91 protein-coding genes, 6 tRNA genes and 3 pseudogenes (2 of these 100 only partly in view) are annotated in these 115343 nt (G+C 63.3%); 36 read left to right on the top strand and 64 right to left on the bottom strand.

Annotated features, from left to right (window positions below; all coding sequences use genetic code 11):
• The 4 genes from FVF58_RS02335 to FVF58_RS02315 form a co-directional block, all read left to right on the top strand.
• Positions 1 to 340, top strand: partial view of a CaiB/BaiF CoA transferase family protein gene (locus FVF58_RS02335; protein WP_149668357.1) — the final stretch only. 884 nt of this gene lie to the left of the window's left edge; only the last 340 of its 1224 coding nucleotides appear in the window; its start codon lies beyond the left edge, outside the window; its stop codon occupies positions 338 to 340.
• Positions 341 to 413: 73 nt separating this feature from the next.
• A complete protein-coding gene (locus FVF58_RS02330) occupies positions 414 to 2441 on the top strand; it encodes an FUSC family protein (RefSeq protein ID WP_149668312.1) in 2028 nt (675 codons plus the stop codon).
• Positions 2442 to 2589: 148 nt separating this feature from the next.
• Complete coding sequence (locus FVF58_RS02325) at positions 2590 to 3531, top strand: LysR family transcriptional regulator (protein WP_149668311.1); 942 nt, start codon at positions 2590 to 2592, stop codon at positions 3529 to 3531.
• Between the two features lie 1557 nt (positions 3532 to 5088).
• The gene (locus tag FVF58_RS02315; RefSeq protein ID WP_342802393.1) at positions 5089 to 5454 is read left to right on the top strand and encodes a hypothetical protein; all 366 of its coding nucleotides are present in this window, start codon (positions 5089 to 5091) and stop codon (positions 5452 to 5454) included.
• A 230-nt stretch (positions 5455 to 5684) separates the two neighbouring features.
• On the opposite strand, the gene phoU is transcribed toward FVF58_RS02315, so the two are convergent.
• Complete coding sequence (gene phoU / locus FVF58_RS02310) at positions 5685 to 6392, bottom strand: phosphate signaling complex protein PhoU (RefSeq protein WP_149668309.1); 708 nt, start codon at positions 6390 to 6392, stop codon at positions 5685 to 5687.
• Positions 6393 to 6459: 67 nt separating this feature from the next.
• Positions 6460 to 6900 carry a hypothetical protein gene (locus FVF58_RS02305; RefSeq protein ID WP_149668308.1) on the bottom strand — a complete coding sequence of 147 codons (441 nt, stop codon included), beginning with the start codon at positions 6898 to 6900 and terminating at the stop codon, positions 6460 to 6462.
• Between the two features lie 397 nt (positions 6901 to 7297).
• Between FVF58_RS02305 and FVF58_RS02300 the strand changes: the two genes are divergently transcribed.
• Together FVF58_RS02300 and FVF58_RS51170 are read left to right on the top strand one after the other, a co-directional pair.
• Positions 7298 to 7495 carry a DUF3562 domain-containing protein gene (locus FVF58_RS02300; protein WP_149668307.1) on the top strand — a complete coding sequence of 66 codons (198 nt, stop codon included), beginning with the start codon at positions 7298 to 7300 and terminating at the stop codon, positions 7493 to 7495.
• Between the two features lie 162 nt (positions 7496 to 7657).
• Positions 7658 to 7819: a hypothetical protein gene (locus tag FVF58_RS51170; protein ID WP_188130685.1), complete on the top strand. Its 162-nt coding sequence runs from the start codon at positions 7658 to 7660 to the stop codon at positions 7817 to 7819.
• A gap of 97 nt (positions 7820 to 7916) precedes the next feature.
• Here the strand turns inward: FVF58_RS51170 and FVF58_RS02295 are convergent, their stop codons facing one another.
• Entirely contained in the window at positions 7917 to 8750 is an 834-nt protein-coding gene (locus FVF58_RS02295; RefSeq protein ID WP_188130684.1) for a CHAD domain-containing protein, read from the bottom strand.
• 1081 nt (positions 8751 to 9831) lie between these two features.
• Here FVF58_RS02295 and FVF58_RS02290 point away from each other — a divergent pair.
• From FVF58_RS02290 to FVF58_RS02280, 3 genes and pseudogenes are all read left to right on the top strand, one after another.
• Entirely contained in the window at positions 9832 to 10728 is an 897-nt protein-coding gene (locus tag FVF58_RS02290) for a fructose bisphosphate aldolase (RefSeq protein WP_149668305.1), read from the top strand.
• A gap of 173 nt (positions 10729 to 10901) precedes the next feature.
• Positions 10902 to 12174 (top strand): annotated as a pseudogene (locus FVF58_RS02285) (ISKra4 family transposase); the annotation flags it as partial.
• Between the two features lie 44 nt (positions 12175 to 12218).
• Positions 12219 to 12589 (top strand): annotated as a pseudogene (locus FVF58_RS02280) (transposase); the annotation flags it as partial.
• Positions 12590 to 12817: 228 nt separating this feature from the next.
• Here FVF58_RS02280 and FVF58_RS02275 read toward each other — a convergent pair.
• From FVF58_RS02275 to guaB, 8 genes and pseudogenes are all read right to left on the bottom strand, one after another.
• Positions 12818 to 13912 carry a branched-chain amino acid aminotransferase gene (locus FVF58_RS02275; protein WP_149668304.1) on the bottom strand — a complete coding sequence of 365 codons (1095 nt, stop codon included), beginning with the start codon at positions 13910 to 13912 and terminating at the stop codon, positions 12818 to 12820.
• A gap of 165 nt (positions 13913 to 14077) precedes the next feature.
• A pseudogene (locus FVF58_RS02270) lies at positions 14078 to 15185 on the bottom strand (2-isopropylmalate synthase); the annotation flags it as partial.
• A gap of 219 nt (positions 15186 to 15404) precedes the next feature.
• Entirely contained in the window at positions 15405 to 15623 is a 219-nt protein-coding gene (locus tag FVF58_RS02265; protein WP_149668302.1) for an acyl-CoA dehydrogenase family protein, read from the bottom strand.
• An 843-nt stretch (positions 15624 to 16466) separates the two neighbouring features.
• Positions 16467 to 17918, bottom strand: a complete 1452-nt coding sequence (locus tag FVF58_RS02255; protein ID WP_149668301.1) for an NAD-dependent succinate-semialdehyde dehydrogenase — start codon at positions 17916 to 17918, stop codon at positions 16467 to 16469.
• A gap of 1412 nt (positions 17919 to 19330) precedes the next feature.
• Positions 19331 to 20142, bottom strand: a protein-coding gene (locus FVF58_RS02245) for an IS5 family transposase (RefSeq protein WP_188130683.1) whose coding sequence is annotated in 2 segments (ribosomal slippage) — positions 19331 to 19794 and positions 19794 to 20142 — 813 coding nt in all. Because the reading frame shifts where the segments join, the coding sequence is not laid out codon by codon here.
• A gap of 411 nt (positions 20143 to 20553) precedes the next feature.
• A complete protein-coding gene (gene guaA, locus FVF58_RS02240; protein ID WP_149668299.1) occupies positions 20554 to 22137 on the bottom strand; it encodes a glutamine-hydrolyzing GMP synthase in 1584 nt (527 codons plus the stop codon).
• 215 nt (positions 22138 to 22352) lie between these two features.
• Complete coding sequence (locus tag FVF58_RS02235) at positions 22353 to 23099, bottom strand: hypothetical protein (RefSeq protein WP_149668298.1); 747 nt, start codon at positions 23097 to 23099, stop codon at positions 22353 to 22355.
• A 6-nt stretch (positions 23100 to 23105) separates the two neighbouring features.
• The gene (guaB, locus tag FVF58_RS02230) at positions 23106 to 24566 is read right to left on the bottom strand and encodes an IMP dehydrogenase (protein WP_149668297.1); all 1461 of its coding nucleotides are present in this window, start codon (positions 24564 to 24566) and stop codon (positions 23106 to 23108) included.
• Positions 24567 to 24957: 391 nt separating this feature from the next.
• On the opposite strand from guaB, the gene FVF58_RS02225 reads away from it, so the two are divergent.
• The gene (locus tag FVF58_RS02225; RefSeq protein ID WP_149668356.1) at positions 24958 to 25935 is read left to right on the top strand and encodes a DMT family transporter; all 978 of its coding nucleotides are present in this window, start codon (positions 24958 to 24960) and stop codon (positions 25933 to 25935) included.
• A gap of 246 nt (positions 25936 to 26181) precedes the next feature.
• On the opposite strand, the gene FVF58_RS02220 is transcribed toward FVF58_RS02225, so the two are convergent.
• Positions 26182 to 26514 (bottom strand): RnfH family protein, encoded by a 333-nt coding sequence (locus FVF58_RS02220; protein WP_149668296.1) that lies wholly within the window; start codon positions 26512 to 26514, stop codon positions 26182 to 26184.
• A complete protein-coding gene (locus tag FVF58_RS02215; protein WP_128592344.1) occupies positions 26511 to 26948 on the bottom strand; it encodes a type II toxin-antitoxin system RatA family toxin in 438 nt (145 codons plus the stop codon). The genes FVF58_RS02220 and FVF58_RS02215 overlap by 4 nt, the downstream gene beginning before the upstream one ends.
• Positions 26949 to 27048: 100 nt before the next feature.
• Here FVF58_RS02215 and smpB point away from each other — a divergent pair, with 100 nt between their 5' ends.
• Positions 27049 to 27495 carry an SsrA-binding protein SmpB gene (smpB, locus tag FVF58_RS02210; protein ID WP_149668295.1) on the top strand — a complete coding sequence of 149 codons (447 nt, stop codon included), beginning with the start codon at positions 27049 to 27051 and terminating at the stop codon, positions 27493 to 27495.
• 141 nt (positions 27496 to 27636) lie between these two features.
• Here the strand turns inward: smpB and FVF58_RS02205 are convergent, their stop codons facing one another.
• From FVF58_RS02205 to ppsA, 3 genes are all read right to left on the bottom strand, one after another.
• Entirely contained in the window at positions 27637 to 28569 is a 933-nt protein-coding gene (locus FVF58_RS02205; RefSeq protein WP_149668294.1) for an SPFH domain-containing protein, read from the bottom strand.
• A 96-nt stretch (positions 28570 to 28665) separates the two neighbouring features.
• The gene (locus FVF58_RS02200; protein WP_149668293.1) at positions 28666 to 29121 is read right to left on the bottom strand and encodes an NfeD family protein; all 456 of its coding nucleotides are present in this window, start codon (positions 29119 to 29121) and stop codon (positions 28666 to 28668) included.
• A gap of 157 nt (positions 29122 to 29278) precedes the next feature.
• Positions 29279 to 31684: a phosphoenolpyruvate synthase gene (ppsA, locus tag FVF58_RS02195; protein ID WP_149668292.1), complete on the bottom strand. Its 2406-nt coding sequence runs from the start codon at positions 31682 to 31684 to the stop codon at positions 29279 to 29281.
• A gap of 537 nt (positions 31685 to 32221) precedes the next feature.
• Here ppsA and ppsR point away from each other — a divergent pair.
• Positions 32222 to 33037, top strand: coding sequence for a posphoenolpyruvate synthetase regulatory kinase/phosphorylase PpsR (gene ppsR, locus FVF58_RS02190; RefSeq protein WP_149668291.1), 816 nt, complete (start codon positions 32222 to 32224; stop codon positions 33035 to 33037).
• Positions 33038 to 33161: 124 nt separating this feature from the next.
• Here ppsR and FVF58_RS02185 read toward each other — a convergent pair whose 3' ends face one another.
• From FVF58_RS02185 to rpsB, 16 genes are all read right to left on the bottom strand, one after another.
• Positions 33162 to 33947 (bottom strand): TrmH family RNA methyltransferase, encoded by a 786-nt coding sequence (locus FVF58_RS02185; RefSeq protein WP_149668290.1) that lies wholly within the window; start codon positions 33945 to 33947, stop codon positions 33162 to 33164.
• 73 nt (positions 33948 to 34020) lie between these two features.
• A complete protein-coding gene (gene rnhB / locus FVF58_RS02180) occupies positions 34021 to 34782 on the bottom strand; it encodes a ribonuclease HII (protein WP_149668289.1) in 762 nt (253 codons plus the stop codon).
• On the bottom strand, positions 34779 to 35948 hold the full coding sequence (lpxB, locus tag FVF58_RS02175) for a lipid-A-disaccharide synthase (protein WP_149668288.1): 1170 nt from the start codon (positions 35946 to 35948) through the stop codon (positions 34779 to 34781). The genes rnhB and lpxB overlap by 4 nt, the downstream gene beginning before the upstream one ends.
• A 3-nt stretch (positions 35949 to 35951) precedes the next feature.
• A complete protein-coding gene (gene lpxA, locus FVF58_RS02170; RefSeq protein ID WP_149668287.1) occupies positions 35952 to 36740 on the bottom strand; it encodes an acyl-ACP--UDP-N-acetylglucosamine O-acyltransferase in 789 nt (262 codons plus the stop codon).
• 109 nt (positions 36741 to 36849) lie between these two features.
• Positions 36850 to 37314, bottom strand: a complete 465-nt coding sequence (fabZ, locus tag FVF58_RS02165; RefSeq protein ID WP_006048683.1) for a 3-hydroxyacyl-ACP dehydratase FabZ — start codon at positions 37312 to 37314, stop codon at positions 36850 to 36852.
• 183 nt (positions 37315 to 37497) lie between these two features.
• Positions 37498 to 38634 (bottom strand): UDP-3-O-(3-hydroxymyristoyl)glucosamine N-acyltransferase, encoded by a 1137-nt coding sequence (gene lpxD, locus FVF58_RS02160; RefSeq protein WP_246216896.1) that lies wholly within the window; start codon positions 38632 to 38634, stop codon positions 37498 to 37500.
• A 96-nt stretch (positions 38635 to 38730) separates the two neighbouring features.
• The gene (locus tag FVF58_RS02155; RefSeq protein ID WP_188130690.1) at positions 38731 to 39252 is read right to left on the bottom strand and encodes an OmpH/Skp family outer membrane protein; all 522 of its coding nucleotides are present in this window, start codon (positions 39250 to 39252) and stop codon (positions 38731 to 38733) included.
• 46 nt (positions 39253 to 39298) lie between these two features.
• Positions 39299 to 41611 (bottom strand): outer membrane protein assembly factor BamA, encoded by a 2313-nt coding sequence (gene bamA, locus FVF58_RS02150; protein WP_149668285.1) that lies wholly within the window; start codon positions 41609 to 41611, stop codon positions 39299 to 39301.
• 67 nt (positions 41612 to 41678) lie between these two features.
• The gene (gene rseP, locus FVF58_RS02145; RefSeq protein ID WP_149668284.1) at positions 41679 to 43073 is read right to left on the bottom strand and encodes an RIP metalloprotease RseP; all 1395 of its coding nucleotides are present in this window, start codon (positions 43071 to 43073) and stop codon (positions 41679 to 41681) included.
• A gap of 7 nt (positions 43074 to 43080) precedes the next feature.
• Entirely contained in the window at positions 43081 to 44286 is a 1206-nt protein-coding gene (locus FVF58_RS02140) for a 1-deoxy-D-xylulose-5-phosphate reductoisomerase (protein ID WP_149668283.1), read from the bottom strand.
• Between the two features lie 10 nt (positions 44287 to 44296).
• The gene (locus FVF58_RS02135; protein WP_149668282.1) at positions 44297 to 45118 is read right to left on the bottom strand and encodes a phosphatidate cytidylyltransferase; all 822 of its coding nucleotides are present in this window, start codon (positions 45116 to 45118) and stop codon (positions 44297 to 44299) included.
• On the bottom strand, positions 45112 to 45894 hold the full coding sequence (uppS, locus tag FVF58_RS02130) for a polyprenyl diphosphate synthase (RefSeq protein WP_149668281.1): 783 nt from the start codon (positions 45892 to 45894) through the stop codon (positions 45112 to 45114). Before uppS ends, FVF58_RS02135 begins: the two co-directional genes overlap by 7 nt.
• A gap of 64 nt (positions 45895 to 45958) precedes the next feature.
• Positions 45959 to 46519, bottom strand: a complete 561-nt coding sequence (frr, locus tag FVF58_RS02125; protein ID WP_054035184.1) for a ribosome recycling factor — start codon at positions 46517 to 46519, stop codon at positions 45959 to 45961.
• Between the two features lie 100 nt (positions 46520 to 46619).
• A complete protein-coding gene (pyrH, locus tag FVF58_RS02120) occupies positions 46620 to 47333 on the bottom strand; it encodes a UMP kinase (RefSeq protein ID WP_149668280.1) in 714 nt (237 codons plus the stop codon).
• A 218-nt stretch (positions 47334 to 47551) separates the two neighbouring features.
• Positions 47552 to 48433: a translation elongation factor Ts gene (gene tsf / locus FVF58_RS02115; RefSeq protein ID WP_149668279.1), complete on the bottom strand. Its 882-nt coding sequence runs from the start codon at positions 48431 to 48433 to the stop codon at positions 47552 to 47554.
• Positions 48434 to 48628: 195 nt separating this feature from the next.
• Entirely contained in the window at positions 48629 to 49381 is a 753-nt protein-coding gene (gene rpsB / locus FVF58_RS02110; RefSeq protein ID WP_149668278.1) for a 30S ribosomal protein S2, read from the bottom strand.
• A 556-nt stretch (positions 49382 to 49937) separates the two neighbouring features.
• Here rpsB and map point away from each other — a divergent pair.
• Genes map through FVF58_RS02095 form a run of 3 tightly spaced genes read left to right on the top strand, consistent with a single transcriptional unit; the run spans position 49938 to position 55567 of the window.
• Positions 49938 to 50747 carry a type I methionyl aminopeptidase gene (gene map, locus FVF58_RS02105; RefSeq protein ID WP_149668277.1) on the top strand — a complete coding sequence of 270 codons (810 nt, stop codon included), beginning with the start codon at positions 49938 to 49940 and terminating at the stop codon, positions 50745 to 50747.
• 38 nt (positions 50748 to 50785) lie between these two features.
• Complete coding sequence (locus FVF58_RS02100) at positions 50786 to 53365, top strand: [protein-PII] uridylyltransferase (RefSeq protein WP_149668276.1); 2580 nt, start codon at positions 50786 to 50788, stop codon at positions 53363 to 53365.
• 6 nt (positions 53366 to 53371) lie between these two features.
• Positions 53372 to 55567 carry a pseudouridine synthase gene (locus tag FVF58_RS02095; protein WP_149668275.1) on the top strand — a complete coding sequence of 732 codons (2196 nt, stop codon included), beginning with the start codon at positions 53372 to 53374 and terminating at the stop codon, positions 55565 to 55567.
• A 142-nt stretch (positions 55568 to 55709) separates the two neighbouring features.
• On the opposite strand, the gene def is transcribed toward FVF58_RS02095, so the two are convergent.
• From def to FVF58_RS02070, 5 genes are all read right to left on the bottom strand, one after another.
• The gene (gene def / locus FVF58_RS02090; protein ID WP_149668274.1) at positions 55710 to 56243 is read right to left on the bottom strand and encodes a peptide deformylase; all 534 of its coding nucleotides are present in this window, start codon (positions 56241 to 56243) and stop codon (positions 55710 to 55712) included.
• Complete coding sequence (gene ligA / locus FVF58_RS02085; protein WP_149668273.1) at positions 56240 to 58306, bottom strand: NAD-dependent DNA ligase LigA; 2067 nt, start codon at positions 58304 to 58306, stop codon at positions 56240 to 56242. Before ligA ends, def begins: the two co-directional genes overlap by 4 nt.
• Before the next feature lie 200 nt (positions 58307 to 58506).
• On the bottom strand, positions 58507 to 59826 hold the full coding sequence (locus tag FVF58_RS02080) for a cell division protein ZipA C-terminal FtsZ-binding domain-containing protein (protein ID WP_149668272.1): 1320 nt from the start codon (positions 59824 to 59826) through the stop codon (positions 58507 to 58509).
• 113 nt (positions 59827 to 59939) lie between these two features.
• Entirely contained in the window at positions 59940 to 63458 is a 3519-nt protein-coding gene (gene smc / locus FVF58_RS02075; RefSeq protein WP_149668271.1) for a chromosome segregation protein SMC, read from the bottom strand.
• 158 nt (positions 63459 to 63616) lie between these two features.
• Positions 63617 to 64645 carry a DMT family transporter gene (locus FVF58_RS02070; RefSeq protein WP_149668270.1) on the bottom strand — a complete coding sequence of 343 codons (1029 nt, stop codon included), beginning with the start codon at positions 64643 to 64645 and terminating at the stop codon, positions 63617 to 63619.
• A gap of 604 nt (positions 64646 to 65249) precedes the next feature.
• Between FVF58_RS02070 and dapC the strand changes: the two genes are divergently transcribed.
• The 6 genes from dapC (at position 65250) to cls (ending at position 71775) form a co-directional block, all read left to right on the top strand.
• On the top strand, positions 65250 to 66467 hold the full coding sequence (gene dapC / locus FVF58_RS02065; protein WP_149668269.1) for a succinyldiaminopimelate transaminase: 1218 nt from the start codon (positions 65250 to 65252) through the stop codon (positions 66465 to 66467).
• A gap of 90 nt (positions 66468 to 66557) precedes the next feature.
• Positions 66558 to 67385 (top strand): 2,3,4,5-tetrahydropyridine-2,6-dicarboxylate N-succinyltransferase, encoded by an 828-nt coding sequence (gene dapD, locus FVF58_RS02060; RefSeq protein ID WP_149668268.1) that lies wholly within the window; start codon positions 66558 to 66560, stop codon positions 67383 to 67385.
• Positions 67385 to 67750, top strand: coding sequence for an ArsC family reductase (locus FVF58_RS02055; protein WP_149668267.1), 366 nt, complete (start codon positions 67385 to 67387; stop codon positions 67748 to 67750). Before dapD ends, FVF58_RS02055 begins: the two co-directional genes overlap by 1 nt.
• A gap of 196 nt (positions 67751 to 67946) precedes the next feature.
• A complete protein-coding gene (gene dapE / locus FVF58_RS02050; RefSeq protein WP_149668266.1) occupies positions 67947 to 69086 on the top strand; it encodes a succinyl-diaminopimelate desuccinylase in 1140 nt (379 codons plus the stop codon).
• Between the two features lie 16 nt (positions 69087 to 69102).
• Entirely contained in the window at positions 69103 to 69987 is an 885-nt protein-coding gene (gene prmB / locus FVF58_RS02045; RefSeq protein ID WP_149668265.1) for a 50S ribosomal protein L3 N(5)-glutamine methyltransferase, read from the top strand.
• A 312-nt stretch (positions 69988 to 70299) separates the two neighbouring features.
• Positions 70300 to 71775 (top strand): cardiolipin synthase, encoded by a 1476-nt coding sequence (gene cls, locus FVF58_RS02040; protein ID WP_149668264.1) that lies wholly within the window; start codon positions 70300 to 70302, stop codon positions 71773 to 71775.
• Positions 71776 to 71785: 10 nt separating this feature from the next.
• On the opposite strand, the gene FVF58_RS02035 is transcribed toward cls, so the two are convergent.
• A complete protein-coding gene (locus tag FVF58_RS02035; RefSeq protein ID WP_149668263.1) occupies positions 71786 to 72265 on the bottom strand; it encodes a glutathione peroxidase in 480 nt (159 codons plus the stop codon).
• 136 nt (positions 72266 to 72401) lie between these two features.
• Here FVF58_RS02035 and FVF58_RS02030 point away from each other — a divergent pair, with 136 nt between their 5' ends.
• On the top strand, positions 72402 to 74342 hold the full coding sequence (locus FVF58_RS02030) for an ATP-binding cassette domain-containing protein (protein ID WP_149668262.1): 1941 nt from the start codon (positions 72402 to 72404) through the stop codon (positions 74340 to 74342).
• Between the two features lie 118 nt (positions 74343 to 74460).
• The gene (locus FVF58_RS02025; RefSeq protein ID WP_149668355.1) at positions 74461 to 75528 is read left to right on the top strand and encodes a CaiB/BaiF CoA transferase family protein; all 1068 of its coding nucleotides are present in this window, start codon (positions 74461 to 74463) and stop codon (positions 75526 to 75528) included.
• Position 75529: 1 nt separating this feature from the next.
• On the opposite strand, the gene FVF58_RS02020 is transcribed toward FVF58_RS02025, so the two are convergent.
• From FVF58_RS02020 to alr, 3 genes are all read right to left on the bottom strand, one after another.
• Positions 75530 to 75793: a DUF2866 domain-containing protein gene (locus FVF58_RS02020; RefSeq protein ID WP_149668261.1), complete on the bottom strand. Its 264-nt coding sequence runs from the start codon at positions 75791 to 75793 to the stop codon at positions 75530 to 75532.
• 142 nt (positions 75794 to 75935) lie between these two features.
• Positions 75936 to 77312, bottom strand: a complete 1377-nt coding sequence (gene radA / locus FVF58_RS02015) for a DNA repair protein RadA (RefSeq protein WP_149668260.1) — start codon at positions 77310 to 77312, stop codon at positions 75936 to 75938.
• A 234-nt stretch (positions 77313 to 77546) separates the two neighbouring features.
• Positions 77547 to 78617 (bottom strand): alanine racemase, encoded by a 1071-nt coding sequence (gene alr / locus FVF58_RS02010; protein ID WP_149668259.1) that lies wholly within the window; start codon positions 78615 to 78617, stop codon positions 77547 to 77549.
• A 218-nt stretch (positions 78618 to 78835) separates the two neighbouring features.
• Here alr and lplT point away from each other — a divergent pair, with 218 nt between their 5' ends.
• Both lplT and thiD read left to right on the top strand, forming a co-directional pair.
• Positions 78836 to 80143, top strand: coding sequence for a lysophospholipid transporter LplT (gene lplT, locus FVF58_RS02005; RefSeq protein ID WP_149668258.1), 1308 nt, complete (start codon positions 78836 to 78838; stop codon positions 80141 to 80143).
• A gap of 57 nt (positions 80144 to 80200) precedes the next feature.
• Positions 80201 to 81007 carry a bifunctional hydroxymethylpyrimidine kinase/phosphomethylpyrimidine kinase gene (thiD, locus tag FVF58_RS02000; protein ID WP_149668257.1) on the top strand — a complete coding sequence of 269 codons (807 nt, stop codon included), beginning with the start codon at positions 80201 to 80203 and terminating at the stop codon, positions 81005 to 81007.
• 78 nt (positions 81008 to 81085) lie between these two features.
• Here thiD and FVF58_RS01995 read toward each other — a convergent pair whose 3' ends face one another.
• Genes FVF58_RS01995 through tsaB form a run of 4 tightly spaced genes read right to left on the bottom strand, consistent with a single transcriptional unit; the run spans position 81086 to position 84706 of the window.
• Entirely contained in the window at positions 81086 to 82135 is a 1050-nt protein-coding gene (locus tag FVF58_RS01995; protein WP_149668354.1) for a DUF1853 family protein, read from the bottom strand.
• 6 nt (positions 82136 to 82141) lie between these two features.
• Positions 82142 to 83386, bottom strand: a complete 1245-nt coding sequence (locus FVF58_RS01990) for a uracil-DNA glycosylase (protein ID WP_149668256.1) — start codon at positions 83384 to 83386, stop codon at positions 82142 to 82144.
• Complete coding sequence (gene rimI / locus FVF58_RS01985; protein ID WP_149668255.1) at positions 83373 to 83867, bottom strand: ribosomal protein S18-alanine N-acetyltransferase; 495 nt, start codon at positions 83865 to 83867, stop codon at positions 83373 to 83375. Before rimI ends, FVF58_RS01990 begins: the two co-directional genes overlap by 14 nt.
• Positions 83864 to 84706, bottom strand: a complete 843-nt coding sequence (gene tsaB / locus FVF58_RS01980) for a tRNA (adenosine(37)-N6)-threonylcarbamoyltransferase complex dimerization subunit type 1 TsaB (RefSeq protein WP_246216895.1) — start codon at positions 84704 to 84706, stop codon at positions 83864 to 83866. Before tsaB ends, rimI begins: the two co-directional genes overlap by 4 nt.
• A gap of 154 nt (positions 84707 to 84860) precedes the next feature.
• On the opposite strand from tsaB, the gene FVF58_RS01975 reads away from it, so the two are divergent.
• The 3 genes from FVF58_RS01975 to aceA all read left to right on the top strand — a co-directional run bounded on the left by FVF58_RS01975 (position 84861) and on the right by aceA (position 88967).
• Positions 84861 to 85130: an acyl-CoA-binding protein gene (locus tag FVF58_RS01975; RefSeq protein WP_149668254.1), complete on the top strand. Its 270-nt coding sequence runs from the start codon at positions 84861 to 84863 to the stop codon at positions 85128 to 85130.
• Between the two features lie 450 nt (positions 85131 to 85580).
• Positions 85581 to 87206 carry a DEAD/DEAH box helicase gene (locus FVF58_RS01970; protein WP_149668253.1) on the top strand — a complete coding sequence of 542 codons (1626 nt, stop codon included), beginning with the start codon at positions 85581 to 85583 and terminating at the stop codon, positions 87204 to 87206.
• Positions 87207 to 87662: 456 nt separating this feature from the next.
• On the top strand, positions 87663 to 88967 hold the full coding sequence (gene aceA, locus FVF58_RS01960) for an isocitrate lyase (RefSeq protein ID WP_149668353.1): 1305 nt from the start codon (positions 87663 to 87665) through the stop codon (positions 88965 to 88967).
• A gap of 292 nt (positions 88968 to 89259) precedes the next feature.
• On the opposite strand, the gene FVF58_RS01955 is transcribed toward aceA, so the two are convergent.
• Both FVF58_RS01955 and FVF58_RS01950 read right to left on the bottom strand, forming a co-directional pair.
• Entirely contained in the window at positions 89260 to 89694 is a 435-nt protein-coding gene (locus FVF58_RS01955; RefSeq protein WP_149668251.1) for a universal stress protein, read from the bottom strand.
• A gap of 179 nt (positions 89695 to 89873) precedes the next feature.
• On the bottom strand, positions 89874 to 90776 hold the full coding sequence (locus FVF58_RS01950) for a LysR family transcriptional regulator (protein ID WP_149668250.1): 903 nt from the start codon (positions 90774 to 90776) through the stop codon (positions 89874 to 89876).
• Positions 90777 to 90953: 177 nt separating this feature from the next.
• Here FVF58_RS01950 and FVF58_RS01945 point away from each other — a divergent pair, with 177 nt between their 5' ends.
• A complete protein-coding gene (locus FVF58_RS01945) occupies positions 90954 to 91805 on the top strand; it encodes a (S)-2-haloacid dehalogenase (protein WP_149668249.1) in 852 nt (283 codons plus the stop codon).
• Between the two features lie 103 nt (positions 91806 to 91908).
• Positions 91909 to 93510, top strand: coding sequence for a malate synthase A (aceB, locus tag FVF58_RS01940; RefSeq protein ID WP_149668248.1), 1602 nt, complete (start codon positions 91909 to 91911; stop codon positions 93508 to 93510).
• Positions 93511 to 93737: 227 nt separating this feature from the next.
• Here aceB and FVF58_RS01935 read toward each other — a convergent pair whose 3' ends face one another.
• Positions 93738 to 94139 (bottom strand): gamma-glutamylcyclotransferase family protein, encoded by a 402-nt coding sequence (locus FVF58_RS01935; RefSeq protein WP_149668247.1) that lies wholly within the window; start codon positions 94137 to 94139, stop codon positions 93738 to 93740.
• 67 nt (positions 94140 to 94206) lie between these two features.
• Entirely contained in the window at positions 94207 to 94701 is a 495-nt protein-coding gene (gene rraA / locus FVF58_RS01930; protein WP_149668246.1) for a ribonuclease E activity regulator RraA, read from the bottom strand.
• Positions 94702 to 94893: 192 nt separating this feature from the next.
• On the opposite strand from rraA, the gene FVF58_RS01925 reads away from it, so the two are divergent.
• Positions 94894 to 95793: an AraC family transcriptional regulator gene (locus FVF58_RS01925; RefSeq protein WP_149668245.1), complete on the top strand. Its 900-nt coding sequence runs from the start codon at positions 94894 to 94896 to the stop codon at positions 95791 to 95793.
• Positions 95794 to 95810: 17 nt separating this feature from the next.
• Here the strand turns inward: FVF58_RS01925 and FVF58_RS01920 are convergent, their stop codons facing one another.
• The 7 genes from FVF58_RS01920 to gltX form a co-directional block, all read right to left on the bottom strand.
• A complete protein-coding gene (locus FVF58_RS01920; RefSeq protein WP_149668244.1) occupies positions 95811 to 96275 on the bottom strand; it encodes a GNAT family N-acetyltransferase in 465 nt (154 codons plus the stop codon).
• 142 nt (positions 96276 to 96417) lie between these two features.
• Positions 96418 to 96494: transfer RNA gene (locus tag FVF58_RS01915), tRNA-Asp, on the bottom strand.
• 83 nt (positions 96495 to 96577) lie between these two features.
• Positions 96578 to 96653, bottom strand: a tRNA-Glu gene (locus FVF58_RS01910).
• A 61-nt stretch (positions 96654 to 96714) separates the two neighbouring features.
• Positions 96715 to 96791, bottom strand: a tRNA-Asp gene (locus tag FVF58_RS01905).
• A 103-nt stretch (positions 96792 to 96894) separates the two neighbouring features.
• Positions 96895 to 96970 (bottom strand) — tRNA-Glu (locus tag FVF58_RS01900).
• A 162-nt stretch (positions 96971 to 97132) separates the two neighbouring features.
• Positions 97133 to 97208, bottom strand: a tRNA-Ala gene (locus FVF58_RS01895).
• A gap of 124 nt (positions 97209 to 97332) precedes the next feature.
• A complete protein-coding gene (gene gltX / locus FVF58_RS01890) occupies positions 97333 to 98742 on the bottom strand; it encodes a glutamate--tRNA ligase (RefSeq protein ID WP_149668243.1) in 1410 nt (469 codons plus the stop codon).
• A 519-nt stretch (positions 98743 to 99261) separates the two neighbouring features.
• Between gltX and FVF58_RS01885 the strand changes: the two genes are divergently transcribed.
• Positions 99262 to 100209: a patatin-like phospholipase family protein gene (locus tag FVF58_RS01885; protein ID WP_149668242.1), complete on the top strand. Its 948-nt coding sequence runs from the start codon at positions 99262 to 99264 to the stop codon at positions 100207 to 100209.
• Positions 100210 to 100411: 202 nt separating this feature from the next.
• Here FVF58_RS01885 and FVF58_RS01880 read toward each other — a convergent pair whose 3' ends face one another.
• The 5 genes from FVF58_RS01880 to FVF58_RS01860 all read right to left on the bottom strand — a co-directional run bounded on the left by FVF58_RS01880 (position 100412) and on the right by FVF58_RS01860 (position 106915).
• Complete coding sequence (locus FVF58_RS01880) at positions 100412 to 101077, bottom strand: C40 family peptidase (protein ID WP_149668241.1); 666 nt, start codon at positions 101075 to 101077, stop codon at positions 100412 to 100414.
• A gap of 138 nt (positions 101078 to 101215) precedes the next feature.
• A complete protein-coding gene (locus FVF58_RS01875) occupies positions 101216 to 102844 on the bottom strand; it encodes an ABC transporter ATP-binding protein (protein ID WP_149668240.1) in 1629 nt (542 codons plus the stop codon).
• Positions 102841 to 103947, bottom strand: a complete 1107-nt coding sequence (locus FVF58_RS01870; protein ID WP_149668239.1) for an ABC transporter permease — start codon at positions 103945 to 103947, stop codon at positions 102841 to 102843. Before FVF58_RS01870 ends, FVF58_RS01875 begins: the two co-directional genes overlap by 4 nt.
• Positions 103947 to 104984, bottom strand: coding sequence for a microcin C ABC transporter permease YejB (locus tag FVF58_RS01865; protein ID WP_149668238.1), 1038 nt, complete (start codon positions 104982 to 104984; stop codon positions 103947 to 103949). Before FVF58_RS01865 ends, FVF58_RS01870 begins: the two co-directional genes overlap by 1 nt.
• Positions 104985 to 105052: 68 nt before the next feature.
• The gene (locus tag FVF58_RS01860; protein ID WP_425468904.1) at positions 105053 to 106915 is read right to left on the bottom strand and encodes an extracellular solute-binding protein; all 1863 of its coding nucleotides are present in this window, start codon (positions 106913 to 106915) and stop codon (positions 105053 to 105055) included.
• A 256-nt stretch (positions 106916 to 107171) separates the two neighbouring features.
• Between FVF58_RS01860 and fabI the strand changes: the two genes are divergently transcribed.
• Positions 107172 to 107963 carry an enoyl-ACP reductase FabI gene (gene fabI / locus FVF58_RS01855; protein ID WP_149668236.1) on the top strand — a complete coding sequence of 264 codons (792 nt, stop codon included), beginning with the start codon at positions 107172 to 107174 and terminating at the stop codon, positions 107961 to 107963.
• 192 nt (positions 107964 to 108155) lie between these two features.
• On the opposite strand, the gene FVF58_RS01850 is transcribed toward fabI, so the two are convergent.
• On the bottom strand, positions 108156 to 108503 hold the full coding sequence (locus FVF58_RS01850; RefSeq protein ID WP_149668235.1) for a hypothetical protein: 348 nt from the start codon (positions 108501 to 108503) through the stop codon (positions 108156 to 108158).
• A 630-nt stretch (positions 108504 to 109133) separates the two neighbouring features.
• Here FVF58_RS01850 and FVF58_RS01845 point away from each other — a divergent pair.
• From FVF58_RS01845 to FVF58_RS01835, 3 genes are read left to right on the top strand one after another with little or no spacing between them, the layout of a single operon-like run.
• Positions 109134 to 110420, top strand: a complete 1287-nt coding sequence (locus tag FVF58_RS01845; protein ID WP_149668234.1) for an MFS transporter — start codon at positions 109134 to 109136, stop codon at positions 110418 to 110420.
• Positions 110421 to 110439: 19 nt separating this feature from the next.
• Positions 110440 to 112863 (top strand): glycoside hydrolase family 31 protein, encoded by a 2424-nt coding sequence (locus FVF58_RS01840; protein WP_149668233.1) that lies wholly within the window; start codon positions 110440 to 110442, stop codon positions 112861 to 112863.
• A 60-nt stretch (positions 112864 to 112923) separates the two neighbouring features.
• On the top strand, positions 112924 to 114111 hold the full coding sequence (locus FVF58_RS01835; RefSeq protein ID WP_149668232.1) for a porin: 1188 nt from the start codon (positions 112924 to 112926) through the stop codon (positions 114109 to 114111).
• A 141-nt stretch (positions 114112 to 114252) separates the two neighbouring features.
• Here the strand turns inward: FVF58_RS01835 and FVF58_RS01830 are convergent.
• Positions 114253 to 114346, bottom strand: a tRNA-Ser gene (locus FVF58_RS01830).
• A 180-nt stretch (positions 114347 to 114526) separates the two neighbouring features.
• Positions 114527 to 115343 carry the 3' portion of an aspartate kinase gene (locus tag FVF58_RS01825; protein WP_149668231.1) on the bottom strand. Its footprint extends 434 nt past the window's final position, so only the last 817 of its 1251 coding nucleotides appear in the window; its start codon lies off the right edge, out of view; its stop codon occupies positions 114527 to 114529.

The following is a 115343-nucleotide window of genomic DNA, read 5'->3' as shown; positions in this document are numbered from 1 at the left end:
AACACTCGTCCCGATGATTCGGGAAATCCTGGTCACGCGCACGATTGAACAGTGGGTGACGCCGCTCGCGGCCGCGGGCATACCCTGCGGGCCGATCAACGACATCGCGCAGACGTTCGCACACCCCCAGGTCCAATACCGCGGTATGCGGGTGGATTTGCCTCATCCCCTCTCAGGCAGCGCACCCACTGTGGCGAATCCGATCCGGATGTCGGCGTCGCCGATCCAATATCGCAGTGCGCCGCCGACGCTTGGGCAGCACACCAATGATGTGCTGGTATCGCTGTGTGGGATCGCTGGGGATGAACTCGATGAGTTAAGAAAAAAAGGCGTCGTTTGACACGCACCCGATGCGGGAAGCTCCCCCGCTGAAGTAGTCGTCGACCGGGCCCACAGTGGGTCCCGCTCCCAATATGAAACTCCAAACTTTCGAACTACCCGATCCGGCGGCGCTCCGAAAAGTACTGCGCCGCTCACTGGAGAGCCCCTCCTGGGTCTCTATTGCTTTTGCCGTACGTACGACAGCGGCGTCGTTGATCGCACTCTACATCGCCTTCCGGATGAATCTGGACGATCCGAAATGGGCAGCGACGACTGTTTGGGTCGTAGCACAAGGCAATCGGGGCATGAGCCTCTCGAAAAGCCAGTACCGGATTCTCGGAACGGCGGTGGGGGCGGTGGTGTCGCTCGCGCTGGTTGCGCTTTTTGCGCAGACGCCAGATTTGTTTGTACTTGCACTTGCGACGTGGATTGGCGTTTGCACCGGAGTTGCGACTTCATCGAGGAATTTCCGTGCCTATGCTGGAGTACTTGCGGGCTACACGGCTGCAATCATTGCCGTGAGTGCTGTGTCTGCCCCTTTGCATGCCTTCAATATTGCCGTCGCGCGCTTTCTATACATAGTTCTGGGCATTCTGGTCGAGGCGACGCTAACGACCCTCTTCGCGCCCGGTGCGCCGATGCGCGAAGTTCGTGAGCACCTTGGCCGCTATCTGGAGCAGGCCGCAAATGTCTGTGCGAGAACGCTTCGCCGCGACCCTGATGGCGCGGCAATTCACAGGCTCTTCGCTGGCGCGATGGAATTCGACACAGCCGCCGAATATGCCGCGGCGGCCTCATTGACGGTGCGGCGCAGGATAGGTCACTTGCGGGCAGTGGCAATTGCAGTACTGTCACAGTTGGCGACTGCTCAGGCGCTGAGCGGACAGTTAGCACAACGTCCCGACATCACGGACGACCTCATCGAAGAAACCGCGCGACTACTGGACAAGGCTGCCACGGATCCTGCGGGCCTGACTCCGGCAGTAGCGGCTATGAGGTCAACTGTCGACTCTGAGCTTCTGGCAGAAGCAGATGCATCAGGCGATTCATGCACTCCCCGGCTGCTTGTTCTGAACCGGTTGGGTTTGCTTCTGGCTGCGCTTGACGAAATTCTGATCCGCACGGCGCTGCTGGATCGGGCAGATGCGCCGCCATCCCGTCCAGACTTTGCCTATCATCGTGATCCCGTTCTTGCCTGGCACAACGGAATTCGGGCGTTTGTCGCGGTACTGGCCGCGTCGACATTCTGGATCCTGAGCGCCTGGCCTTCGGGTGCAAGCTTCGTGACTATTGTTGGCGTAGTCAGCGCGTTGTTCTCCACGCGCCCGAACTCCGTGACCGGTGCGCTCGGATTCCTGAAGGGCGCGGCATGTGCGGTTTTGGTGGCAGCCGTCTGTAACTTCGTGTTGCTGCCGGCGGTGTCGGGCTTCGTTCTGCTCGCGTACATTGCCGGGTTCTTTATGGTGGGGACTGGTCTGGCCATGCGCAATCCTCGCATCGCAGCCATTGGTAGTGGTTTCGCTATTTTCTTCTGGAATTTTATCTCGCCGGACAACTCCACTCGGATCAATGACGCCTCGTTCCTCAATAGTGCGCTCGCGACTTTGCTCGGAATCGCATTCAGCACTGCGGTATTCGCGATTCTGTTTCCGACGGATCCAAAGTCAATTCGCGTACGGTTGCATCGCGCGGTCCGCCGGGATCTGGCCGAAATTGCGCGGACCCCACGAAAATGGAATGCGGACGCATGGCTTAGCCGGACCGCCGACCGGCTGAGTCGCTTGCTTGTGATCGGGAGTGTGGTCCCACGGGCGACCAGGGAGAGCGATCTTCGCGGGCTAGTCGCAGCGTGGACCATAGGCGATAGCTTGCTAGCCATACACGACTTTGCTGCGAAGCACTCGACTGCGCGCCGGTCCGTTGCGGCCGTCCTGAAACGGCTTCATCGCGCCGACGTCACGCGTCTCGTCAGCGTATGCGGCGCAGCCGCACGCCGACTGAAACGACAGGGCCGTGAACTGGGAGATAAGGACAGGCGGGAACTATTGCGTGGCGCCATCCTTCTGCAAACAATCGCCGACACGGCGAAAACGCACGCGGACTCTCTGCGCGGTCGGTGAGCAACGCGATGAATTGTGCACTCACGACAGAAGCTGCGCCGACTGAGGCTATGGCCACTGAGTGGCTGCTCCTATATGACCCAGCATCTAAATGGGGAGATCGTGATGCCGGTACAAAAAAGGCGGTAACGGACTCCGAAATATGAATATGGATACATTTCAAAAGATGAGAACGTTTGTACGTGTTGCCGAATCCGGGGGATTCACCGCGGCAGCCGTACGTTTAAATTTGGCGACTGGGCAGGTTTCGCGTGCTGTGTCTGAATTGGAACAACACCTTCGCACGCGGCTGTTCAATCGAACGACCCGCCGAGTTGCACTAACAGAGGCCGGTAAGCGATATCTGCATCGGTGCTACCAGATTCTGACTTCTCTGGACCAGGCCGAGGCAGAGGCATCGGATGCGCACGTCGTCCCGTCTGGACGCTTACGTGTGCATGCCACCGCGAGTTTTGGTCAGCATTACGTGATGCCCGCTATCATGCGCTATCAAAAACGGTACCCACAGGTTACCGTAGAGTTGACACTGTCACAGCATGTTCCTGACCTCATCGACGAGGGCTACGACGTATCGATTCAACTCAGCGGAACCGAACTACCGACATCCGGTTTGATCGCTGTTCGAGTCGGGACTTTCTATAGCATCCTGTGCGCTTCGCCTTCGTATCTTGCCGAGCGCGGGACCGCAAGCTCGGTTGCCGACCTCGCCGACCACACGTGCTTGCAGACGACCAGTCTGACACCGGCCCGATCTCATTGGGATCTGGATGGCCCCAATGGCAGGGAAGTCTTCGATCTGCCTCCATCGCCATTTCGGGTCAATATCGCTGAGGCAATGGCATTCGCCTTACGTGATGGTCTGGGCGTTGGCGCACTGCCGTTATGGACTGCGTTGCCGTGGCTGCGCGACGGCACGCTGACCCGCGTGCTTCCCAGCTACCGCGTGAGCGAGATGCAGATCCACGCGCTTTACACCTCTCGCGAGTATCTGGATGCCAAAATCAGGAGCTGGGTAGACTTTTTGCAAGCGTCCATTCCGCAAATGCTCGACGATGACGAACTGACATCGAACCAGCCGCGCTCACGCTGACGGTCGGTTCGCGTATTGGGTTGGCGGACCTATCAAGGCTTACGAAATCCGCGACAACCGCTTGGCTGCTCATGCGTTGGTCCATTCCCGCGGGACCTGCGAGATGCCGCCATCGTTTCGCAACTACGTCGTTGACGACCGGACGTTTTCGCACCAATCGAATGAATACCCTGAACGCGTCGCGTCTCGGTAATGCGCCCCTGGGGTCGCCCTCCAGTCTTTCAACGCCTAGGATGTCAATTCCGCGAGATTCCGGCGCAATATGAGAGTGCGGCAACCGTCGACGAAGACGGAGGCAGGCGTGGCAAACTCCACCAGGCTCGAGCAGTTTTGTCGGTTATTCCTTGGTCTCTTTGTGGGCTTTTTTGCATAACAGCCGCCCTATCCGTGCGTTACATGTCGGGGAACCAGTTGCCGCAAGTCCGTCGTGCAGTCGAAAAGCACGTCACACCCCTTGTCGGGAAGCGTCCCGGCAGTCCCATTTTCATCCGCTTCCCCATATCAACCGACAACGCCTTCGCCAGATGTTGGAGTTCAGAATTGCTGCTAGCCGTGTTCATAGCGGCGCTAGCATGATCACTCATAATGCTAACGTGCCTTGCACACGCTCGAGAATTCAGTCAGAGCATCGCGCTTAGCCCTGCAGCTATAGCCGCTTTGCACATAACGGGTGTCCGCACCGCTGGCCTGCCGCCGAACCCTACGACGCGTGACAACCAGAATAACCCTTCAGACAAGCGCTAAAGTTTCCGCTTTTGAAAGCAACCATCGAAAGCTGAAGCGGCCGCTGACAACATGCGGTCGGTCATCGATATAGAACGACGCTTATGAATAGCGCCTTTTCAATCGCGTGGTCGATTCGATTTGATATCCAGGTACCTATGCCGCGCTAGCAGCGTTACTGAACAAACTTCCTTACGATTGTTGTACCGTCGCAACAGGCATCGAATCGCACTGATCGGGCGCATTCCCTTACACGGCAAGCGATTCGACGTCCTGGCCGCTAGCATCCCTGTGAACACGGCTAGCAGCATTTGTGAACACCAACATTGGGCGTGCTTCGCGACCTGCACACGAAACTTTCAGAGTACAACTTGCTACAAAGCGAGGACGAAGTCCAGCAAAGCTATCGCTCGATTCAACAGCGCGTGCGAGACTTCTGTGCGGAATATGGCGGCTCTCCACTGCTGTTGGATGTATTTGCGCGCTATAAGCGGCCGGACCTTGAAGGCAGGACCTGGATTCCCGTTCTTCTCACGTTGGGCGGTCGCGAGGTCAGACCCACTCCTTAGCCTGTTGAAGAATGGCTTTTGGATCGGCGAGGTTCCATCTGTGGCTTGTAGTTCGTGATTCCGTCCAGCAGCCTTTGGAACACTCGCCACTTCACCCCGACGCTGTACGTGATGCCGTGCTGCGGGTGCTGGGCCTCAAATGATTTGATGCCTGGCCGTACACGCTCGGGCAGAAAAAGCAGCCGCAACCAGAGGGCACGCAGTGAAGCCGCCAAATAGAGGTGTGACAAGTAGCCGGGGTACACACGAGCCTGTTACGCGGGCAATGCTTTTGCAGTGCTACAACGCACTGGATGCCTTTCGCCGGGGGTACGGTTCGCGCGAGCTGTTCACTACGCTGGGTCGATATCTTTTGGTCGCCGAGGAGCTTTGCCGTCTCGGACACCAGTCAGACGAGATGGGGCGCATAGCAGCAGCACAGGTGGCGGTTGTACGGTTGGATGCCACTGAAAAGCAGGACGGCGGATGGCTCGTAGACGATACCGACTACTCGCGGCTTCGCGTCGCATTCGTAGCTCTGGACGAACAACTGTCCGTAGCGTCACTGGACGATATCGCGAAGGCAGAGACAAACATTGTCGAAGGTCTGCTCGGAGCGGAACACAAACCGGTCGTGGTCGAGGCGATGTGACGTCCAGACAGGAAACAGTGCTGCTATCTGCGAGTCCGGCTTGGTTGACGGACTTCACAACGTCCTTTGAGCAGCAAGACCTCGTATTGAAATGCAGGAGCGCTGCCAAGCGATGCAATCCTGAAATTTACAGCGGATGGGTATTGGAGGGCGACCTTCAGTACTTGACGCTGCGACGCTCAGTTTCGGTAACCAGAATGTTGGTGGACCGTGCGCCTCGCCCTCCAGCCTTAACGGTCCAAGGTGTCGTGCCCACGTTGCTTTCTATGTTCGTGGCGAATATCGGTACCGCGAACAACATAGACGATGGCTTCGGCAATGTTGGTGGCATGGTCGCCGATACGCTCGATGGCTTTAGCGATAAACAGATAATCGAGCCCCATCTGGATTGTCCGAGGGTCTTCCTTCATGGATGTGACGAGCTTGAGCACGAAGGCTCGAAATTCGGCGTCGATGGCTTCGTCGTCGCGCACAACCTGTGCGGCTGCAGTTGCATCCATGCGCGCAAAGGCGTCCAGCGCTCTACGAAGCATGTGTGAAGCCAGTTCGCCAGAAGTCTTGATTTCAGCGATGTTGAGGTTCCACGCGCCTGCGTCCATGGCGACGCGGCGAGTTCGCTTCGCTATCTTCCGTGCCTCGTCGCCAACCCGCTCAAGGTTGGCCGCGCACTTCGAAGCCGCCAGCAGGAGGCGCAAGTCGGAAGCCGCCGGTTGTCGACGAGCAATGACGTTGACCACTTCTTCGTCGATTTCTATTTCCATGCGATTGAGCTGGCGTTCAGTTTCGCCAACATGCTCAAGAAGTGCCAAATCGAATGTCTTCAGCGCTTCCAGCACGCACGCCATCTGCGACTCGACCAGGCCGCCCATCTCGAGCAGCCTCGTTGAAAGTAGAGCGAGTTCGGTGTCGAACCTGCTCGAAAGATGCTTATCTGGCATGCTCTGTCCTCGACAAGGCGTGGCGATGCCGCGCGCGCTGGTCGCGTGCAACAGAGTAAGCGCTGCGCTACGATTTTGCTGGTCGACCGGTCTTGACAGTTTCGACAGCAGAAATCGCCGCAAGCAGGCGTTTCCCTGATGCCGCCTCGAGCAGAATCAGTCCCGCCCGCAGAAGCTCGCTTTTCTTAACCGGCACGCCCGCGTCGAGGCACTTCTGTTTCAGCGTTGCGATTTTCTCGTAGTCCGACTTCGGTATTGTGAAGCTGTCGCGCACAACCTTCTCCTTCTTCACACGCTTCGCTTTTTCCTCTGCGGCTGCGCCGGCTGGCGTCGCTTCCACCGGTACCACCCGCTTTTGTTTCTTCGCCTTTGTCGGAGTGACTTGGACATCGGTGGCTACGGCGTCCGCCGCGTCCGTTTGCCGCTGGTCGGCTACTGCATGCCCATTGGCATTCTTCGGAAAGTGAAATGCCTTCTTCGTCGGCTTCCTGATGCGTGGTTCAATCATGGCCATCTCCAGAGTTACGAAACGATATAAACAGTATATATCGTTTAAAAATCTTTTCTCAGCCACTTGGTGCATCTCTTCGAGGAGGCAGGGGCGGAAACTGTCCACAGAATCTGTTTGCAAGGCTGTGGACAACTCACGGGCAAGCCTGGCAAGTCGCTGACACGATTGGACTTGTGCAGTGCGCGCTCGACGCGTGCAATTGGCGGGCTACCGTAGTGTTCACGAGTCCTGGAGTAAGCACACCACGCGAAACGCGACATATCCATTAGACAAAACAAGGGCAAATGACCTGCGTCAACGATAGTACGATTCAATTTGCACGCGGGTCATCAACATCGTCTAATCGACTTCCCGTAGACGGCTGCCGCCACTCTTCGAACGCCAGGAGCGCACCATGACCCAGCCCATCTTTGAAGATGTCGTCAACGCTATCGCCTCTGACACCAACACACCTGCAGAGACCGTGTCGAAAATGTATGCAGAGACCTGGGCCGAATTCAGCGAAGGTGCGAGGATTATGGATTACATGACAGTACTCGTCGCCAGACGCGTCCGCGAAAATCTGCGCGGCGTCGCTAGGGACAGGCACTAGAAAGGTGCCGTTCAAAAAACGGAATCGCCACTGCAACACGAGGCAGGTGCATGTCCAATCGCCGGCTCACATCAATGGCATCGCCGACCACCGTTGCTGTTGACGCGGTCTATCCAGTTCGGTACCGTCTGCACGATCAGCGTTACCGTAGAGCAGTTATTGATGACCGACAGCTATGAAACAAGAGAAATTGAAATTGAACTGGATGGCATGCGCTATCGCGGCCGGTATCGCGTGATGGCCGGCTCGGTTATCGTATATTACGAAAGCGAAATCAAGTTTGCAGAATTCGGCATGACCGGCCCAGAGGTCGTCGCGAAGTAGCTACTGTCTGACCTGTCGCGTCGGGTGGAAAGGAAGAAGCGAAAGACAGGGCAAAGCTAGCCTGGACTTTGACCCGCCTGGCCTTGCGGCAGTCCGACTATTCTGCCGCGCGCAGTATCTGGTGCACATGGTTCATGCGATGAACCTTCTGGACATGGAGATACCAGACGGCTTCGTTGACCAGCTCCGCTTCTCCCAACTGGGACGCGTACTCCCGAAGCAACGCTTCGCTTGTGACCAGGTCATTCAGCACACCGAGGTCGTTCTGCACAGAAGTCAAGCGTTCAATCAATGGCCGGTGATTGCCGTCCAGGACCGGGGCAAAGAACTCCAACACATATCGAAGCTTCTTCCCCGCAATTCGTACTTCATGAAGCGACGCATAGTCTGCATGACTTGCCGACGCGACCCGCTTGACCCGCTTGCTCAAGGCCTTCTCTGCCAATTTCGCACGCTGCCCGGCAAACGTCGCGAGGGGGTGCCTGACTGCCACCGCGTCCAGCTGTTGCCGGGCTCCTGCCACTGCATGATTCAGTATCCGCCCGACGCCTGCATTTCCGATTGTCCTGACGCTGAACGACAGCGCGTCGGTTCGATGCTCGGCAACCGACTGGATGAGCAATGGAAACGAATGCTTCGTCGACTGGTTGGCAGTGCTGAGCAGGTCATGCAGGACATCCCAGTCCCTTGTTCTACCTGCAGCGGCAGCCAGCGCCTTGAACTCGCGACATTGAATTTTCGCTTCTTTTCTGTCGAGCAGCGGTTCGTATGCCCACCAAAGCGAGCGCAGTCGCCGCAACGCCACGCGAAGCTTGTGTAGAACCTCCGGGTCCGCCTGGGCGTCCAGCTTACGAACGCGACACATCGCCTCGCCGGCGGTCGAAGTGGCAAGAAGCGAAAAGGCGTCCGCAACGGTCGACGCTGACGTCAACGACCCTTCGCCGGCATGACCCGCGAGGGCGCGCGACTCGGGCGTTTCTGCAATGACAGCTCCGACGGGGTGGGAACTCAATGTCAGGCGCCCCTTTCGTGACCGCGAGGTGGACGGGAACAGCGCGACGCGATTAACTGCATACAGAAAAGACCAATTCCTGCACCGACGGGGCGCACTTGCCCCTCGTTTCGATCCTACAACGCAGGCGCCCCGAAACCAATGGGCGGGCGATGTCGACCGACTTGCGAAGTTCTCTTCGTCCATCCAGTCGCGTCTCCGACACCAATGCCACATTGAGCAGGAGCGCGTTATTATTTTCGCTAGAGTAAAGCGACACGCCTTTGTGGGTTCTTCTCCAGCGCGGCCGTTGCCGGGCCTCCGCCATCATCTGTTGGAGTTCAGAATTGCTGCTAGCCGTGTTCATAGCGGCGCTAGCATGATCACTAATAATGCTAGCGTGCCATGCACACGCCCGAGAATTCAGTCAAAGCATCGCGCTTAGCCTTGCAGCTCTAGCGCCGCTTTGCACATAACGGGTGTCCGCACCGCCGGCCTGCCGCCGAACACTACGACGCGTGACAACCAGAATAACCTCTCATACAAGCGCTAAAGTTTCCGTTTTCGAAAGCAAACATAGAAAGCTGAAGCGGCCGCTGACAACATGCGGTCGGTCATCGATCTAGAACGACGCTTATGAAAAAAGCCTTTTCGATCGCGTGGTCGATGCGATTTAATATCCAGGTACCTATGCCGCGCTAGCAGCGTTACTGAACAAACTTCCTTATGATTGTTGTACCGTCGCAACAGGCATCGAATCGCACTGATCGGGCGCATTCCCTTACACAGCAAGCGATTCGCTAGCATCCCTGTGAACACGGCTAGCAGCATTTGTGAACACCAACACGAGCAGCGCGTGGAGAGGGAATTCATGAAAAAACGGTCGCTAGATGCAACCCCAGCGACCGCCCCTTCATGGAGTCTGAAGTTTGCGATACCAGTACACTAAACGTGTTGAACGCAATTGGTCCGGACCAGACGTGCCTGGTCCGATATTCGGAGTCGAGAGAGGGAGACGATCGTGGCAGATGAGAAGATGCTGACGCAAGTTCGTGAAAAACAGGGATTTTTCGCGGCCCTGGACCAGAGCGGCGGATCGACCCCCGGCGCCTTGAAGCTTTACGGCATTCCGGAGAGTGCCTACAGCGGTGGCGCTGAGATGTTCAAACTGATACACGAGATGCGGGTGCGCATCATGACCGCGCCTGCCTTTACAGGGGACAAGGTCATTGGGGCCATTCTGTTCGAAGCTACCATGGACGGACAGGCACTGGGGAAACCCGTTCCGACCTTCCTGTGGGAGGAGCGCGGCGTCGTGCCCTTCCTGAAGGTCGATAAGGGCCTGGAAGCGGAAGCCGACGGCGTGCAACTGATGAAGCCGATACCCGGGTTGGACGGGCTGCTCGATCGGGCCACGAAGCTCGGTATCTGTGGCACCAAGATGCGCTCGGTCATCAACCTGAATTCGGAAAACGGTATCGCTGCGATTGTGAAGCAACAGTTCGCACTGGCATCACAGATCGACGCGCACGGCCTGATGCCGATACTGGAGCCAGAGATTTCGATCAAGAGTCCGGACAAACCCGGGGCGGAAGCCACCCTCCTCGCGGAACTGACCAAAGGTCTCGACGCCTTACCAGATAGCCGTCGCGTGATGCTCAAGCTGACCATACCGGACGTTGCGGACTTCTATCGCCCCCTGATCGAGCACCCGCGTGTCGCGCGGGTAGTCGCGCTTTCAGGAGGCTACACGCGAGCCGACGCCTGCGAACGGCTCGCTTCCAATCACGGCATGATTGCCAGCTTTTCAAGGGCATTGATCAACGAGCTCAAGGAATCGATGAGCGACAGTGAGTTCAACGCGACGCTGGCGAAGAGCATCGACGAGATCTATCGGGCCTCTGTCGTAAAGGTTTGAAGCGACTTTCAGGAGGGCGGCCCCTGACGGATAAAGATCCTCTTCAGATTGTGCTGCCACCACAATCCTCTGAAGCCTGTGCAGCACATCTTTCCCTTCGGCCAGCGACGGGCCGATCTTCTCCGGTTCAAGTTGGCGATAGGGACGTTCGAGCTCACAGATTTCGAACGTAGGTCTGCATGCTGCGACGCGTCTGTACCCGCTGTCACCGTTTCCTCGACCTCAAGGACCGGCGGATTCGCAGGGTGGATACGGTCTTTGGTACCGTGCCATTTCGCAGTGCCCGGATCGTTTGCTGTCCGTGCGAGACGCCCTTCCAGATGAAGTATCCGTATAGTCCGATGACCGAATTCGTCCCCGAGCGGGCGAGCGCGGAACTGCTGTCGCTTGAGGCCAGGCTCTCGGCACAGATGCCGTATCGCCAGGTAGTCGCCATGATGCGTGAGTTCCTGCCTGTGCGGGAGACATTGAACCATGTGACCGTGCGGAACAGCGCGCTACGGGCTGGCGCGCGCGTCGAGGCTGTCCAGCCGGTTGCATGTCGCGCCACGAAGGAAGATACGGAGTGGACGCTGACCATCGACGGAGGATTCGTTCGGGGGCGACACAAATCAGAATGTTCGAGCTTTGAGGTTCTAACGGGGCGCCTGAGCGCCAAAGACCAGACTTCGCGCGTATTCGCGTTCGTGAGAAACAGGCTGCCGGATATTGTGGAGCGGCTTACCACCCTTGTAAAAGCCACATCCGGAAGCGATCGACCGAAACTGTCGGTCATCACCGATGGTGCAAATGGCCTCCAGTCAATCGCTTGCCGATTGCCGTTTTCTGCTACACCTGTCCTGAACTGGTTCCATATATCAATGAGGGTGAGGTACCTCGAGCAGATCATCAAGGGCATGCGGGCGCGGACGGAAACGGAAAAGGCGGCCCGACGTGTGCTGATCTCCCGTGTTGACAAGCTGCGCTGGTGCTTCTGGCACGCGAAGCTCGAGAAGGCGAAAACCCGGATGCAGAGCATCCTGATTCTCTGTCGGGTGATCGTGCCTGAAACGCCGGGCATTGCAGAGAGTCTGGCGCAGCTTGACTACCGGACTCGAGAGCTTGTTGAATACGTCGAAGCGAATGGCGGGTCGACGATGAACTACGGCGCGCGACATCGTTGCGGCAAACCTATCTCGACCGCCACGGCCGAGTCTGCAGTCAATCAGGTACTCAATCAGCGCATGTGCAAGCGTCAACAAATGCGCTGGTCTCCGATCGGAGCTCATCTGCTTGCCCAGGTCCGATGCGCTGTGATCAACGGTGACCTTGTTGAACGACTTGCGAGATACGAGCCACCAAGGAAACCATTGTCGCGCGAAGCTGCCGAGTTACTGGAGCAGTTCGGGTTGGCATCGGAGTTACAACCCCATGGTTTTTAACGCTCCCATTCAATGGCGAAACCCCTGCGCGCATGGGCATAGTCCGGTGACAACATTGCTTCGTTTTACGGTATTGGGCCGATTACCGCCACGGCCGTTGTTGCCGCAGTCGGCGACGCACGGCAATTTCGCAACGGCCGGCATCTGTCCGCCGGGCTTGGCCTCGTACCGCGCCCGTATTCGACTGGCGGCAGGCCACACCTGCACGGCATCAGCCGACGCGGCGATACATACTTGCGGACTTGCTCATTCATGGGGCACGGGCTGTTCTGCGCTATGCACCGAAGAAAACTGATCCTCAGAGCATCTGGCTTCAAGAGTTAATGGCTCGACGCGGGCATAACTGCGCGGCGGTCGCACTGGCCAACAGGAACGCGCGGATCATCCAGGCACTGCTCAGCAGCGATGCATCCTATATGACCCGAAGCGCGGCAGCGTAACCCATAAACTGCTTTACAGTAAGGCAGTCCACACACCGGTTTGCGAAGCTTCTCAAAGCGATGACGAAATAGGTTGAACCAGCATCCTGAAACCTCTTTTTCGTGCCGGCTGCCACTTGTGGCAAGCCGCAATTTTGCTAAGGACGGGGTGCGTGGATCTCATCAAGGCTGCGAGATATCGTCGACCTGATCAAGCGGTACCCACGCAAAACAATCCCGGCAAATTGCTCATGCAACGTGGTGGCTCCAGCCAAACGGGTCGGCAATTTTGCCCCGTTGAATACCGGTGAGCGTAGTGCGAATTCGTTGCGTGACAGGTCCTTCGCCGCCGTGGCCGATCTTGAACTCACCCGCAGCGTGACGCACCTCTCCGATGGCCGTCACAACCGCTGCCGTGCCACAGGCGAAGGCCTCCTTGACTCGACCACTAATTGCATCGGCTTGCCACGTTTCGAATGCATAAGGCTCTTCGGAGACAGTGATGCCCTCCTGTCTGGCCAGATCAATAATGGAAGCACGGGTAATACCGGGCAAGATGGTGCCCGATAGCGGCGGTGTCCGCAGGGAGCCGTCGTCCATCACGAAGAACACGTTCATGCCACCCAGCTCTTCGATCCATTTGTGTTCCGCGGCGTCGAGAAACACGACCTGGTCGCAGCCTTTCGCTGCTGCCTCGGTTTGCGCAATCAGGCTGGCGGCATAATTTCCGCCGCATTTGGCTGCGCCCGTTCCACCCGGTGCCGCGCGAGTGTATTGGTCGGACACCCAAACGGTGACCGCCGACTTGCCCGCCTTGAAATACGGCCCCACGGGCGAGGCGATAACACAGAACACGTACTCATTCGACGAGCGCACACCGAGAAAACTCTCGGATGCAAACATGAAGGGCCGCAGGTACAGGCTGCCATCGCCCCCGGGAACCCAGTCCTGATCGACTTTCACGAGAGCATCCACTGCGCCGACAAAGAGCGCTTCGGGAAGTTCGGCCATGGACATGCGCGCTGCCGACGCGCGAAACCGCCTGGCATTCTCGAAAGGCCGGAAAAGCGAAATCGAGCCATCTTCGCCGCGATAGGCTTTCATGCCCTCAAAAATCTCCTGCGCGTAGTGCAGGACAGCGCAGGCGGGGTCAATCTGAAACGGCCGGCGCGCCTCAATTTTCGCGTCGTGCCAGCCAAGGGTATTGGTCCATCGAACAGTCGCCATGTGATCGGTGAACACGCGACCAAATACCGGGTTGGCAATGCTCGCGGTGATCTGATCATGTGGGGTAGGTGTCGTGCTGGGAGAAATAACAAACTGCACAGTAGTTTCAGTATTCATGGTTTCTTCGAGCAATGACGAAAATAACGCGGCCGCAGCATTCCTGCAGTCCGGCCGTCTGTGACGTGAAAGCCTCAATCGCTGATCGCTATAGATGCGCGCTGCCGGAATTCACGGCCTCGCCCTGCCGAGCCAGGGCAACCAGCGCGCCATCGGAAACGATGGCCTCCCGATCAGCGAGAGCCTTGAAGCGCGCGAACGCTGCATTCAATTCCGCATCGCTGTCCATCATGACGCCCAGTTCGCGCAGTCGCTGTTTGAAGGCAGTTCGACCAGAAAGCTTCCCGAGCACGATCTTGTTCGCGCTCCAGCCTACGTCTTCCGCCCGCATGATTTCGTAAGTATCGCGCGCTTTGAGCACACCGTCCTGGTGGATGCCGGACGCATGAGCGAATGCGTTAGCGCCAACTACCGCCTTGTTGGGCTGCACCGCAAACCCGGTAATCTCCGAGACCAACTGTGAAGCCGCGACAATCTGGCTCGTATCGACGCGCACGTCGAGGCCGAAGTGATCTCGCCGGGTCTTGACTGCCATGACGACTTCCTCGAGCGCCGTATTCCCTGCCCGTTCGCCAAGTCCGTTGATCGTACACTCGATCTGCCTTGCGCCACCCGATTTGACCGCAGCCAGTGAGTTCGCCACAGCAAGGCCAAGATCATCATGGCAGTGCACCGAAAAAACCGCCCGGTCCGAATTTGGAATGCGCTCGCGAAGCTCGCGGATCAGTGCTGCATAGCCGTCTGGCATGGCGTAACCAACCGTATCGGGTACGTTGATCGTACTCGCACCTTCGGCAATGACACCTTCCAGCACCCGGCAGAGAAAGTCCATGTCTGAGCGGCTAGCATCCTCTGGCGAGAACTCGACGTCATCAGTGAAACTACGCGCCTGACGCACTGCGCGACGCGCCTGCTCGTACACCTGGTCGGGCGACATACGGAGCTTTTTCTCCATATGCAGTGCCGACGTCGCAAGGAAGGTATGGATACGAAAACGGCTGGCTGGCCGCAGAGCTTCAGCCGCACGTGAAATGTCACGCTCGTTCGCGCGTGCGAGAGAACATATAGTGCTATCTTTCACTTCGCTTGCGATTGCGCGCACCGCCTGGAAATCGCCCTCGGAGCTCGCTGCGAAGCCCGCTTCGATCACGTCGACCCGCATACGCTCGAGTTGCCTCGCGATGCGGAGTTTTTCTTCTCTTGTCATCGACGCACCGGGCGACTGCTCTCCGTCCCGCAAGGTGGTATCGAAAATGATGAGTTTTTCTGCCATGCCAGTCTCCTGTTGGGATCGGCCACTGCGTTGATCAGGGAATGGGGGGTAGCCCTTCCTGCTTGCCGGAACGCTGGATCACAGCGCCCGACCGTTCGCGATTATAGCCAGCAATATTCCAGATGAACCTGGGATCAACCCGCTACTTCGAATTCCTGCTCGCGAGCTGGTGTGGATCGAAACGCCTCAAATTCGGGTACATCGGCCAAACTTCACTGACTAGCCAAAGGCAGATTTCTGTGAGCCGACCACCGGTGCGGCCGCGGGCCCGACGATCCACCACAATCTGCACACCCGCGCATCGCGCGCGTAACGGCCGACCGCAAAATCAGTCAGATAGTCATAGCCTCCGTGAATCTGGATCTCATCGGAGCAAATCTGCCTCGCGATTTCGATCGCGTACAGTTTCGCCATTGACGCATGCGGCGATGGTTTCATGAACGCCGATTCACGACAGCGCCGCCGCGATCCAATCAGCGATCGCTCGCTTCACTCGCTGCGCAATGGCTGTACCAGAATCATCGACAGTTGCTCTTGGCCCGAACCGGACCCTCATCGTTCGAGTATTCGCTGACGTTCACTTGCAGGGCGCATCGTCAACATACTGTAGCGCGAAATCGACTGCAAATTACCCATCCGCGCTGGCGGGAAAGGCTGTTCGCGGTCAGTATTCGACCGCCGACGAATCGGGTTGACACGTGGAGACGTTCCCTGTAGCAGAGTCGAGCATCGAGCGGATGGGCGCCAGGGATTTCACCACATTTTCGGGAACTACGCGCCGTGCCACTCCAGGCACAAGTGCCTTTCCCAATGGAGACCGGCATGCAAGCTGAAACGCTCGAGAAAGCAAGGGCCGCCGCTTTTTTCGTCGGTCGGCACTGTGTCTGCTGATGCTGCCAGTGACTGGCCTTTTCTGGGCGTTCAACGCGTATCCACCACAGAATGCGTGGTTGCTTTGCTTCTCGCTGGCAGCCTATATCTGGCCTTTGGCCGGAGTCCTGTTTGTAATCTCAGCAGGGTTCGACGTCGCCCCTCGCGGCCAATGACTCCAAAAGGACGCAATATTGCGAGAGGCGCACGGACACGGTGATCCGTGTCTCACGCAACGTCGGCTTCCCCCCGCCTGGCGATACTGCGATTCCAATGCTCGGGGCAAGCTCACGTTGATAACAATCGGCCTGGAAGACTGGGTCCCGCTCATCGCGTCGACCCGCCTCCTCGCCGAGCGGCACGAACAGACTCCCTCAGTCGCTCGCTCCGGCTCACGCGTTGACAAGTAGCTCAAAGATTTCCGAAGCAAACGTATTTCGCTTCGAGATATGCCTCGACTCCGGAATGAGCTCCCTCGCGACCCATGCCTGATTCCTTAATGCCACCAAACGGTGCTACCTCGTTAAACACAAGGCTATCGTTGACGCCAACAACACCGGTCTCGAGAGCCTCCATCACACGGAAGGCGCGGCTAATATCCGAGGTATAGAAATAGGCGGCAAGGCCGGTCCGCGTATTGTTTGCCAGGTCGATCACTTGCGCCTCGTCGGTAAAACGCAGCACATTTGCAATCGGAGCCAAAACTTCGTCGCCGCAAACGCTCATCTCTGGCTCAACATTCGTCAGGACAGTTGGTCGGAAAAAGTTAGATCCTGGAGACAAACGCGACCCGCCAGTCAAAATCAAAGCGCCCGACTGCACCGCGTCGTTCACAAGATTCTCGGCGCGTGTCACTGCGTCATCGTTAATGAGTGGGCCGATCTGAGCACCTTCGGAGAGGCCGTCACGCACTTTCAACGCAGCCACTCTGGACACCAGTTTAGAGACGAAGCTTTCATAGACATCTTCGTGTACGAAGAACCGATTCGCGCACATGGCTGCCTGGCCTGAGTGTCTAAAACGCGCATCTAGTGCTCCTTTGACAGCCAGATCGACGTCAGCGTCGTTAAACACAATGAACGCACAGTTCGCCCCCAACTCAAGCGACACTTTCTTGACCGTGGAAGCGCACATGGCCATCAAACGCTTGCCATCTTCAACGGTCCCGGTAAAAGAGACTTTTCTGACGGCCGGGCTTGACGCGAGCGCGAGCCCGATTGAATCGCCTGCACCTGTGAGTACCGATAGCACACCTCTGGGCAAACCCGCGCTTTCGCCAAGCAGGCACAGCGCAAGCGCCGAGAATGGCGTCTTTGGGTCAGGATGATGTACTACGCTGCAGCCTGCAGCGAGTGCCGCACCCAATCGTCTCGCTACCATCGACGACGGGAACGTCCAGGAAGTGAGCGCGCCGCAAACTCCGATGGGCTGATGCAGCACCCGGATACGCTGATTGCGACGCGGCGCAGGAATGTTGTCACCGTAGATTCGGCGCGCTTCTTCGCCAAACCACTCAAGGTAGTTCGCGGCTTGTGAAATCTCCGCGCGGGCTTCGTGCAGGGGCTTGCCCTGTTCCAGACACAGGATCATTGCCAGGTCCTCGCGATGAGCCAGGACCAGTGACGCCCACTCCTTCAGCACGGAGGCGCGTTCACGGCTGCTCCAGTCACGCCACTCCTGAAACGCGGCCGCACTGGATGAAATAGCCACTTGCAGGTGTTCCTCGGTGACTTGCGGTACGGAGCCTAGCACTTCCCCTGTTGCCGGATTCGTGACTGGAATCCTGGAAAGGTCCGTGTCATCAACCCACGAGCCAGCGACGTAGGCTGATTGCTGGAATAAAGCTGAACACTGGAGTTTCATGAGTCATCCCCACGCTGCTTGTTGACCTTGATGGTGCCCCGGCAATTCGACGGGCGACAAGCCGGGGCGTACTGATGGATCAGCAGCCTGGATACATCGCGTCGCCGTCCACCCGCTGCGGTGCTACGCATTTCGAAATCGATGTGACGATCGGCACGAAGTCGTCCGCGTCGAGGCAGGCGCCGCCAACGAGCGCGCACACCCAACGTATAGTATCGAAATCTGCCTAGGTCGTGGATTGCTCCTCCAGAATCGGATTGACCCTAGTCTTTCGCGGGCCAGCCTGATCGCACATCCCGTGCTCCTACAATCAGTCTCATATCCGGGGTGGAGCTCACGGCCCACAAGCCTCAAGACTCTCTCTGGCGCATATCCGGGGACGTCAGGTACGGTATGACAAGAGGGGCGATACTAACAAAATTAGTTGCGCGAGCGAATGGACTTTATTCGGGAAATGTGAATTTCAATCATTCTATTGTGATAAGTTTTCTTCTACTTATAACGTTATCTTCTAGGACACCCGGAATCCGCTAGTGCTCTTCCTGACAAGCGTGGTGAAGGCGTACGGGGGTTTCCGATTGCGTAGCAGAACTCTTCCAGCCTCTTCTGAGCGTTTGAACCGGCCAACCACAACCGACAGCATCCGGTTTGATCCAAGCCCTTATCCCCACACGGCAGCTTCGTAGGCCACCGCCCTGATTTCCCCGTTCGCGTAGCGTCATCAGCGCTCTCCAGCAATACACCAGAAAGCGTATTCGTTCGAACGGGTGCATCCACCGGCTGAAACCGCAGCCGGAACCCACTCAGATCATGAATTCCCCGTAGACACCAACAGCAGAGCTTTCACGCGCGACGCACGAACGCCCACTGTTTGGACGACACGATACGAAAACCAGGACCCAGTCAACAAATCTACTTCGCAATCCTCCATTTCTTGATCGAGCGCGCGTAAGGCTCGACATTGATGTTTTCGATCGAGAACGTCTCGCTATCAAAGGTGTTCGAATCGAATGGCCAATGAGGAAGTGTTCAACGCGATGGCAATGGCCTATCGCTGCCTGAAGCTTGTCCTGGAACCTGCCGGCGATGCCCCTGGCTGCGGTGCTTCGGCGCAAGGTCGACTTCGAAGGGAAGACCGTTGTGCTTCTTCTCTCCGGCGGCAATGTTGATCCCTCTGTTTTCGTGCGAGCACTCCATGCATCCTGAAGCCCGTCTTGCCGCGCTCGGCCTAACATTGCAGAGCGCGATTCCACCCTCCGAACATTCAGTGCGCTTCCGGACTGCCGGCAATCTGCTGTATCAGTCGGGCCATGGTAGTCAAGCCTGAACGTGACGACTCCGCCCGAATTGACAGCAGCGTAAAGGCCGTCTCGGTCAAAGACCTTATACAGCCTGTCCTGGACTTACAAGCGTTAACAAAATGAGTTCTGCAATTTTCGCCAGCAGATGATGCAGCAGGCGATTTTCATGAAGGCTTCATGGATGAATGCGAGACGTTCGAAGCGGATGCGCAGTCGTCGAAAGTTGTGGAGCCATGAAATGATGCGCTCGACAACCCAGCGTGTTTTGCCCAGTCCGCTGCCGTGTGGCTCGCCGCGTCGGGCGATTTCAGTCACGATGCCGGCTTCGTGTAGTGGACGGCGGTATTTGTCATGATCGTAGCCCCGGTCGCCCTGAACAACGCGGGGCTTCGAAAGAGGCCGGCCGCGCTTGCCAGCAATGGGCGGGATGGCGCCAACCAGTGGGTGAAGCTGGGTAACATCGTTACGATTGGCGCCAGTGAGGATTACCGCGAGCGGGATGCCCTGCGCTTCGGTGATGAGATGGTGTTTTGAACCGGGTCGCGCGCGGTCCGTGGGATTCGGTCCCGTTTTTGACCTGCACCCACTGCGCGGATCGAGGAGGAGTCGACGGCGACACGGGACCAGTCAATCTGGTCAGCCGCGCGCAGCTTTGCGAGCAGAACTTCATGCAGTCGGTCCCAGACGCCGGCCGCCTGCCAGTCCCGCAGACGGCGCCAGCAACTCATGCCGCTGCCGCAGCCCATCTCGCGCGGCAGCAGGTCCCAGCGCAGGCCCGTCTGCAGGATGAACAGGATGCCCGTGAGCAGCGCACGATCATCGAGCGGCTTGCGCCCCGGATAACGGCTTCGCCTTGGTTTGGGAGGGGGCAGCAACGGTTCGATGAGTGCCCAAAGTTCGTCGTCGAGTATGGGTTTAGCCATGTCCTTTTCGTCGTCGAAACAATGAAAAGGTTAACAGGATTCATCGAGAGTAAACAGCCCCTTCGTTCATTTTGTTAAGAGCTCTTAAGGTTCCAGAGCTTCGTCTCGGTCAGCACGGGTGTAAGCGCTACTTTTGCCTTTGCGTATACCGTCAAACTTGATACCGTCAACAGAACCGTGCAGCGCCCGCCCGGCAAGGATTTCAGCGAAAAAAATACCGTCGGGCACGCTCGAGCATCTGACGGTATGAGAATCTCCTAACGAATGCGCTATTTGAAATACCGTCAAAAATTGGCGGCTGCAGCCGATAGATGGCGAATCCCAAAAACGAGCAAACGCCCCGCTGGGCGCGGCGTTCGCTGGCTTTCCCGATCGTCCCCGATAGCAGCCGATAGTCTCCGATAGTCCCCGTCACTCCCACTCGATCGTCGCCGGCGGCTTGCCCGAAATGTCGTACACGACCCGGTTGATCCCGCGCACTTCGTTGATGATCCGGTTCGACACATGCCCCAGCAAATCATGCGGCAGATGCGCCCAATGCGCGGTCATGAAATCCAGCGTCTGCACCGCTCGCAGCGCGACGACGTATTCGTAGGTCCGGCCGTCACCCATCACGCCGACGCTCTTCACCGGCAGGAACACCGCGAACGCCTGGCTCGTCAGGTCGTACCACGATTTGCCGGTTTCCTTGTCGATGAAAGTACGCAGCGTCTCGATGAAAATCGCGTCCGCGCGGCGCAGCAGGTCCGCGAAATCGCGCTTCACTTCGCCAAGAATCCGCACACCCAGACCCGGGCCGGGGAACGGATGGCGATACACCATTGCCGGCGGCAAACCGAGCTTCACGCCGAGTTCGCGCACTTCGTCCTTGAACAGTTCGCGCAGCGGTTCGAGCAGCTTCAGATTCAGCGTCTCGGGCAGGCCACCCACGTTGTGGTGGCTCTTGATGGTCTGCGCGGCCTTCTTGCCCTTGCCGGCCGATTCGATCACGTCCGGATAGATCGTGCCTTGCGCCAGCCACTTCGCGTCGGTCAGCTTGCCGGCTTCCGTCTGGAACACTTCGACGAATTCCGCGCCGATGATCTTGCGCTTCGCTTCAGGATCGGTCACGCCGGCCAGCTTGCTCAGGAACACGTCACTCGCGTCGACGTGAATCACCTTCACGCCGAGGTGGTCGGCGAAGGTTGCCATCACCTGCTCGGCTTCGTTCAGGCGCAGCAGACCGTGATCGACGAACACGCAGGTCAGCTGATCGCCGATCGCGCGATGCAGCAGCGCCGCCGCCACCGACGAATCCACGCCGCCCGACAGCCCCAGAATCACGTGCTCGTTACCCACCTGCTCGCGAATCTTCGCGACGGCTTCGTCGATATAGTTGCCCATTTCCCAGTCGGGCTGCGCGCTGCAAATCTTCAGCACGAAGCGCTCGAGCATCGCGCGGCCCTGCACCGTGTGGGTGACTTCCGGGTGCCATTGCAGACCGTAGAAGTGACGCTTTTCGTCGGCCATCGCCGCGATCGGGCACGACTCCGTCGAGGCCATCAGCGCGAAACCCGGCGGCATTTCCAGCACCTTGTCGCCATGGCTCATCCACACCTTCAGCATGCCGTGGCCTTCGGGCGTGGTGAAATCGCTGATGCCTTCGAGCAGGCTCGTATGGTTGCGCGCGCGCACTTCGGCATAACCGAATTCGCGCAGATGGCCGATGTCCACCTTGCCGCCCAGTTGTTCGGCCATGGCCTGCATGCCGTAGCAGATGCCGAGCACCGGCACGCCGAGTTCGAACACCGCTTGCGGCACGCGCGGCGTATCCGTTTCGGTGACCGAGCTCGGTCCGCCGGAGAGGATCACGCCCTTCGGCGCGAAGTCGCGAATGAACGACGCATCGACGTCGTATGGATGAATTTCCGAATACACGTTGGCTTCGCGAACGCGACGTGCAATCAGTTGGGTGACTTGCGAACCGAAGTCGAGGATCAGGATCTTGTCATGCATGGCAGCGGACGGAGTCAAAAGTGAGCGGATACGGAATGCCGCGCACAAAGCGCGGCGTTGAATTCAAAGCGGTCCACGTGGGAACGATCGGACATGCAACATCACGATGAAGCGTACTGGCGCATCCCGCGCCGCAGCTACCTGCCTGCGATGCGCGCGAACGAAAGCGCGAACGAACTCCGGTAGCTTCGGCGGACGGCGTGGCGCGCAGCGCCTCAGCCATGAGCCGGAGGCCGGGGCGCGCCTGGCGCGTCGGCGGCGGCGTTGCGCGCTGCCCGGGCAGCGCGTTCGGACTCCGTCAGGCCGGCTTCGTCGACCACCGGATGCACCGGATAACTCGACGCCGCCGATGCGGGGCTCACGGGGCTAACCGGTCCAGCAGGATTGACAGGCCGGGTAGCCGGCACGACGGGTTCGACCACCGGCTCGGCGCGATAGACCGGAAAGCCCGCTGTGACGCGCGGCTCCTGCGCGGTTTCACGCTCAGCCTCGCGCCGCCTGGCGGCTTCTTTGCCAGCCTGCTTTTCAGCCCGGCTGGCAGAGGACTTGACCACGATCCCCTTCTCGCGCCGCCGCACCGCGCCGGCCAAACGCACCCCGCCGAGACCGATCAGCACCAACGCCACGCCGGCCAGCACCGCGACGATCTGCCCGAAACCAGTCAGCGACGGCGTATGCAGACCGAGCAGCCAGACCAGCATCAGCACGCCGGTCAGCCAGTTCACGTGACCGACGACCTTGGCAACCGTCGACGTCAGCGCCCCGTCGAACGACGCGTGCAAGGCCAGCCACGCGAGCCCGATCAGCGCCACGCCAAACCCCTGCCCGACCAGAGCCGGCTGGGTCTGCACCAACTGCAGCGCGTCGTACAACGAAGTCCAGGGCGTCAGCAGGAACAACAGGCCGAACGCAAGCAACAACAAGGCATCGAGGATGAGTACAACGCGCAGCAGTGGCTTCATTGGCGTTTAGTCCACGTGGTAGTTGGGCGCTTCCTTGGTGATTTGCACATCATGCACATGCGACTCGCGCAGGCCCGCGCCGGTGATCTGCACGAATTCGGCCTTGTCGTTCATCTCGGAGATCGTGCGGCAGCCGCAGTAACCCATGCTGGCGCGCACGCCACCGATCAGCTGGAACAGGATCGCATTGACCGAGCCCTTGTAGGCGACGCGGCCTTCGATACCTTCCGGCACCAGCTTGTCGATGTTCGCGGAGTTGTCCTGGAAGTAGCGGTCTGCCGCGCCGTCCTTCATCGCACCGACCGAACCCATGCCGCGGTACGACTTGTACTGACGGCCCTGATACAGGAACACGTCGCCCGGTGCTTCTTCGGTGCCGGCGAACATGCTGCCCATCATCACAGCGTTCGCGCCCGCTGCCAGCGCCTTGCTGACGTCGCCCGAGAAGCGCACGCCGCCGTCGGCGATCACCGGCACGCCGGTACCCTTGAGCGCTTCGGACACGTTGGAGATCGCGGTGACTTGCGGCACGCCCACGCCGGCGACGATCCGCGTGGTGCAGATCGAGCCCGGGCCGATACCGACCTTCACGCCGTCCGCGCCGTACTCGACGAGCGCCTTCGCGGCCGCCGCGGTGGCGATGTTGCCGCCGATCACTTCGACGTGCGGGAAGTTCTGCTTGACCCACTTGACGCGTTCGAGCACGCCCTTGCTGTGGCCGTGCGCGGTATCGACGACGATCACGTCGACGCCCGCCTGCACCAGCAGTTCCACGCGTTCTACGTTGTCCTCGCCGACGCCGACCGCGGCGCCCGCGCGCAGCTTGCCGTGTTCGTCTTTACAGGCGTCCGGGTGTTCAGTTTGTTTGGTGATGTCCTTGACGGTCATCAGGCCGCGCAGTTCGAACGCGTCGTTGATGACCAGCACGCGCTCCAGGCGGTGACTGTGCATCAGCGCCTTCGCTTCGGCGAGCGGCGTGCCTTCCTTGACGGTGACGAGGCGCTCGCGCGGCGTCATGATCGTGCGCACCGGCTCATCGAGACGCTCTTCGAAACGCAGGTCGCGGTTCGTGACGATACCGATCAGCTGCGCGCCTTCGACGACCGGGAAGCCCGAAATGCCATGCTGCTGCGACAACGCGATCACGTCGCGCACTTTCATCTGCGGCGGAATAGTGATCGGATCGCGCACGACGCCCGACTCGAAACGCTTGACTTTGGCGACTTCACGCGCCTGCTCGGCCGGCGTGAGGTTCTTGTGGATGATGCCCACGCCACCCATTTGCGCCATCGCGATCGCGAGGCGTGCTTCGGTGACGGTGTCCATCGCGGCGGACACGAGCGGCATATTCAGGGAGATGTTGCGGGTCAGCCGGGTCTTGAGGCTGGTGTCGCGCGGCAGAACATCGGAGAAGGCCGGGACGAGGAGCACGTCATCGAACGTGAGTGCTGTTTGGATCAGACGCATGGCAAATCCTATAGGCGCAAAAGCGAATTATACGCGATACCTCCCCGGTTTTCACTGCGCGAACAGCAGCTTAGCGAATTTCGGGCGATTTTCTCGCGACTTCCGGCCTGCCGATTTCGCTTGGCTGTTCGCCTCGGGTTCGATCGGGTTTCGTTTGCGCGATCAGGGGCAACCCGCGCGGTGGCAGCGCCCCTGCGTTCGCCTTTCAGGCTGACAGATGGAGCGGCTGCCGCGTCGCGCGGGCGTCGCCATGGGCCTGCGGCGCGACGGAAAACGCGGAGCAGCACGGACGAAACCGCTCAAAATCCGCTCGAATGCAGAATCGAACAAGACGCGCAGCCCACCGACCGGCTATTCTCCGGCCCATTCGAGTTATTTGCAGGGGCAGTCGATGCAGCGCGGTGTGGCATATGGAGTGATGGCCGGGGCCTTATGGGGCATGGTGTTTCTGGTGCCGCGCGTGCTGCCCGACTTTTCGCCGCTGCTGCTGAGCGCCGGCCGCTATACGATGTACGGCATCGTCTCGCTGGCCGCCGCGCTGCCGATGGCGCGCTCGCTCGTCAAACGCCTGACGCGCGAGGATCTCGGCGCGCTCGTCAAGCTGGCGCTGGCCGGCAACCTCATCTACTACCTGCTGCTGACGGCGTCCGTCCATCTGATTGGCATTGCGCCGGCGTCGCTGATCGTCGGCGTGCTGCCGGTCACGGTGACGCTGCTCGGCCGGCGCGATCATGGCGCAGTGCCGCTCGCCCGCCTCGCATGGCCGCTCACGGTGGTGATGGCGGGCATCGTCTGCATCAATATCGACGTGTTCACCGTGGCCGGCAGCACGCCGGTGAGCGTCGCCACCAAGCTGCTCGGGGTCGCCTGCGCGGTCGGCGCGCTGGGCTGCTGGACGTGGTTCGCCGTCGAAAACGCGCGCTACCTGCAGCGTCAGACGCATTTCAGCGGCAACGAGTGGTCCGTGCTGTGGGGCGTGGTGACGGGTGCGCTCGGCGCGGCGCTGTGGCTTGTGATCGCGGTGCTGCCGTCGGGCGGTCCGCAAGGCGAGCTTGCCGACACGCGCTGGCACACGTTCTGGATGCTGAACCTGGGCCTCGCGATCGGTGCGTCGTGGCTCGGCAACGGACTGTGGAATGCCGCATCGAAACGGCTGCCGCTGACGCTGTCCGGCCAGATGATCGTGTTCGAAACGCTCTTCGCGCTGCTCTACGCGTTCATCTACGACCAGCGCATGCCGCGTCCGCTGGAGCTGGCGGCGATCCTGCTGCTGGTGGCCGGCGTGTGCTGGTCGGTGCGCCAGCATGCGGACGATGATTCGGCGGAAGTTGGGCCTATCAAGGAAAAGGCGCAGGCTTCGGCGCCTTGAGATGGACTGCGGGAAGGCGCGCGACGTTGCGCTATCGTCGCGCTCCGTGACCGGCAACGCACGGTTTTCGGCATATTGGCGGGATGACGCGACGTGCGGCCAGCGTGGCGTTCGCATCGCTCCTTCATGCCACGTTCGACCATCACTGATGCAACGCGTCCAGCGCCCCGGTTCAGAGCGGTTTGCGCAAACGAGGCGCCCCGCAAGGCGCCCATTTAGCCCCAATCCTCGCTACCGCGCCCCCGCCTACCGCGAATCCCGATTCTGCCACCGGCGCCCTTCTATCGACCCCGCTTTGCGGGTCTTCTCCACCCGGCGTTGACGCGACAGCTTCGGGTCCACCAGCAGCGGCCGGTAAATCTCGACGCGGTCGTGGTCGGCCAGCACCGCGTCGAGCGGCTTGAGCTTGCCGAACACCCCCACCTTCTGCGCGGCGAGATCGATCTGCGGATAGCGCTGCAGGATGCCGCTCGCGTCGAGCGCCTGTTGCAGCGTGGCGCCCTCGGGCAACTCCACGGCGATCAGCGTCTGCCCTTCAGGCGCCGCGTAGCAGACTTCGATCGACAGGCGCGCGCTCATGCCTTACCGTAGCGCTGATCGGCGCGCTTCACGAAAGATTCGACGAACGTATTGGCGATGTGATTGAACACCGGCCCAATGATCTTTTCGAGGATGATGTTGGTGAATTCATAGTGCAGCGCGAATTCGATCTTGCAGGCATCCGCGCGCAACGGCGTGAAGCGCCAGAAGCCGGTGAACTTGCGAAACGGGCCGTCCGCGAATTCCATGTCGATGCGCGTCGGACGCTCCATGCTGTTGCGCGTGGCGAAATGCTGCTTGATGCCCTTGAAGTTGATGTCGATCTTCGCCTCCATGCTGGTATCGTCCCGGTGACGAATTTCGACTCCCCCGCACCAAGGCAGGAAGTTGGGGTAATCGGCGACGTCGGTGACGAGGTCGAACATCTGTTCCGCCGAATGGCGGATCAACACGGTTTTCTGGACATCCGCCATAAATTGAACAGCACGTGGCAAGGGTGGACAAGCGCCGCGGGCTTTCCTTGCCCCGCTTTGCTAAAATCGTGATTTTAAACGAGTTGGGCACTTTCCATTCATGAGCATTATCGACAACAGAAAAGCCTTCTACGACTACTCGGTCGAAGAACGCTACGAAGCGGGGCTCGTGCTCGAAGGATGGGAGGTCAAGGCGCTGCGCGCCGGGCGCGGCCAGATCAAGGAAGGTTATGTGGTGATCCGCAATAACGAACTGTTCCTGATCGGCACGCACATCAGCCCGCTGCCCGAAGCTTCGACCCATATCCACCCGGACCCGGTGCGCACGCGCAAGCTGCTGCTGCATGCCGAAGAGATCAGCAAACTGATCGGCAAGGTCGAGCAGCGCGGCTACACGCTCGTGCCGCTGAACTTCCACTACAAGGGAGGCCGCGTCAAATGCGAGATCGGCCTTGCCAAGGGCAAGAAGTTGCATGACAAACGCGAGACCGAGAAGAAGCGCGATTGGGACCGCGAGAAAGCGCGTTTGATGCGCTCGCCGACCTGAGCGACACCTGAGCAGCGAGGCGCCTGCCCCGGCACGTATCACCCATCGCCGCCGCGCCCGCCAGCGCGCAATCAAAAATGGCCCGCACACCCTTCTGCGGGCCATCTGTTTTTGTGCAGGTGAATGCCCCTGCTGCAGCGCCTACCGCGCGTCGGCCGCGCCCTTGCCCTTGCTCACGATCGTCAGCGCCGATGCGATCATCGAGCTCATATCCGCCAGGTTGCCCGGCACGATCAGCGTGGTGCCCTGCTTCGCCAGATTGCCGAACGCGTTCACGTATTGTTCGGCCACCTTCAGATTCACCGCCTCCATGCCGCCGTTCGACTGGATGGCCGCCGCGATCTTCTGGATGGCCTGCGAGTTGGCTTCGGCCACCGCGAGAATCGCCGACGCCTGCCCCTGTGCCTGATTGATCGCCGCCTGCCGCTCGCCTTCGGACTTCTGGATCGCCGCTTCGCGGCCACCCGACGCGATATTGATCTGCTCCTGCTTGCGACCTTCGGACGCGGCGATCAGCGCGCGCTTCTCGCGCTCGGCGGTGATCTGTGCCTGCATGGCATGCAGGATCTCCTTCGGCGGCGTCAGGTCCTTGATCTCGTAACGCAGCACCTTCACGCCCCAGTTCGCCGCCGCTTCGTCGAGCGACGATACGATGCTGTGATTGATGAAATCGCGCTCCTCGAAGGTCTTGTCGAGTTCCAGCTTGCCGATCACCGAGCGCAGCGTGGTCTGCGACAACTGCGTGATCGCAAACACGAAGTTGCTCGACCCATAAGACGCCTTCATCGGATCGGTGACCTGGAAGTACAGCACGCCGTCCACCTGCAACTGCGTGTTGTCGCGCGTGATGCAGACCTGGCTCGGCACTTCGAGCGGAATTTCCTTGAGGATGTGCTTGTACGCGATCCGGTCGACGAACGGAAACGCGAAGCTCAAGCCCGGCGTCAGCGTGCTGTGATAGCGGCCGAGGCGCTCCAGCACCCAAGCATGCTGCTGCGGCACGATCTTGATGGTCTGCGACGCCAGCACGATCACGACGATCAGCAGCATTGCCCCGACGATGGTTGAATCCATACTTGCCCTCCGGTCTTTGTGATTCGAATAGTTGTGCGGATTGACTAAAACGCGGATCAAATGCGAGCGCAAACGCGGACACCAGCGCGCGTACGCTCAGGCCGCGCTCGCGTTGGCTTTCGGCTGCCGGCTCGCCACGACGACGAGACAACTGCCGCGCAGCTCCGCAATCTCGTAGAGGTGTGCGTCTTCGGGCTCGCCCGCAGCCAGTTCGACATCCCATGCCGCGCCACGGTAACTGACGCGCGCCCGGCGCTCGTGCCATGCCGGCACGGTCAGCGTCTGACCAATGTCCAGATTGACGTCCGGATTGCGCGACGCCCGCTCGCGCTTGCGGCGCCCAAAGCGCGAACGCCTGAGCAGCACGACCGCCGCTAGCGCCACGACCGCGGCCACCGCGAACTGCACGTCGGCAGCGGCGCCGGCCACGTGCGCAAGCGCGGCGGCCACGCAGCCCAGCGCGATCATCAACAGATAGAAGGTGCCGCTGATCAACTCCAGCACGACCAGCACGCCCGCCCCGATCCACCAGAACAATCCACCTGGCGCCACGTCGACCTCCACAAAGCAAAACACCCCGGATCTACCGGGGTGTTTATAGCACGAAGCGAGTGCGTTTTAGCGGGGCGATACGGTGCGCCTCAACACGCGTTTGACGTACCGTGCCTCACGTCGTGCATGCCGCCTCGGAAGCGGCACGCCGCACACTTTACCTGTTCGCCGACTTCGCCAGTTGCTGCCATGTGTCGATGATCGTGTCCGGGTTCAGCGAGATCGACGCAATGCCTTCGTCTGTCAGCCATTGCGCGAAGTCCGGATGATCCGACGGGCCCTGGCCGCAGATACCGACGTACTTGTTCAGGCGCAGGCAGGTTTCGATCGCGCGCTTGAGCATGAACTTGACCGCCGGATCGCGCTCGTCGAAATCGACAGCCAGCAGTTCCATGCCGGAGTCGCGGTCGAGGCCGAGCGTAAGCTGCGTCAGGTCGTTCGAACCGATCGAGAAACCGTCGAAGAATTGCAGGAATTCTTCGGCGAGAATCGCGTTCGACGGCACTTCGCACATCATGATCAGGCGCAGACCCTTTTCGCCGCGCTTCAGGCCGAACTTCTCCAGCAGCCCGACCACGCGCTCCGCCTGCTTCAGCGTACGCACGAACGGCACCATGATCTCGACATTGTCGAGGCCCATCTCTTCACGCACCTTTTTCAGCGCGATGCATTCCATCTGGAACGCTTCGGCGAAGTCTTCGGCGATGTAGCGCGATGCACCACGGAAACCCAGCATCGGGTTTTCTTCGTCCGGCTCGTAACGCGAACCGCCGATCAGCTTCTTGTACTCGTTCGACTTGAAGTCCGACAAACGCACGATCACGGGCTTCGGATAGAACGCCGCAGCGATCGTCGCGATACCTTCGGTCAGCTTGTCGACGTAGAACGCGCGCGGCGATGCGTGACCGCGAGCGACGCTTTCAACTGCCTTCTTCAGGTCCTGATCGACGTTCGGGTATTCGAGAATCGCCTTCGGGTGAACGCCGATGTTGTTGTTGATGATGAATTCGAGCCGCGCCAGACCCACGCCTGCGTTCGGCAGTTGCGAGAAGTCGAAGGCCAGTTGCGGGTTGCCGACGTTCATCATGATCTTCACCGGAATCGGCGGCAGTTCGCCGCGCTGCACTTCGGTGATCTCGGTTTCGAGCAGGCCGTCGTAGATCCGGCCTTCGTCGCCTTCCGCGCACGACACGGTCACGAGCGCGCCGTCCTTCAGCACGTCGGTTGCGTCGCCGCAGCCGACCACCGCCGGCACGCCCAGCTCACGCGCAATGATCGCCGCGTGGCAGGTGCGCCCGCCACGGTTCGTGACGATCGCCGACGCGCGCTTCATCACCGGCTCCCAGTTCGGGTCGGTCATGTCGGCGACCAGCACGTCACCCGGCTGCACACGGTCCATTTCCGACGGATCGTGGATCACGCGCACCGGACCCGCGCCGATCTTCTGACCGATTGCGCGGCCCGTGGTCAGCACGTTCGACTGACCCTTCAGCTTGAAACGCTGCTCGGCTTTGCCCGACGCCTGGCTCTTCACCGTTTCCGGACGCGCCTGCAGAATGAAGATCTTGCCGTCGCGGCCGTCCTTGCCCCACTCGATGTCCATCGGACGCTGGTAGTGCTTTTCGATGATGACCGCGTACTTCGCCAGTTCGATCACATCTTCGTCGGTGATCGAGAAGCGGTTGCGCTGCTCGTGCGACACGTCGACGGTTTTCACGCGGCCTTGCTCGCCGGCCTTGGTGAATTCCATCTTGATCAGCTTCGAGCCGATCGAGCGACGGATGATCGGGTACTTGCCCTGGGCGAGCGTGGTCTTGAAGACGTAGAACTCGTCCGGATTCACCGCGCCTTGCACGACGGTTTCGCCCAGGCCGTAGCTCGACGTGATGAAGACGGCGTCCTTGAAGCCCGATTCGGTGTCCAGCGTGAACATCACGCCTGCCGCGCCGACGTCCGAGCGCACCATGCGCTGCACGCCCGCCGACAACGCGACTTCAGCGTGAGTGAAGCCCTTGTGGACGCGATAGGAGATAGCGCGGTCGTTATACAGCGACGCGAACACGTGCTTCATGCGATCGAGCACGTCGTCGATGCCGACCACGTTCAGGTAGCTTTCCTGTTGACCCGCGAACGACGCGTCCGGCAAGTCTTCCGCCGTTGCCGACGAGCGCACGGCAAACGACAGCTCTTCAGGCGAGCTGTTCTGGAGCGTGTCGAAACCCGCGCGGATGTCGGCCTCGAGCTGCGGCTGCAGCGGCGCGTCGACGATCCATTGACGGATTTCCTTGCCCGCTTCGGCGAGCGCCTTCACGTCGTCGATGTCGAGCGTTTCGAGACGTTTGGCGATGCGATCAGTCAGATTGTTGTGATGCAGGAAGTCGCGGAAAGCCAGCGCCGTGGTGGCGAAACCGGTCGGCACCCGCACGCCGGCTTCAGCGAGCTGACTGATCATCTCGCCAAGCGACGCGTTCTTGCCGCCGACAATCTCCACATCGGTCATTCGCAACTGCTCGAACGGAACTACATACGCCTTGTCCTTTGCGACGGTAACTGCGTTAGTCATACAAGCCCCTAAGTGTGAAAGAAATTCACGGCTGTGCAAGTGGGCTTGAACACGGGACGCCCATTGGAAGCGTGAGCTCGTGTCTTGCACAACCTGTTGGAGAAGCAATCGCTGTAAAGGCAGCGGCGGCCACTGCGGCGTTTCGCGCCAGAAGTGCGCCGAAGGAAGCGAATGGCCGACTTTACCGGCCGATCCATTCCATTCACCGCTAGTTACCGACCGAACGCGTCGCGTTGAACGACCGTTCACGGTAAGTTAGACGCCAATCGCCTGCAATTGCTTATCCAACAGGTTGCCGCTATTCTACCGTGCCGACTCCTGAAATGTGGCAGTCGGACGAGAATTGCGCCTCGAATCGCGCCCGGCACCGACCGACGGGCTTTTTACGAGGCTCCGCCGTCATCCGGGCGCGGTTGCGGTGCCCACGGCGCGCTGCATCGACGACACTGCCCTCACCGGTTAGCCACCGGGCAGCGAACTCACCGCAGCGATGTTTGATTCGAGCGCATTTTGCCGCTCACGTTCCCAGCTCCACTGATGCCGCCCACCGTATTCATCGTCTCCGACGGTACCGGGATCACTGCCGAAACCTTCGCGCATTCGATCCTCTCCCAGTTCGACCAGAAATTCCGCCTGGTTCGCGTGCCCTTCGTCGACTCGACGGAAAAGGCCTACGCCACGCTCGAAAAAATCAACGAAGCGATCCAGCAGGACGGCCGCCGTCCGATCGTGTTCACCACGCTGGTGGACAGCGCGTCGAATCAGATCGTGAAAGGGTCGAACGCGCTGGTGCTGGACATGTTCCAGACCTTCGTCGAGCCGCTCGAACAGGAACTGGAGCTGAAATCGAGCCACGCGATGGGCCGCGGCCACCAGAACGCGGACACCGAGGAGTACAAGAACCGGATCGAGGCGATCAATTTCTCGCTGGCTCACGACGACGGTCAATCGAACCGCAATCTCGCCGATGCCGACGTGATTCTGGTCGGCGTGTCGCGCAGCGGCAAGACGCCGACGAGCCTGTATCTGGCGATGCAGTACGGCGTGAAAGCGGCCAACTATCCGCTGATTCCGGAAGACTTCGAGCGCGGCAAGCTGCCCACGCCGCTGCTTGCGCATCGGCCGAAGATGTTCGGCTTGTCGATCGATCCGCAGCGTTTGTCGGAGATCCGCAACGAGCGCCGTCCGGGCAGTAAGTACGCGGCGCCGGAAAACTGCCGCTACGAGATCAACGAAGCCGAGACCATGATGCGGCGTGAAGGGATCAAGTGGTTGTCGTCGACGCACAAGTCGATCGAGGAGATCGCGACGACGATTCTGCAGGAGATCAAGCTGGACCGGCCCGCGTATTGAGCGCGGCCTAAACGGAGATCAGCGCGGGGCCGCGCCGGCAGAGTTGCAAAGCATGATGGCTTTTTGAAACGAGCGGCCCCGAGTAGCGATTCGTGGCGCCCAGTGCGCGCCACGCTCACAACCGTCACGCGGGCCCGCGTTGCTGACGGCACTGTTCGAACACGCAGACGGCTGCCGCGGCCGCCACGTTCAGCGACTCCATGCCGCCAGGCTGCGGAATCGTCACCCGCAGCGAGACCGCGTCGCGCCAGATTTGCGAGACGCCCGCCCCTTCATTGCCGAACACCCACGCGAGCGGTCCGCTCAGATCGCAATCGTAGATCGCCTCGGCGCCGTGCGAATCCGTAATGACGACCGGCACCTCGAGGCGCTCGATCAGCGTGAATGCTTCGACATCCTCATGAATCTGCAACAGGAAGTGCGCGCCCATGCCCGAGCGCAACACCTTCGACGACCAGGCGTACGCCGTGCCCGGCGCGCAGAACACCTGCGCAATGCCGGCGGCAGCCGCGCTGCGCAGGATCGAGCCGACATTGCCCGCATCCTGCACACCGTCGAGCACGAGGCAGGTCTGCGCGACGCTCGCAGGCAATGGCGTGTCGAGCTTTTCGACCAGCAACAGAATGCCGACCCCATGCACGACGTTCGACAGCTGGCCAAACAGCGCGTCCGGCAACGTCACGATGCGATGATCTTCGATGCGCGACACGATCGCTTGCGCTTCGTCGTGCTGCAATGCGCCGTCGGTGACGATGCACATTTCCGGCTGACCCGCGACGTCGAGATACGCGCTGGCGAGATGAAACCCTTCGAGCAGCGCGTGGCCGCTGCGACGCTGTTGATGCGTCGAGCCGGCCAATGCCTTCAGGCGCTTGTAGAGCGGATTGTCCCGCGAGGTGATGGCTTTCACAGGCAGCGAAGACGGTGAGAATGAGGAAAAGAACGAGCGATGCGTGAGAAAGCTCGCGGCGCTCGGGTGATGTTCAGGTGCCGCTGTATTCGCCGAAGGCGTCGTCGTCGGCGACCCCGTCTGCGAGCGTGCCGGGCATGACAATCAGGTCAGCGCCCGGCAACGGCACGCCCGTGCCGAAGCGCAGATGCGCTTCGCGCACCGGCGCGAACGAGCGCCGATGATGCTCACAAGGTCCATGCTCGCGCAGCGCCGCGAGATGCTGCGGTGTGCCGTAGCCGGCATGTGCATTGAAGCCGTACACCGGATAGCTCTGATGCAACTCCAGCAGCATCCGGTCACGCGTGACTTTGGCCAGGATCGACGCCGCTGAAATGCTCTTGACGAGCGCGTCGCCGCCGATCACCGCTTCGCTGCGGATGCTCAGCGTCGGACAGCGATTGCCGTCTATCTTCACGAGCGTGGGCACGACCGACAGGCCTTCGACCGCGCGTTTCATTGCCAGCATCGTGGCGTGCAGGATGTTCAGCGAATCGATCTCCTCGACCGTGGCCGACGCGATGCAGTACGCGAGCGCCCGGTCGACGATCTTGTCGTACAGCTCATCGCGCTTTTTTGCGGTGAGCACCTTCGAATCGTCGAGCCCGCGAATCATCGGCTTGGCCGGGTCGAAAATCACCGCTGCCGCGACGACCGGCCCCGCCAGCGGCCCGCGCCCTGCTTCGTCGACGCCGCAGACGATGTCGTCCGCCGTCTCGAAGTTCAGGCCGACCTGCCGCATGGCCGACCCAGCGACGGCCGCGGTCTTGCGGCGAGGCCCGCGTGCCGTGGTCACGGCCGCGCCGTCCGCTTTTCGATGACGCTCGCCACGACTTCCGCCGCACGCTGCGCGGTGTTCTGCTTCAGCACGTGATGCATCTCCGTGAAGATTTCCGTCAGCGTGCGCCGGTTGCCCTCGTCGCGCAACTGTTTCAGCGTAGCTTCGGCGAGCGCCTGCGGCGTGGCGAAGTGCTGCAGGATCTCCGGCACCACGAAACGCCCGGCCAGAATATTCGGCAGGCCGACATACGGCAGATAGCCCTGGCGGCGCATGATCTGGCCGGTCAGCCAGGGCACCTTGTACGAAATGACCATCGGCTTTTTCAGCAGCGCGGCTTCGAGCGTCACGGTGCCGCTCTTCACGAGGATCGCGTCGGCGGCGGTCATCGCGAGCTGCGACTGGCCGTTCGTGATGGTCAGCGCGAGGCCCGGGTGCGCGTCGACCAGCGGCCGCAGCATCTCGCGCAAGGCCGGCGTGGCCGCCGGCATCACGAAACGCAGAGCGGGCTCCTGGTGCTGCATCATTTCCATCGCGGCGAAAAAAGTCGGACCGATCAGGTTGATTTCCGAGCGCCGGCTGCCCGGCAGCACCGCGATGATCGGGCCCTGTTCCGCGAGGCCGAGCGCACGGCGCGCGCCGAGCGTGTCAGGCACGAGCGGAATTTCGTCGGCGAGCGGATGCCCCACGTACGATGCCGCGACGCCCGCCTTTTCCAGCAGCGCCGTTTCGAACGGGAACACGCACAGCATGTGATCGACCGCTTTGGCGATCTTCTTGATGCGTCCGCCGCGCCACGCCCAGATGGACGGACAGACGAAGTGAATGGTCGGAATACCTGCGTCGCGCAGTGCGTGCTCGAGCCCGAAGTTGAAATCGGGCGCATCCACGCCGACGAACACTGACGGCGGCTCGGCCAGCAGCTGGCGCTTCAGCTCGTTGCGAATACCGAGAATCCCGGGGATGTGCCGCAGCGCTTCGACATAGCCGCGCACCGTCAGCTTTTCCATCGGCCAGTGGGCGTCGAAACCCGTGGCGATCATGCGCGGGCCGCCGATCCCGTAGTACTGGGTGGCGTCCGGCAAACGGCTCGCGAGACCGTCGAGCAGCGACGCCGCCAGCAGGTCGCCGGACGGCTCGCCGGCCACCATCGCGACGCGCAGCGGACTGGGTTGCAATGCCATCGGTTAGCGGATGATGCCGCGTTGCGACGCTTCGACGAACGCGAGCAGCGTGCGCACCGGCGCATCGCCGTCGCCGCCGGCCGACGCGAGTTCGCGCAGCTGCACCTTCGCTTCTTCCAGCGACAGGCCGTTCTTGTACAGCACGCGATAGGCTGCGCGCAGCGCCGAAATCGCATCCGGCGAGAAGCCGCGGCGGCGCAAGCCTTCGACGTTGATGCCGTGCGGTTCGGCCTTGTTGCCGGCGGCAATCACGAACGGCGGGACGTCCTGCACCAGCGCCGACGCGCCGCCCAGCATCGAATGCGCGCCGATGCGCACGAACTGATGCACGCCCGACATGCCGCCGATGATCGCGTGGTCGCCGATCGTCACGTGACCTGCCATCTGCGCATTGCTCGACAGAATCACGTTGTTGCCGACGTGGCAGTCATGCCCGATGTGCACGTACGCCATGATCCAGTTGTCGTCGCCGAGCGTGGTGACGCCCGCGTCCTGCACCGTGCCGGTGTGGATCGTGGTGAATTCGCGGATCGTGTTGCGGTTGCCGATCACGAGCCGGGTCGGCTCGTCTTTGTACTTCATGTCCTGCGGACGGCCGCCGACCGATGCGTAGTGGCCGATGCGGTTGTCTTCGCCAAGCGTGGTGTGGCCTTCGACCACGCTGTGCGAACCGACCGCGGTGCGCGCGCCGATCGTCACGTGTGCGCCGATCACCGCGTATGGTCCGATTTCAACGGATTCGTCGAGCTGTGCACCCGGTTCGACGATCGCAGTGGGATGAATCCTGCTCATGCGTCCTCGCTTCTGATTCTGTTGCGTTGTGTGGATGGGCTCCGGCCAAGGCCGGCCGCGCTCGTGTCGAGCCGCTGACCGCCCGGATGCCGGCCGCCTTGACGCTGACTCAAGCGTCTTTGTCCGTGTGCCGGACCGCGCACATCAGGTCGGCTTCCGCCGCCACGACGCCATCCACTTCGGCGCGCGCCTTGAACTTCCAGATGCCGCGCATATGACGCTCGAACGTGCAATTCAGGATCAGTTGGTCGCCCGGTTCGACGACCCGCTTGAAGCGCGCATTGTCTATACCGACGAACAGGTACAGCGTGTTCGACGGATCGCTTGGCTCTTCCGAAAACGTCAGCAGGGCTGCGGTTTGCGCGAGCGCTTCGAGAATCAGCACGCCGGGCATCACCGGACGGGTCGGAAAATGCCCCTGGAAATACGGCTCGTTGATCGACACGTTCTTCAACGCTTTGATGCTCTTGTGCGGCTCGAGTTCGAGCACCCGGTCGACCAGCAGGATCGGGTAACGATGGGGCAGCAGCGTGAGAATCTTATGAATGTCGAGATTGATTTTTTCGGTGCTCATGGTGTTTCTGCTCACGCATTGACTGCGCGGTGATGACTGCGGATGCTGGTGCAGGTGGTTGAAAACGCGTGCTGCCGGCGCCCGCCATGATCCGGCGGCCGTGCCACCCGGTCACGGCAACCGTCTTTGCTTCGTGATGCTTGCCCGCCATTTTACGCGGTGCTAGCAGCTCGCCCCCGGATATCAGGCTTGGTCGCCTGCGGAATTACTTGTTGTGTCGGCTGCTGAACTGCCCGCTGCATGGGTCGCGGCATTGCCCGAAGTGTGCGCCGCAGCGTTTTCGAGCGCCCTGATACGGTCGCGAAGCTTGTCGATGTTGCGCAGCAACGCCGCGCTTTTGTTCCAGTCCGCATGATTCACGGCGGGGAACGCGCTCGTGTACATGCCGGGCTTCAACAGCGACTTCGACACACCCGACTTCGCGGTGACGATCACATAATCGGCCAGCGTAACGTGCCCGGCAATCCCGACCGCGCCACCGATCATGCAATGGCGGCCTATCGTCGTGCTGCCCGCAATGCCCGCGCAACCGGCGATCACCGTATACGCGCCGACTTTGCAGTTGTGGCCGATCTGCACGAGATTGTCGATCTTCACGCACTCTTCGATGATCGTGTCGGCCATCGCGCCGCGATCGATCGTGGTGTTCGCGCCGATTTCGACGTCCGCGGCGATCGACACGCCGCCGACCTGCGGAATCTTCACCCAGCTGCCGGTGCGCGCATCGCCCTCGCCCACGAAGTCCGGCGCGAAGCCGAAACCGTCCGAGCCGATCACCGCACCCGCGTGCACGATCACGCGCTCGCCGAGCTTGCAGCCGTGGTACACGGCGACATTCGGATACAGATGCGAGTTCGCGCCGATGCGCGTGCCGCGGCCGATCACGACATTGGCGTCGAGCCGCACGTGTTCGCCGATGACGGCGCCCGCTTCTACCGTGACGTGAGGACCGATCACCGCGCTCGCAGCGATCTGCGCGGACGGATCGATGGTGGCGCTCGGATGCACGCCGGGCATCGCCCTGGGTGCCGCGAGGTCGATGAAAGTCTGCGCGACGCGCGCGAAGTAAGCGTAAGGGTTCGGCGTGACGATGAAGTTACGGCCTTCCTGCGAAGCCAGCTTCGCAAGGTCGCCGGCGTTGATCAACACCGCGCCGGCGCGAGTCGTTTCGACCTGCGACAGGTACTTCGGATTGGCGAGGAACGCCAGTTGGTCCGGGCCCGCCTGGTCGAGCGGCGCCAGACTGCCGACGCGCTGCGAACCGTTGCCGACTACCGTACCGCCGAACCGCTGGACGATGTCCTCGAGCGTAAATGCCATGCCTATCCTGTCTCCTGCTGTTCAGTCCAACCTGTCATTGCGGCCACGCGCGGCCGGCTGACGCCGCCTGCCGGTATGAGGCCCGGCGCGCGCGCCTCAGTTACCCGACGCCGCCAGCGCCTTGAGCACCTGGTCGGTAATATCGATACGCGGGCTCACGTACACCGCTTCCTGCACGATCAGATCGTAGTGCTGCGCCTCGGCGATCTGCTTGATGACCTTGTTGGCGCGGTCGAGCACCGCCGCCAGTTCTTCGTTGCGTCGCTGATTCAGATCTTCACGGAATTCGCGCTGCTTGCGCTGGAAGTCCGTGTCCAGTTGCGACAGATCGCGTTGCTTCTGCGCGCGATCGGCCGGCGACATCGACGCGCCGTTCTTGTCGAGCGAATCGGACATCGACTTCAGCTTCTGGGCCATGTCGGCAAGATCTTTGTCACGCTTGGCGAATTCGGCTTCGAGCTTGACCTGGGCGGCTTTCGCCGCTGCCGATTCGCGCAGGATGCGGTCGGAATTCACCGCGGCGATTCTCGCCTCCTGCGCGTGCGCTACCCCGACGCCCAAGGTCATTGCCAGCGCCATTGCGCACGCTACACGTTTCGAAAACATACCGGTTAGCAAAGTCATCCTCTCGATACTGTAGTTTGGCGGGCCGCCGCGGCGGTAATCAGAACGCCGTCCCGATCTGGAACTGGAACTTCTGATACTGGTCGCCGGTGTGCTTCGTGAGCGGGAAGCCCAGGCTCAGCTTGAGCGGGCCGATCGGCGAGATCCACGCCAGACCCACACCATAGCCGTAACGCAAGCCGTTTGCGCCCGTCGACGTCGCGGCGTTGCTTGCGTCCGCCCACACGTTACCCGCATCGAGGAACGTAAAGACACGCAACGTGCGGTCGTAGCCAGTGCCTGGCAGCGGGAACGTCAACTCGATGTTACCCACCAGCAGCTTCGAGCCACCGATCGGGTCGTTCGTCGTCTTGTCGCGCGGACCCAGCGAACTCGGCTCGTAGCCCCGCACCGAACCGATACCACCCGCGTAGTAGTTCTTGAAAATCGGATAAGGCTTCCCCGCCAGGCCCTTACCGTAGCCGCCCTGGAAGTTGAAACCCAGCACAAAGCCGCGCGCAAACGAATAATAGTATTGTGCGTTGAGGTCGGCCTTGTAGTACTGCGTGCCGCCGATCGGCGTGCCGTATTCGGCGTTCGCCTGAGTGAAGTAACCGCGGCTCGGCACCAGTGCGCTGTCACGCGCGTCGCGCGACCAGCCCACCGTGAGCGGCACGTTGTTCGACACGCGCCCGAAGTCCTGAACGTACTGCTTGTACGAGGCCGGCGTGTTCGCGTCGACATCCAGCTGGTTCTGCTCGAGACCCGCGCCGAAGTACACCGTGTCGACTTCCGAGAACGGAATGCCGAACTTCAGGTCGCCACCGATCGTGACGATCTTGAAGCTCGAATCGGTCGAGTAGTACAGCGGCTGGTACGTGCGGTAGTAGACGTCGGTAATGCGCTTGATGCCGTCGACCGTGAAGTACGGGTCGACCTGCGTGACCGTCAGCGTACGGTACGTCTTCGCGGTATTTACGTTCACCGCGAGACTCGTGCCGGAGCCGAACACGTTGTCCTGCGACACGCCGGCCGACAGCACCACCTTGTCGGTCGACGAGAAGCCCGCACCCAGCGTGATCGCGCCGGTCGGCTTTTCGGCCACCTTGACGTCCACGTCGACCTGGTCCGGCGTGCCTTCCACCGGCACCGTGGTCACGTCGACATCGGTGAAGTAGCCCAGTCGGTTGATCCGGTCTTTCGATAGCGCGAGCCGGTTCGAGTCGAACCACGAGCTTTCCAGCTGGCGCATTTCACGGCGCACCACTTCGTCGCGCGTGCGCGTGTTGCCAACCACGTTGATGCGGCGCACATAGACGCGGCGGCTCGGGTCCACCTGCAGCGTCAGGTCGACCTTGTGGTTGGCCTGATCGATCTGCGGCTGTGCATTGACGGTCGCGAACGCGTAGCCGTACTCGCCGAGCTTGTCGACGATCGCCTTCGTGGTGGCTTGCAGCTTTTCAGCCGAGAAGCGGTCACCCGGTTTGATCTTGATCAGCTTGGACAGCTCCGCTTCGCGATCGAGCAGATTGCCGGCCAGCTTGATGGAGGAAATCGTGTACGGCTCGCCTTCGTGCAGCGTGACCGTCAGATACATGTCCTTCTTGTCCGGCGAGATCGACACCTGGGTCGACTCGATGTTGAACTCGAGGTAGCCGCGATTCAGGTAATACGAGCGGACGTTTTCGAGGTCGCCGGTGAGCTTGTCTTTCGCGTACAGGTCGTTCTTCGTGTACCACGAGAACCAGTTCGGCGTGGACAGCTGCATTTCGTCGCGCAGCGTACCCGTGCTGAACGCCTTGTTGCCGATGAAGTTGATCTGGCGGATCTTCGCGCTCGGACCCTCGGCCACCGCGAACAGCACTGACACGCGGTTGCGGTCGATCGGCGTGATCGTGGTGGTGACTTCGGCGGCGTAGTAGCCGCGCGTCAGGTACTGGCGCTTCAGTTCCTGCTCGGCCTTGTCGACCAGCGCCTTGTCGTAGTAGCGGCCTTGCGACAAGCCGACCGCGCGCAGCGCCTTGGTCAGGTTCTCCTTGTCGAACTCATGGATGCCGGAGAAGTCGATCGTGCCGATGGCCGGACGCTCCAGCACCTGCACGATGACGACATTGCCTTCGGTCGCGATCTTGACGTCGTTGAAGAAGCCGGTGGCGTACAGCGCGCGAATCGCTTCGGATGCCTTGTCGTCGCTAAACGTGTCGCCTTGCTTGATGGGCAGGTACGCGAACACGGTACCCGGTTCGACGCGTTGCAATCCCTCAATGCGGATGTCTTGCACCACGAAGGGCGACGTTGCGTGAGCAACCAGCCCATGCGCGGCGAAAGCCGCGGCTATAACCGTCTTTGGAACAAAGCGATGAGGTTTAAACAACGTGCTTCCCCAGTGTGTATAGCTGCATCAGGTCAGACGGTCGCCATCGTGAACGCCGCCGGACACTTTAAAAATGGATTAAACGAGCCAGATCGTTGAACAGCGCAATCGCCGACAGTGCGACGATGCAGGCGAGACCCGCCCTCTGAAAAACGAGTTGCCAGCGATCGGAGACAACTTTACCGGTCACAGCTTCAACCAAATAATATAACAGATGACCCCCGTCCAATACCGGAATTGGTAGCAGGTTCAGTACACCAAGGCTAATACTGACAAGGGCCAGGAACGACAGGAATGCAGAAGGACCCAGACGTGCGCTCTTTCCTGCGTAGTCAGCGATCGTCACCGGACCGGACAGATTTTTCAGCGATGCCTCGCCGACGATCATCCTGCCGAACATGCGCACCGAGTACACCGCGAGATCCCACGTGCGATGCGCGCCGAGCCGCAAGCTTTCGACAGGCCCGTAACGGACTTCGATCGACGGCACCTGGGTCGCCAGTTCCGCGCCGATGCGGCCGATCTGCTGACCGGTTGCACTATCGCGCTGCGACTGGGGAACAATGCTGATTTCTTCGAGCGCACCCGCCGCGTGTCCGCCGCGGCCGCCACGCTCCACCTGCAGCGTCACCGGCACGCCGGCGTGCGATTTTACATAAGCGATGAACGCTGTGGCGTTATCGGCCCGCGTTCCGTTGATGGCGCGCAGACGATCGCCCGCGACGAGCCCCGCCTTCTGCGCCGCGCTGCCCTGCTGCACGCCGGCTACCGTCAGCTTGCCACCGCCCGGCTCGAAACCGAGCCGCGACATGAAGTCGTCGTCGACATCCTTCTCGCTGATGCCGCGCAGATCGATCGGGAAATCGGAGATGCCGTGTGCGTCTTTCGCGCTCAGCACGAGGTGCTTGTGATCGAATGCCGCGCCCAGCAGCTTCCAGCGCAGATCCGACCACGAGCGCACCGGTTCGGATTCGTCGGCGTGGCCGCTGCGCGCCGCGACGATGGTTTCACCGCCTTCAAGACCGGCCACCGCCGCCGGTGTATTCGGCGCGGGCGTCGCGATCACGGCCGCCGGTTCGGTCACGCCCGTCGCGAACACCAGCGCGAACAGGACGATCGCCAGCAGGAAGTTCGCCACCGGGCCCGCTGCGACGATCGCGAAACGCCGCCACACCGATTGCCGGTTGAACGCGTACGGCAACAGGTCGGCGGGAATCGGCGCGGTGCCGGTTTCGCGCTCGTCGAGCATCTTCACGTAGCCGCCGAGCGGCAGCGCGGCAATGATCCACTCGGTGCCCGTCTTCGGGCTCACCCACTGGAACAGCGGCTTGCCGAAGCCGATCGAAAAGCGCAGCACCTTAACGCCGCATAGACGCGCGACGCTGTAGTGCCCGTACTCGTGAACCACCACGAGGACGCCAATCGCGACCGCGAAGGCAAGCAGTTCGATCAGCAGGTTCATAAGCGCCTCACTGGACGGCGCGTTCCGTGCGACGAGCGCCGTCCGGCAGACGCGCGATGAATTCGGCAGCAGCGCGACGCGCGGCGGCGTCCGCTTCGATCACGTCTTCGAGCGCGTGCGCGCTGCGGTTCGGCAAAGCGTTGAGCACCGAGTCGACCACCTGCGCGATGGTCATGAAACCGATCCGGCGCGCGAGGAACGCTTCAACCGCGATTTCGTTCGCGGCGTTCAGCGCCGCGCTCGCGACGCCACCTTCGGCCAGCGCCTTCATCGCCAACGCAAGGCACGGGAAGCGCGCGTAATCCGGCTTTTCGAACGACAGCGACGCGATCTCCGCGAGATCGAGTTGCGCGACGCCCGAGTCCACGCGGTCCGGAAACGCCAGCGCGTGAGCGATCGGCGTGCGCATGTCGGGGTTGCCGAGTTGCGCGAGCACCGAGCCGTCCGCGTACGACACCAGCGAATGAATCACGCTTTGCGGGTGAATCAGCACGTCGATGCGCTCGCCCGGCAAGCCGAACAGCCAGTGCGCCTCGATCACTTCGAGGCCCTTGTTCATCATCGTCGCGGAGTCGACCGAAATCTTGCGGCCCATCACCCAGTTCGGATGCTTGCAGGCTTCGTCAGGTGTGACGTCGACGAGCGTGGCCGGCTCGCGGGTGCGGAACGGGCCGCCCGAAGCGGTCAGGATGATCTTGGAGACACCGCCGTGCAGCGCGGCTTCGCGCGGCAGGCACTGGAAAATCGCATTGTGTTCGCTGTCGACCGGCAGCAGCACGGCACCGTTGTCGCGCACCGCGTTCATGAAGATCGCGCCGGACATCACCAGCGCTTCCTTGTTGGCGAGCAGGATGCGTTTGCCGGCGCGCGCGGCGGCGAGGCTCGGCGCGAGGCCGGCCGCGCCGACGATCGCCGCCACCACCGTATCGCAACCGTCACTCTCCGATACGTCGACGAGCGCTTGCGGCCCGTAGGTGACCTCGGTCGTGCAACCCGCTTCACGCAGCTTCGCGGCGACCCCTGCGGCCGTGTCGGCGTCGCCGACCACCGCGACTTCGGGCTGAAAGCGCAGGCATTGCTCGACAAGCTTGTCGCCGTTGCGATGCGCGCTCAGCGCGTAAACCGAAAACCGGTCGGGATGACGCGCGACGACGTCGAGCGTGCTGTCTCCAATCGAGCCCGTGGAACCGAGCAATGTCAGACGTTTTTGCATATCTCTTTCTCTAGCCGAGCAGCAGCATGGCAAGCGGCAGCACCGGCAATAACGCGTCGATGCGGTCGAGCACGCCACCGTGCCCCGGCAACAGGCCGCTTGAATCCTTCACACCGGCCTGGCGTTTCAACATCGATTCGAACAGGTCGCCCACCACGCTGAATGCCACTAGCAAGGTCAGTGCGAGCAATGTGCGCACGGCGCCCCATTGCGCCAGCAGCGCAGAATACAGGGTCGGCTCGAACGCATGCAAAAAGACCGCCGCCGCCGCGACGATCATCACCACCAGCCAGCCGCCGATCGCGCCCTCCCAAGTCTTACCCGGACTGATGGCAGGCGCCAGCTTATGTTTTCCGAACGCTTTTCCGGAGAAGTATGCGCCGATATCGGCCAGCCATACCAATAGCAGCAGCGACAGCACGAAGGCCACACCCTGGATGCGCGCGGCGACGAGAGCATGCCAGCACGCCGCGAATACCACAATGCCCGCCACGCACAGAAAAATGCGCCAGGCGCCCTGCGCGAGCGTGGGCTTGCGCAGCAGCACGAACGGACCGGCGATTACCCAGAAAATAGCCGCCGCCTTGAAGAGCGAACGGGCCTCCGCGACGCCCGTGCCGAGCCGCGTGCTCGCGACCAGCGCGACCGCCGCCACCAGCGCGTAGATCACCGGCGCAGCGCCGCCCAGCTTGAGCAGGCGCGCCCACTCCCACGCGGCGAACACGACGACGAAGGCGATCAGCGCGCCGAACGCGCCCACCGGCGCGAACAGCGTGACCGGCAGGAACACTGCCAGCAGGATGATCGCCGTGATGACACGGGTTTTTAGCATGGAAGCGAATCGACGTTTTGCGATTGCGGCTCGAGCTGAGCACTGGTGCGGCCGAAGCGGCGTTCGCGCTCCGCGTACGAAGCGATGGCGTGGCCGAGCGCGTCGGCGTCGAAATCCGGCCAGAACGTGTCGGTGAAGTAGAACTCGGTGTACGCGAGCTGCCACAGCAGGAAGTTGCTGACGCGGCGCTCGCCGCCGGTGCGGATGAACAGGTCCGGCTCCGGCGCATAAGCCATAGACAGGTGCTCGGCGAACGAATCCTCGTTGACTTCGACCGCCTTGCCCGCCAGCGCCGACTGCTCGGCGAGCTTGCGGGTGGCCTGCATGATGTCCCAGCGCCCGCCGTAATTCGCGGCGATGGTCAGCGTGAGACGCGTGTTGCGCGCGGTCTTGGTTTCCGCGCGCTTGATCAGGTCGCGGATGCGCGCGTCGAAACGGTCCAGATCGCCCACCACCCGCAAACGGATGCCGTTCGCGTGCAGCTTGCCGATCTCGCGCTCGAGCGCGGTGACGAACAGGCGCATCAGGAACGAGACTTCCTCGTTCGGGCGGCGCCAGTTTTCCGAGCTGAAGGCGAACAGCGTCAGGTATTCGACGCCCTGCCGCGCGCACGCCTCGACGGCCGCCCGCACCGCGTCGACGCCGCGCGTATGGCCCGCCACGCGCGGCAGACGCCGCTGGGTGGCCCAACGGCCGTTGCCATCCATGATGATTGCGATATGTCGCGGCACCGCGGCGACATCAGGCACGCGCACGGTTGAGCTGGTATAGGTCATGGCCGTCGGGACAGTGACTACAAATAAAGAAGTGGAAATCCTGAAAGTGCGGAGCCAACCGGCCTCACACCGTCATGATCTCGGCTTCCTTCGTCACGACGAGCTTGTCGATTTCGGTGACGAACTTGTCCGTCAGCTTCTGAACGTCATCGCCCGCACGACGCTCGTCGTCTTCCGAAATTTCCTTGTCCTTGACGAGCTTTTTCAGTTGCTCGTTAGCGTCACGACGCAGATTGCGGACCGCAACCTTGGCCGTTTCCGCCTCGCTCTTGACCACTTTGGTCAGCTCGCGACGGCGCTCTTCGGTCAGCGCGGGCATCGGCACGCGGATTACGTCGCCTTGCGTGGCCGGGTTCAGACCGAGGTCCGACTCGCGGATCGCCTTTTCGACGACCTGGACCATCTTCTTCTCCCACGGCTGCACGCCGATCGTGCGCGCGTCGATCAGCGTCAGGTTCGCAACCTGCGAGATCGGCACCGGCGAACCGTAATAATCACACTGGATGTGATCGAGCAGGCCCGTGTGCGCACGGCCCGTGCGAATCTTCGACAAGTCGTTCTTGAACGCGTCGATGGAACGCTGCATCTTTTGTTCAGCGCCCTTCCTGATATCAGCCACAGACATTTTTAAACCTCCGAACCTTCAAAACGGAGCGAGCCGGCCAGCGCGCGCGATAAGCAGCGGCCTGGGCTCGCGTCAAAGCCCACGTTATGTGAACGAGAGTTTACACGTGGACGAGGGTGCCCTCGTCCTCGCCTTGTACGATGCGCTTGAGCGCGCCCGGCTTGACGATCGAAAAAACGCGGATCGGCAGCTTCTGGTCGCGGCACAGCGCGAACGCCGTGGCGTCCATCACCTGCAGATTGCGGCCGATCGCTTCGTCGAAGCTGATCGTCGTGTAGCGGGTTGCGCTTGAATCTTTCTTGGGATCGGCCGAATAGACGCCGTCCACCTTGGTCGCCTTCAGCACGACTTCCGCGCCGATTTCCGAGCCGCGCAGCGCGGCGGCCGTGTCGGTCGTGAAGAACGGGTTGCCGGTGCCGGCCGCGAAAATCACGACCTTGCCTTCTTCGAGCTGGCGAATCGCACGGGGCCGGATGTACGGCTCGACCACCTGGTCCATGCGCAGCGCCGATTGCACGCGCGCCTCGATACCGGCGTGGCGCATTGCGTCCTGCAGCGCGAGCGCGTTCATCATCGTGGCCAGCATGCCCATGTAGTCGGCTGTCGCACGATCCATACCGGCCGCACCGCCCGCGACGCCGCGGAAAATATTGCCGCCGCCGATCACCACGGCCAGCTGCGTTCCGAGACGGACCACTTCGGCCACGTCCGCCACCATTCTTTCGATGGTCGCGCGATTGATGCCGAAGGCATCGTCGCCCATCAGAGCTTCACCGGAGAGTTTGAGCAGGACGCGTTTGTAGGCAGTGGGCATAGGGGTATCCAGATCGCGCAGAACAGGGCAACAACAAGGGACTAATGTAGGGGTGAAATGCTGATTCGGGCAAGCGCCGCCAAATTGGCGGACCCCGCGGTCCGCCGGCGGCTGCGCTGCGAGGGTCAACCCGCGCGCAGCCTTGCGGCGCTGCCGACCGCGGAGAAGTCTTGCTCCGCCGCGGGTCCAACAGTACTACTGTGAAGCTTGAGCGACGCTTATTGTTGCTTTGCAGCAGCGACTTGAGCGGCCACTTCTGCTGCGAAGTCGTCCTGCTTCTTCTCGATGCCTTCACCGACCACGAACAGCGCGAACTTCTGCACGCTCGAGCTGGCTGCCTTCAGCATCTGCTCGATCGTCTGCTTGTCGTTCTTAACGAACGTCTGGTTCAGCAGCGACACTTCCTTCAGGTACTTCTGCACGCTGCCGTCGACCATCTTGGCGACGATTTCAGCCGGCTTGCCCGATTCGGCGGCCTTCTGTTCAGCGATGCTGCGTTCCTTCGCGATCAGGTCCGCCGGCACGTCGCCCGACGACAGCGAAACCGGCTTCATCGCGGCGATGTGCATTGCCACGTCCTTGCCGACCTGCTCGTCCGCGCCGGTGTACTCGACCAGCACGCCAATGCGCGTGCCGTGCAGGTACGCTGCCAGCTTGTTAGCCGTGTCGAAGCGCACGAAACGGCGGATCGACAGGTTTTCACCGATCTTGCCGACCAGCGCGAGGCGCACTGCGTCGACCGTCGAGCCTTCCAGCGGCAGGGCCGACAGAGCAGCGACGTCAGCCGGGTTTTGCGTAGCGACCAGCTCGGCGACCTGCTTCGAGAAAGCCAGGAAGTCGTCGTTCTTCGAAACGAAGTCGGTTTCGCAGTTCAGCTCGACCAGCGAACCCGCATTGCCGCCGATGAACGATGCGACCACGCCTTCAGCCGTCACGCGCGAGGCTGCCTTGCTGGCCTTGTTGCCCAGCTTCACGCGCAGCAGCTCTTCAGCGCGCGCCATGTCGCCGTCGGCTTCCGTCAGCGCCTTCTTGCATTCCATCATCGGCGCGTCGGTCTTTGCGCGCAGTTCTGCAACCATGCTTGCGGTAATTGCCGCCATCATTTGCTCCTTGAGTTCCGTCTGTCACACGCCGCCCGCACTTCGATACCGGCGGCAAGAATTCGTTTCAGCGTTGCCGAGTATTTTTTACGGACAACGCGTTGGGCGCCGCCTGCGGCACCCCACTACAACGTCGCGGCTTAAAAAAAGGGGGCCTGTAGAAAGCCCCCTTTTTTGCCGGACACGGGGGCAGCTTTACGCCTCCGGGTTGACCTCGACGAACTCGTCGCCGTCGCCACCACGTGCAGCCTGCACCACTTCGTTGACCGCGTTCGCACGGCCTTCCAGGATCGCGTCAGCCACGCCAGCCGTGTACAGAGCGACAGCCTTGCTGGCGTCGTCGTTACCCGGGATCACATAATCGATACCTTCCGGCGAGTGGTTCGTGTCGACCACTGCGATGACCGGAATGCCCAGCTTGTTCGCTTCGGTAACGGCAATCTTGTGGTAGCCGACGTCGACCACGAAGATCGCGTCAGGAATGCCGCCCATGTCCTTCACGCCGCCGATCGACTTCTGCAGCTTGGCCATTTCGCGTTCGAACAGCAGCGCTTCCTTCTTGCTCATGCGCTCGGTTTCGCCCGCTTCCAGCGCCGCTTCCATGTCCTTCAGGCGCTTGATCGAAACCTTCAGCGTCTTGAAGTTGGTCAGCATGCCGCCGAGCCAGCGCGCGTTGACGAATGGCATGCCAGCGCGTTGTGCCTCTTCGGCGATTGTGTCGCGCGATTGACGCTTCGTGCCGACGAACAGGATCGTGCCGCGGTTAGCCGCCAGTTGACGCGCGTACTTCAGCGCGTCGTTGTACATCGGCAGCGTCTTTTCGAGGTTGATGATGTGAATCTTGTTGCGATGACCGAAAATGAAGGGGGCCATCTTCGGGTTCCAGAAGCGCGTTTGGTGACCGAAGTGGACACCGGCTTCCAGCATTTGACGCATGGTAACTGCCATGAAAATCTCCGCGAGGGTTGGGTCTTAAGCCGGCTGCCGTATCGGCCGCGCCCGCCTTCTTCTTTGGCTGGAACGCGACGGACACCCTGGGTGCGCCGGCTTGCGAGTTGGCTGCCTGGTACTGCGCTAGGTACTGCCGACCTCACGGCGCAGGCAACCGGCACCGTGAGAAGCCGCCCCTGCCCGTTTTTGACCACCCTTTCACGATACCGGGCAATAAAAACGAGTCATAGATTGACTTAGCCAAAGATTATAGCACGCGACTATTGCACGACTCAACCTGCGTAGTAGCTCCCGGTTGCCGCGACGGGGTTGCACCCGCAAGGCTGCCGCCATCTGTGTGCGCCGAAGGCACCCGGCGCTTAAATGGGGCTGGGGCGTGGCGGCCGAGCGAATCCGCGCAGCCCGCCTGGACCATCGCCCGCGGGGCCGTCCTACTTGCTCAAGCGCAGCCCGCCAAAGCGCCCGCCAAACGCGCAAGCCTCGTCTCAAAAGACTGCGGCTGCCGGAATATGGTGCGATAATCCCGCAATAAATCGCATTTCAGGCCCGACTCATGGCTATTACGCTCAAAAACGAACACGATATCGCGCAGATGCGCGTCGCCTGCAAACTCGCTAGCGAAGTGCTCGACTACATCACACCGTTCGTCAAGGCCGGCATCACGACGGGCGAACTCGACCGTCTGTGCCACGAATACATGCTGAAGGAACAGGGCACGATTCCGGCGCCGCTGAATTATCAGCCGCCCGGCTACCCGCCCTATCCGAAGGCCACCTGCATTTCCGTCAACGACGTGATCTGCCACGGCATCCCCGGCGACAAGACTTTGAAGAACGGCGACGCGCTGAATATCGACGTCACGGTCATCAAGGAAGGTTATTTCGGCGACACGAGCCGCATGTTTATCGTCGGTGAAGGCTCGATCCTCGCCAAACGGCTCGTGCAGACCACCTTCGAATGCATGTGGCTCGGCATCGACCAGGTCCGCCCGGGCGCGCATCTCGGCGACATCGGCCACGCGATCCAGAAGCATGCGGAAGGTCAGGGCTACAGCGTGGTGCGCGAGTACTGCGGGCACGGCATCAGCACAGTGTTCCATGAAGACCCGCAGATTCTGCACTACGGCCGTCCCGGCACCGGGTTCGAATTGCAGGCCGGCATGATCTTCACGATCGAGCCGATGATCAACGCCGGCCGCCGCGACATCCGCACGATGCCCGACCAGTGGACCGTCAAGACCAAAGACCGCAGCCTGTCGGCGCAATGGGAACACACCGTGCTCGTCACGGAAACCGGCTACGACGTGCTGACCGTTTCCGCCGGCACGCCCGCGCGGCCGCCGGTCGTCGCGGCCACCGCCTGACCGACCTCCGACCCCACCGCCCGCCTGCCTGCCTGCCAATGAGTAGCGTTCCCGTCGTCGCCCAATCCCATGCCACGTCGCTGAAGGCGGACTACAAAGTGGCCAAAGCCCAGATACTGGAACGCTTCAAAACGGCCACCAACGTGGATTCGTTGATGGCCGCCCTCGCGCGCGCCACGGACGACTCGCTGCGCGCCGCCTGGGACACCTGCGAGCTGCCGGGCAAACTGGCGCTGCTGGCCGTCGGCGGCTATGGGCGGGGCGAACTGGCGCCGCACTCGGACATCGACATCCTCGTTTTGCTGCCCGATGCACCGCTCGAACATCTGGAAGCGCGCATCGAACGCTTCATCAGCCTCGCGTGGGATCTGGGACTGGAACTCGGCAGCAGCGTGCGCAGCGTGTCGCAATGTCTCGAAGAAGCCGCCAACGACGTCACCGTGCGCACCTCGCTGCTGGAAGCGCGGCGCATCACGGGCAGCGCCGCGCTCTTCGACGACTTCGCGAAACGTTACCGCGCGGCGCTCGATCCGAAGGCATTCTTTCAGGCGAAAGTGCTGGAAATGCGCCAGCGCCACGCCAAGTTCCAGGACACGCCCTACGCGCTCGAACCGAACATCAAGGAAAGCCCGGGCGGCCTGCGCGATCTTCAGCTGATTCTCTGGATCACCCAGGCGGCCGGGTTTGGCTGCAGCTGGCGCGAACTCGAAGCGCGCGGGCTAATCACCGAGCGCGAAGCACGCGAACTGCGCCACAACGAAGGCTTCCTGAAGGCGCTGCGTGCGCGGCTGCATGTGATCGCCGGGCGTCGGCAGGACATCATGGTGTTCGACCTGCAGACGCCGGTGGCCGAAAGCTTCGGCTATAAGCCGACCGTCACCAAGCGCGCCAGCGAACAGCTGATGCGCCGCTATTACTGGGCCGCCAAGGCCGTCACGCAGCTCGCCACGATCCTGATCCAGAACATCGAGGCGCAACTCTTCCCCAGCACGAGCGGCATTACGCGCGTCCTGTCGGAGCGCTTCGTCGAAAAGCAAGGCATGCTGGAGATCGCCAGCGATGACGTATTCGAGCGCGAGCCGAACGCGATCCTCGAAGCGTTCCTGCTGTACGAGCAGACGCCCGGCGTCAAAGGCTTGTCGGCGCGCACGCTGCGCGCGATCTACAACGCGCGCGACGTAATGGATCAGCACTGGCGGCGCGACCCCGAGAACCGGCGCCTGTTCATGGACATCCTGAAGCAGCCGGCCGGCATCACGCACGCGTTGCGCCTGATGAACCAGACCAGCGTGCTCGGGCGCTACCTGCTGAATTTCCGGCGCATCGTCGGGCAGATGCAGCACGATCTGTATCACGTCTACACGGTCGACCAGCACATCCTCATGGTGCTGCGCAATCTGCGCCGCTTTGCGGTGGCCGAGCATGCGCACGAATATCCGTTCTGCAGCCAGTTGATCGCCAACTTCGACCGGCCGTGGGTGTTGTACGTGGCGGCGCTGTTCCACGATATCGCCAAGGGCCGCGGCGGCGACCATTCCACGCTAGGCATGGTCGACGCGCGGCGCTTTTGCCGCAACCACGACATCCTGGGCGAGGACGGCGAGCTGGTCGTGTGGATGGTGCAGCAGCATCTGACAATGAGCCAGGTCGCGCAGAAGCAGGACACGAGCGACCCGGAAGTGATCAAGCGCTTTGCCGAACTGGTCGGCACCGAGCGCCGCCTCACCGCGCTCTATCTGCTGACGGTGGCCGATATCCGCGGCACCAGCCCGAAAGTCTGGAACACGTGGAAAGGCAAACTGCTCGAAGACCTCTACCGCGCCACCCTGGCCGTGCTCGGCGGCGCGCGGCCGGACGCGCATTCGGAGCTGAAGACCCGCAAGGAAGAGGCGCTCGCGCTGCTACGTCTCGAGACCGTGCCGGAAGGCGCGCAACGGGCGTTGTGGGACCAGCTCGATGTCGGCTATTTCCTGCGTCACGACGCGGCGGACATCGCGTGGCAAACGCGCGTGCTGCACCGCCATGTCGAAACGCCGACGCCGATCGTCCGGGCTCGTCCGTCGCCGATCGGCGAGGCGCTGCAGGTGCTGGTGTACGTAAAAGACCAGCCCGACCTGTTCGCCGGCATTTGCGCGTATTTCGACCGCAACAGCCTGTCGGTGCTCGATGCGCGGGTCAGTACGACCCGTCATGGGTACGCGCTCGATAATTTCCTCGTCGCGCATACCGAAGAAGACGTGCATTATCGCGATATCGCCAATCTGGTCGAACAGGAACTGACCGCCCGCCTCACCGGCCACGGGACCCTGCTGCCGGGACCGTCGAAGGGCCGTTTGTCGAGGCTGTCGCGGACCTTCCCTGTCACGCCGCGCGTCGATCTTCGGGCCGACGAGCGCGGCCAATACTACATCCTGTCCGTGTCGGCGAACGACCGGCCAGGCCTTCTTTATTCGATCGCGCGTGTGCTGGCCGAGCATCGGGTCGGCGTCGCTTCGGCGCGGATCAATACGCTCGGCGAACGTGTCGAAGACGTGTTCCTGCTGGATGGACACGGTCTGTCGGACAACCGCCTGCAAATTCAGGTCGAGACCGAACTGCTGCGCGCGATCGCAGTGTGAGATTTCATGCGAGTCAAATTAACAGCCAAGCACCCGCGGCCGGCTTCGTCCGAACGCGCCCCTGTCCGTACCGGTAGCACGTCGGCGCGTAAGCCGACGCGCCCGGCGGGACCGAAGCCGTCGACGGCGGCTTTCAGCGGGGCGCGGGGTGAAGGCGCTGGCGCAGCGGGCAGCGGTGGCAAGCGACCGGCGGGTGGTAAACCGGCGGGCAGCGGTGCGCGTGCGCCGCGTGCCGAGGGGTCGTTTTCGCGCGAGCGGGCGGCGGGTGCTGCAGGTGCGCCGCGTCGTGCCCCGTCGGATCGGCCGCCGCGCCGGGAAGGGGCTGCCGGGGAGCGGGGGCCGCGTCGTGAGGACGGCGAACGTGCGCCGCGTCGGTTTGAAGGTGGTGGCGAGCGTGCTCCGCGCAAATTCGAAGGTGCGGGTGATCGTGGCGAACGCGCGCCGCGCCGGTTTGAAGGTGCAGGTGATCGTGGCGAACGCGCGCCGCGCCGGTCTGAAGGTGCTGGCGATCGCGGTGAACGCGCGCCACGCCGGTTTGAAGGCGCAGGTGATCGCGGCGAGCGCGCGCCGCGCCGGTTCGAAGGTGCTGGCGATCGCGCTGAACGCGCGCCGCGCAAATTCGAAGCTGCTGGCGATCGCAGCGAACGCGCGCCACGCCGTTTTGAAGGCGCTAGTGATCGCGGTGAACGCGCGCCACGTCGGTTTGAAAGCGCAGGAGATCGCAGCGAACGCGCTCCGCGCAAATTCGAAGGCGCGGGAGATCGCAGCGAACGCGCCCCGCGCCGTTTTGAAGGCACCGCTGACCGCGCCGAACGCGCCCCGCGCCGATTCGAAAACGCAGGCGATCGCAACGAACGCGCCCCCCGCCGCGACGACGGCGAACGTCGCCCGTTCAGCGGACCGCGCACAGGCGCAGGCCGTCCGTCGGAAGATGCACCGCGTGGCGAACGCCCGATGCGCCGCGAACGCGACGCATCCGATCGTCCCCGTTTCGGCAGCGACCGTGGTGCGCCCCAGGACCGCCGCGGCAGCGACCGTGGACCGCGCAGCGACAGCGCGCCGCGCCGTTCCGAAGGCGAACGCGGCTCGTCCGAACGTGGCGAGCGCAGCTTCGCGAAACCCGTGAAAAGCGGCTACAGCGACCGCTCCGACCGGCCGGCACGCGCTCCGCGCGACGGCTACGGTGAGCGCGGCGACCGCGCCCCGGCCAAACGCGAATTCAGCGATCGCCCCGCGCGCAGTGGTGAACGCGGCGAGCGCCCGCCCCGCAGCTTCGACAAGGCACAGCCGTCCGCGCCGCGCCGCTTCGGCGACGACCGCCCGGCCCACGCCGACAAGCCACGCAAGCCCGCGTCCGCAACGCGCGCCGAGCGCCGCGATGCGAGCGGCGACGCCGACGCCAATCCCGCCCCGCGCACTCCGCGTCGCGATTACGAAGACGCGCCGGGCACCTTGCGCCTGTCGAAGCTGATGTCCGAACTCGGTCTGTGCTCGCGCCGCGAAGCCGACGAGTGGATCGAAAAGGGCTGGGTGCTGGTAGACGGCGAGCGCATCGACACGCTCGGCACCAAGGTTCGTCCGGACCAACGCATCGAGATCGACCCCGCCGCCGAAGCCGCGCAAGCGAGCCAGGTGACGGTGCTGGTCCACAAGCCGGTCGGCCTCGTGTCGGGCCAGGCGGAAGATGGCTATCAACCGGCGATCACATTGGTCACGCCGGAGAATCGCTGGGAAGGCGACCACTCGGAAATCCGCTTCTCGGTCGCGCATCTGCGCCAGCTCGCGCCGGCCGGCCGTCTCGACATCGATTCGACGGGCCTGCTGGTGTTGACGCAGGACGGCCGCGTCGCCAAGCAGTTGATCGGCGGCCATTCAGAGATCGACAAGGAATACCTGGTGCGCGTGGCCTATGGCGAACACACGACGGACGTCGAAAGCCACTTCCCGCCCGAAAGCCTCGAACTGTTGCGCCACGGGCTGTCGCTCGACGACGTGCCGCTCAAGCCCGCGCAGGTTAGCTGGCAGAACGGCGAACAGTTGCGTTTCGTGCTGCGCGAAGGCAAGAAACGCCAGATCCGCCGGATGTGCGAACTGGTCGGCCTCGAAGTGATCGGCCTGAAGCGTGTGCGGATGGGTCGCGTGATGCTGGGTGCGCTGCCGCCGGGCCAATGGCGCTATCTGGCGGCGGACGAATCGTTCTGATGACGCTGCCGCGAGCGCCTGTTCGCCATCGGACAGGCGCTCGCGCCAACAAAAAAACCACGCCGATGCGTGGGTTTTTTGTTGGCATCACAGCCGGCGCTACCCGTGCAAACTGCCGCAAGCAGCAAACCCCGCAGCAGCATCAATCGTCGCTATTCGGCTCCATGTCCGGAAACAGCACTTCCGTGTAGCCGAACTTCGCGAAATCGTTGATCCGCATCGGATACAGCTTGCCGATCAGGTGGTCGCACTCGTGCTGCACGACGCGTGCGTGAAAGCCTTCGGCGACGCGGTCGATCGGTTTGCCGTACTGGTCGAAGCCGTGATACTTGATCATCGAAAAGCGGCTTACCGCGCCGCGCAGACCCGGCACCGACAGACAACCTTCCCAGCCCTCTTCCATATCGAGCGAGACCGGCGTGATGGTCGGATTGATCAGCACCGTCTCCGGCACCGGCGGCGCGTCCGGATAGCGCTCGTTCGAGCCGAAGCCGAAGATCACCACCTGCAGATTGACGCCGATCTGCGGCGCGGCGAGACCCGCGCCGTTCGCGTCGTGCATGGTCTCGAACATGTCTTTGACGAGTTCATGCAGTTCAGGCGTGTCGAAGTGATCGACCGGATCGGCAATACGCAACAGGCGCGGATCGCCCATCTTGAGAATTTCGCGGATCATGACTGCCCCTCCAGGAGCTTACGCATACCATCTTCGTCGAGTACGGGAATGCCGAGTTCCTCGGCCTTCGCCAACTTGCTGCCGGCTTCCGCCCCTGCGACCACATAGTCCGTTTTTTTCGACACGGACCCCGCTACTTTCGCGCCGGCTGTTTCGAGCATTTCCTTTGCTTCCTCGCGGGCGAGGTTCGGCAAGGTGCCGGTCAACACCACCGTCTTGCCGGCCAGCACGCCTTGCGGCGCCTTCGGCGCGGGCGGCCCTTCCGGCCAGGTGACCTTGCCCGGCGCGCGCAGCTGCTCGATCACCGTGCGGTTGTGCTCTTCGGCGAAGAACTGATGGATCGACTCGGCGACCACCGGCCCCACGTCGTTGACTTCCAGCAAGGCTTCGACCGTTGCGTCCATGATCGGGTCGAGCGAGCCGAAGTGCTTCGCCAGATCTTTCGCCGTGGATTCGCCCACGTGGCGGATGCCGAGCGCGTAGATGAAGCGCGCCAGCGTGGTGTGCTTGGCCTTTTCCAGCGAGTCGAGCAGGTTCTGCGCGGACTTTTCGGCGAAGCGGTCGAGTTCGGCGAGCGTCGCGAAGCCGAGGTTGAACAGATCGGCCGGCGTGCGCACCAGATTCTGCTCGACCAGCTGATCGATGATCTTTTCGCCGAGCCCGTCGATATCGAGCGCGCGCCGCTGCGCGAAGTGCCACAGCGCCTGCTTGCGCTGCGCCGGACAAAACAGCCCGCCGGTACAACGCGCGATCGCCTCGTCGGGCAGCCGCTCGATGCTCGAGCCGCACACCGGACACTGCGTCGGCATCACGAACTCGCGGGCGTCGGCCGGACGACGCTCGAGCAGCGCGCTCACCACTTCGGGAATCACGTCGCCAGCGCGCCGCACGATCACCGTGTCGCCGATGCGGATGTCTTTGCGGCGCACTTCGTCTTCGTTGTGCAGCGTGGCATTCGTGACCGTCGCGCCGCCGACGAACACCGGCTCGAGCCGCGCCACCGGCGTGATCGCGCCGGTGCGGCCGACCTGCACATCGATCGCGACGAGTCGGGTCAGCGCTTCCTGCGCGGGAAATTTGTGCGCCAGCGCAAAACGCGGCGCGCGCGACACGAAGCCGAGCGCGTCCTGCTCGTCGCGCTGGTTGACCTTGTAGACCACGCCGTCGATGTCGTACGGCAGCGAGTCGCGCTTCTCGCCGACCGCGTGGAAGAAGCCCAGCAAGCCCTCGGCGCCCTGCACCACTGCGCGTTCGCCGTTCACAGGCAAGCCGAGTTCCTTGTACCAGTCGAGCAGTTCACCATGCGTGGCCGGCATCTCGATCCCTTCGAGCACACCGATGCCATAGGCGAAAAACGACAGCGGCCGTTGCGCGGTGATCTTCGAATCGAGCTGCCGCAAGCTGCCCGCCGCCGCATTGCGCGGATTGGCGAATTCCTTTTGCCCGGCGGCGCGCTGGCGTTCGTTCAGACGTTCGAAGTCGCGCTTGAACATCAGCACTTCGCCGCGCACGTCGAGCACCCGCGGCACGCGCTTGCCTTTGAGCTTGAGCGGAATCGAGCGGATCGTGCGGACGTTTTCGGTGACGTTCTCGCCGGTGGTACCGTCGCCGCGCGTGGACGCCTGGACGAACGCGCCGTCGACGTAGCGCAGCGAGATCGCAAGGCCGTCGAATTTCAGCTCGGCCGCGTAATCGACCGGCACCGGCGGCTCGCTCGCGTTCTTGCCGAGCGCGTCGCCGACGCGCTTGTCGAATGCGACGATGTCTTCGTCGGCGAAACCGTTGTTCAGGGACAGCATGGGCTGGTCGTGCACGACCGGCTCGAAACCGCTCGCCGCCTCGCCGCCCACGCGCTGGGTCGGCGAGTCAGGCACGATCAGATCGGGATGCTCCGACTCGATGTGTTCCAGTTCCTTGAACAGCGTGTCGTATTCCGCGTCCGGCAGGTCGGGCTGGTCGAGCACGTAGTACGCGTAGTTCGCGCGTTCGAGTTCCGCGCGCAGCCACGCGGCCCGTTCGGCCGGAGCGTGGGTTGCTGGGGAAGAGGCGGGGGTTCGGGACATGCTGTCGGACGGCTCGTCAGGGAAATTCAGACATTGGATTATCGCAGGAAGCGTGCCCCTTTACATCGTCCGAATGGCCAGCTTTCAGGTTGGCCGCTGTGCGTTCGCCAGCGGTTCCAAGCGGCGCGCGCATACGCCGCCGCAAACGACAACGGCCGCACATCGTGCGGCCGTCGGGCGCCTCGAACGAGTCGTGCGGCTTACTGGCTGAACAGGCGCCGCGTGGCCGGCGAACCCGCCGGAATACCCGCCTGTTCGAGCTTCGCGTAGAGCGTCATCAGCTGTTTCTCGATGGCGAGCAACGCGGTTTCCGGCAACGGACGGCGGCCATCGTCAACCACTCGGCCGCCGATGCGCTCGGCCAACGATTTCGCGTAGTCGCACATCAGCCGGAACGGCAGGATGTCTTCGTCGGCGACCGGCACGTCGAGCACCAGCGTGATCATCTGGCCGCCCTTGTACGTGAGGTCGTCGCGCAGGAAGTTGGTGTCGCCGAATTGCAGCATGAACACCGGGCTCTGACGCGAGTCGAGCTTGACGAAACGCGTGCCGTCGCGCGACAGCAGCAGGCCGTCCTGCGACGCCACCGCCTGCACATAGTTGGCCGACCACGGCGCGCCGTCCGACAGCACGTTGATCGACAGTTGCGCGTCGCATTGCGCGGCGAAACCGTCGAGCTCGCGCGCCATCGCGACCGTTTCGAGCATGTCGGGAAATTCCGGCGCCGCGTCGAGCGCGTCGGCGAACTGCTGCACGCCGGTGACGAACTCCGAGAACTCCAGTTCGTTCAGCGCACCGCCGCGATTGGCCAGTTGCGCGGCAGCGCGCAGCTCTTCATAGCGCGCGCCGTTTTGCAGCAGCTCCCATGCGCCGCCTTCAGGCTTGCCTTCGATATGCACCGGCTTGCTGCCGGCGCGGCGTAGGCGCTGCGCGAGCGGCAGCACCTTGTCGCCGGCCACCGGGCCGTTCAGACGAATCGGCACGATGCAGTCGATCCGCCGATCGACGATAGCCGGCGGCGCCGACGAGATCGTCGTAGCAGCGGGCAGAATCGGCTCGGCCGGTTCCGCTGATTCTTTGGTGTCGCGAGCGGCTTGCGCGGGCCGCGCGGCCTCGCCGGCCTCAGCGGGATGAACGCCCTCGCCTTCAGCCTCGGCCACACCCTCGGCTTCCGGCAAACCGTTCGGCGTGATCGTCTCGGCCTGAATGTCGGCCGGTGTGTCGAGCGGCGCGACGGGTACGGCCGGGCTCCCGCCAAAAGTCGGCTCGACGCGCGCCGCCGTCGTTTCCGCCGACGCGTCGGTACCCACCACCGGTTCGCGGCGCGTGGTCGGCCGGGCCGGTTCGATGAACGGGCTCTGCTCCTCCTGATCGTCCCGCGCGAAGCTTTCGGCGGTATCGGCCGGCATCGGCCGCGGCATCTTGCGACGCACTTTCGCGCCCTGCCACGCGTTGTACACGACCACGCCCCCGACCACCACGGCACCCGCGCCGATCAAACCGAGTGTCAACTCGTCCATGCATGCTCCATCAGCAATTCTTCTATCCGCGCGGCTTGTGCGCCCGCTCCACGTGTCGCGCGGCCTTCCATTCAAGCCGCTGCGCTGGACGCGGACGCCCGCGAAGGCTTGAGTTAAACGATATTCTGGGCGAAACCGGCCGCCGTTTCCATGTCGACCGCCACGATGCGCGACACGCCCTGCTCCTGCATGGTCACGCCGATCAGCTGCTGCGCCATTTCCATCGCGATCTTGTTGTGCGAAATGAACAGGAACTGGGTTTTGTCCGACATCGCCCGCACCAGGTTCGCGAAACGTTCGGTGTTGGCGTCGTCGAGCGGCGCGTCCACTTCGTCGAGCAGACAGAACGGCGCCGGATTCAGCTGGAACATCGCGAACACCAGCGCGGTCGCGGTCAGCGCTTTCTCGCCGCCCGACAGCAGATGGATCGTCGAATTCTTCTTGCCCGGCGGCTGCGCCATCACCTGCACGCCGGCGTCGAGAATCTCGTCGCCGGTCATGATCAGCTTCGCCTGGCCGCCGCCGAACAGGCGCGGGAACAGCTCGCCGAAATGACGGTTCACTTCGTCGAAGGTGCCTTGCAGCAGCGTGCGCGTTTCGCCGTCGATCTTGCGGATTGCGTCTTCGAGCGTTTCGATCGCGCTGCTCAGGTCGGCCGATTGCGCGTCGAGGAACGACTTGCGCTCGGTCGCGGCCTTCAGCTCATCGAGCGCGGCCATGTTGACCGGGCCGAGCGCGGTGATCGCGTTGTTGATGCGCGTGACTTCGCCTTGCAGGTACGACGGCTTCATGTCCGGCGTGAGCTTGGCTTGCAGCTCGGCCTCGTCGACGCCCGCCGCCGCGAGTTGCTCGATGAACTGCTCGCCGTTCAGGCGCGCGGCCTGCTCCTTCAGCTGCAATTCGTTGATGCGGTCGCGCAGCGGTTGCAGCGCGCGCTCGGCGGTGAGGCGGGTTTCGTCGGCGGAGCGCAGCTTGGCGGTCAGATCGTCGAGTTCGAGGCGCGCGGCGTGCAGCGCCTCTTCCTTGACCGAACGGATGTCGAGCGCGTCCTGCAAGCCGGTGTGCGCGGTCTGCTGGTTGATCGTTTCCAGCTCGGCGCGCGCGTCTTCCAGCGACACCGCGACGCGCTCGCTCTGCTCGTGCGCGACCTGGATGCTGCGCTTCAATTCGTCGATGCGGTTCGCCATGTTGCGCGCGGCGAAGCGCGCGTCGGTGGCGGCGCGGTCGAGGTCGCGCGCCTGGCCGCGGGCGGTGGTCAGTTCTTCGTCGAGCGCCTCGAAGGCCATCTGGTGATCTTCGAAACGCGCCTGCAATTCCGCGAGTTCGGCGTCGTGCCGCTCGAAGTTCGCTTCCGACTCCGTACGCATCGCGCGCTGCTCTTCGATCTGCGCGGTGATCTCTTCGAGTTCCTCGCGAATCTGCGTGCTGCGCTGGGTGTAACGCTCGTGCGCTTGCGTGAGCTTGAGCACATCCATCTGCAGCGCGTGCACGCGCTGGGTGGCGCGCTCGGCCTGCTGACGCACGTCGGTCAGCGCTTGCGCGGCTTGCGTGTGGGCGGCTTCGGCGCGGATCGCGGCGGCTTTCGCCTCGTCGGCGAGCAAGGCCTGCGCGCGCACCTGGCGCGCGAGATTTTCGATTTCCTGCTGACGGGCCAGCATGCCGGCCTGCTCGGAATCGGCGGCGTACAGCTGCACGCCGACGCGCGTCACCACGTGACCCGCCTTGACGACGAACGAACCGCCTTCCGGCAATTGCGAGCGCATGCCGAGCGCCTGCTGCAGGTCGTCGGCGACGAACGCGAGGCCGAGCCAGTCGTTCAGCACCGCGCGAATGCCCGCGTCGTCGATGCGCACCAGCGACAGCAAAGGCCGCAACCCGGGCGGCATGGCGGCCGGCTGACCGGCCACGGGCGGCGCGTAGAACGCGAGCTTGGCAGGCGGCGCGTCGGTGGCGAATGCCTTGACCCAGTCGAGGTTCGACACTTCCAACGCGGCGAGGCGCTCACGCAGCACCGCTTCGAGCGCGGTTTCCCAGCCGGCTTCGACGTGCAGCTTCTTCCACAGACGCGGCAGGCCGCCCAGTTCGTGCTTTTCGAGCCACGGCTGGATCTTGCCTTCGGTCTGTACGTTTTCCTGCAACTGCTTGAGCGCGGCGAGACGCGCGTCGAGCTGATGGATCTGCGCGCCTTCGGCCTGTACGCGCTCCTGCGCGGCACGGCGTTCGCCGTCGAGGCGCGGCAGCGTTTCCTGCGCATCCGCGAGACGCGCTTGCGCGTCGTGCAGAATCTCTTCGTGCTCGGCGAGTTGCATGCGCAGGTCTTCGAGCTGCGCTTCGTCGGGGGCGTCGAGACCGCCCTTTTCCGACTTCAGCCGCTCGTGACGCTGCTGCAACTGCTGCAATTGCTGATCCGCATTGCGCTGATGCGCGGCTTCGAGCTTGAGCGCCTGTTCGGTCTGCGCGATGCCGCCGCGCTCCGCGTTCAGCTCCGTCTGCGCATCGCGCCAGCGCGCTTCGAGCGCGGGCATCGCGTCGTGCTTCGCGGCGGCTTCGTCTTCGGCGAGCGCGGCTTTTTCTTCGGCGACGGCCAGTTGTTCTTCAGCGTCCTCGATATCGCCCTGTGCCTTTTCGGCTTGTGACTGCCACTGCTCGCGCTGCGCGGTCAGCGCGGCGATCTGCGCCTGCACACGGTTGCGCGATTCGACGATGAACTTGATCTCGGCTTCGAGCCGGCTGACTTCCGAGTTCGCTTCGTACAGCGCGCCTTGCGCGCCCTGCATCGCATCGCTCGCGGAGTAGTGCGCGACTCGCAGCGTTTCGAGTTGCGCTTCGACTTCTCGCAGCTTCGCGGTTTGCGCTTCGAGGTCGATCTGCGCCTGTTCGATCGCGCGCTGCTGGCGCTCCCGCTCGCTGCCGGCTTCGTTCTTGCGCAACAGCCACAACAGACGCTGCTTCTCTTCGCCGTCGCTCTGCAGTTCCTTGTAGCGCGTGGCCACTACGGCCTGCCCTTCGAGCTTCTCGAGGTTGGCCCCCAGTTCGCGGACGATGTCCTCGACCCGCGTCAGATTCTCGCGCGTGTCGTGCAGACGGTTCTCAGTTTCGCGGCGGCGTTCCTTGTATTTCGACACGCCGGCGGCTTCTTCGAGGAACACCCGCAGTTCTTCGGGCTTCGCCTCGATCAGCCGCGCGATCATGCCCTGGCCGATGATCGCGTACGCGCGCGGCCCGAGGCCGGTGCCGAGGAAGATGTCCTGGATGTCGCGGCGGCGCGCCGGCAGATTGTTGATGTAGTAGCTCGAGGTGCCGTCGCGCGTGAGCACGCGCTTCACGGCGATTTCGGCATACTGGCCCCACTGGCCGGCGGCGCGGCCGTCGGCATTGTCGAACACCAGTTCGACGCTGGCGCGGCTACCCGGCTTGCGCGCGGTCGAGCCATTGAAGATCACGTCCTGCATCGACTCGCCGCGCAGCTCGGAGGCGCGCGATTCGCCGAGCACCCAGCGCACGGCGTCGATGATGTTGGACTTGCCGCACCCGTTCGGTCCGACCACGCCGACTAGCTGGCCCGGGACCTGGAAATGCGTGGGATCGACGAATGACTTGAAGCCAGCGAGTTTGATCGAGGTCAGACGCACGGCGATTTCGCTGTTTGGAAAGGGAAAATAATAGGTGGCTCGTGAAGGCCGCGCGAGCCGTTCGCCGATGCAGCGAAACGGCCCGCGAACCCCGCAAACCCTCGGAACACGGGTGCCGGCTGCACACGCTCACGCATGCGCCGGCTAATGAGGGGCAATCATACCATCGCACGTGGACGATTCTTACCGCCCTTACGGTCGCTTCGGCCGGTGCCGCCGGTGCCGCCAGGGCCACCATTGTCACCGATGCTGCCGGGCGCGATGCTCACGTCCTCCGTGGATGGGTCGGGCGGCAAGACTTTAGTCCGGTGCACCCAGCTGGATAACGCAGAGGCGAGCACGATGCATAGGCCGCCGGCCCATTCGCGCGGGCCCGGGGTCTCGCCGGCGAACAGCCATGCGGATAGCGCGGTGACCACGATCTCGAACAGCATGATGATCGACGCGCGGTTGGCCGGCACGCGCGCGAGGCCGTACTGCACCAGCATATTGTTCGACGCCAGCAGCAGACCGAGGCCGAGCACGAGCAACGCGGCGGTGCCGAGATGCGCGCCGGAGGGCGGCGCGGGCATCGCTTCGAACAGCGACGCGCACGCGCTGAAGATCGCCGCACCGCCGAAGATCACCGCGGTGCGCATTTCCGGCTTCATGTCCGGCAGCACGCGGCTCGTCTTGAGGATCAGCACGTTGCTCATCGCGAAGCCCATGCCGCCCGCGAGGCCCGCCCATTCGGCGAGATTGCCGGGCACGGGAATGCCGAGCTGGGGCGACCAGAGCATGGTCATCGCGCCGGCCAGCGACAATCCCGCGAGCGCCGCGCCCGACCAGGTCAGCCGTTCATGCAGAATGAAGTGCGCAAACAGCGCGGTCCATGCGGGGGTGAGATAGAACAGCAGCAGCACGCGCATCACCTGCCCGTGGATCGAGCCCCACACGAAGCCGAGGTTGGTGATGCCCGCTGCCAGCGCGAGCGCCGGCAGCAGCCAGTGCCAGCTCACGGTCTTGAGCGCGCGGCGGCGCACCAGCAGCACGAACAGACAGCCGGCGCCGCTCGTCAGCGCGCTGGCCGCAGTGCCGGTGACGCCGAGGGCCGCCAGCATGCGCAGCGGATACCAGATCATTCCCCATACCGAGGCACCCAGCATGATCGCGAGCGTCGGCCAGCCATTGCGAAGCCAGTTGTTCATCGCGCGGCGCTCCTCTCGCAGTGGCGTGCGCGATGGCTGGCGATGTTTTTCGCGGAGTGGCTTGCGATGCTATTTGTGATGTTGTCGGCGTCGCGGGCCGAGGCGGGCTCGCGCCCGCTTTGTCCGACTGTCTCCGGGACTGCTGCGTACATTGCTGCTCCTGCCTGTTTTTTTCGCGAACCGTCCGCGGTTCGCGTCGTTCCCGCTGCAACGCCTTCCATGCGCCGCCTGGCGGGTTGCGCCGTTGCCTGACGGCGCGCTATGTCTTTCCAGTGGGTCCCTCAATTGCGGCGTGGCGCGGTCCTCGATTGTCTGGTCCCGCCTGCCTGCCGCTGCCTGGCGCTATCTGCCAAGGCTTGCCAGGTCCCGCTGCCGCGCCCTGCGCGCCACCTCGCTCGCCATGCCCCGCGCGCCACGCAATGCGGGCCGCGCAATGCGGGCCACCCTGACGCGGGCCACGCTAGTGCGGGCCACGCTATAATCATCCGCTTGCCGTCGCCGGCCGGTCTGTCCAGCGCATTCCACGCGCTTTGCCGCCGGCGCGCGTGCTCTGCTTCTTCCAGCATCCGTCTGCGCCCATCTTCGATCAGGCTCGATCCGCCCCGTGAACCCGCTACTCGATTCCCTTCAGCCCTATCCGTTCGAAAAGCTGCGCGTGCTTTTCGAAGACGTCACGCCGCCGGCCGGCCTCGCGCATATCAGCTTCGGCATCGGCGAGCCGAAACATCCGACGCCGGCACTCATCCGCGACGCCGTGATCGCGTCGCTCGGCGGCCTCGCCACGTATCCGGCCACGCTCGGCACACCGGCGCTGCGCGAATCGATCGCGCAGTGGATCAGGCAGCGCTACGGCCTGCCGTCCATCGATCCGGCCACCGAGGTGCTGCCGGTCGCGGGCTCGCGCGAGGCGCTGTTCGCGCTCGCACAGACGGTGCTGGACCCGCAGCGTAAAGCGGGCAGCGAGCCTGCGATCGTACTCTGTCCGAACCCGTTCTACCAAATCTACGAAGGCGCGGCGCTTCTCGGCGGCGCGCAGCCGTACTTCGTCAATAGCGACCCGGCGCGCAACTTCGCGTGCGACTACGCGGCGGTGCCGGCCGACATCTGGGCCCGCACGCAACTGCTGTACGTCTGCTCGCCGGGCAACCCGACCGGCGCGGTGCTCACGCTCGACGACTGGCGCGAGCTGTTCGCGCTGTCGGACCGCTACGGCTTCGTGATCGCATCGGACGAGTGCTACTCCGAGATCTATTTCGACGAAGCGAATCCCCCGCTCGGCGGCCTCGAAGCCGCGCACATGCTCGGCCGCGGCTTCGAGCGGCTGGTCATGCTGTCGAGCCTGTCCAAGCGCTCGAACGTGCCGGGCATGCGCTCGGGCTTCGTCGCCGGCGACCCGGCCATCCTCAAGGCCTTCCTGCTCTACCGCACCTACCACGGCGCGGCGTTGTCGACGGTGTTCCAGAGCGCCAGCATCGCGGCCTGGAACGACGAGACGCACGTGCGCGAGAACCGCGCGAAGTACCTGCAGAAGTTCTCGACCGTCACGCCGATGCTCGCCGACGTGCTCGACGTGCGCCTGCCCGACGCCGCGTTCTACCTGTGGGCGAACGTCTCGTGTACCGGCCTCACGGACACCGAGTTCGCCCAGCGCCTGCGCGCCGACTATAATGTGACGGTTCTGCCGGGCTCGTTCCTCGCGCGTACTGCGCACGGCGTGAACCCCGGCCGCAATTTCGTGCGCCTCGCGCTGGTCGCCGACGTCGACGAATGCACCGAGGGCGCGCAGCGGATCGTCGATTTTTGCCGCGCGCTCGCTGGCTGAGATCGGCGAGGTCGTTTCGCGAGTTTCAGGCGAACGCCCCGCGCGCAGCATCCCCTTCTTCAGACTTCTACTCTTCAGAAAAGCACGCATATGTCGCAACAACTTCAGCAGATCATTGACACCGCCTGGGAAAACCGCGCCGACCTGTCGCCGAAAGCCGCTCCGGCCGAAGTGCGCGAAGCCGTCGCCCACGCAATCGAGCAACTGGACAAGGGCGCGCTGCGCGTGGCCGAAAAGAAGGATGGCGACTGGGTCGTCAACCAATGGCTGAAGAAAGCCGTGCTGCTGTCGTTCCGCCTCGAAGACAACGCGCCGATGCCGGCCGGCGGCTACTCGCAGTTCTACGACAAGGTGCCGTCGAAGTTCGCCAACTACACCGCTGAAGACTTCGCCGCGGGCGGCTTCCGCGTGGTGCCGCCCGCGATCGCGCGGCGCGGCTCGTTCATCGCGAAGAACGTCGTGCTGATGCCGTCGTACACCAACATCGGCGCCTACGTCGACGAAGGCACGATGGTGGACACGTGGGCCACCGTCGGCTCGTGCGCGCAGATCGGCAAGAACGTGCACCTGTCGGGCGGCGTGGGCATCGGCGGCGTGCTGGAGCCGCTGCAGGCCAACCCGGTCATCATCGAAGACAACTGCTTCATCGGCGCGCGTTCGGAAGTGGTCGAAGGCGTGATCGTCGAAGAGAACTCGGTGATCTCGATGGGCGTCTACCTCGGCCAGAGCACCAAGATTTACGACCGCGAAACCGGCGAAGTCACGTACGGCCGCATCCCGGCGGGCTCGGTGGTGGTGGCGGGCAACCTGCCGTCGAAGGACGGCTCGCATAGCCTGTACTGCGCGGTGATCGTCAAGAAGGTCGACGCAAAGACTCGCGCGAAGGTCGGCCTGAACGAGCTGCTGCGAGGCGACTGATGGCGCGCGGCACCAAAACCGTCGTCTACGGCATCCCAAACTGCGACACCGTGAAGAAAGCCCGCGTGTGGCTGGAAGAGCATGGTGTCGAGTTCGAGTTTCACGACTTCAAGAAGGCCGGCGTGACCGAGCCGCTCGTGCAGGACTGGCTGAAGGACGTGAAGCTCGACGCGTTGCTGAACCGCCGCGGCACCACGTGGCGCGGTCTGTCCGACGACATGAAGGCGGCCGCCGAGACGCAGCCGGGCGCGATCGCGTTGATGATCCACAAGCCGTCGGTGATCAAGCGCCCGGTGCTGGTGGTCAACGGGCGGGTCAAGTCGCTCGGTTTTTCCACGGACGAATACGCGGCGCTGTTTGCGTGAACCTGCGCGCGAGGCTCAATGCCAAAGCGGGCGTCGCAGGTGCCGCCCGTTTCGCCAGCAGCCCCGCGCCAGAACAAGAAGCAACCCGCAGTAAGAGTCAGCGCGGTCTCGCCGCGTGCATCAAAAGCTGTTGCCGGCTGCGGTGTTCAACCGCCAGCCGGCATTTTTTCATTTCAAAGTGGCTTGTACTGAATCCATGTCCGGCACCCTCGCCCTTACCGAACAACTGATCTCGCGCGCGTCCGTCACGCCCGACGACCAGCATTGCCAGCGCCTGCTGATCGAACGCCTGTCCGCGCTCGGCTTCGAGCACGAGACGATCGAATCGAACGGCGTGACCAACCTGTGGGCCGTCAAACGCGGTGTCGACGGCACGCGCGGCAAGCTGCTCGCGTTCGCCGGCCATACCGACGTGGTGCCGACCGGCCCGCTCGAACAATGGCATTCGGCGCCGTTCGAGCCCACCCAGCGCGACGGCAAGCTGTATGGCCGCGGCGCGGCGGACATGAAGGCGTCGATCGCCGGCTTCGTGGTGGCGAGCGAGGAATTCGTCGCGGCGCACCCCGCGCATCGCGGCTCGATCGCTTTCCTGATCACGAGCGACGAAGAAGGCCCGGCCACCGACGGCACCGTCAAGGTGGTCGAAGCGTTGCAGGCGCGCGGTGAGCGCATGGACTACTGCATCGTCGGCGAGCCGACTTCGAGCGCGCAGTTCGGCGACATGGTGAAGAACGGCCGGCGCGGCTCGATGTCGGGCAAGCTGATCGTCAAGGGCGTGCAAGGCCACATCGCGTATCCGCATCTGGCGAAGAATCCGGTGCACCTGCTCGCGCCCGCGCTGGCCGAGCTGGTCGCTGAACGCTGGGACGACGGCAATGAATACTTCCCGCCCACCACGTGGCAGGTGTCGAACATTCACGCCGGCACCGGCGCGAGCAACGTGATTGCGGGCCACGCGGACGTGATGTTCAACTTCCGCTTCTCGACCGCCAGCACGGTGGATGGTTTGCAGGCGCGTGTGCATGCGATCCTCGACAAACACGGGCTTGAGTACGATCTGCAGTGGACCGTGAGCGGCCTGCCGTTCCTGACGCCGCACGGCGACCTGTCGACCGCGCTCGCGCAGGCGATCAAGGACGAAACTGGCGTCACCACCGAACTGTCGACCACCGGCGGCACGTCGGACGGCCGCTTCATTGCGCGCATCTGCAAGCAGGTGATCGAATTCGGTCCGCTGAACGCCAGCATTCACAAGATCGACGAACATATCGAAGTCGCACACATCGAGCCGCTGAAGAACGTGTACCGCCGCGTGCTCGAACAACTGATCGCCTGACCAAGGACTATTTGCGATGACGCTCCCGTTTTCCACTGTTCGCGACTTGCTGCGTTTTGGCGTGTCGCGCTTCAACCAGGCCGAGCTGTCGTTTGGCCACGGCTCGGCCAACGCCTACGACGAAGCCGCCTATCTGATCCTGCACACGCTGCATCTGCCGCTCGATCTGCTGGAGCCGTTCCTCGACGCGCGCCTGAGCGCAGCCGAAATCGACGCCGTGCTGAACGTGATCGAACGGCGCGCTGCCGACCGCGTGCCGGCCGCGTACATCACGCAGGAAGCGTGGATGCACGGCTTCCGCTTTCACGTGGACGAGCGCGTGATCGTGCCGCGTTCGTTCATCGGCGAACTGCTGCAGGACGGCTTGCAGCCGTACGTGGAAGACCCCGAGCAGGTGAGCGCCGTGCTGGAGCTGTGCACCGGCTCCGGCTGCCTCGCGATTCTCGCGGCGCACGCGTTCCCGAACGCGGATATCGACGCCGTGGACCTGTCGGCGCCCGCGCTCGAAGTCGCCGCGCGTAACGTGACGGATTACAAGCTCGAGGACCGCATCGCACTGTTCGAAGGCGATCTGTATGCGCCGCTCGCCGAGCGCCGCTACGACGTGATCATCAGCAATCCGCCTTACGTGAACGCGGCGTCGATGCAGGAACTGCCCGCCGAATACAAGCACGAGCCGGACATGGCGCTGGCGGGCGGTGCCGACGGCATGGACGTGGTGCGCCGGATCATCGCCGACGCGCGCAACTGGCTGACGGAAAACGGCGTGCTGGTGGTCGAGATCGGCAATGAGCGCGCGCATGTGGAAGCGGCGTTCGGCGGACTCGATCTGGTGTGGCTGTCGACCAGCGCAGGTGATGACAACGTGTTCCTGATTCAGGCGACGGATCTGCCGGTTTGATCGTTTGCTGGATGACGCTGTGCGCGCGGCAGGTCTGTGCAGGAGCCGTGCGTGTCGCGTTTGAGCGCGCTTTCGACGCGGGTCGGCTACGCGCAGCTGTTTGAAGGCGCTGGGTTTTAGTGTGGACAATCGTCTGCGTCTGCGCTGCTCGAGGTGTGGTGCTTGAAGCTGCGTGTCCCAGGCGCTGCGTTGCGTGAGTCTGTACCGCTTGAGCCTGCGCTTTTGAACCCGCGGCCCTCGACTCCCCGTGCGCCAATCAGCCACCCGCACCCGCCTCTAAAGCGCTGCGCTTCGCCAACTCTTCGCGAGCTTATGCCATTCGACCTGCTTCACGTCGGCCCGCTGGTCGCCCTCGCCCACATCCTCGGCGTGATCGCGGCATGCCACGCGATTCTCAACACCCGCACCTCGCAAGGCGCAATCGCGTGGGCCGTGTCGCTGGTCGCGATGCCGTACCTGACGCTGGTGCCCTATCTGTTCCTCGGCCGCAGCAAGTTCGCCGGCTATGCGGACGCGCGCCGCGTCGAAAACGAACTGCTGCGCACACGTGCGCATCCGCCGGAATGGGACAGCCATGCGTCGTCGGCAGGGCTGCCCACGCAGCAGCTCGGCGTGAGGCTCGTGCATTCGCTCACGCGACTGGGCGGCATGCCGTTCCTGCCGGGCAACGCCGTGCGCACGCTCGTGAATGGCGCGGCAACCTTCGAGGCCATTTTCGAAGCGATCGAGAACGCCCGCCGCTACGTGATCGTGCAGTTTTTCATCGTGCGCGACGATGCGCTCGGCGAGATGTTCAAAGACGCGCTGATCGCCAAGGCGCAGCAAGGTGTGCGCGTGTACTTCCTGTACGACAGCATCGGCAGCTTCGATCTGCCGCACCGCTACGTCGCCGCGCTGCGCGCGGGCGGAGTGGAAATGCATCCGTTCGCCACCAATCGCCGTTTCGTGAACCGGCTGCAACTGAACTTTCGCAATCACCGCAAGATCGTGTCGGTGGATGGCGAACGCGCGTTTGTCGGCGGCCATAACGTCGGCGTCGAATATCTCGGCGGCAGGCCGCCGCTGTCGCCGTGGCGCGATACGCACATCGAGGTGCGCGGCCCGGCGGTCGCCAGCATCCAGTTCGTGTTCACCGAAGACTGGCACTGGGCCACGCAACAGTTGCCCGAGTTCGACATGCCGCCCGCCGCGCCGACTCATCAGCCGAACGGTCAGCCAGACGACCAGCCGAACGGCCATGGCATGCACTGTCTCGTCATGCCGAGCGGCCCCGCCGACAAACAGGAGACCTGTTCGCTCTTTTTCGTCGAAGCGATCAACGCGGCGCGCGAGCGGATCTGGATCACCACGCCCTACCTGGTGCCCGACGAAGCGGTATTTTCGGCGCTGCGACTCGCGGTGCTGCGCGGCGTCGACGTGCGCATTCTGATTCCGAGCCGGCGCGATCACCGGGTGGTGTTCGCCGCCTCGAAGCTCTATGCGTACGACTCCCTGCGCGCGGGCATCCGGATCTTCCGCTACCAGCCGGGCTTCCTGCATCAAAAGGTCGTGCTGATCGACAGCGTGGCGGCCGCGATCGGCAGCGCCAATCTCGACAACCGTTCGTTCCGGCTGAACTTCGAGATCATGGTGCTGACCGTGGACCGCGGCTTTGCGCAGGAAGTCGAAACGATGCTGCTGAACGATTTCGCCGAGTCACGCGAAATCGACCGCAACGAGTACCGTCAGGCCGGCGCGTTGCGGCGTGTGCTGATGCACGTGGCGCGGCTCTTCTCGCCGATCCTGTAGGGCTCTCGCCTCACAGCAGCTTTTCGATATCCCCGGTGATCGCCTCGGGCTTGGTCAGCGGCGCATAGCGCTTGACGACGTTGCCGTCACGGCCGATCAGAAACTTGGTGAAATTCCACTTGATCGCCTCCAGGCCCAGCAAGCCCGGCGCCTCGCCCGTCAGATAGCGGAACAGCGGATGCGCGTTCGGCCCGTTCACGTCGATCTTGTCGAACATCGGGAAAGTCACGCCGTAATTCTTCTCGCAGAAACTGCCGATCTGCGCAGCGTCGCCCGGCTCCTGTTTGCCGAACTGGTTGCATGGGAAACCGAGTACCGCGAGCCCGCGCGCCGCGTAGGTGTCGAACAGCTTCTGCAAGCCCGCGTACTGCGGCGTGAATCCGCATTCGCTGGCCGTGTTGACGATCAGCAGAACCTTGCCTTGATACGGCGTGAGACTCACCTGCTCGCCGCCAAGCGTGCGAGCCGAAAACGAATAAATCGATGTCATGTGTGCTCCCCCGTGAAAGCCGTCAGTCTATGCCAAAAGCCGCGGCAGAACAGTCGGCCGAATGGCCGATCCCCACTGAGCGCCCGGTGCCGGGCCGGGCAGTCTAAAATAGCGGTTTTCTTCCGCCGGCCTCTTCGTGATCCGCTTTAATCAGTTCAGCCTCGCGCGCGGCACCAAGCCGCTCTTCGACCACACCACCTTCACCCTGAACCCCGGCGAAAAGGCCGGCCTCGTGGGGGCGAACGGCGCGGGCAAATCGACGCTCTTTGCCGTGCTGCTCGGCGAACTGCATGCGGACGGCGGCGACTTTGCCATTCCGCCCACGTGGCGCATCGCCCATGTCGCGCAGGAAACGCCCGCCGCGGACAAGACCGCGCTCGACTACACGCTCGACGGCGACGCCGCATTGCGCGCGATCGAAGCGCGCATCGCCGCGGCTTCGGCCGCGCACGACGGCGCGGCCGAAGGCGAGGCGCACGCCGCGTTCGCGGACGCAGACGGCTACACCGCGCCCGCGCGTGCCGAAGCGTTGCTGCTCGGTCTCGGCTTCACGCTCGAACAGACGCGCGAGCCGGTCAGCAGCTTTTCGGGCGGCTGGCGCATGCGGCTGAATCTCGCGCAAGCGCTGATGTGCCGCTCCGACCTGCTGCTGCTCGACGAACCGACCAACCACCTGGATCTCGACGCGATCGTCTGGCTCGAAGACTGGCTGCATCGCTATGCCGGCACGCTGATCGTGATCTCGCACGACCGCGAATTTCTCGATTCGGTCTGCAACGTCACGCTGCACCTCGAACAACAGCAGATCAGGCGCTACGGCGGCAACTACTCGCAGTTCGAAGTGCTGCGCGCGCAGCAGATCGCGCTGCAGCAGAACGCGTACGACAAACAGCAGCGCACGGTCGCGCATCTGCAGAGCTATATCAACCGCTTCAAGGCGCAGGCCACCAAGGCGCGCCAGGCGCAAAGCCGCGTGAAGGCGCTCGAAAAGATGGAGCTGATCGCGCCCGCGCATGCGGCGTCGCCGTTCACGTTCGAGTTCCGCGCGCCGGATTCCGCGCCGAATCCGATGATGGTGATGGAAGGCGTGCGCTGCGGCTACCGTGGCGAAGAAGGCGTCGAGATTCCGATCGTCGATCACGTGATGCTATCGATCCAGAACGGTCAGCGTATCGGCCTGCTCGGCGCCAACGGCCAGGGCAAATCGACGTTGATCAAGACGCTGGCCGGCACGCTCGAAGCGCTCGGCGGTCACGTGCGCGAAGGCAAGGGTCTGCGCATCGGCTACTTCGCGCAGCATCAGCTCGAAACGCTGCGCGCGGACGACACGCCGCTGCAGCACCTCGCACGACTCGCGCCGGACACGCGCGAACAGGAGTTGCGCGACTTCCTCGGCAGTTTCAACTTTTCCGGCGAGATGGCGACGTCGAAGATCGCGCCCTTCTCCGGCGGCGAAAAGGCGCGCCTCGCGCTCGCGCTGATCATCTGGCAGAAGCCGAACCTGCTGCTGCTCGACGAGCCGACCAACCACCTGGATCTCGAAACGCGACACGCGCTGACCATGGCGCTCGCGCAATTCGAAGGCACGCTGATTCTGGTGTCGCACGACCGGCATCTGCTGCGCGCCACCACCGACCAGTTCATGCTGGTCGCGAAACACCGTCTGACGGAATTCGACGGCGATCTCGACGACTATCGCGACTGGCTGCTGCAACACGCGGTCGAGCAGCGCGCGGCGCTCAAAGCGGGCGCGGCGGCCAATGGCGCGGACAGCAGCGCGGATAACGGTGTGAATCGCAAGGAGCAGCGCCGCCTCGAAGCGGAAACGCGGCAGAAGCTCGCGCACCTGAAAAAACCGCTGCAAAGCCGCATCACGAAGATCGAAAAGGAAATGGACGCGCTCAACGCGGAGAAGGCGACGCTCGATGCGTTCGTCGTCGATCCGGCAAGCTATGAGCCCGAGCAGAAAAGCAAGCTGACGGAGGCGATCCGCCGTCAGGCAGACGTGAACGCGCGCCTCGAAACGCTCGAAGCCGAATGGCTCGAGACTCACGAGGAACTCGAACAAATCGGCTAGCGGCACGCTGTATGCGGTCCGCGCCGCCACCGGCGGGAGGTTGGCTTTGTCTTCAGCGACATCATCATCCGAGTCATCGGCCGCAGCGCCCGCTTTGTCCGAGGCGCCGCCGCCCGCGCTGCAAGGACTGCGCGTACTCGACCTGACGCGCCTGCTGCCAGGCCCGGTGGCCGCGCTGCGGCTCGCCGAACTCGGCGCCGACGTGCTGAAGATCGAAGCGCCCGGCGCAGGCGACCCCACCCGCACGATGATGCAGTCGTCGGCCGACCGCGTGGCCGGGCGGCCCGGCGCCTTCTACCGGCTCGTGAATCGCGGCAAGCGCGAGACGCGCCTCGACCTCAAATCCGAAGCGGGACGCAACGTGTTGCGCGCGCTCGCGGCGCAAGCGGACGTGCTGATCGAGAGCTTCCGTCCCGGCGTGATGGAGCGGCTCGGCCTCGACTACGCGACACTGCGCGCGGACAACCCGCGGCTCGTCTACTGCGCGATCAGCGGCTATGGCGCGAGCGGCCCGTTCGCGGATCACGCCGGACACGATCTGAACTACATCGGTTATGCGGGCGTGCTCGATCAGTTGGCAAGCCGCGACGGCACGCCGATCGTGCCGAATTTCCAGATCGCCGACCTGCTCGGCGGCGCGTTGAGCGCGGTCACGCAGATTCTCGCCGCGCTCTGGCATGTGTCGCGCGGCGGCGAAGGCCGCTTCGTCGACGTGTCGATGGCCCATGTCACCTACGCGCACAACGTCGTCGCGCAGGTCGCGCTCGCCAACGAAGGCGCTGCGCCGGCCGCCGGTGCCGGTCTGCTGAACGGCGGCGTGCCCTGCTACAACCTGTACCGCACGCTCGACCACCGCTGGCTCGCGGTCGGCGCGCTCGAACTGAAATTCTGGGAAACGTTGTGCATGGCGCTCGACCGGCCCGAGTGGGCGACGCGCCACTGGAGCCTCGGCCAGGCGATCGGCGGCCCGGATGCCGTCGCGCTCACGCGGGAATTGGCCGACGTGATCGGCGCGCGTGCGCTGGAAGACTGGGTGGTGTTGCTGGAGCCGCTCGACTGCTGTGTGTCGCCGGTGCTGACTGCGGCGGAAGCCGCGCGGCATCAGCTGTTCAATCCGCAGGCGTATGCGGCAGCGAGCGCGAGTGAAAATGTGGGCGAAACCGACGGCGACGCTGCACTCAGCTGACTCAGCGCCGCGGCAAAGTCTGGCGCGGCGACTTTTCGTCGTCGTATAGCAGGTGCTTGCGGCCTTCCACGTGACGGTTGATCGTGGCGCGCACCTCGTCGGCCGTGGCGTCTTCGGCCACCACCCGCCGCGATATCTGCCCCGCCGTGTCGATCCACTCGACAATCCGGCAAGCGCCGCCCCACGGCTGGCGAATCGGTGCTGACACACGGCAGCCACGCACCTGTATCGGCCGCTCGGCTAGGGTTTCATATGACTCTTTCAAGGCGCGATCCTTTTTCGGGCATCGGAAGGGATGCATACCCTCGCAGCTTAGGAAAAAGGAATTCCATTCAGGTTACAGCCGATATGAATATATTTACGGGACATTACAGCGCCCTAGCCGTCCACAGACGCCGCAGCTCCGTCTATTCAAGCGTGCGGACCCGATCGATAGCCTGTTCGATCCGTTCGACCGCAACGACCTGTAAGCCTTCGATCGGCTGTTTCGGCGCATTGGCCTTCGGAATGACCGCGACCGAGAAGCCCAGTTTGGCCGCTTCCTTCAGCCGTTCCTGACCCCGCGGCGACGGCCGGATCTCGCCGGCGAGGCCCACTTCGCCGAACACCACCAGCCCCTTGGGCAGCGGCTTGTTGCGCATCGACGAGTGAATCGCAAGCAGCACGGACAGATCGGCGGCGGGCTCGGTGATCTTCACGCCGCCGACCGCGTTCAGAAACACGTCCTGATCGAAGCACGCGATCCCCGCATGCCGATGCAGCACGGCGAGCAACATCGCCAGCCGGTTCTGCTCCAGGCCGACCGCGAGCCGCCGCGGATTCGGCGCATTGGCCGCGTCCACCAGCGCCTGCACTTCGACCAGCAGCGGCCGTGTGCCCTCCTGAGTCACCAGCACGCACGACCCCGGCACCGACTGCTCGTGCTGCGACAGAAACAGCGCCGAAGGATTGGCCACACCGCGCAGGCCGCGCTCGGTCATCGCGAACACGCCGAGTTCGTTGACCGCGCCGAAGCGGTTCTTGATCGCGCGCACGAGACGGTACGACGAGTGCGTGTCGCCTTCGAAGTACAGCACCGTATCGACGATGTGTTCGAGCACGCGCGGCCCCGCCAGCGCGCCTTCCTTGGTCACATGGCCGACCATGATGATGGTGGTGCCCGACTGCTTGGCGATGCGGGTCAATTGCGCCGCGCACTCGCGAACTTGTGCGACCGAGCCCGGCGCGGAAGTCAGCGCGTCTGAATAGACCGTCTGGATCGAGTCGATCACCGCGACGTCGGGGCGCTGCTCGGTGATCGTCGCCTGGATTTTTTCGAGCTGGATTTCCGCGAGTAATTGCAGTTCGCTCGCCTTCGAACCCGGCTCCAGCAACGAAAGCCGTTGCGCGCGCAACGCAATCTGCGCGGCTGACTCTTCGCCGCTGATATAGAGCGCGCGTTTGTCGGCGGCGATTTCCGCGAGCGATTGCAAGAGCAGCGTCGATTTGCCAATGCCCGGATCGCCGCCGATCAGCACCACGCCGCCCGGCACCAGACCACCGCCGAGCACGCGGTCGAATTCGCTGACGCCGGTGGAGAAACGCGGCACGTCGGACGCGTCGATATCGGCCAGACGGCGCACCGGCGCGCTCTTCGCAAGCGACTGGAAGCGGTGCGTGGACGGCGTTTCCGCCACCGATTCGACCAGCGTGTTCCATGCATTGCATGACGGGCACTGGCCGGCCCATTTCGGCGATTGCCCGCCGCATTCACTGCAGATGTACAACGTTTTGGGTTTAGCCACGCGTGATTGCCTGTGTTGCTGTTCTTGGGATTGATGCAGGTGATGGGCGTGTCGCCTGGGAGCGGCAAACGCTGACGCGGTGACGAGCGGTGCACGGAGCGACGCCACGAACCTCGCGAGAGGCGCAGCGGCAAGCCGGACGAAAGCGCAGCCGCTTACCACCCGACGACCCGCGCCGCGCATCGCAAACCGCAAACCAGCAGCCGCCCGCAACGACGCTTACGCGACGCGTTATTACTCCGCGCGCACCGGCACGCGCGGCGCCACCGCGCACATCAGCTCATAGCCGATCGTGCCACACGCCTGCGCGACGTCGTCGATCGGCAGCGCGTTGCCCCACAGCTCGACCCGCGAGCCGATGTTGGCGGTCGGCACCGGCGTCAAATCGACGGTTAGCATGTCCATCGACACGCGCCCGACGACCCGCGTGCGCACACCGTCGACGATCACCGGCGTGCCTTCCGGCGCGACCCGCGGATAGCCGTCCGCGTACCCGCAAGCGACCACGCCGATGCGCATCGGCGCGCGCGCCTTGAACGCCGAACCGTAGCCGACCGTGCTGCCTTCATTGAGCATTTGCACCGCGATCAGTTCCGACGTGAGCGTCATCGCCGGCTGCAGCCCGGTGCCTTCGATCGCCGCCGTCACGCCCGACGGCGACGCGCCGTACAGCATGATGCCCGGGCGCACCCAGTCGAAATGCGCGTTGGGATGCCACAGCGTAGCCGCCGAATTGGAGAGGCTGCGCGCGCCGGCAATGCCTTGCGCACCGCGCTCGAACGCTTCCATCTGGTAAGCGATGCCGCGCTCGCCGTCGGCATCCGAAAAGTGGGTCATCAAGGTGATCTGACCGACGCCCTGGCAGGCGCGCGCCCGCTCCCACGCTGCGCGGAATTTTTCCACCGTGTAGCCGAGCCGGTTCATCCCGGTGTTCATCTTCAACTGGATGTTGACGGGTTTCGACAGACGCGCCATTTCGAGCATGCGCAACTGTTCGTCCGAATGCAGCGCGGTGGTGAGGCTGTAGCGGTCGATCACGTCGATATCGGTCGGACGAAAGAAGCCTTCGAGCAGGAGAATCGGCCCGGCCCAGCCCAATTCACGCAACTTCACGGCTTCTTCGAGGTCCAGCAAACCAAAGCCGTCGGTTGCGCGCAAACCAGGAAAGGCCCGCGCGAGACCATGTCCATAAGCGTTGGCCTTGACGACGGCCCAGATTTTGGATTTCGGCGCATAGCGGCGCGCGACGGCAAGATTATTGGCGAGTGCGGCGGTGTGAATCGTGGCTGAGAGGGGACGCGGCATGGGATATTTTCGTAAAGACGCTTGCGAATCAGCGGCTTACTGGGCGTTTTCAACGCTCGGCAGCCCGCTGGGCGGTGCGATCAAGGATTCTGCTAGTCCGAATCCAGCTATTTTCATGATATAAAGCCGTGCGCACAACCCATTTCGAACGGCATAAGCCCGGACGTATTGCAAACGGCCGGGGCGGACAGACCGCAGCGAGGACAGCATCGCATCAGATGAAAAAAGGTTTTTACACCATCATGGCCGCGCAGTTTTTTTCGTCGCTGGCCGACAATGCGCTTCTGATCGCTGCTATCGCACTGCTGAAAGATCTTCACGCCCCGAACTGGATGACGCCGCTGCTCAAGCTGTTTTTTGTGCTGTCGTACGTCGTGCTCGCTGCGTTCGTGGGCGCCTTCGCCGACTCCCGTCCGAAAGGACGCGTGATGTTCGTCACCAACACCATCAAGGTGGTCGGCTGCATCACGATGCTGATCGGAGCGCATCCGCTCTTTGCGTACGGCATCGTCGGCTTTGGCGCGGCGGCCTACTCGCCCGCCAAGTACGGCATCCTCACCGAACTGCTGCCGCCTGACCGGCTGGTCGCCGCGAACGGCTGGATCGAGGGCACCACGGTCGGCTCGATCATTCTGGGCACGGTGCTCGGCGGCGCGTTGATCAGTCCGCACATCGCCGCGCCGATCCTCAGGGTGCACATCCCCACCGTCCACACGCCGGCCGAAGCGGCGATGCTCGTGATCATGGGCATCTACGTCATCGCCGCGCTGTTCAATCTGCGCATTCCCGACACCGGCGCGCGTTACCCGAAACAGGAACGCGGCCCGATCAGGCTCATCACCGATTTCGCCGACTGTTTCCTCGTGCTGTGGCGCGACAAGCTCGGCCAGATTTCGCTTGCGGTCACCACGCTGTTCTGGGGCGCCGGCGCGACGCTGCAATTCATCGTGCTGAAGTGGGCCGAGGTGTCGCTCGGCATGTCGCTGTCCGAGGCGGCCATCCTGCAGGCGGTGGTGGCCGTCGGCGTAGCGGCCGGCGCGATCTTCGCGGCCTCGCGCGTGCCGTTGAAGAAGTCGCTGTCGGTACTGCCGGTCGGCATCATGATGGGTGTCGCCGTGATGCTGATGGCGTTCTACACGCGCGACCTGTTCCCCGCGAATTGGGGGGTATATTTCGGCCGCATGCATGTGCCGGGCTATCTGATCTTCGCGTACATCTTCCTGATGGTGGTGGGCGGCCTGTCGGGCTTTTTCGTGGTGCCGATGAATGCGTTGCTGCAACATCGCGGCCACGTGCTGCTGTCGGCGGGTCACTCGATCGCCGTGCAGAACTTCAATGAAAATCTCTCCGTGCTCGTCATGCTGTGCCTGTACGCGGTACTGGTATGGCTCGACGTGCCGGTCGCCACGGTAATCGTGCTGTTCGGCAGCTTCGTGTGCCTGATGATGTGGTTCGTGATGCGGCGCCACCAGGCGAATCAGCGCGCGTTCGACTCGGTCGCGCTGATCGGCGAAGCCAAGCACTGACCCGCGCGGGTCGCTTTCGAACCGCGTGCCCGCGCCCTCCTTCCTCCTCGCTTGACCATGACTCAACCGATTCCCAATGTGCTGACGATCGCCGGCTCCGACTCCGGCGGCGGCGCCGGCATTCAGGCCGATCTGAAGGCTTTCTCGGCGCTCGGCGCGTATGGCGCGAGCGTGATCACCGCGCTGACCGCGCAGAACACGCGCGGCGTGACCGCGATTCATGCGCCGGACCCGGACTTCATCACCGCGCAACTCGACGCGGTGTTCGACGACATCCGCATCGACGCGGTGAAGATCGGCATGCTTGCGAACGCACCTATCGCCCGTGCGGTCGCGGATGCGCTGCGCCGTCACAAGCCGAAGCACATCGTGCTCGACACGGTGATGATCTCGAAGAGCAATCATGCGTTACTGCTGCCCGATGCGGTCGCGGCGGTGCGTGACGAGCTGCTGCCGCTCGCCGATGTGCTGACGCCCAATCTGCCGGAAGCCGCCGCGCTGCTCGGCGTTCAGCCCGCCGCCGACGAAGCCGGCATGGTCGAACAAGGCGAAGCGCTGCGCGCGCTCGGCGCACGCGCGGTGCTGATGAAGGGCGGCCATCTGAGCGCGGCTGACAGTCCGGACTGGCTGGTGCAGGATAGCGGCGCGCTGCGTCTGGGCGGCCCACGCGTGCCGGTGAAGAACACGCATGGGACGGGCTGCACGCTGTCGTCGGCGATTGCGGCGCTGATTCCGCAACGCGACGATCTGGCGAGCGCGGTGGCCGACGCGAAACTTTATCTGACCGGCGCGCTGCAAGCGAGCGATCGACTCGACGTCGGTGGCGGCGTCGGGCCAGTGCATCATTTTTATCGGTGGTGGTGAAGCTGGGGATGGGCGTTGAGCCGTTGCATCAGATGGCGGCGTGAGGAAGGCGTTGCCGTTCGGCTGCTTGCTGCGCCGTTACTGCCGCGCATAGTTCCGCGCCTGCTCGGGCCACTCGTCCGGCACGATGAAGCCGCGCGAGCATTCGCTCAGACGGCCGGCGCTGTCCTCGGCAAAAGCGGCGACCATCGTCGGTCCATGTTGATGTGATATCTGCGCAGCGAGAGCTTGCGCGTCGACGTAAAGCGGTCTCGTGGCGGCGGTGTCAAATTGCTCGCTTGCCTGCTCCGCCTCCTGCATCCCTTCGAACTCCGCGCGCCTCGGCGCAAGCCATTCCATCCGCGGCAGCAACCGCCACTTCGTTGCATGCGCCGCCGCGAAAGCCGGCCAATCGCCGCGCGTGACCCACCAGCCACGCCCATGCGCCGGATCGAGTTCGGCGGGATCCGTCGGCGTCTCGCCGTGCCGGTAAAACAGCCAGCCTTTGATGAACATCTGCGGCGTCCACGGCCCCGCATAACCGACCGACGCGAACTCTTCGCGCGCGCTCAACGGCAACTGGTGGTTCAACAGATGCGCAAGCTTCAGATCGAACCGGTCTTTCAGATTCGGACCGACGTAGTCCGCCAACTGCGCGCGCCCGTCGCCCGCATGCAGGTAGCACTTCACCGCCAGCTCCCAATGCAGCCGCGCGCCCTCGCGTGTCTGCACGAGAAAATCGCATTCGCCGAGCGTGACGCCCGCGCGCCGCAACGGCACGCCCGCCGCGACGAGCCGCGCCGCCGGTCCGTGCTGCAGAAACCAGCCGAGCAGCCGTTCGGCGTAGCGGCCAAGACGCGTGATGCGCGGCGCCGCGAGGTCGTGGTGCAACGGGGCCGGCGCGGCGTCGAGCGCGCGCAGCCAGTCGGTGGTTGCCTGCAGTGCCTCGGGTGTATCGAATGGATTCGCGAGTGCGCCCAGCGAGGGTTGCGGACGTAGCAGGCCGGCGCTCAACAGCAGCCACGCCAGATCGCGCACGGCCGCATCGCGCAACGTGTCGAGCAGGTTATCGAGCATCGTGGCGCGCAACGCGGTGTGAGTATCGGGCGCGGCGGCAGCGATGCGCGCCGCCGGTCCATCAGCGGCCATCACCGATCACTTCGCCGCGTTCGACGGCGCGCCGCCGGCCGCGCGCCATGTGTCGCGCGCGAGGCACAGGTCGGCCCAGGCCTTCGCCTTGTCGGGCAGGCTGCGCAGCAGATACGCCGGGTGATAGGTGACGATCACCGGCACGCCCTCGTATTCGTGCACGCGGCCGCGCAGCGACGAAATGCTCGCGTCGGTCTTCAGCAGACTCTGCGCGGCAAAACGCCCGAGCGCGACAATCAGCTTCGGCTTGACCAGCGACACCTGGCGTTGCAGGTACGGCTCGCAACGCGCGACTTCGTCCGGCTCCGGATTGCGGTTGCCGGGCGGGCGGCATTTGATCACGTTCGCGATGTAGACGTTGGTGTCGCGTGCGAGCGTCAGCGAACGCAGCATGTTGTCGAGCAGCTTGCCGGCCTGGCCGACGAACGGTTCGCCCAGACGGTCCTCGTTCTCGCCCGGCGCTTCGCCGATCAGCATCCAGTCGGCGCTGCGATCGCCGACACCGAATACGGTGTTCGTGCGCTTCTCGCACAGACGGCAAAGCCGGCAGGCGGAGACGCGTTCGCTCAACGCATCCCAGTCGAGCGTGTGGATGGCTGGCAGTTGGGGCGTGTCGCCGCGCGCTTCCGACGGCGGGTGAGCGGGCGAGTCGTCGAACCACGCGAAATCGTCGTCGGGGGGTGCGTCGAATGCGGGGGGCTCGGCCGCGCGGGATTGTCGTTGCGCGGGTTGCTCCCGCGGCTCGGGCAGGGATGGCTGCACGAGTTGGGATTGCCGCACCGGTTCGCGCTGCGTTTGCGGCTCAGGCGTGTCACCAGGGGCTTGCATGCGCTCTTGCGCCATGTCGCCCTGTGCAGGTTGCACACGACGCTCACCGCGCTCGCCATCGTGCGCGGAGCGCAACGGCTCGCTCGTACGCACCGATGCTTCACGTTCATCGAACCGCTCGCCTGTCCCGGCCGACGATGCCGTCTGTCCGTCCCGAACAGCGGCGTGGCGTTCGCTCTGCGCCGGCGCGGCATCGGCTTGCCGACTCTCGCTGGCACGAAACGCGGGCCGCTGGATGTCCTGCGTAAGACTGCCTGCCCCTGCCGCCGCGCCGCGCGCATCGTCACGACGCGCTGGCTGCCCGGCTAGCGCATCGGCGCCCTGCCCGACACCCGCTTCATCGACCGTTTGCGCGGCCATCCCCCGACGCACCCACAGCGGCGCGAGTCCGAACTCTTCCAGTACCGAGTCATGCAGCGCCATCTGCGCCCTCCGTGGCAAACGAGAAACGCATCACGATGGCGTCCTCCCGGCTGCGATGCCGCGCCGGATAATAATTTTTGCGCCGGCCGATCGACGTAAAGCCGAAACGTTCGTAGAGCCGGATCGCCCGATGATTCGACGGCCGCACTTCGAGCAGCAGGCCGTCGAGTTTTTCGCCGCGCGTAATGCGCACCGCCTCGCGCAGCAGCGCCAGCCCGGCGCCGGCGCCTTGCGCGCTGGGCGCCACGCATAGATTGAGCAGATGCATTTCATCGACCACCGGCATCAGCACGCAGTAGCCGATCAGCGTACCGGTCACGTGCCGCAGACACACGCCGAAATATCCATTGCGCAGCGAATCGCCGAAATTGCCCCGGCTCCACGGAAACTCATAAGCAATCTTCTCGATCGCGGCGACCTCGTCCAGATCGCCTTCGGTCATCGGCGACATGTAGCGATCCGCGAGCAACACGCCGCTCATTGCCGGCCCTCGCCGTGAGGCGCGGCGTGGGGAGCGCCGTCGTGCGTGTTCTGCACAGGCGCCGTGTGCCGCGCGGCCTGCTCAGCCAACGCAGCTTTTTCCGCCTTCTGCGCAACCCGTTCAGCCGTGGTCTGCGCGACCTTGTCGCGCACGTATTCCGGCGCGGCCTGGTCGGCAGGCACCGTGCGGCCGGCGCGAAACGCGCGCAGCGCCGCGTGCGCGAGCGGCAGCGCATGCGGCAGCGCTTCGCCGTCGACCGTACGCGCGGCCGCAACCGCGGGCAGCCGCGCGCCGAACGCGGCCGCAGCGTTGCCGGCCAGCGTGAAAGGCGCAGCGGGCAAAACGAGCCGCTCCGGCACATCGAGCGACGCCGTCTGTACGGTGCGCCATTCGCATTGCGCGTCGTCCCACGCGTAGTCGGCCCAATAGATCTCGTCCATGCGGGCGTCGAGCGCAGCGAGCACGCGCGTCGCCGACGGATCGCGCAGGCGCGCACTTTCCGCGCAGGCCAGCAGCGTGCTGACCGGCACGACCGGCAGATTCAGGCCGAACGCCAGCCCTTGGGCGACGCCGGTCGCCGTGCGCAGGCCCGTGAACGAGCCGGGACCGGCGCCGAACGCGATCGCGTCGCAGTCCGCGAGGCTCAAGCCGGCCTCGGCGAAAAGTTCGCGGATCGCGGGAAGCAGGCGCGTGCTGGAAACCGCACCGGTCTGCTCGTGACGGACCCAGCAGCGGGGTTCGGCGCCGGTCTGGCCGGCGGCGTCGACGGTGACGCGCAGAAGCGCTACCGAACAGAATTCGGTCGAGGTATCGAGGGCAAGGAGCACAGTTTGAGTCATGGACCGTATTGTAATCGGCACTGCGCGCGCAAATGTGGTTTGGCGTGGCGCTGCCCGGCGCTGTTTGGAATATGCCCTCGGCCCCGGGACGGCATCCAATTGCTATGATCGTCGACCGATTCTCACCTGATCCCGCCCGGCGGGCACCACCACGATGACAAACCTCGACACCCAATTCGCCCAGGCCCATGAAGACGTCCAGCAGTTGCCGGAGCGTCCTGGCAACCTCACGCTGTTGCGCCTCTATGCGCTCTACAAGCAAGCCACCCGCGGCGACGTTCACGGCGACAAGCCGGGCTTCACCGACATCGTCGGCAAATACAAGTACGACGCGTGGGCCGCGCTCAAGGGCACCGCGCAAGACGCTGCGAAGCAGCAATATGTCGAACTGGTCGAATCGCTGAAGAACGGCACCGCGGCCTGAGGCCAGCCTGCCCGCGATCGGCCCGGCGACCCGCCCTGCGTCGTCGGAACTGATCGCCGTCGCGAAGCGCCGAGCAAACTTTTCCGCCCGGAAACTTCCGAATAGTGGCGCAGTGCAACAAAACTCTATATAATGCGGCCTGCGCTTCACTGCTTTGCCCGGCTTTCCCTAGCGGCCGTTGCGGCGCAGCGCCTCGTAGCGTTTAGCTCCAATCCAGTTTAGAACCTGTCCCCTCCTGCCTAGCCCCCTACGGGCGATCATGTCCCAGGCTGGCGGCACGCCGTGTTGGCATGTCGCATCCGATACAGCTTCTAACGAAAAGCTCGCCTTCATTGTCGCGAGCTGCCCCCGTTTTTCGATTTGCTCGCTGCTTCTTTGCTCGCTGAATCCGACGACTTGGGTATGCCGATTGGCGCCGACGTTTTAATTCCCTGTGTACCAAGGATTCTCATGACTTCGAGCAACACCTCCAGCCCGTTGAACGCCATCGCCGATCAAGCCCTCGGTCTCGCCGACGCACCCGCACAAGCCGCAGCCGTTGCTGCCGCTCCGGAAGCCGTCGCCGCTGAAGCCGCAGCGCCCACCGGCCCGACGTTCGCGTCGCTTGGTCTGTCCGCGGATGTCGTCTCCGCGCTGACCGCCGCTGGTTACCAGAACCCGACGCCGGTTCAGCAACGCGCGATCCCCGCCGGCATCGCCGGCCGCGATCTGCTGGTGTCGAGCCCGACCGGTTCGGGCAAGACCGCCGCGTTCATGCTGCCCGCCATCGAACGTTTCTCGCAATTGCAAAAGGCGCAAGCCAGCCAGCCGCGCGAGCCGCGTCCGGCCGACGGCGCCCGCACGCGCCGCCCCCAACCGGTTGCCCGTCCGACCATGCTGGTTCTGACGCCGACCCGCGAACTCGCGATGCAGGTCACGACCGCCGCCGCCACGTACGGCAAGCACCTCAAACGCCTGCGCACCGTCAGCATTCTGGGCGGCGTCGCTTACGGCCAGCAGCTGATGCTGCTGGCGAAGAACCCGGAAATCCTGGTCGCCACGCCGGGCCGTCTGATCGACCACCTGGAACGCGGCCGCATCGATTTGTCGCAGCTGCAGATCCTCGTGCTCGACGAAGCCGACCGCATGCTCGACATGGGCTTCATCGAAGACATCGAAACGATCGTCGCGGCCACGCCGGCCACGCGCCAGACCATGCTGTTCTCGGCCACGCTCGACGGCAAGATTGGCTCGCTGACCGGCCGTCTGCTGAAGGATCCGGAGCGTATCGAGATCGTTCAGCGTCTGGAACAGCGCACCAACATCGCGCAAACCGTCCATTACGTCGACGACCGCGATCACAAGGATCGTCTGCTCGACCATCTGCTGCGTGACGCCGGTCTCGATCAGGCCATCGTCTTCACGGCCACCAAGATGGACGCCGACCAGCTCGCAGGCCGTCTGGCCGACGCCGGTTTCGAATCGGCCGCGCTGCACGGCGACCTGCCGCAAGGTGCGCGCAACCGCACGATCCGCGCGCTGCGCGAGCGCCGCGTTCGCGTGCTGGTGGCAACGGACGTCGCCGCTCGCGGTATCGACATTCCGGGCATCACGCACGTGTTCAACTATGACCTGCCGAAGTTCGCTGAAGACTACGTGCACCGTATCGGACGTACCGGCCGTGCTGGCCGCTCGGGTATCGCAGTGAGCCTCGTGCATCACGCGGAACAGGGCGCGCTCAAGCGCATCGAGCGCTTCGTGCGCACGCCGCTGCCGGTCAACGTCGTCGAAGGCTTCGAGCCGCGCAAGTCGGCTCCGTCGGGCAACGGCCGTCCTGGCTTTGGCGGCCGCGGCCGTCCGGGCGGTGGCAACGGCGGTGGCCGTCGCTTCGGTAGCGGTTCGGGCAAGCCGGCCGGCAACGGCGGCGGTGCGCGCAGCGGCGGCAATGGCGGCGGCTGGGCCGGCAAGTCGGCTGGCGGCGGTTCGCGTGAAGGCGGCTTCGGCGGCGGCTCGCGTGAAGGCTACGGCGGTTCGCGCGACGGCGGCTACGGCGCACGCCGCAGCGACGGCCCGCGTACGGCTCGCCGCGGCAGCTAAGCAGCAGCTAGTGGCAACCACGCGGCAACCAGGCCGCGGCTGAAGCATCTGGCAGCAGTCCAGAAATCAGCGTGTAAAAGACCCGGACAGCCTTGCGCCGTTCGTCAGTCGGAAGAAACCGGTGCTCAAGCACCGGTTTTTTTTCGCCCATAGTTTGGCCGCCCCAAATTCCACGATGTGAAAAATTTTTTTGCGTCGTAAAAAATCGTGTTGCAGAGCACAAGATCGTGCATTGCAACAGGGGAAAAGTCGTTTCTCAATGCGAAACGTGCAGCGTAAGTCATTGAATAAGAGCAACAATAAATATTTTAAAAACGCTTCGCGGCAGCTACTTCACATTCGGTGATTTGCCTAGACTCTTATATAAGACTTCACGAAACGAAACGCCCGCAGGCCAGCCGCTTCGACGAAGACAGAGTCACCCATCCAAAGGCAACCAAGGAGAACACCATGACCATGACCCGCGAAGAACAAGCAAAGCAACTCCAGCAACAATGGGATACCGATCCGCGCTGGAAGGGCATCAAGCGCACCTATACGGCGGAAGACGTGATCCGTCTGCGCGGTTCGGTTCAGGTGGAACATACGCTCGCCAAGCGCGGCGCGGAGAAGCTGTGGCACGCGGTGAACAACGAGCCGTTCGTCAACTCGCTCGGCGCGCTGACCGGCAATCAGGCGATGCAGCAGGTCAAGGCCGGCCTCAAGGCGATCTATCTGTCGGGCTGGCAGGTGGCGGGCGACGCGAACGTCGCCGGCGAAATGTACCCGGACCAGTCGCTGTATCCGGCCAACTCGGTGCCGCTCGTCGTGAAGCGCATCAACAACACGCTGACGCGCGCTGACCAGATTCAGTGGTCGGAAGGCAAGAATCCGGGCGACGAAGGCTACATCGACTACTTCGCACCGATCGTCGCCGACGCGGAAGCCGGCTTCGGCGGCGTGCTGAACGCATTCGAACTGATGAAGGCGATGATCGAAGCCGGCGCCTCGGGCGTGCACTTCGAAGACCAGCTCGCGTCGGTGAAGAAGTGCGGCCACATGGGCGGCAAGGTGCTCGTGCCGACCCGCGAAAACGTCGCCAAGCTGACCGCCGCGCGTCTGGCCGCCGACGTCTCCGGCGTGCCGACCGTGCTGCTCGCCCGCACCGATGCGGAAGCCGCCGACCTCGTCACGTCGGACATCGACGACAACGACAAGCCGTTCCTGACTGGCGAGCGCACGGTGGAAGGCTTCTATCGCACCAAGCCGGGTCTCGAACAGGCGATCTCGCGCGGCCTCGCGTACGCGCCGTACGCCGACATGATCTGGTGCGAAACCGGCAAGCCGGACCTCGAGTTCGCGAAGAAATTCGCCGACGCGATCCACAAGGAATTCCCCGATCAGCTGCTGTCGTACAACTGCTCGCCGTCGTTCAACTGGAAGAAGAACCTGGACGACGCGACCATCGCCAAGTTCCAGCGCGAACTCGGCGCGATGGGCTACAAGTTCCAGTTCATCACGCTGGCCGGCTTCCATGCGCTGAACTACTCGATGTTCAACCTCGCGCACGGCTATGCCCGCAACCAGATGACCGCGTTCGTCGAAATGCAGCAGGCCGAATTCGCGGCTGCCGAAAAGGGCTTCACCGCCGTCAAGCATCAGCGCGAAGTCGGCACCGGCTACTTCGACGCCGTCACGCAAACGGTCGAGCGCGATGCGTCGACGACCGCGCTGCACGGATCGACGGAAGACGAGCAGTTCTTCGACAAGAAGGTCGCGTGATCGGCAACGTCGTCGGCCGCGTGGCGGGACGTCGCGGCCTCGAGGTCTGATCGCAGGAACGGCAGCGCAGAAGACAATCAAGCGGCTCCGTCAGAGAGCCGCCGTCACAGGGAGGAGCCGCGCCGCCGGGGTGTCAGAAGCCAACCCCGGCGGACGGAATCCGAGAGAAAAACGCAGCAGCGGAACAACAACCGGCACAGCGCATCGTGCGGCAAGAGAGCAGCGCGCCGGCCTCACAGCCGGCGCGTTTTTTCCGCGCGGAGCCCATCAGTTGCGGACCCGCGCCCACCGTTCAGCGGTACACGATCACCGGAATCTTCGTATGCGTGAGTACCCGCTGCGTCTCGCTGCCGATCAGCAGACTGCCCAGACCGCGGCGCCCGTGCGACGCCATGAAGATCACGTCGCAAGCCCCCTGCTCCGCCACTTCGATGATGCCCAGATAAGGCGCCGGATGGACGCTCGTTCGGCTCTCGACGGCGACGCCGACGCGGCGCCCGGCCATTTCCACTTCCCGCAGATGCACGCGCGCCTCCCGCTCGCTGCGTTGCAGGAATTCGGAAGGCGGCTCGACTGCCACGTCGGAAAACGGCGAGTAGGGGTATTGCGGCAGACACGCGTAGGCGGTCACGCGCGCGCCGACTGCCTGCGCGAGGTCGATGGCGCCGTCGATTGCCTTGCGTGACAGTTCTGAACCATCGGTCGGAACCAGGATGTGCCTGAACATGATGCCCTCCGTCGCCGGCTGCACGCAGCGCGGCGTGAGCGTCCAACGCGGCTCGACGTGCAAGCCGCTTCAGTCGATTGTAGTTCGCGTCGCTGCGGGTATGGGTCGCTCAAGGGCAAATCTGCTGACGTTCGCACACTCGCGCGAACCAGCGGGCGCTCGCGGGACGCCGCTCGACGTCAGCCCCAGTACCCCGGATGGCCATACGTATGCTTGAGAAAATCCAGAAACAGCCGCACCCGCAGCGGCAGATGGCGGCGCTGCGGAAACACCGCGTGGATGCCGATCGGCGGCGCGGCGAACTCGTCGAGCACGCTCACCAGCCGCCCGGCCGCGATTTCCTCGCCGACTTCCCACCACGAGCGCCACGCCAGCCCGTAGCCGTCCAGACACCACTCGTGCAGCACCGCGCCGTCCGAGCACTCCATCGTGCCGGACACCTTGATCGAGACGACCTTGTCGTCCTGCTGGAACACCCAGCCGCGCTGCTGGTTGGCGCTCGCGCCGAGCGCGAGGCAGTTGTGCTGCGCGAGATCAGCGAGGCTGTGCGGCGCGCCGCGCCGGCTCAGATACGCCGGCGACGCCACGCAGACGCGGCGGTTTTCGCCGAGCTTGAGCGACACCAGCGACGAATCCGGCAGTTCGCCGAGACGCACCGCGCAATCGAATCCCTCGTTGACCAGATCGACGAGCCTGTCGGACAGGTCAAGCGTGATCGACACGTCCGGATGAGCAACGGTGAAGGGCGGCACCAGCGGGGCCACGTGCCGCCGTCCGAAACCCGCCGGCGCCGACAGCCGCAAATGGCCGCTCGCTTTCACGCCGCCCGCCGACACGCTGGCTTCGGCGTTCTGCATATCGTGAATGATGCGCTGGCAGTCCTCGAGGAAGGCCGAGCCTTCGAAGGTCAGCGTGATCTTGCGGGTCGTGCGCACCAGCAGCTTGACGCCGAGGCGCTCTTCGAGCGCGTCGATGCGGCGGCCGATGATGGCCGGCGCGACGCCCTCGGCCTGCGCCGCCGCGGACAGGCTGCCCTTGGCCGCGACGGTGACGAAAGTTTCGATCTGCTTGAAACGGTCCATGAGCGAGGTGCGCCGCGAAGCCCCGAAACGAACTCCCCGGGACGCTACGCGGCAAAGTGGGCGGTGCGCGTCAGATTAGGTGCACGAAAGTAAAAGATCAAGTGATGTTTAGCCTCTTTTTTAGCGTTGATCGTCACTAATACAATCCGTCTTGACCTCTGACAGGAGTGCACGGCAATGTCGGCCACAACGACACCATTTCCAACAGCAGTGATTTTCGATGCGTACGGCACGCTTTTCGACGTGCACTCGGTGATCGCTGCCGCCGAGCAGATGTTCCCCGGCCACGGCGATGCGCTGTCGCAGTTGTGGCGCCAGAAGCAGATCGAATACACGCAATTGCGCACGCTGGCCGACGCGCCGGAAACGCCCGGCGCGCACTACCGCCCGTTCTGGGACATCACGCTCGACGCACTTCGCTTTGCCGCGAAAAAACTTCAGCTCACACTGGGCCGCGCCGCCGAGAAGCGGCTGATGGACGAATACGCGTGCCTGTCCGCCTTCCCCGACGCCGTACCCGCGCTGCGTACGCTGCGCGAGCCGGCGCCGAGCCCGTCGACGCCGCAGACACCGGCGCACAGCGAATCCGCCACACGGCGCGTCGGCCTCGCGATCTTGTCGAACGGCAATCCGCAGATGCTCGACATCGCGCTCAAAAGCGCCGGGATGAGCGGCCTGTTCGACCAGATTCTTTCCGTCGACGCCGTGCGCGCCTACAAACCCTCGCCCGCCGCTTATGCGCTCGCCACGCAAGCCTTCGACGCGCCGCCGCGCGAGATCGTCTTCGTATCGTCGAACGGCTGGGACGTGGCAGGCGCGGCGTGGTTCGGCTTCACCACTTTCTGGCTCAACCGGCTAAACGCTCCGCTCGAAGAACTCGGCGTCACGCCGCATGGCGCGGGTAGCGGAATGAGCGATCTGCTCGCTTTTCTGCGGACCCTCGCGCCGCCTGGGCGCCTTGGAAGCGACCCGGGCAACAGCCCGGGCACGCCTCGCGGCAGCCGCGCGCGTCACGGCCCCGGCACATGACGGCAGCCACCGGCCCCGGCTGGCCCCATCCGTTTCATCTCGCAAAACAACAACTGCTCTTCAACATCTGCATTTTTGCAATCTGACCGACCAAGGAGAAAACATGACGAATTCGCTGACATCGTTGTCGCTGCCGCAGGGCATGGAAATTTCGGCTGAGATCAAGCCGGGCTACGAAGCGATCCTCACGCGCGAAGCGCTCGAACTCGTCGCGGCGCTGCATCGCACCTTCGAACCGCGCCGTCAGGAGCTGCTGCAGGCGCGCGCGGAACGCACCAGGCGGCTCGACGCCGGCGAGCGTCCCAACTTCCTCGCCGAAACGAAAAGCGTGCGCGACGGCGACTGGACCATCGCGCCGCTGCCGCGCGATCTGCAATGTCGCCGCGTGGAGATCACCGGTCCGGTCGAGCGCAAGATGATCATCAACGCGCTGAACTCGGGCGCGGATTCGTACATGACGGACTTCGAGGATTCGAATGCGCCGAGCTGGGACAACCAGATCACCGGCCACATCAATCTGAAGGACGCGGTGCGCCGCACGATTTCGCTCGACCAGAACGGCAAGTCGTACAAACTGAACGACAAGGTCGCCACGCTGATCGTGCGTCCGCGCGGCTGGCATCTCGACGAGAAGCACGTAAAGGTGGACGGCCGGCGCGTGTCGGGCGGCGTCTTCGACTTTGCGCTCTTCATGGTTCACAACGCGAAGGAACTGATCGCGCGCGGCTCGGGCCCGTATTTCTATCTGCCGAAGATGGAGAGCCATCTGGAAGCGCGGCTGTGGAACGACATCTTCGTCGCCGCGCAGGAAGCGGTCGGCGTGCCGCGCGGCACGATTCGCGCGACGGTGCTGATCGAGACGATCGTCGCCGCGTTCGAAATGGACGAGATCCTGTACGAACTGCGTGAACACAGCTCGGGCCTGAACGCCGGCCGCTGGGACTACATCTTCTCGGCGATCAAGAAGTTCAAGGCCGACCGCAATTTCTGCCTCGCCGACCGCTCGCAGATCACGATGACCGCGCCGTTCATGCGCGCGTACGCGTTGCTGCTGCTGAAGACCTGCCATCGCCGCAACGCGCCGGCGATCGGCGGCATGAGCGCGCTGATTCCGATCAAGAACGATCCGGCGGCCAACGACAAGGCGATGGCCGGCGTGCGCTCGGACAAGGCGCGCGATGCCGGCGACGGCTACGACGGCGGCTGGGTCGCGCATCCGGGCCTCGTGCCGATCGCGATGGAAGAGTTCGTCAACGTGCTCGGCGACAAGCCGAACCAGATGGGCAAGCAACGCATCGATGTGCTCGTGACCGCGACCGACCTGCTGGACTTCCGTCCGGAGGCGCCGATCACCGAAGCCGGTCTGCGCAACAACATCAACGTCGGCATTCACTACCTGGGCTCGTGGCTCGCGGGCAATGGCTGCGTGCCGATTCACAACCTGATGGAAGACGCGGCCACCGCGGAAATCTCGCGCTCGCAGGTGTGGCAATGGATTCGTTCGCCGAAGGGCAAGCTCGACGACGGCCGCAAGGTCACGGTCGAACTCGTACGCGAGCTGTCGGCGCAGGAGCTCGACAAGGTGAAGCTGGCCGTGGGCGGCGATACGAAACCGTATGAGCGCGCCGCGCAGATCTTCGAACAGATGTCGACGTCGGAGCAGTTCACCGACTTCCTGACGTTGCCGTTGTACGAGGAACTCTGAGGCTCTTGACGCGCTTCATGCGTGAACGGAATCAGCCGGAGCGGCACCGCACGATGCCGCAACAAGCTTGCCTTCACATGCCGTGCGCGGCACGAAGGCGGCTTGAGTCGCAAGACTGACCGACCGGATGGCCCGACAGGCTGACGCCTGCCGGGCCACTTTTTTGGCACGCTTGAGCACGCTTTGGCACGCGTCACGCGCTCGCCATGCGCATGCGATGCGCCCGCTCAGCGCGTTCGACGATACTCGACCCAATCGCCCGATCTGATTTCGGGCAAGCCCTTCACCGCATTCGGTGTGACCGGATAGAAGCGGCAGTTCACGACATTGCCGTCCACTTTCACCATCACCTCGCGCGCAAGGAAGCGATCCTCGACGCCCGGATACACGGCTTCGATTTCGTCGAGCACCGCGACCAGCTCATCGTCGATTTCGTAGACGTCGCCGATCACGTCGACGCCCGCTTCGTCGGCGACGAGGCCCGGATACGAGCCGAAGTCGTACAGATGGCCGCGCACGGTGGCGGTGCCGAGCAGAGTCGGCGCGGCGATCTCGTTACGCGCCGCGGCTTCGCTGAGGTCGTTCACTTCACCGGCACGCAACGTGCCGTAGACAAAGACGGTCTGCATCGTCGTTTGCTCTCCCTGGATAAGGGTTGGTTGGCTGGCTCGATTCGAGCCGACTTCAAATGCCGTTTCAGTTCAGCGCCGCACTGGCGACGAGCACGCCGTCCAGATCCGCGTAAATCCATTCGCCGGGACGCACGAGCGCGCCAGGCAACTGCACCGCCACGTCGCGTTCGCCTGCGCCGCGCTTCTGGCCGCGGCGCGGACAGGTCGTGAGCGCCGCTACGCCGGTGTTGACTTCGTTGAGTTCCAGCGCATCGCGCACACAGCCGTTCACCACGATGCCCGCCCAGCCATTCTGTTCCGCGATCCGCGCGAGGGTGCCGCCGACCAGCGCGCAACGCAGGCTGCCGCCGCCGTCGACCACCAGCACGCGGCCCGCACCCTTCTCTTCGAGCACGGTCCGCACGAGCGCGTTGTCTTCTAACACTTTCAGCGTCACCGCCTCGCCGCTGAAACACTCGGTACGGCTGAACAGGTGAAACACTGGCTCGAGCACGCGCAACGTGCCGAGCGCCAGCTGATCTTCGTGTGCGTCGCACAAGTCCGCAGTGGCAAAGCTCATGACGTACTCCTTGGGTCCGGGCAATCGGGACATTATGCATCGGCGCAATGAGGGCAACATCTACAATGACAAGGCTCGCTGGGCTTGTGGCGCCCGGGCTGCGACTGCGAAGGTTCCGCATGCGCAATTTCGTGCGCCGCCTGTTCCGGAACTTGCTATCCGGATCCACCTTCGCCCCTTCGCGTTTTAACCATGACTTCGTCCGCCGACTCCGAGCCGTCGAGCTTCGTCCGCTTCGCCGACATTCCGCCCGAGTTCCAGCCGACCGCGGCGCACCCGATCCGCGTGCGCTCGCGGCAAATGCCGTCGGGCTGGCGTATCGCGCGTCATACGCATGCGTGGGCGCAGGTGGCCTACGCGTCGCGCGGCGTCCTGCGCGTTGCAACGACCGGCACGACGTGGATGGTGCCGCCGTCGCGCGCGATCTGGGTACCGCCGCACGTGACGCACGAAGTGGTGGCCGTCGAAGACGCGTTCCTGCGCACGCTCTACATCACCGAAAGCACCGTGCCGGCGGGGCTGGATACGCCGCGCGTCGTCGAAGTGTCGGATCTGCTGCGCGAAGTGATTGCCGCGCTCGACACCCCCGGCATCTCGGCCACGCGCGAACAGTTGCTCGGCGCGCTCGCACTCGACGAGCTGACGCGTTCGGAGCCGCTGCCGCTGTCCGTGCCGATGCCCAACGAAAAGCGTCTGCGTGCGCTCTGCGAAGCCGTGATCGCGGACCCGACGCACGGCGAGTCGCTGGAACAATGGGCATCGAGTGTCGGCGCGAGTACGCGCACGATCGCGCGGCTGTTTCGGCAGGAATTGGGCGTGAGTTTTTCGCAATGGCGTCAGCAGGCGATTCTGGCGCGCGCGATTCCGCTCTTGAGCCAGGGGCGGCCGCTCTCGCATGTCGCGCAGGAGCTCGGCTATCAAAGCCAGAGTGCGTTTTCCGCGATGTTCCGGCGCGCGTTCGGTGAAAGTCCGCGCGCGTTTATCGAGCGGGGCTCGGAACATCGCGCGCAAAACGGCGAGCATGACGACGTCGAGACGGATGAAGAAACGGCGCAAGGCCGCGCGGATGCGTCGGGCGCTGCTGCACGCTGATCGGCGACTGCGGGATTTCAGACGCGTCGCGCCAGATGACGGATCGCGCCGAGCTGCGCAAGCCGCGGCCCCGCGAGCTTGTAGCCCTTGCGCTGATACAGCCGCGCGGCGGGGTTGTCGACGAACACACGCAGTTGCAGTTCGCGCAGCCCGCGCTCGCGCGCCCATTGATGCGAGATGTCGAGCAGATACGTGCCGGCGCCGAGCCGCCGATGCCCTTCGGCAATCTGCACGTCGCGGATATGCAGCGAGTCGCCTTCCTCCGTGATGCGCAGCACGCCGATCGGCTGGCCGTCCACTTCGAGAATGAAATTCTCCGATTCGCGCCAGCTGCCGAGAAACAGGTCCCCGCGCCAGACCAGATGGTGACGGCGATAGTAGCCGCCCATGTTGTTGCGGGTCAGCGCCTCGGCGAACTCGAAATCGTCCATGCTGGCAACGCGCAGATGAAACGGTGACGGAGCTTCGGTGGGATCGAACATGGCGGATCGGCGAAGAAGTGTCGGTCAACGGTAAAACAGCCCGCGCGCGCTGGCAATGGCTGTTTTTCCCGAGCATACCCGGGCAGGATGGTCGGCAGAAATAAAAAAAGCCCACTTCTTTCGAAGTGGGCTTTCTCAAATCTGGCGGAGCGGACGGGACTCGAACCCGCGACCCCCGGCGTGACAGGCCGGTATTCTAACCAACTGAACTACCGCTCCAGATTTTTTGCACCGCAGCTTATGAGCGACGCTCATTCGCCTGCTGCACCGTTCAAACTTCCAACCGAACGACGCCGCTGTTCTGGCGTCCCCTAGGGGATTCGAACCCCTGTACTCACCGTGAAAGGGTGATGTCCTAGGCCTCTAGACGAAGGGGACAACGTACTGCTTACACCTTTAATGAAAAAGCCCGTTCAGATTTGAATGAACGGGCTTTGTCTGGCGGAGTGGACGGGACTCGAACCCGCGACCCCCGGCGTGACAGGCCGGTATTCTAACCGACTGAACTACCACTCCAGTCTTTACACCCTGGCTTGCGAGCGTCGGTTCATTCTCTGCAAGCTGCGCTGCTTTACTGCCAATCGAGCCGTGACTCGAACACTAAAGCGACGCTGATGTTTGGCGTCCCCTAGGGGATTCGAACCCCTGTACTCACCGTGAAAGGGTGATGTCCTAGGCCTCTAGACGAAGGGGACATAATCTTTTCAGATCTGTCTTTAATTCGCTGCTAACTTACGCTAACTTGGCAGTTATTTCGTTTCGTCAACGGCGAAGACCGCTATTCTAACTACGTTTCAGCCGTTTGTGAAGTCTTTTTTACTACAACTTCCGGACTTCAGAACAACTTTACTCTATGTTGGTGGAGGTAAGCGGGATCGAACCGCTGACCTCTTGCATGCCATGCAAGCGCTCTCCCAGCTGAGCTATACCCCCTGCACATCAGAGAAACGAGATTCTAGAGGCCAATTTGCGCTTTGTAAATACCCTTTGAGCAATTACGTGCGACTTTTTTCAAGCCGCACGCAAACCCTCTCAACACACTCGCGAACGCTCCCCATCAGCCCAGCGCTTTTTCAATGCGGCTCACCACCGCGTCGCGCCCGAACAGCATCAGCACGCTGTCGATCGACGGCGTATGCGTCGTGCCCGCCACCAGCAGACGAACCGGCATCGCCAGCTGCGGCATCTTCAGCTTGTGCGCGCCGAGCGTCGCCTTCAGCGCGGCGGCGATCGCTTCCTTGGTCCATTCGACGGTCTTCAGCGCGGCTGCCAGGTCGGCTAGCGCCGGACGCACCGTGTCGGTCACGTGCTGCGCCAGCGATTCGGCGTCGGGCGCCGGCGTGCGATAGAACATCGCGGCGTTTTCGGCGATCTCCTTCACGGTCGACGCACGGTCCTTCAGCAGGCCCACCACTGCCGTCAGATCCGCGCCCTGCGCAAGCGCTGCTTCGTCGATACCCAGGCCGGCGAAGAACGGCTTGGCGAGCCCGGCGAGGCGCGCGTTATCCGCTTCCTTGATGTAGTGCGCGTTCAGCCAGTTCAGCTTGTCATGGTCGTACTGAGCCGGCGACTTGCCCAGGTGCTCCAGGTCGAACCATTCGACGAACTGCTCGCGCGAAAACACTTCCGCGTCGCCATGCGACCAACCCAGACGCGCCAGGTAGTTGACCACCGCTTCCGGCAGGAATCCGGCGTCGCGATAGCCGACCACGCTCATCGCGCCGTGGCGCTTGCTCATCTTCTCGCCCTGCTCGTTCAGCACGGTCGGCAAGTGCGCGTACACCGGCGTTTCGCCGCCGAGCGCGCGCAGGATGTTGATCTGCCGCGGCGTGTTGTTCACGTGATCGTCGCCGCGGATCACGTGCGTGATGCGCATGTCCAGATCGTCGACCACCACGCAGAAGTTGTACGTCGGCGTACCGTCCGGGCGCGCGATCACGAGGTCGTCGAGTTCTTCGTTCGAGATCTCGATGCGGCCCTTCACGGCGTCGTCCCATGCGACCACGCCGGTCAGCGGATTACGGAAGCGCAGCACCGGCTGCACGCCTTCCGGCGGCTGCGGCAGAACCTTGCCCGGCTCCGGACGCCACGTGCCGTCGTAGCGCGGCTTTTCGCCGGCTTCGCGTTGCCGCTCGCGCAGCGCGTCCAGCTCTTCCGTCGACATGTAGCACGGGTAGACGAGCCCCGCGTCCTGCATCTGCTTGAGCACTTCGCGGTAACGGTCCATGCGCTGCATCTGGTAGAACGGGCCTTCGTCGAAATCGAGGCCGAGCCACGCCATGCCTTCGAGAATGGCGTCGACGGATTCGCTGGTGGAGCGCTCGACGTCGGTGTCCTCGATCCGCAGCACGAAGGTCCCTTTCATCTTGCGCGCGAACGCCCACGGATAGAGCGCGGAGCGAATGTTGCCGAGGTGGATGAAGCCGGTGGGACTCGGTGCGAAACGGGTACGAACGGAGGTGGTCATTAGCGGTTACTCGGAAGACTGGCGCCGGCGCATGGGCGAACATGGCCCGTGAAGCGGCAGCGGACCGCGCCCATGCCGCACAAGCGTTGCATGGACACGAGGGAATTAAATGCGAGAGCGGAATTATACCTTCCGCACGCGCTCGGCCGCCCTCGCCCGAATGGCAAGGAGCGGCGTGCCTGGGGGGCTATGCCTGGGGGGCTATGCCTGGGGGTCTATGTCTGTGTGCCGGAGACGCGCCTGAGCAGCACACACGCCAGACGCAACGCACGCTCGAGCGGCGTTGAGGCCGCTTTGGAGTCGCCCGCCACGTCCCCCGAACACTTCCTCTGCAACGTTTCATTACGAGGCTGCCGCGCGCATCGGGCTTTGATTTATGATGTGCGCGCGCTGCGGTTGGAGATAGGACCACGGCGCGCGGAATCGCCCCTTGCGGCAATCCCGTCCGTCTGACTATCAGCCTGATCGCGGCGACCGGCGACGCCGATTGCGTCGCCCGCGCCGTTGCTGGAGAACTCGTTGAAACCCTCGTCACCCCGTCTCGCCCGCCGCAACTTCTCGCTGGCGGCCGCCTCCGCCGTACTGGCCGCCTGCACCACGACCGGCGGCAAGACCGATAGCGCGCCGCTCGCCGCCGCGCCCGCCGTCAACCCGCCGCCGCTCGACAAGCCGCAGCGGCCGGTGCGCGTCGCGCTCGCGCTGGGCGGCGGCGCCGCGCGCGGCTTCGCGCACATCGGCGTGATCAAGGCGCTCGAAGCGCGCAACATCCGGATCGATCTGGTGGCCGGCACCAGCGCCGGTTCGGTGGTCGCCGCGCTGTACGCCTCGGGGATGAACGGCTTCGCGCTGAACAAGCTCGCGTTGACCATGGATGAAGCGTCGATCAGCGACTGGGCGATGCCGTTTCGCACACGCGGCTTGCTGCAAGGCGTCGCGCTGCAGAACTACCTGAACACGACGCTCAACAACCGCCCGATCGAGAAGATGGCGAAACCGCTCGGCGTGGTCGCCACCGATCTGAAAACCGGTCAGCCGATCCTGTTCCAGCGCGGCAACACCGGCATCGCGGTGCGCGCGTCATGCAGCGTGCCGTCGATTTTCGAGCCGGTGAAGATCGGCGGCCATGAATATGTCGACGGCGGCCTGGTGAGTCCCGTGCCGGCATCGTTCGCGCGCAAGATGGGGGCGGAATTCGTGATCGCGGTGGACATTTCGCAGCGCCCGGAAAGCGGCCTGACCGCCAGCTCGTTCGACGTGCTGATGCAGACTTTCACGATCATGGGCCAGACGATCAAGGCCTATGAACTCGACAAGTACGCCGACGTCGTGATCCGGCCGAATCTGGCCGCGATGAGCGGCAGCGACTTCTCGCAGCGCAACGCGGCGATTCTGGCCGGCGAAGAAGCAGTGGCGAAGATGATGCCGGAGTTGCAAAACAAACTGGCCGCGCGCCGCACGACCGCCTAAGGCGTGGCGACGAACACCGGTTGCCGTCGCGACCGGGCATGGGGCAAGCAGGCGGGCGGCGCGGGCAGCAACGACGCCATCAGGCTGCCACCGAGCCGTGCGAGCGCTGCGCCATCCCCCAAAACACCCGCCCGAATAGAAAAAGCCTGCTTCGAACGAAGCAGGCTTTTTTATCGCTGCAAAACGACCAACTCAGCCGGAATCAGTTGTTGCCGCTGATCGTCGCAGTCACGCGCTTGCGCAGATCCTCGCCTTCCTGATACGACGCTTCGACCCGGCGCGCACCGGTGAAGCGTTTTTCCCAGTAGCCGCTATCCATGTCGTCGACGCGGATCGTGCTGCCCGTGGAGGGCGAATGCACGAACTTGTTGTCGCCGATATAGATGCCAACATGCGAGAACGTGCGGCGCATCGTGTTGAAAAACACCAGATCGCCCGGCTTCAGGTCGCTAACGCGAACCTTCTCGCCCACCCGGCTCATTTCCTCGGCACGGCGCGGCAATGCCATGCCGAGCGTGTCCTGGAACACGTAGCGGACAAAACCGCTGCAATCGAGCCCCGAGTCAGGCGTGTTGCCGCCCCAGCGGTAGCGCACGCCGATCATGTTCAACGCGCCGACCACCACGTCGCCCGCTTTTCCGGCCATGCCGGACAGGAACGATTTGGCGCCGCCGTCGCTCTGGGGAGCGGCCGCTTGCGAACCGGAAATGGACGAAAAATTCGACCCGCTGGGGGTCGAATAGGAGGCATTCTGATTAAAACCGCTTACCTCATCGGCGAACGCGCCGGGAGCTGCTGCCATCAAGACGCCAATGAACATCCCGGCGACGACGCGCGTGCAAGCCTGGGTTAGATTTCTGTGCTGCATTGGTCGGTAGTTTTTGCCTAAAAATCAGGGGTCTACGGAAAAAAGTTTGCTCGATACTAGCCAGTAAGTATTCACATGTCAAAACAAATAGAAAAATACAATCGAGATACGCACCCAATTGGTGAAAGGGTTGAAAAATCAAGGGTCAAGGGCCGCTTTCAAGAGCTTTCGAGTGTAAGGGTGGGCGGGTGTCGCAAAAATCTTCTCGACTTCCCCGGCTTCGACGATGGAACCGTTTTGCATCACCGCGACGCGATGCGCCATCGCCCCGATCACGGCCAGATCGTGACTGATGAAAACGAAGCCGAGGTTGTACTTCTGTTGCAACCCGGCGAGCAGTTTCAACACCTGCTGCTGGATGGACACGTCGAGCGCGCTGGTCGGTTCGTCGAGAATCAGCACGCGTGGCTCGAGCACCAGCGCGCGCGCAATCGCGATCCGCTGACGCTGGCCGCCGGAAAATTCATGCGGGTAGCGAAACAGCACCGTGCGGTCGAGGCCGACCTCGCGCAGCACCGACACCACCTTGTCGCGCCGCGCCTGCGGCGTCATCTGCGGCCGATGCAGAGCGAGCCCTTCGCCGACGATCCGCTCGATCGTCTGGCGCGGCGAAAGCGAGCTGAACGGGTCCTGAAAGACGACCTGCATGTTCGAGCGCAACGCGGTCTGTTCAGCGCCGCGATAGCTGCCGAGCCCCCTGCCCTGAAACTCGATCTCGCCGTGCGCAGTGCGTTGCAGACCGAGCAGCGCCATCGCCAGAGTCGACTTGCCGGAACCCGATTCGCCGACGATCCCGAGCGTCTCGCCCTGGCGCACGGACACGCTCGCGTCGGCGACCGCGCGAAACCGTCCCGAGCGGAACCAGCCGCCGAAGCCCGGCAGCTTCGTTTTGAAATCCACCGAGATTCCGCGCGCCTCGAGCAGCACGGGCGAGATCGGCAGCACCGGCGCCACCGTACGCTGCGGCCGGCTCGCCAGCAGGCGCTGCGTGTACGGATGCTGCGGCGCCTCGAACACCTGCTCGACCGGCCCGCTCTCGACCAGCACGCCCCGCTCCATCACCGCGATCCGCTGCGCGAAGTGGCGTACCAGATTCAGGTCGTGCGTGATCAGCAGCACAGCCATGCCGCGCTTTTCGGCTTCGTCGCGCTGCAACTCCAGCAGCAGATCGACGATCTGCGCGCGGATCGTCACGTCGAGCGCGGTGGTCGGCTCGTCGGCGAGCAGCAGTCTGGGACGGCACGCGAGCGCCATCGCGATCATCGCGCGCTGGCGCTGGCCGCCCGACAGCTGATGCGGGTAGCTGTTCACGCGCTTGCCGGGTTCGGCGATACCGGTGCGCCCCAACAGCGCGACTGCGCGCTTGCGCGCCTCGCCCGCCGACACGCCGTCGTGTACGACGATGGTCTCCGCAATCTGGTCGCCGACCGTATAGAGCGGATTGAGCGCGGTCATCGGCTCCTGGAAGATCATCGCAATGTCCGAGCCGCGCATGCCGCGCATCTCGCGTTCGCTTTTGCCGAGCAGATCCGCGCCGTCGAAACGGATCGAGCCGCTCACCTGCGCATCGCTCAGGAGCCGCAGGATCGACAGCGCGGTCACGCTCTTGCCCGAGCCCGATTCGCCGACCAGCGCCACCCGCTCGCCGCGCTGGATCGCGAGCGTGACGTCGCTTACCGCGACGGTGTCGCCGAAGCGCACGCGCAGATGGTCGAGTTCCAGCAGCGGCGGCGCCTGCTGCGCGTCGTTCTGAACCATGGCGCTCATTGATTGCCTCCGGCGCGCATCGCATCTGAGATGCGGGTATCGAGCGCGTTGCGCAGCGCGTCGCCCATGAAGGTCAGCAGCAACAGCATCGCGACCAGCACGCCGAAGGTGGACAACGAAATCCACCAGGCGTCGAGATTCGCCTTGCCTTGCGCCAGCAGTTCACCCAGGCTCGGGGTCGGCGACGGCACGCCGAGGCCGAGAAAGTCGAGGCTCGTCAGCGCGAGAATCGCGCCGCTCATCCGGAACGGCAGGAACGTGATCACCGGCGTCAAGCTGTTGGGCAGCACGTGGCGCCACATGATCTGCCAGCTCGACAGCCCCATCGCCCGCGCCGCGCGCACGTAATCCTGATGGCGATTGCGCAGAAACTCCGCGCGCACGTAATCGGACAAGCCAATCCAGCCGAACAGCGACAGCAGCACGATCAGCAGAATGAAGCCCGGCTCGAAGATCGACGAGAAAATGATCAGCAGGTACAGCTCGGGCATCGCGCTCCAGATTTCGATCAGACGCTGCCCGACGATATCGATACGTCCTCCGAAATAACCCTGCACGGCGCCCGCGGCGATTCCGAGTATCGTGCCGATCAGCGTCAGCACGAGCCCGAACTCCACCGACACCCGGAAGCCATAGAGCAGCCGCGCGAACAGATCTCGGCCGCGGTCGTCGGTGCCGAGCCAGTTGTCGCGCGACGGCGGCGCCGGGTTCGGCGCCTTCGAGAAGTAATTCAGCGTGTCGTAGTAGTAGCGGTTCGGAGGATAGAGCGCGAAGTTGCCCGGCGCGTCGAAACGATGCTTGATATACGGATCGAGATAATCGGCCGGCGTCGGGAAATCGCCACCGAAGGTGGTCTCCGCGTAGGTCTTGAAGAGCGGGAAATACAGGTGGCCGTCGTAGCGCACCGCCAGCGGCTTGTCGTTCGACCACAGCGGGCCGGCGAGGCTCGCCGCGAACGCCACGACGAACACGATCAGGCTCCAGTAGCCCAGCCGCTGCTGGCGAAACCGCTGCCACACGCGGCGCGCGGGCGAAGGCGACACGAACGCGCGAACCGGTTCGGCGCGCGCCGCCGCATCGGCGGAAAGACGGGCTCGATTCATCAGCGCTCCAGTTGTTCGAATTGGATGCGGGGATCGACCCACACATAGCAGAGATCGGAGATCAGCTTGGTCGCGAGGCCGATCAGCGTGAACAGATACAGCGTGCCGAGCACGACCGGATAGTCGCGCCGCACCACCGACTCATACGACAGCAGCCCGAGCCCGTCCAGCGAGAACAGCGTCTCGATCAGCAGACTGCCGGTGAAGAACGCGCCGATGAACGCCGCCGGAAAGCCGACGATCAGCGGCAACAACGCATTGCGGAACACGTGCTTCCACAGCACGCGCTTTTCCGACAGACCTTTCGCGCGCGCGGTCAGCACGTATTGCTTGCGGATCTCGTCGAGAAAGGCGTTTTTCGTCAGCATCGTGACGACCGCGAAACTGCCCACCACCGAAGCGGTGATCGGCAACGTGATGTGCCATAGATAGTCGACGATCTTGCCGCCCAGACTCAGCTGCGCCCAGTTGTCCGACGTGAGGTTGCGCAGCGGAAACAGTTGCAGGAACGTGCCGCCGCCGAACAGCACGAGCAGCAGCACCCCCAGCACGAAGCCTGGAATTGCGTAGCCGATCAGCACCACGAGGCTCGTCGCGATATCGAAGCGCGAGCCGTTGCGCACCGCTTTCGCGATGCCCAGCGGCACCGATATCAGATACGTGAGGAAGAAGGTCCACAGGCCGATGCTGATCGACACCGGCAGCTTTGACACGATCAGCGACCACACGCTTTGATGGCGGAAATAGCTCTGCCCAAGGTCGAAGGTCGAGAAGCGCTTGAGCATCAGCACGTAGCGTTCGAGCGGCGGTTTGTCGAAACCGTAAAGCTGCTTGAGTTGCGCGATCTGTTGTGCGTCGACACCGCTATGCGTGCGCAGACCGAACGGCGCGCCGCTCTCCGCGCCCTTGCGCAACTCGTGCTGCATCTGCTCGACCGGACCGCCCGGCACGAACTGGATCACGACGAAGGTCAGCGTGAGCACGCCAAGCAGGGTCGGGATCATCAGCAACAGACGTTTGAGGATGTAGCTCCACATGGGCGGTGTTCCGGTGCGAAGTGCGAAGACGGTGAATGAATGGCGCGTTGGCGTGGCGGCGGTTCCGGCTACGGCTTCGGCGCCAAATGCGGCTGTGCTTGCGCCTGTGCCGGCGGCGATGCCTGCGGCTCCCCGTACCACCACATCGACGTGATCCAGCCTTCTGCGCCATAGTACAGCGGCAGCGTTTTCGGCCACGCGAGGCCGCGCTTGAACGCGACCCGATGCGTGCCGCTGTACCAGTGCGGCACCACATAGTAGCCATGCATCAGCAGCCGGTCGAGCGCATGCGTCGCGTCCACGAGTTGCTCGCGCGTCTGCGCGTGCACGAGCGCGTTCAGAACGGCATCGACCACCGGCGACTTCAACCCGATCATGTTGTCCGACCCGTTGGTATCGGCGGCCTTGCTGCCGAAGCGCTCGATCTGCTCCGAGCCCGGCACCTGCACGTCCGGCATGCGGATCGTCGTGACGTCGAAATCGAACGCGTCCAGCCGCTTCTGATAGACCGCGTAGTCCGCCACCCGAAACGTCGCGGTAATGCCCAGCTTCTGCAGATTGCGGATGTAGGTCGCGACGATCGGCTCCATCTGCCCGCCCGAGCCGGAGTCGTCGAGGATCTCGAACTGGAACGGTTCGCCCCTGGCGTTACGCAACGCGCCGTCGCGATAGGTCCAGCCGGCCTCCTGCAACAATGCTCGCGCCTGCAGCAGATTGGCGCGCAGCGAGCCCGGCGCATCGGTGTCCGGCTGCTTCGGCGGCGGACCGAACACGGCGGGGTCGAGTTGCGCCCGGAACGGTTCCAGCAAGGCCAGCTCGCCCGGCGAAGGCAAACCCTTCGCCTGCAAATCCGTGTTGGCAAAGAAACTGTCGATGCGCCGGTACTGGTTGTAGAACAGCTGCCGGTCCAGCCACTGGAAGTCGAGCGCGAGATCGAGCGCCTTGCGCACACGCACGTCCTGGAACAACGGACGCCGCGTATTCAGCATGAAGCCTTGCATGCCGGTGCCGTTGTGTTGCGGGAACTCGCGCTTGATCAGCTCGCCGCTATCGAACTTCTTGCCGACGTCGCGCCGCACCCAGTTGCGCGCGACATACTCGACGAGCGCATCGTACTCACCGGCCTTGAACGCTTCGAGCCGCGCCGTGCTATCCGAGTACAGCTTGTAGACGATGCGATCGAAGTTGTACATGCCGGCGCGCACCGGCAACTGCGCACCCCAATAATTCGGATCGCGCCGGTACGTGATCGTGCGGCCGTTGTCGTAGTGCTCGATCAGATAAGGTCCGCTGCCGATCGGCTTTTCGAACGCGAGCTGGTCGAACGGAATGCGGCTGCCGTCCGGCTTCATCCCCCACTTGCGCGAGAACACCGGCATGCCGCCCGCGAGCAGCGGCAGTTCGCGATTGCGCTGGCGAAACTCGAAACGCACCGTCTGCGGATCGACCACCACCGCGCGCGTGATCTCGCCGAAGATCGACGCGAATTGCGGCGCGGCCTGCGGGCTTTTCAGCGTGTCGAGCGAGAACTTGACGTCGTCTGCGGTGACCGGATCGCCATTCGAAAAGCGCGCGCGCGGATTGATGTGGAAAGTCACCGACAAGCCGTCAGGCGCGCTCTGGATGTCGTCGGCGAGCAGCCCGTAGGCGGACGCAACCTCGTCGCTGCTGCCCACGGTCAGGCTCTCGAACAGCAGGTCCACGCCGGGCGCCGTATTGCCGCGCAGTGTGAACGGATTGAATTTATCGAAGCTCGTGAGACGGCTCGGATTGGCCAGCACCAGCGTGCCGCCCTTCGGCGCATCCGGGTTGACGTAGTCGAAGTGCTTGAAACCGGCCGGATATTTCGGCTCGCCGTATTGCGCGATTGCATGGGCCGCGTGGGCTTGCGGCGCGGCCAGCAAACCGGTGACGGCGAGCACGCAAGCCATGGCGACAGCGCGCACCGAACGCCATGTGCGCCACGAGCGCGGCGCCACTGCGAGACCACTGCGCGAAGGTCCGTGAATCACGCTGCATCGAAATGCACGAGGCGTTTGAACCTGTCGCGAGCCAGTTGTCATAGGGCCTTGTTGGTCAGTGGGCAATTGCAATGTGAGAGAATTCTACCCAATTAATCCGCGCACTCCGCGCCTGCGAAACGCTCAACATTCGCGCGCGCGGCGCGGCGACCGTTCAGGAGATTCCATGGGCTTCCTCGCTGGCAAACGCATCCTGCTAACCGGCCTGTTGTCGAACCGTTCGATTGCGTACGGCATCGCGCAGGCCTGCAAGCGTGAAGGCGCCGAGTTGGCGTTCACCTATGTCGGCGAGCGCTTCAAGGATCGCATCACCGAATTCGCCACCGAGTTCGGCAGCAACCTGGTATTCCCCTGCGATGTCGCCGACGACGCGCAGATCGACGCCCTCTTCGCGTCACTCAAGCAACACTGGGACGGTCTGGACGGCCTCGTCCACTCGATCGGCTTTGCACCGCGCGAGGCGATTGCCGGGGATTTTCTCGACGGCATGACGCGCGAAAACTTCCGCATTGCGCACGACATCTCCGCGTATAGCTTCCCCGCGCTCGCCAAGGCAGCGCAGTCGATGTTCACGCCGGACGCGTCACTGCTCACGCTGAGCTACCTCGGCGCCGAACGCGCAATTCCGAACTACAACACGATGGGGCTTGCGAAGGCTTCGCTCGAAGCGAGTGTGCGTTATCTGGCGGTTTCGCTCGGCGCAAAGGGCGTGCGCGTGAACGGCATTTCGGCGGGGCCGATCAAGACACTGGCCGCGAGCGGCATCAAAGGCTTCGGCAAGATTCTCGAGTTCGTCGAACAGAACGCGCCGCTCAGGCGCAATGTGACCATCGAGCAGGTCGGCAATACCGCGGCCTTTTTGCTGTCGGATCTGGCGGCCGGCGTGACGGCGGAGATCGTGCACGTCGATAGCGGCTTTAATGCGGTGGTCGGCGGGATGGCGGCTGTGGCGGAGTGAATGGTGGACGCGCGGGCCTGAGGCTGCCTGATTCTGCATGATGACCGCGCTGCCGATAAATGCGCGCGCTGGACCACCGTGTCACTGCGATCGCGAGCCGCGTGTGCAGCAGGCATAAAAAAACCGCCCTCTCGGGCGGTTTTTTCAATCTGCGACGCGTACCTGATCGCGCCGCATCGCTCGCTGTATGGCTTAGTGCCAGCCGCGATGATTGTCGTAGTGATCGTGAGCGTAATTGCCACGGCCCGGAGGATGATGGCGATACCAGTCGTCACGCGCCCAGTAGCGACGGCCGTCCCAGTAGCGGTCGCCATGCCAGCCGACCACGATCGCCGGACCACCGTAGTACACGGGCGCCGGCTGATAGACGACGGGCGGCGGCGGAGGCGGCGGCGGTGCGTACACCGGAGCCGGCACAACGTAGACCGGTGCGGGAATGCCGATATTGACGCCGACGTTCAACCCACCGGCCATTGCAGCACCCGATGCACCCAACGTCAGAACCCCGATCAGAAGCGGAACAAGACGAGCGGACTTCATTGATCACCCTTTGGAAGAATCTGTTGTTGGCCGGAATATAGCGCAACGCGTCCTTCCGCGTATTTCAAGTTTGTAATAACTGATGCATAACATCGCGCGGTCCGTCGACGGGTTACTTCTGGTTACATTCGACAAGGGCCCGGTGAAAAAGTAGCGCGATCGTAACGGAGGCCGCCGCCCGCGGATCTGCCCCCGTGCGCGCATTGCCCGCTCGGCCGGCGTGAACACTTTCACCGCGCATGTACGACTCAGCCGCTGCGCCTTCCTGCCCTCGGCGAGCCGCCAATCGTGGCGGCATCGCCCCTCTTTCGCTCGACCCCGCCCCTTCCCGACCGACGCCGGGAGGTCCTCCCGCGTCTCGCTACAAACGAACATCGAATGTTCGAAAGAACATTAAATTCAAAAAATATGACTCTTACGTCATCAGATCACCGTTTCGCCTTAGCGAGCAAGCCATCGGTCTTATCCCATAAAACAAGGGAATTGCCATAGAGAAACATGGTTTTCCCTGGTGCCCAGAGGATCATCAAGTGATACGATGACCTCAATTGAAACCCAAACAATGTTCGAATTCGCGCATTGCCGCCTTCAGAGCAACCAACCGGCAGATCATGGGCAACGGAGACTGATTTGAAAACAATCGTTGGCTTGCGCTGGTGGATCATCGCGCTCGTATGTGCAGGGACGATCGTCAACTATCTGTCGCGCAACTCGCTCGGGGTGATGGCGCCCGAGTTGATGAAGCTGCTCCACATGAGCACCCGGCAGTATTCGTATGTCGTGGGCGCCTTCCAGATTGGCTACACCGTGATGCAGCCGGTGTGCGGCCTGATCATCGACCTGATCGGCCTGCGGCTTGGCTTCGCGCTGTTCGCCTGCCTGTGGTCGTTCACGGGCGTCTTCCACGGGCTGGCGGGCGGCTGGCTCTCGCTCGCGGCCTTGCGCGGGTTGATGGGCCTGAGCGAGGCCGTCGCCATTCCGGCGGGCATGAAAGTCGTGGCCGAATGGTTTCCCGATCGCGAGAAATCCGTGGCGGTCGGCTATTTCAATGCGGGCACGTCGCTCGGTTCGCTGCTCGCGCCGCCTCTCGTCGTCTTCCTGTCGCTGCGCTACGGCTGGCAAAGCGCCTTTGCCGTGACCGGCGCGCTCGGCTTCTTCTGGGCGGCCGCCTGGTATCTGCTGTACCGCTCGCCGGCCGATCACACGCGCATCAGCGAAGCCGAGCGCGACACCATCAGCCGCGGACAAGCGCCGGCCGCGCCGCGTCGTCGCAGCGTTCGCGAGGTATTGAGCACGCGCCGCTTCTGGGCAATTGCGCAAGCGCGCTTTTTCGCCGAGCCCGCGTGGCAAACCTTCAGTTTCTGGATTCCGCTTTACCTCGCCACCCAGCGTCACATGGATCTGAAGCAGATCGCGCTGTTCGCGTGGCTGCCCTTTCTCGCCGCCGACCTGGGCGGCCTGTTCGGGGGCTATCTGTCGCCGTTCCTGATGAAACACCTGCGCATGCCGCTGATCCGCTCACGCATCGCGGGGGTCGTGCTCGGCGCGTTGATGATGCTCGGGCCGGCATCCATCGGCCTCGTCGCGTCGCCGTATCAGGCCATCGCGCTCTTTTGCGTAGGCGGCTTCGCGCATCAGATGATTTCGGCGCTCGTGAACACATTGGCCGCTGACGTATTCGACCCGAGCGAGGTCGGTACCGTCGCCGGCTTTGCGGGCATGGCTGCGTGGATCGGCGGGCTGGGCTTTTCGCTGCTGGTCGGCGCGCTGGCCGATTCGATCGGATACACGCCGCTGTTCGGCGCGCTCGGCGCTTTCGATCTCATCGGCGCGACGCTGCTAATCGTTCTGATGCGCGGCGCCTCCCGCGACGCACAGCCGCACCCCGTGCGCAGCAATACCGGCACCACCGCGTGACCTTACCGGAAGACCCATCATGCGTTCACTGACGAACCTGAAACAACCGCCGCGTTTTTCGTTGTCGTCCCATGTCGGCAACCATCTCGTTCTGAGCGCGCAGGCGAACTGCCGCATCGAACTATTCGTTCTCGCAGAAGACATCATCCGCGTGCTCGTGCTGCCGGACGGTGAGATACACGGTCCACGAAGCTGGGCCATCGCGCCCGGCGCCGACGACGTGGCGCTTGAAGGGCGCGACCGGCGCGACATGAGCGGCTTCACGCCGCCGCCGTTCGCGGTATCGGGAGATGCCGGGCACGTGGTGGTCGAAACCGCGCGCGTGCGCTTGACGGTCACGCTCGACGGCGGCCTGTGCGCGTGGGACATCCTGCACGACGACGCCTGGCACCGCGTGATGAACGACCGCAGGACGCAAGCGTATAACTTCGGCTGGTGGGACGAGCGCGTGTATCACTACATCGAGCGCCGCGAGGGCGAAATGTATGTCGGCTTGGGCGAGCGTGCCGGTTTGCTCGATCGCGCGGATCAGAGCTACGACATGCGCACTATCGACGCCATGGGCTACAGCGCGCGCACCACGGACCCGCTCTACAAACACATTCCGTTCTACGTCACCTGGCAGCCGCACACGTCGACGGGCTTCGGCCTGTTCTACGACACGCTCGCCGATTGCCGCTTCGACATGGGCCGCGAGCTTGACAACTATCATGGCCGCTACCGGCATTTCGTCGCCGGGCATGGCGATCTCGACTATTACTTCATCGCATCGGCGGGCACTCCGCTGCATGCGGTGCGCCGTTTCACGTGGCTGACCGGACGGCCCGCCTGGATGCCCAAATGGGGGCTGGGCTACTCTGGCTCGACGATGAGCTACACCGATGCGCCCGATGCGCAGCAGCGGATGGGCGAATTCATCGAACGATGCCGCGAGCACGACGTGCTATGCGACTCGTTCCATCTGTCTTCGGGTTACACGTCGATCGGTCCGAAGCGTTATGTATTCAACTGGAATCACGAGAAATTTCCCGATATCGACGGCTTCGTGCAGAGCTATCTCGCAGACGGCGTGCGGCTGTGCGCGAACATCAAACCGTGCCTGCTGCAGGATCATCCTGCGTTCGAAGAAGTCGCCCGGGCCGGCCTCCTGATCCGCGCGTGCGACGGCGATCCGGCGTGGGTGCAGTACTGGGACGAAGTCGGCGCCTATCTGGATTTTACGAATCCGCACACCATCGACTGGTGGAAGGCGCGCGTGAAAGACAGCCTGCTGAAGCACGGCGTCGCGGCGACGTGGAACGACAACAACGAATTCGAGATCTGGTCGCCGCACGCGCTCGCTCACGGCTTCGGCAACGGGTATCCGGCACACCAGGCGAAGGTGTTGCAAACGCAGTTGATGATGCGCGCGTCTCACGACGCGCAACGCGAGTACGCGCCCGAGCGGCGGCCGTTTCTCGTGTCGCGCTCGGGCGGCGTCGGCATGCACCGCTACGTGCAGACTTGGTCCGGCGACAACTACACGTCATGGGAAACACTGCGATTCAACCTGAAAATGGGCCTCGGGCTCGCGATGTCGGGCGTGTCGAACAGCGGACACGACATCGGCGGCTTCTCGGGTCCGGCACCGGGTCCGGAGTTGTTCGCGCGCTGGGTGGCCTTCGGCATCTTCCTGCCGCGCTTTAGCATTCACTCGTGGAACGACGACGGCACCGTCAACGAACCCTGGATGCATCCCGAAGTCACGCAACTGGTAGCCGGGCTGATCAAGCTGCGCTACCGGCTCATTCCTTACCTGTACGAACTGCTCTGGCAATCGCATTGCGCATACGAGCCGGTGTTGCGGCCCATGTTCGCGGAGTTTCCGCACGACCCGCGCTGCCTCGTCGACGGCGACGACATGATGCTCGGCTCGTCGATGCTGGTCGCGCCGGTGGTCGAGCCGGGCCAGTCCACGCGCGATGTGTATCTGCCCTTGGGCACGAGCTGGGTGTCGTACTGGAGCGGTGAAGCGTTTGACGGCGGCCAGACGGTGACGCTGCCCGCGCCGTTCGAGCAGCCCGTGTTCCTGCTGCGCGAAGGCAGCGTGGTGCCGTTGAACATCGCCGAGCAGCACTTCGGCCGTCCCGCCGACGAGCGCGCATTCCTCGTGGTGCCGCACGCCGGCGCCGGCATCACGCGTGGCGGCTGCGTCGAAGACGACGGCGAAAGCGAAGCCTGGCGCACCGGCGCACAAGGCCGCTGGAACGTCGTGCTAACGGGCGATGCGCACACGCTACGCATCTCGGTCGAGCGCGAAGGCTGGATGCCGCAGCCGCAAACACAAGTGAGCATCTTGGTGCCGCGACACGAAGTGCGCACAATCGTCTGCACCGGCGGCGCGCTCGCGGCCGACCACCTGTCCGGCGGCTGGCGCTGCCTGACGATTTCCCTCGCGCACTAAACACCAGTCAACAGCGGCCTGACCGATCAGGTCGCTCATTCGATCCGGAGACCCGCAGCCATGAACGCTTCAAAGCGCGCGCGATCACGCGCGTTTGTCCTCTCCTGCCTGCCGTTGGCGGGCGCGGCGCTGTCGAGCGCCGCTTCGGCGCAAAGCAGCGTCACGTTGTACGGCGTCGTCGACAACGCGTTCACCTATGTCAGCAACCAGCATGGGCACGCCAACTTTTACATGAGCCAGGGCAACCTCCAGGCCAGCAAGTTCGGCCTGCTCGGCGCGGAAGACATCGGCGGCGGCACGAAGGCGATCTTCAGGCTCGAAAGCGGCTTTAACTCGCTGACCGGTGCGCAAAGCAGCGCGGGCTATCTGTTCAATCGGCAGGCCTACGTCGGGCTCACCGATGACCGCTACGGCACGGTGACGCTCGGCCGTCAATATACGCCCTACTTTCAGATGGTCGGCGCACTCGGGCCGACGGGCGTGCTCACGGGCGCGACCGGCGCGCATCCCGGAGATATCGACGCACTCGACACCACGTTGCGCTTCAATAATTCGGTAACCTATCTTTCGCCGACCCTGGCCGGTTTGCAGATGAGCGCGCAGTACGGGCTGGGCGGCGTGCCGGGCAGCATCGCCAACGGCAGTCATTTCAGCGCGGCGTTTCGCTACGACTACAAGCCGTTTGCGATCGCGGCGGGCTACGTGAAGCTGAAAGACATCGCGACGAGCGCGGCGCTCGGCAGCTTTGCCATCAATTCGCCGGTGAACAACGGCTATTCGACGGCGCGCAGCGCACAGCTGTTCGCCACGGCCGCGCGCTATAGCCTTCAGGACCTGACGATCGGTATCAACTATTCGAACGTGCAATACGCGCCCGGCAATGGTTCGCTGTTTTCGAGCAAAGCCGTATTCAACACGTATGGCGCGGTCTCGACCTACCGGATCACGCCGAGCGTAACTGTCGGCGCCGGCTACAGCTATACGCAGGCGAGCAGGGCGAATGGCATCGACGATGCTGCGCGCTATCAGCAGATTTCGCTGGAGCAGACATACAACCTCTCCGCGCGCACGACGTTGTATGCGCTGCAGGCCTATCAGCATGCGCGCGGCAAAGCGTTGATCACAACGGGCAGCGGAGCAACGAGCATTGCAGATGCGGTGGCGGTAGTCGGAGACTCGCAGAATACGACGCCGTCGTCAGGGCCTTCGCAGTTTGTCGCGATGGTGGGATTGCGGCACGCCTTTTGATGGCGCGGCCCGCCCGGCCCCATCATCGTGTGACCGACCGCTAGCCAAACTATGCAGGAGACAACGACACGCCCGTCAGGTTTGTAGCCAAAAAAACAAAACCCCGCAGAGCCGAGACTCTGCGGGGTTTGCCGCCACTGCTGGCGGAGACGGAGGGATTCGAACCCTCGATCCAGGTTTTGGCCCAGATGCTCCCTTAGCAGGGGAGTGCCTTCGACCTCTCGGCCACGTCTCCCAAACTTTCTGTCGCACAGGGAGTCAGTGCGACGAAGCCAAGATAATAGCGGGCCGAACCGCGAAGGTCAATGTCTGAAGAACACTTTTTGTGCCAGCTTTGTCATTGCCGACGCAATTAGTTCACATTGGCCACGCAAAACAAACGGGGCGCTTCGAAGCGCCCCGTTGTTCATGCCATTTACACCTGATCCAGATCAAACGCCTTATGCAGCGCGCGCACGGCGAGCTCCATGTACTTCTCGTCGATCAACACCGAAATCTTGATTTCGGAAGTCGAAATCATCTGGATGTTGATGCCCTCTTCCGACAGCGTGCGGAACATCGTGCTCGCGATGCCGACGTGCGAACGCATGCCGACGCCGACCACCGACACCTTGGACACCTTCGGATCGCCCAGCACCTGCTCCGCCTGCACGTGGCCCTTCACCTGGCCGGTGAGGATGTCCATCGCGCGCTGATAATCGCCGCGGCCGACCGTGAACGTGAACGCCGTTTTGCCTTCGACGCTCTGGTTCTGAATGATCATGTCGACGTCGATATTCGCGTCCGCCACCGGGCCGAGAATCTGATACGCGATGCCCGGCTTGTCGGGCACACCCATCACGGCGATACGAGCTTCGTCGCGCTGAAACGCGATGCCCGAGATGACTGCTTTTTCCATGGTCTCGTCTTCTTCAAAAGTAATCAGGGTGCCCGACTTCATCTCAGCGTCGAGCGGCATCAGCGGATCGGTCAGGCTCGACAGCACGCGCGTCTTCACCTGATATTTGCCGGCGAATTCCACCGAGCGGATCTGCAGCACCTTCGAACCCAGGCTGGCCATTTCCAGCATTTCTTCGAACGTCACGCGATCGAGCCGGCGCGCTTCTTCGACCACGCGCGGATCGGTCGTGTAAACGCCGTCGACGTCCGTGTAAATCAGGCACTCATCGGCTTCCAGCGCGGCCGCGACCGCGACCGCCGAGGTATCCGAACCGCCGCGGCCGAGCGTCGTG

The sequence above is a fragment of the Paraburkholderia panacisoli genome (assembly GCF_008369935.1).
Taxonomy (GTDB): domain Bacteria; phylum Pseudomonadota; class Gammaproteobacteria; order Burkholderiales; family Burkholderiaceae; genus Paraburkholderia; species Paraburkholderia panacisoli.
The sequence above is the reverse complement of the archived record's forward strand: the minus strand, read 5'-3'. Positions and strand labels throughout refer to the sequence as shown.

What these genes read in the sequence shown, in the direction of transcription:
- FVF58_RS02330 (WP_149668312.1), top strand. Translation starts at nt 414, where the DNA reads ATGAAACTCCAAACTTTCGAACTACCCGATCCGGCGGCGCTCCGAAAA.
- FVF58_RS02325 (WP_149668311.1), top strand. Translation starts at nt 2,590, where the DNA reads ATGGATACATTTCAAAAGATGAGAACGTTTGTACGTGTTGCCGAATCC.
- FVF58_RS02315 (WP_342802393.1), top strand. Translation starts at nt 5,089, where the DNA reads ATGCTTTTGCAGTGCTACAACGCACTGGATGCCTTTCGCCGGGGGTAC.
- phoU (WP_149668309.1), bottom strand. Translation starts at nt 6,392, where the DNA reads ATGCCAGATAAGCATCTTTCGAGCAGGTTCGACACCGAACTCGCTCTA.
- FVF58_RS02305 (WP_149668308.1), bottom strand. Translation starts at nt 6,900, where the DNA reads ATGATTGAACCACGCATCAGGAAGCCGACGAAGAAGGCATTTCACTTT.
- FVF58_RS02300 (WP_149668307.1), top strand. Translation starts at nt 7,298, where the DNA reads ATGACCCAGCCCATCTTTGAAGATGTCGTCAACGCTATCGCCTCTGAC.
- FVF58_RS51170 (WP_188130685.1), top strand. Translation starts at nt 7,658, where the DNA reads ATGACCGACAGCTATGAAACAAGAGAAATTGAAATTGAACTGGATGGC.
- FVF58_RS02275 (WP_149668304.1), bottom strand. Translation starts at nt 13,912, where the DNA reads ATGAATACTGAAACTACTGTGCAGTTTGTTATTTCTCCCAGCACGACA.
- FVF58_RS02265 (WP_149668302.1), bottom strand. Translation starts at nt 15,623, where the DNA reads ATGAAACCATCGCCGCATGCGTCAATGGCGAAACTGTACGCGATCGAA.
- FVF58_RS02255 (WP_149668301.1), bottom strand. Translation starts at nt 17,918, where the DNA reads ATGAAACTCCAGTGTTCAGCTTTATTCCAGCAATCAGCCTACGTCGCT.
- guaA (WP_149668299.1), bottom strand. Translation starts at nt 22,137, where the DNA reads ATGCATGACAAGATCCTGATCCTCGACTTCGGTTCGCAAGTCACCCAA.
- FVF58_RS02235 (WP_149668298.1), bottom strand. Translation starts at nt 23,099, where the DNA reads ATGAAGCCACTGCTGCGCGTTGTACTCATCCTCGATGCCTTGTTGTTG.
- guaB (WP_149668297.1), bottom strand. Translation starts at nt 24,566, where the DNA reads ATGCGTCTGATCCAAACAGCACTCACGTTCGATGACGTGCTCCTCGTC.
- FVF58_RS02225 (WP_149668356.1), top strand. Translation starts at nt 24,958, where the DNA reads ATGCAGCGCGGTGTGGCATATGGAGTGATGGCCGGGGCCTTATGGGGC.
- FVF58_RS02220 (WP_149668296.1), bottom strand. Translation starts at nt 26,514, where the DNA reads ATGAGCGCGCGCCTGTCGATCGAAGTCTGCTACGCGGCGCCTGAAGGG.
- FVF58_RS02215 (WP_128592344.1), bottom strand. Translation starts at nt 26,948, where the DNA reads ATGGCGGATGTCCAGAAAACCGTGTTGATCCGCCATTCGGCGGAACAG.
- smpB (WP_149668295.1), top strand. Translation starts at nt 27,049, where the DNA reads ATGAGCATTATCGACAACAGAAAAGCCTTCTACGACTACTCGGTCGAA.
- FVF58_RS02205 (WP_149668294.1), bottom strand. Translation starts at nt 28,569, where the DNA reads ATGGATTCAACCATCGTCGGGGCAATGCTGCTGATCGTCGTGATCGTG.
- ppsA (WP_149668292.1), bottom strand. Translation starts at nt 31,684, where the DNA reads ATGACTAACGCAGTTACCGTCGCAAAGGACAAGGCGTATGTAGTTCCG.
- ppsR (WP_149668291.1), top strand. Translation starts at nt 32,222, where the DNA reads ATGCCGCCCACCGTATTCATCGTCTCCGACGGTACCGGGATCACTGCC.
- lpxB (WP_149668288.1), bottom strand. Translation starts at nt 35,948, where the DNA reads ATGGCATTGCAACCCAGTCCGCTGCGCGTCGCGATGGTGGCCGGCGAG.
- lpxA (WP_149668287.1), bottom strand. Translation starts at nt 36,740, where the DNA reads ATGAGCAGGATTCATCCCACTGCGATCGTCGAACCGGGTGCACAGCTC.
- fabZ (WP_006048683.1), bottom strand. Translation starts at nt 37,314, where the DNA reads ATGAGCACCGAAAAAATCAATCTCGACATTCATAAGATTCTCACGCTG.
- lpxD (WP_246216896.1), bottom strand. Translation starts at nt 38,634, where the DNA reads ATGGCATTTACGCTCGAGGACATCGTCCAGCGGTTCGGCGGTACGGTA.
- rseP (WP_149668284.1), bottom strand. Translation starts at nt 43,073, where the DNA reads ATGAACCTGCTGATCGAACTGCTTGCCTTCGCGGTCGCGATTGGCGTC.
- FVF58_RS02140 (WP_149668283.1), bottom strand. Translation starts at nt 44,286, where the DNA reads ATGCAAAAACGTCTGACATTGCTCGGTTCCACGGGCTCGATTGGAGAC.
- FVF58_RS02135 (WP_149668282.1), bottom strand. Translation starts at nt 45,118, where the DNA reads ATGCTAAAAACCCGTGTCATCACGGCGATCATCCTGCTGGCAGTGTTC.
- uppS (WP_149668281.1), bottom strand. Translation starts at nt 45,894, where the DNA reads ATGACCTATACCAGCTCAACCGTGCGCGTGCCTGATGTCGCCGCGGTG.
- frr (WP_054035184.1), bottom strand. Translation starts at nt 46,519, where the DNA reads ATGTCTGTGGCTGATATCAGGAAGGGCGCTGAACAAAAGATGCAGCGT.
- pyrH (WP_149668280.1), bottom strand. Translation starts at nt 47,333, where the DNA reads ATGCCCACTGCCTACAAACGCGTCCTGCTCAAACTCTCCGGTGAAGCT.
- tsf (WP_149668279.1), bottom strand. Translation starts at nt 48,433, where the DNA reads ATGGCGGCAATTACCGCAAGCATGGTTGCAGAACTGCGCGCAAAGACC.
- rpsB (WP_149668278.1), bottom strand. Translation starts at nt 49,381, where the DNA reads ATGGCAGTTACCATGCGTCAAATGCTGGAAGCCGGTGTCCACTTCGGT.
- map (WP_149668277.1), top strand. Translation starts at nt 49,938, where the DNA reads ATGGCTATTACGCTCAAAAACGAACACGATATCGCGCAGATGCGCGTC.
- FVF58_RS02100 (WP_149668276.1), top strand. Translation starts at nt 50,786, where the DNA reads ATGAGTAGCGTTCCCGTCGTCGCCCAATCCCATGCCACGTCGCTGAAG.
- FVF58_RS02095 (WP_149668275.1), top strand. Translation starts at nt 53,372, where the DNA reads ATGCGAGTCAAATTAACAGCCAAGCACCCGCGGCCGGCTTCGTCCGAA.
- def (WP_149668274.1), bottom strand. Translation starts at nt 56,243, where the DNA reads ATGATCCGCGAAATTCTCAAGATGGGCGATCCGCGCCTGTTGCGTATT.
- ligA (WP_149668273.1), bottom strand. Translation starts at nt 58,306, where the DNA reads ATGTCCCGAACCCCCGCCTCTTCCCCAGCAACCCACGCTCCGGCCGAA.
- FVF58_RS02080 (WP_149668272.1), bottom strand. Translation starts at nt 59,826, where the DNA reads ATGGACGAGTTGACACTCGGTTTGATCGGCGCGGGTGCCGTGGTGGTC.
- FVF58_RS02070 (WP_149668270.1), bottom strand. Translation starts at nt 64,645, where the DNA reads ATGAACAACTGGCTTCGCAATGGCTGGCCGACGCTCGCGATCATGCTG.
- dapD (WP_149668268.1), top strand. Translation starts at nt 66,558, where the DNA reads ATGTCGCAACAACTTCAGCAGATCATTGACACCGCCTGGGAAAACCGC.
- FVF58_RS02055 (WP_149668267.1), top strand. Translation starts at nt 67,385, where the DNA reads ATGGCGCGCGGCACCAAAACCGTCGTCTACGGCATCCCAAACTGCGAC.
- dapE (WP_149668266.1), top strand. Translation starts at nt 67,947, where the DNA reads ATGTCCGGCACCCTCGCCCTTACCGAACAACTGATCTCGCGCGCGTCC.
- prmB (WP_149668265.1), top strand. Translation starts at nt 69,103, where the DNA reads ATGACGCTCCCGTTTTCCACTGTTCGCGACTTGCTGCGTTTTGGCGTG.
- cls (WP_149668264.1), top strand. Translation starts at nt 70,300, where the DNA reads ATGCCATTCGACCTGCTTCACGTCGGCCCGCTGGTCGCCCTCGCCCAC.
- FVF58_RS02035 (WP_149668263.1), bottom strand. Translation starts at nt 72,265, where the DNA reads ATGACATCGATTTATTCGTTTTCGGCTCGCACGCTTGGCGGCGAGCAG.
- alr (WP_149668259.1), bottom strand. Translation starts at nt 78,617, where the DNA reads ATGCCGCGTCCCCTCTCAGCCACGATTCACACCGCCGCACTCGCCAAT.
- lplT (WP_149668258.1), top strand. Translation starts at nt 78,836, where the DNA reads ATGAAAAAAGGTTTTTACACCATCATGGCCGCGCAGTTTTTTTCGTCG.
- thiD (WP_149668257.1), top strand. Translation starts at nt 80,201, where the DNA reads ATGACTCAACCGATTCCCAATGTGCTGACGATCGCCGGCTCCGACTCC.
- FVF58_RS01995 (WP_149668354.1), bottom strand. Translation starts at nt 82,135, where the DNA reads ATGGCCGCTGATGGACCGGCGGCGCGCATCGCTGCCGCCGCGCCCGAT.
- FVF58_RS01990 (WP_149668256.1), bottom strand. Translation starts at nt 83,386, where the DNA reads ATGGCGCTGCATGACTCGGTACTGGAAGAGTTCGGACTCGCGCCGCTG.
- rimI (WP_149668255.1), bottom strand. Translation starts at nt 83,867, where the DNA reads ATGAGCGGCGTGTTGCTCGCGGATCGCTACATGTCGCCGATGACCGAA.
- tsaB (WP_246216895.1), bottom strand. Translation starts at nt 84,706, where the DNA reads ATGACTCAAACTGTGCTCCTTGCCCTCGATACCTCGACCGAATTCTGT.
- FVF58_RS01975 (WP_149668254.1), top strand. Translation starts at nt 84,861, where the DNA reads ATGACAAACCTCGACACCCAATTCGCCCAGGCCCATGAAGACGTCCAG.
- FVF58_RS01970 (WP_149668253.1), top strand. Translation starts at nt 85,581, where the DNA reads ATGACTTCGAGCAACACCTCCAGCCCGTTGAACGCCATCGCCGATCAA.
- aceA (WP_149668353.1), top strand. Translation starts at nt 87,663, where the DNA reads ATGACCCGCGAAGAACAAGCAAAGCAACTCCAGCAACAATGGGATACC.
- FVF58_RS01955 (WP_149668251.1), bottom strand. Translation starts at nt 89,694, where the DNA reads ATGTTCAGGCACATCCTGGTTCCGACCGATGGTTCAGAACTGTCACGC.
- FVF58_RS01950 (WP_149668250.1), bottom strand. Translation starts at nt 90,776, where the DNA reads ATGGACCGTTTCAAGCAGATCGAAACTTTCGTCACCGTCGCGGCCAAG.
- FVF58_RS01945 (WP_149668249.1), top strand. Translation starts at nt 90,954, where the DNA reads ATGTCGGCCACAACGACACCATTTCCAACAGCAGTGATTTTCGATGCG.
- aceB (WP_149668248.1), top strand. Translation starts at nt 91,909, where the DNA reads ATGACGAATTCGCTGACATCGTTGTCGCTGCCGCAGGGCATGGAAATT.
- FVF58_RS01935 (WP_149668247.1), bottom strand. Translation starts at nt 94,139, where the DNA reads ATGCAGACCGTCTTTGTCTACGGCACGTTGCGTGCCGGTGAAGTGAAC.
- rraA (WP_149668246.1), bottom strand. Translation starts at nt 94,701, where the DNA reads ATGAGCTTTGCCACTGCGGACTTGTGCGACGCACACGAAGATCAGCTG.
- FVF58_RS01925 (WP_149668245.1), top strand. Translation starts at nt 94,894, where the DNA reads ATGACTTCGTCCGCCGACTCCGAGCCGTCGAGCTTCGTCCGCTTCGCC.
- FVF58_RS01920 (WP_149668244.1), bottom strand. Translation starts at nt 96,275, where the DNA reads ATGTTCGATCCCACCGAAGCTCCGTCACCGTTTCATCTGCGCGTTGCC.
- gltX (WP_149668243.1), bottom strand. Translation starts at nt 98,742, where the DNA reads ATGACCACCTCCGTTCGTACCCGTTTCGCACCGAGTCCCACCGGCTTC.
- FVF58_RS01880 (WP_149668241.1), bottom strand. Translation starts at nt 101,077, where the DNA reads ATGCAGCACAGAAATCTAACCCAGGCTTGCACGCGCGTCGTCGCCGGG.
- FVF58_RS01875 (WP_149668240.1), bottom strand. Translation starts at nt 102,844, where the DNA reads ATGAGCGCCATGGTTCAGAACGACGCGCAGCAGGCGCCGCCGCTGCTG.
- FVF58_RS01870 (WP_149668239.1), bottom strand. Translation starts at nt 103,947, where the DNA reads ATGAATCGAGCCCGTCTTTCCGCCGATGCGGCGGCGCGCGCCGAACCG.
- FVF58_RS01865 (WP_149668238.1), bottom strand. Translation starts at nt 104,984, where the DNA reads ATGTGGAGCTACATCCTCAAACGTCTGTTGCTGATGATCCCGACCCTG.
- FVF58_RS01860 (WP_425468904.1), bottom strand. Translation starts at nt 106,915, where the DNA reads ATGGCTTGCGTGCTCGCCGTCACCGGTTTGCTGGCCGCGCCGCAAGCC.
- fabI (WP_149668236.1), top strand. Translation starts at nt 107,172, where the DNA reads ATGGGCTTCCTCGCTGGCAAACGCATCCTGCTAACCGGCCTGTTGTCG.
- FVF58_RS01850 (WP_149668235.1), bottom strand. Translation starts at nt 108,503, where the DNA reads ATGAAGTCCGCTCGTCTTGTTCCGCTTCTGATCGGGGTTCTGACGTTG.
- FVF58_RS01840 (WP_149668233.1), top strand. Translation starts at nt 110,440, where the DNA reads ATGCGTTCACTGACGAACCTGAAACAACCGCCGCGTTTTTCGTTGTCG.
- FVF58_RS01835 (WP_149668232.1), top strand. Translation starts at nt 112,924, where the DNA reads ATGAACGCTTCAAAGCGCGCGCGATCACGCGCGTTTGTCCTCTCCTGC.